The following is a 107512-nucleotide window of genomic DNA, read 5'->3' as shown; positions in this document are numbered from 1 at the left end:
GCTTTGATGCGCAGCCGCTCACTGTGGCAGTGCTGACACCGGGGACGCCTGCGCGGGCCTGCCCAGACGTGGATGCCATCGGCACGCTTGACCTCTTGCACCACCAAACCGTGGATGCCTAGGATAGAATCTATTGGGGACATCGGCATTGACTCCATTAAACGTGTTCTTCGTAAAAGCAAGTCTAATGAATGTCGCTGTCCCCCGTTCATGATGTAGAGCCGGCATTGACTCCATTAAACGTGTTCTTCGTAAAAACAAGTCTAATGAATGTCGGTGTCCCCCGTTCATGATGGAGAGCCTGAATGTCGGTGTCCCCCGTTCATGATGTAGAGCCCTTTCTATTGGGAGCACCCCTTTTTTTGCGTGCGTGTTGGTGCGGGAGGCCAATAGAGTCGGGGCGGCACATCCTGTTATCTGCGGTTACCATGTCCTTAGGTGTGGCGAGTGAGGAGGATGCCCAAGAGGCATAAAACTCGGCTCTACACCTCGACCGGCAACAATCAGGCAACGACGCGGCATGGCACAAAATTTCTCAGAACTCGCAAACTTTATCTGGTCGGTGGCAGACCTCCTGCGCGGCGACTACAAGCAGGCCGACTACGGCAAGGTCATCCTTCCCTTCACGCTGCTGCGGCGCCTGGATTGCGTGCTGGCAGACACCAAGAAGGAAGTACTAGCTGAGTACGAGAAGAAGAAAAATTCCGGCATCAACCTGGACCTCATCCTTCCTCGCAAGAGCAAGCAGTCGTTCTACAACGTGAGCCCCTTCACGGTTCCTGGCCTGTTGGATGACCCATCCAACATCCGCCAAAACCTCATTGCTTACATCGGCGACTTCTCCGCCGACGCTCGTGATGTGTTCGAGCGCTTCAAGTTCACCGACCGCGTGGCCGAACTCGATGAAAACGACCTGCTGTACCTGGTCGCCCAGAAGTTCGCGGAAATTGACCTCCACCCCTCGGTTGTCCCCAACGAAACCATGGGCCTGGTCTTCGAGGAGCTGATTCGGAAGTTCTCTGAAGCGTCCAACGAGACCGCCGGGGAGCACTTCACGCCCCGCGAGGTCATTAAGCTCATTGTGCACTGCCTGTTCGCAGGTGACGATGAGGCGCTGTCCAAGCCTGGCATCATTCGGTCGCTCTATGACCCCACTGCCGGCACGGGTGGGATGCTGTCTGTTGCCGACAACGAAATTGCTGGCATCAATAGCTCGGCGAAGCTGGTGCTGTTCGGCCAAGAGCTGAACCCCGAGTCCTATGCCATCTGTAAGGCGGACATGCTCATCAAGGGCCAAGACCCCAAGAACATCGTCATGGGCAACACGCTATCGGCAGATGGGTTCATCGGCCAGAAGTTCGATTACATGCTTTCAAACCCGCCGTTTGGCGTGGATTGGAAGAAGGTTCAGGCCGCCGTGAAAGCCGAGTCCGAGAAGGGCTTTGCCGGCAGGTTTGGCCCGGGCCTGCCCCGCATCTCTGATGGCTCCTTGCTGTTCCTGATGCACCTGGTGTCGAAGATGCGCCAGGCCTCTGAAGGCGGGAGCCGTGTTGGCATCGTCCTGAACGGCAGCCCTCTGTTCACGGGTGACGCGGGTTCTGGTGAGTCGGAAATCCGGCGCTACCTCCTGGAGAACGACCTCGTAGAGGCCATCATCGCTCTGCCGAACGACCTGTTCTACAACACGGGCATTGCCACCTATATCTGGCTGCTGGACAACACGAAGAAGCCTGAGCGCAAGGGGCGCGTGCAGCTCATTGATGCCACGCGCATGTACGAGAAGCGCCGCAAGAGCCTTGGCAGCAAACGGGTCGAGATTACGGACGAGCAGATTGCGGAAATCGTGAAGGCCTACTCGGAGTTCAAGCCTGATGCGACTTTCACGCTGGAGTACCAGGAGCCGGTCAAGAACGGCGACGAACAGGCTGAGCAGGAGCCCCCGCGCTGTGTCTCGAAGGTGTTCGAGAACACCTTCTTTGGTTACCGCAAGGTCACCGTGGACCGACCGCTAGCGCCCGGGAAGACCGCGAAGAAGCCCAAGAAGGGAGAGAAGCCCTACGACCCTGAACTTCGTGATACCGAGAACATTCCCTTAGGCGAGGACATCAAGGCCTATATGCAGCGCGAGGTCCTGCCTCACGTGGATGATGCATGGGTGAATGAGACCATTCGTGATGAGCACGATGGCCAACCTGGCAAAGTCGGCTACGAAATCAACTTCAATCGCTACTTCTATGTCTACAAGCCGCTGCGGGCGCCTGAGGTCATTGCTGCAGAAATCAAGAGAATGGAGGAGCGGTTCATTGAGCTCATGAAGGGGGTTGTGGCGTGATGCTCTGGCCTTCCTTGAAGCACGTCGCACGGTTTGAATATGGCGATTCCTTGTCGCGAGATATTCGTTCCGATGGAGACGTTCCCGTGTTTGGCTCAAATGGCGTTGTGGGAAGCCATGATGTGGCGAATACGTTGGGCCCCGCCATAATCGTAGGTCGGAAAGGCTCCTACGGAAAAGTAACTTGGACGGATGCACCCGGGTTTTGTATTGATACTGCCTACTATGTGGATTCCCGACACACGGGCGCCAATCTCCGTTGGCTGTTCTGGGTGCTTCAAACTCTTGGGTTGGACCAGAACTCAGAGGATACTGGGGTGCCAGGTCTGTCTCGTGAAAGTGCCTATAGGACCAAAGTGCGGTGCCCATCACCGCAGGAGCAACAACGTATTGCTAACTTCCTCGACGAGCAGACGGCGCGGATTGATGCTTTGATTGCAGGGAAGGTAAAACTCCTTGAATTGCTTGATGAGCTGCGGTATTCAACCGTGTCATGGGCCGTAGTAGGAGGGCTACATCAAGACAGAGAGTGGATAGCTACCGAGCATGAATTTATACCATTGCTCCCAACCGGTTGGGTACTTGGAGGGTTAACCAAATACATAGGGCCAATTGTTGACTATCGAGGGAAAACACCCGAGAAGGTCGATGAGGGAATTTTGCTGATTACTGCCAGAAATATTCGAGATGGAAGGTTGGATTACGCTGCGTCAGCTGAGTACATACAGCCGGAAGATTATGGTGAAGTAATGCGTAGAGGTCAGCCAGGAATTGGAGATGTCTTGTTTACAACTGAAGCTCCATTAGGTCAAGTTGCAAACGTGGACCGGGAAGGCATAGCACTGGCTCAGCGTGTCATTAAGTTCCGAGGATTACCTGGCCTTCTTAATAATTATTTCCTTAAATATTGGCTCATGGCTCATCAGGTACAGGCTGTCCTGGCTACTTTGGCAACTGGTTCTACGGCAGAAGGGATTAAGGCTAGCAAAATTGGGAAGATACCCGTGGCATTGCCGAGCCTCGAGGAGCAAGAGGAAATAGTTTCATTCCTCAATGAGCGTGTACAGAATATTGATAGCGCTGTGGCCCATGCAAAAGCGCATATTGAACATCTTGAGGAGTACCGCTCATCCCTGATTTCAGCCGCCGTGACTGGTCAGATTGATATCAATGCTTTTCATCTGGAGGCCGCATGAGCTCCTTTAGTTGGCCGAAATATCCGGAGACGGAGCACGAGTTTGAGGCCTTGATGCAAGCCATCGACAAGCATTTGGCAGATGGAGGTCTCCAACCGCCTCAACGACCGCTAATGACCGGTCGGCTCTTTTGGGAAGCCTTCAAATGGGGTGGGCAAGTGCTACCCCCTGATGCTTTGGCGGACTCTCCCGGTTTTGAGGGGAACGTCCTCATGGCCAAAGCAAATCGTTGGTATGAACACGTCTTTGCTGATAAGTTGAAGATGGAAATGGCATATGGCCACGCTCCCTTCAAGCTTGGGAATGCTATTTGGAAAGTTAGGTTCGGGCTGGTCTTTGGCAAGGTTTCCTTGTTTCTTGACCGTAATTTAGAGAATAGCGGGGAAAATCCTGGACGTTCGAGTGTGCCAGCTTCATATAACGTGCTCTGTGCGGTAGAAGGGTTGCAGCAAGGTATGGTTGACAGATTGAAAGATTCTGAGTTGAAAGAATATTTCGACTTCTATGTCTCCAGTCTTCAAAGCTTGCAATGGCGAACTGATTTACCCAGCACCGACCTGTTATGTATTGCTCGTTCTGATTATGACCAGAGCACAGAAGATGTCATGGGCCAGCGATATGTGCAAGCTCGTTGGGGAGCACTGCAAGCCATCGAAAAGACCTTGAAAGGATTGCTCGCTATTGGTGGTTCTGATTTTCCACAAAAAGGTGCCAATGCGCACAAATTGGAATCTCTAGGGGCGCTGCTGAGTAACCAGCATGGCATTGCCATCAATATAGCGGCGTTGGAATTGGCCTCTTGTTCCACCAACGTTAGATATGAAATGAAATTTTCTGTTGAGGAATTTGCTTTGCTGGCAAATCATGCGGTTTTAGAGGTTTTAAAGGACTTGCGCACTAGTCCAAAAACCGCTGATTTGTTGGCCAGATATAACGGTAGGTCTGAATGACAATCCCCACTCCTAAGACCATCCAGATATTCTTGCCTACAGGCGACCCGCAGGGAATCCGCGTGGCTGAAATCACCACGCGCATCGTCCAAGCCATCGAAGTCCCCAGAAAACTTCTTCCAGACTTCATCGCAATGCCGGAGAGTGGTCAAGTCGCAGTCTATTTCCTGTTCGGACAGGGCGAAGATGGGGCCTCCCAGAGGCTCTATATCGGCCAGACTGGAGACCTGCGCAAGCGTTTGGCCAAGCACAACAAGGAAAAGGACTTCTGGCAGCGGGCCGTTGTGCTCATTTCGCGCACCAATAGCCTCACACAGACACATGCGCTTTTCCTGGAATGGCTGTGTATCCAGCAGGCCAAGGCAATCGGCCGTTATCAGACAGAGAACGGCAATGATGGCAGCAAGCCTCACACGCCAGCGCCTCTGGAGGCTGATTGCCATGAAATCTTCGACACCGGTCGAACACTCCTGGCAACACTGGGATATCCAGTCTTTAAGCCGTTATCTTCCAGTGAGGGCCAGTCCTCCAAATACACCGAGCTGTTCTACTGCAACCGCGCTGGCACCAAAGCCGTGGGCGAGTACACGGAGGAAGGCTTCGTTGTTCTCAAGGGCTCCGTCGGCAGAGGCGCTGTGAGCAAGGCCCATCTTCAACGGGCCTATGCAAAGCAGCGTGAATCCCTGATGCAAGAAGGCAAGGTTGCATTGGAAGATGGCGTGCTGGTCTTCAAAGAGGATGTTCTATTCGGAACGCCTAGTGGTGCTGCCGCCGCGATTGTCGGCAGCGCGGCTAATGGCTGGCGCGAGTGGAAGAACGATAAAGGCGTCACGCTAGACGAATTGAAGCGGGGCGCGAACCTCGCCACGACTGACGAATAAAAAGGGTTGGGGATGGCCAAGCTATCAAACGTCCACACTGAACGAATCTTCGAAAATGAACTTTGCGACCATTTGGCCACAAACGGCTGGGCCGTCCTCACGCACCCGAAGGAAGCCGCATCCTATAGCCGCGAGCTCGCCTTGTTCCCAGATGACCTCCTGGCCTTTGTCCAGGAGACGCAGCCGGCGGAGTGGGCCAAATTCAAGAAGTGGCACAACGGCCAATCAGAGGCCATGTTTGTGAAGCGCGTGGCCGAACAGCTCGACAAGCATGGCACGCTGCATTTGCTGCGCCACGGCTTCAAGGACCGTGATGCTAAGTTCTTCCTCTGCCAGTTCCGGCCTGCCAACAAGAAAAATCCTCAGTTGTGGGCCTGGTACGAGAAGAACCGCCTGACGGTCATTCGCCAGTTGCACTACAGCCTGCACAATGAGAACAGCATTGACCTGGTGCATTTTCTGAACGGCCTACCGGTGTCCACCGCTGAGCTCAAGACTGACCTCACGCAGAACATCAAGGATGCCATCATCCAGTACAAGAAGGACCGCCTGCCCAAGGACGCCAAGTCCAAAGAGCCGGAGGCCCTCCTGCAATTCAAGACCCGGGCGCTCGTCCACTTCGCGGTATCGACCGACGAAGTGTTCATGACGACAAAGCTGGACGGCGAAAAAACCTATTTTCTGCCGTTCAATCTGGGCCGACCCGATGGCGTGGGCGGCGCCACCGCGGGCAACCCGCCGGCACCCGAGGGCAAGGGCTACCCCACCTGGTACCTTTGGGAGCAAGTGTGGGCCAAGGACGTCTGGCTCGATATTCTGGGCAACTTCCTGCACCTGGAGGTGAAACAGGACGAGGACCCGAAGACCGGCAAGAAGCGGGTCAAGGAAACACTCATCTTCCCTCGCTTTCACCAGCTTGATGTCGTCCGAAATCTTGTTGACACGGTGGCGCAGGAAGGCGCTGGACAGGTCTACCTGGTTCAGCACTCTGCAGGTTCCGGGAAATCGAACTCGATTGCCTGGTCGGCACACCGCATGGCCAATCTGCATGATGCTGCAGACAATAAAATCTTCGACTCGGTCATCGTCATCACTGACCGGCGGGTGTTGGACAAGCAGCTGCAAGAGACCATAAGCCAGTTCGAACACAAGTCTGGCGTCGTCCAGAAAATCGACAAGAACAGCCAGCAGCTGGCAGAAGCCCTGATGAAGGGCACGCCCGTGGTGGTCACCACCATCCAGAAATTCCCATTCATCCTGGATAAGGTAAAGGGGATGAAGGGCAAGCGCTTTGCCATCATCGTCGACGAAGCGCACTCGAGCCAGTCGGGTACAGCCGCTCGGAACATGAAAATTGCACTCACCTCCGGCGAAAAGTCATTGTCAGCACCTGCGGTTCAGGTGGAGCTGGATGGCGAGACGGTCGAGGTTCCGGCAGACGTTGAAATCGACCCGGAGGACGTGACATCCGAGGATGTTGTCAATGAGGTGATGTCCTCTCGGATGCGTCCGAAGAATGTCTCATATTTCGCCTTCACGGCCACGCCGAAGGGCAAGACAATGGAACTTTTTGGCCGGCCCAACGCAGCGACAGGCTTGCCGGAGCCCTTCCATGTGTATTCGATGCGCCAGGCCATCGAGGAGGGCTTCATCCTCGACGTGCTGAAGAACTACACGTCCTACAAGATGTTCTACAAGCTCGGTGCGCTGTCAGATGAAAAGCTCGTCCCTCAGGGCAAAGCCAAGGCCGTGCTCGCTCGATACGCTATCCTGCATCCACACAATATCGCTCAGAAGGTTGTGGTCATCGTTGAGCATTTCCGCGAGCACGTGGCCTCCAAAATTGGTGGCCAAGCGAAAGCCATGGTGGTCACGGGCAGCCGCAAAGCCGCTGTGCGCTACAAGCTGGCCATAGACCGGTACATCAAGGAGCGCGGTTACCAGACGGAACTGCGCACCCTTGTGGCGTTCTCGGGCAAGGTCGAGGACCCCGATTCCGGTCCGGATGATTTCACTGAGGCCAGCATGAACCCAGGGATTGGGGGCGTCGAACCATCTGAGGCCTTCAAGGGGGATGATTACCGCATCCTGCTGGTGGCCAACAAGTACCAGACCGGCTTTGACCAGCCCCTGCTGCACACCATGTATGTCGACAAACGCCTGTCTGGGGTGCTGGCTGTCCAGACCCTTTCCCGGCTAAACCGTATCCTCCCAGGCAAGGATGACACGTTCGTTCTCGACTTCGTGAACAAGCCCGACGAAATTCTGGAGTCCTTCAAGCCGTATTACCGTGCGGCCGAACTCGAGGATGTCACGGACCCCAACATCGTCCATGAGCTTCAAATCAAGCTGGACCAGGCCGGCGTCTACTTCCCCGCGGAAGTGGATGGGTTCGCGCAGGTGTTCTTTGACCCCAAGCGCAAGCAGGCATCCCTGCACCAATTCCTCAAGCCTGCCGCAGACCGTTTTTTCCACTCGTTGGAGGAAGAGGCCGCAGAGCAATTCCGACGCGACCTGGGGACGTTCCTGCGGCTGTATGACTTCCTTTCCCAAATTGTCCCCTACAACGATTCAGACTTGGAGAAGCGCTACGCCTTTGGCAAGAACTTGATGCCGCGTATTGCAGAGCACGGCTCAGACACGGCAATAGACCTAGACTCGGATGTTCGCTTGACGCACTATCGCTTACAGGGGCTTGGACAAATGCGGCTAGATTTGTCCAGCGGAGAAATCGTGAAGTTGCAGCGGATTTCAGAAGCTGGTTCTGGGAAGGGTGTTGAGGACGAGAAAAAGCCCCTGGCCGAAGTCGTCGAGAAGATGAACGACCTATTTTCTGGCGACCTGACCGAGGCCGACCTGATTGGCTACGTCACCACGCTGCATGGCAAGCTGCTGGAGGACGAGACACTTGCTGAGCAGGCTGCAAACAACACCGAAGAGCAGTTCCGCATGGGGGACTTCAAAGACCGGCTGACCGACATCATCTTGGATAGTCAGGATGCGCATAACTCAATTGCAGGCCAGCTCCTGAAGGACGAACGGATTTTTGCTGCCATGCAGGGGATGCTGGCAAAGATGGTGTATCGGGCTTTCGCTCAGCGTCAGCCATCAGAGGGTGACAGCATCTAACGGAAATGAAAAAAGGGGTTAGTGCGCATGATTTATTTCTCTGACGTTTTTCAGGTTGAACCTAAAGCTATCGAGGCATATGGTGCATTCAATATTGCGTTGGTAAACGACCTGCCGCTATTCATTGACCCCTTTCTGCTCTTCGATAGTAAACGTCCAGAGATTCATGCCCTACATGACGATATCATCAACTATCTCGTGTTTGTGCGGGACAGAGCTCAAGCCGACGAGTTGACCGAAGGTTCAATCTCTCATTGGCTACTCTTCAAGGAAGTCAAGCAGAACTGGCTTGGACTCAGCAAGCAAGGGAATAGTGGAACGGGCCTTGGCAAGAGCTTTGCTCAAGCCCTTGCTCTCAACTTCCAAAAGGTTTTCCGAGACTTTGGGAAGGAGCAGCTCACCAAAGGCTCTCACCTGGAGAAGCTTGGCTTGTTGAGCGGTGGTGTTGGCCGGGACCACCTGAGTGATTTCACCACCAATCTTATAAAGGGCTACCTACTCAAATACACAGAAGAATTCGTGAAGCAACACCTAAAGGAAGCTCAAACGAAGCGAATCCACATAGACCGAGTGAGTTTTAACTATGAAACTCAGCGCTGGCAATCTGGGCACTTCACATTGCCATGGCATGCGGGTGACTATGTCATCCTGACTCCATGCGAGATTCTGACGCGGGACGACGCTTGGATTAATCAAGGAGACATGGTTAACCAGTTCTTCCAGCTTCGAGAGTCGCTGCCTGATGAACATCTTCGTGTATAAATCAACGACCATTTTTTGCGTCAAATTAACGAACGCTCAACCAAAAAAGAATGTGATGCTGCCGCACTGCGCACCATCGAGGAATTCACCGAGCTGATTGATTATTACATTAAATTTAAGGAAGAGGACGCTCCAGCCGCCCATAGAGCCAGTAATAAGAAGGTTCAGGAAACACAAATTCAATTTGTGGAAAATATCCGTGAACTGGTTTTAAAGCATCTCATGGGCACTGAATTCTATGAAAGAGGAAATTCCTACAAGGAGACTCTTCAACGTGTGAAGTACCTAAAACACGTTATTGAAGACAATGATGGGTATCGTGTCTTCTATGTGAAAGGTGTCCCTGTGAAGAGGGAGAGCGACCTTCACACCATGTTCCGGCTTACCTGGTACGCAACGGCTTTCGACGTGAACGCCGAGGTGAATAATGGGCGAGGCCCGGTAGATTACAAGGTCTCAAAAGGAAAACAGAACGCTAGCCTGGTTGAGTTCAAGCTGGCGAGCAATACGGGGTTGAGACGGAATCTGGAAAAGCAGGTCGAAGTCTATGCGAAGGCTAATCAGACCAAACAAGGCATTAAGGTTATCTTGTATTTCTCAGAAAAGGAGCTAGAGAAGGTGATTAGTATCCTTCGCGACTTGAAGCTTGAGGGGCGAGAGGATGTGGTGCTTATTGACGCCAGTCGTGATAACAAGACCTCAGGGTCGAAGACCTAAAGTCACTCAGTTAGCGGTAAGGGTTTCAAATTTTATTGCTGAATCAGGCGTGAGCAGGAGATAGGTAATGTCGTCAGCGCCGGATGCAGATTGGAATTTTGCATTCTGGAAAATTTCGGATATCTTTTTAGTGTTGCTATGTGGCATCGATTGCAAAGGAATACCATGACCCTGCGTGTTTTTGAATTCAAGTTGAATGCGATGTTAGACCCTGATGTTTATTGTGCAATGCGTGCCGATGAGATTGAATTGTGGGTGATAGGAGGGTTGGGAGACGAGGTTTATATACAGGATTCAAACGGTATCGACTTTCCAGCGCTCCGGGCGCTGCTTTTAAAGAAGAAATATTCCTATAACTTCTATCGGCAGCGTAAAGGAGAGGGTGACCATACGTTTTGGTATCACGGGAGAGAAGGTAAAGAGCACACTGCGAACTTTGGCCATGCTGATGTTGAAATAGTTCTGCTGAGAGACCTAGAACAGTGATTTAATGCTATCCCATGCTTGGAGGTCATATTGGCGGTGATGACCCCCAGGTAGCAAACGCTCCGTCATCAGAGCTTGGTGTAGGTGAAGCATCAGGTGCCCGCACCATTGTCGGCATAGAGATACTTCCACCGAAGACAATCGCCGTCTGGCGGGCTAACCCTGCAATGCGTTTTACATCGCGGCAGTCAGCCCATTCACTGGCGGTTTGTACTGCAGCCAAGTCCTTTTCTGAAGTCAGCCGGAAGGTGACCCAGTTGTTGCACTGGGAGAGAACAGTGGGCGATATTTCAGTTACCGTCCGGCGAACACACATTGACGGCCGCCGACAGGCGGCCGCAGCCTTTCATGTGTGTGCGCGGAAGTGATGCCGGTGGGTCAGAATTCAACCGACGAGGATCAACAGCCTGATGTTAGTTGCCAGCGATGCGGCAACAATTCCTCGATCCGGCTGTTCGGATGCGTGGGCAGGCGTGTGAGCACGTCCTTCAGGTATGCATACGGATCATGACCATTGAGTTTGGCCGACTGCACCAGACTCATGACCGCTGCCGCCCGTTTGCCAGCACGCAAGGACCCCGCGAACAGCCAGTTGTTGCGGCCCACGGCGATGGGCCGGATCTGTTGCTCGATCCGGTTGTTGTCGATGGGCAGCATCCCATCGTCCAAGTAGCGCGTCAGCGCCACCCAGCGCTTCAGGCTGTAATCCAGCGCCCGGGCCGTGCCCGAACCGTCCGGCACCTTCTGGCGCTGGGCCAGCATCCACTCATGGTATTTGTCCGCCAGCGGTTTGGCGACCTGCTGGCGTTGCCTCAAGCGATCATCCGGGGATAGACCCTTGAGCTCACGTTCGATGGTGTACAGACCGCCGATGGATTCCAACGCCTGCGCAGCGACCGGGCACTGGCTGGCCGCGTGCAGATCGAAGAACTTGCGCCGGGCGTGCGCCATGCAGCCCACTTCGGTGATACCTTGGGTGAAGCAGGCCTTGTAGCCGACGTAATCATCGCAGACCAGGCTTCCGGTCCAGTTTCCGAAGAACTCCCGGGCATGCGCCCCGGCACGGCCTTCGGTAAAGTCATAGACGACGGCGTTCAGACCCTCGAAGGCACCCGGGGTGTAAGCCCACAGGTACGCCTTGTGGATGGCACGGCTACCAGGCTTGAGCAACTTGACCGGCGTCTCGTCGGCATGCAGCACCCGGTGCGCCAGGATCTCGATGCGGGGCAGTTCCGGCGGCAAGGCGGCGCGCTTGGGTTGATCCTTAAGCGGCGTGACCGGATCGGCCTTGGGGGCCAAGGCTGCCAGTTGCGCTTCGATCTCGACCATATCCTCGTCAACGGCTTCCTCCAGCAGGCTGCCCTGCACACCGGGTGGCAACTGTTCGCTACGCTTGCCGAACCGGAAGCGGCGCAGCATCGCAATCTCGAAGGTCAGCTTCTCGTTGAGCGTCGTGTCCAGCCCGGCGCGCATGTCCATCGGATCGACGGCCAGCCAGATCCGGTCGATGCGGATCATGCCAGAACCAGGCGCGCCCACTGGGCTAGAGCCTGACGTTCAGCCATCGGCCAGTCCAGCGTGAGGGTCAGGCCTTGGCCTCTGAGCGTCAACGGGATCCTGGCCTCGGGCTGTGACGGTCGTGCAGACAGTCGCTCGGTGGCGACCGTCTGGACCGGCACGAAGGGCAGCCAGTTCGCGGGTGCCGGGGCCAGCACTGCACGATCCCCATCGGTCTGGGCATCGGCATCATGCAGGCCCAGGCGCTCGTATTCGATGACCCAGCGGCGCAAGACGTTGGGGTTCAGATCATGCTTGATGGCTACCGACGCTAGGGAGACAGCCGGGTCCATGCACTGGGCAACTAGATCGGTCTTGAACTGTGCGGGATAGGTGTGGCGCCGACGGCGTGGCTTGTTGTTGGGCTCTTGGTGCATACGTGTCCACGATAGTTAAGCGGACACGTATGCTCTATCGGATGCGCGGACGGCTCAAGGTGCGTTCGCCGGACGGATACAAACATATGTCCGATTTTCAGCCTGTTCGTGAAGCCTGCGCCGTGATGGGCGGGATGACCAAGCTCGCCAATAAGCTAGGCATACCGGTGCCCGTGGTCAGCGGATGGGCATCAGGCAGTCTCCCAGTGCCGATTATCCGTTGTGTGGAGATCGAAGAGATAACAGGGGGCAGTCACCCGGAAGCAGTTGCGCCCGGATGACTGGTGGCAGATTTGGCCGGAGTTGCGGGGGGAGGGCTAGATTGACCTGCAACCAGGTCCTGTGATTTGGCTCCGCCCGCCAGTTTTTGGTGTGATCTGGATCTGGGTACTAATTCGCTCTTTTAAAGTGGGTACATGCGAAATGACGCCGATCAGTTTGCCCTCTTTCTGTAGGCTCGCGAGGGTTTCCAGGGCCGTGTCGAGGGCGTCCTCGTCCAAAGTGCCGAAGCCTTCATCCAGGAACAAAGAATCCACACGGACATTCTTGCTGGCCATATGGGACAACCCAAGCGCTAGCGATAGACTGACAATAAAGCTCTCACCGCCCGAGAGATTCTTTGTAGATCGTATCTCCCCAGCCTGATAGTTGTCGACGACGTTGAGCTCCAGGGGCTGAGCATCGTCACGAGTCAGTAAGTAGCGGTCGGTCATTTTCTGCAATTGCCGATTGGCGTGACCAATCATCATTTCAAAGGTCAGCCCCTGTGCAAAATTGCGGTATTTCTTGCCGTCTGCTGAGCCGATCAATTCGTGCAGGTTTTCCCACCTGCGGCACTCTTTTTTCTGAGCTTCGATAGCTGTCTGCTTTTCTTTTATCCGCTCTTTTGCAGCCGCATTTTCACTCAACTTGTGTTTCAGACCGGCAATGATGTCCCGTAGCTCATTCAGGGCCTCCTCTTGTTCCTTGAATTGGGGCTCGATCTCCTCCAGCAACTTGTCGGTGACCTTGCGGGCCATTTCCGTGGCCAGGCGCGTTTCCCGATCCTTCTGTCTGGCCTTCAGATCCGTTTGACGCTCATCCAGATCCTTGGCCGTGGCTGTCAGCTCCGCCCGAGCTTCAGAGGCCAGTATGGCCGCCAGGAATTGTTCTTCATTTGAAAAGCCAACAGGTGTGAGCGCTGCGGAGAATTCTGTTTCAAGCCTCCTCAGTTCCGGCTCTCGTTGCTCGATGCGTTTCTTCAGAGATTCGACATGGGACTTCGCGGTATTCCATTTTTGTTGGAGCTCATTGTGCCGGTCTCTGACCTGTTTTTCGGAACCTTCGGCATCCGAAATCGCCTTGTTGAAACGGCGCTCCTCATCGTCGGGATTCTTGTCGCCGTACAGTGCATTGCGTTCATCACTTCCAGCGGCGAGTTCCTGTTTCAAGGTTTCAAAACGCTCTAGCTTTTCGGCCAGGGAGGTGCTTTGAGTTTCGATAACCGCATCCAGCCGCTTCACCTCGCTGTCGATGTTGGCCATCTGTTTCTCGATGTCCGCCTTGTTCTTGACCTGAGTCTGCCACGCCTTCAGCCGCGCCTTGAGGATTTCGATCAGGCATGAAATGTCTGTTTCGGAGATGTCCGCAATACCAAGCGGCTGGAGTTTGGTAGTAACAGCCTGCCTGCGTTCGGAAAAGTCGGCATGGAGTTTCACTAGGCCGTCCTTCACCTCGGCTAGGGCTTTCTCGGAAGCCTTCTTGTCATTAGCCGCTGCTGACTCCAGCTTTTCAGCTTCCGTCAGGTTTTTGCTGGCCAGGCTTTCAGCTTCTTCGAGTTTCTTGATGGCGACCTCCTGATCCTCGGCTTTGTTGATCAGCCTGGTCAGAGCGTCGATTTTCTTTTCGGTTTCATCGGGAGCAGGGATATTCCCTTCCGCAAATGGGTGCTCGGTTGCACCGCAGAGTGGACAGGGCTTGCCGTCTTCCAGCTTTGCCCGGTGATCTTCAAGCTCCGCAATTTTCGTTAGGAAGGCCATTTCACGCAGCAGGGTTTCCTTCTTGGTGCGGTATTCCCGCAACAAGCGGTCTCCCAGCAGCTGGCTCAAAGCATCCTTAGCCTGCTGAAGCTGTTTTAAGGCGTCCTCCAGTTCCTGCTTCCGAATGCCGGATTGCTTCTGACAGCCATCTAGTGACTTTGTTGCCAGTTCCAGAGTCGTATTGGCTGCTTCCTGCGCAGCCTCTTTTTGAACGATTTCATTTTGTTTGGAGAGCAGGCCGCCGATCTGTTCTTCAATGCCAGCCAGACCACCTATCAGCCATTCATCCTGTGCATGCTCCTTCAGATAGCCGTCCACAAGATCCAGCGTCTCATGAGCCTTGGATCGTTTGTCATGCACTTCGAGCCGGGCTTTTTTGTCTGCATCAATTTTTGCCGTAGCCTTCTTGCAGCCCTCACCCTCTTCCGATACAGCTTTTTTCTGATCGGTGAGTTTCTGATCAAGGGAGCGAACCTTCTGCAATGTAGGCGCGGCCGCTTTCAGCTCTTCTTTGGCCTGAGCAGTTTGTTGCTCAGCTGATTTCAGTGCCTCGGCCTGTTCCTTGGCGGAGGATTCCAGTCCAGGAAGCGCCTCTTCCTCGGCTTTCAAGCCTGCACTGTCATCCGCCTGCTGTTTGCGGGTGGCTGTGAGCGTTGCGTATGCGCCGTCCAGCGAGGAGGCACTCACAGCCCAGCCTAGCTTTTCACGATCCGGTTTGAACGCCTCGATATCGCCCTGCAGCTTGCTCGCTTCATCGGCCAGGTTGACGATTTCCTTCTTCAGCCCTTCGATGACGGTGAGCCAGGCTATGGCCTTCCCAGTTTCAGCGGCCCTGGTGGCAAGGCCTGTCTCATCCTTCTGCTTTGCTTCGAGTGCCTGCTGGGTCTCCTGTTCCTGCTCCGGCTCAAGAATCACGATGCCTGCCGTTTCAGCCTGGAGCAGGTTCAGTTTTTCCCTCTCTTCGCGCTGGCGTTCATGGACACGGATGGATATCTGACTGTAGATCTCTGTACCCGTTATCTGCTCCAGGATAGGAGCCCGATCATCCGGTGCCGCTTGGAGGAACGCGGCAAAGCCGCCCTGGGCCAGCAACATGGAGCGGGTAAAACGATCAAAGTCCATGCCAGTAACCGACTCGATCTGGTCAGCTACACCTCTGATCTTGGATTCGAAAATTTCGCCGGAGTCGGCATTGGCAATTTCGTGCTTCGGGGCCTGAAGTTCACCATCCGGCTTCTTGCGTGCCCGGTGTTGGCTCCAGTGACAGCGGTAACGCCCGGTCTGGGTTTCGAAGGTCACCTCGGCAAAGCACTCGCCGGTCTGGCGGGACATGATTTCGTTTCCGCTCTTGGTGACCTTGTTCAGGCGAGGCGTCCGCCCGTAAAGAGCGAGGCAAATAGCATCGAGGATGGTGGTCTTCCCCGCGCCGGTGGGACCGGTGATGGCGAAGATGCCGTCAGACGCGAAGGTTGGATGCATCAGGTCGATTTGCCATTCGCCGACCAGTGAGTTCAGATTCTTGAAGCGTACCTGCAGTATTCTCATCGACAGCCTCGCTATTCCGCCTGCACATCGTCTTCATAGAGAGACGAGACCGTTTCCTGATAGGCCCGAAGCAGCTCTGGCCGCTGCTCTTCGGGCACGTCATGGACAGCGAGGCACCGTTCGAACACGTCGTTTACGTTCAAATCGTCGAGTGTTTCCTCTTCATGGATTTGTCCCAGCACGCGGTCGATGATGCGGTTGTTCTTTATGCGGAGAATTTCCATTTGGGTGCCGGAAATCGCTGCCTCCAGGCGTTCACGCAGATCGCCGATGACCTCAGTGCCGTCGTAAATGACTTCGAGCCAGCCTTGGGAGTTCGTCGCCGACAATTCGAGGATGCGGTTTGAGATGTCGTCCCAGTCTCCTTTGACGCGCTCAAGTTTCTGAAAAATTGGCACATCGATTAGCTGTACGTATGCAGCCGTGCTGTGGAACTCAACCTGGCAAACGCTCTTCTGCTGTTTTGCCTCTCCGAACCCCATGGGCAGAGGCGAGCCGCTGTACCGAATGGTTTCGGAGCCGTTCACCTTTTGTGGGACGTGGAGGTGACCAAGCGCCAGATAGTTGAAGCAGGCTGGAAAAATCCCGGCCGTTACGTGAGCCAGGGAGCCTACATAGAGTTCGCGCACGCCATCACCATCGACGGTTTGACCGCCTGCGGTGAACAGATGCCCCATGCCAACGATGGGAATATCGGCTCCGAGTTCCTCTCTCTTCTGCTCTGCCAAGGCGGCGACGGCGGCGTAATGGGTGCGAATGCCTTCGATCAGTTTCCGCTCCTTGTCCTCGACGCTCTCACCAGCTTCCGCCACGCGGATATCCCTGTCACGAAGGTAGGGCACGGCGCAGACAATCAATTCCGGAGCGTCCTGCTCATTACAGAGCACCAGCACTTCGTCTTTCGGGGATTCCGTGCTACTACCGACCACGTGGACGTCTAGAGCTTTGAGCAGCTCCTTGGGAGCATTGAGAAAGGACGGTGAATCGTGGTTGCCCGCGACGACAACGACATGCCGACAGGATGAGGCGGCCACCCGGCACAAGAACCGGTAATAGAGCTCCTGGGCGCGATTGCTCGGAGCGCTGGTGTCAAAGACATCACCCGCCACCAGCAAGGCATCAATTGCATTCTGCTGAATCGTCTCAGCCTGCCAGGTCAGAAAAGCCTCGAATTCCTCGTAGCGTTTTCTGCCGTAAAGGGTGCGGCCGATATGCCAGTCGGATGTATGGAGAACTCTCATACTGCTACCCAGTCACTGCTGAGGTGGGGCGGTTCGCGTATTCCTCACGCCAGGTTTTCAATGAAGTCATGTCGGTCAACAGATCGTCTGGCTTCGGCAGCTCCACAGGTGATTCTGTTGGCTGCGAGTGTTCAAACCCTGAGTATTTGGTCATGAGCGAATCAAGAAGATTGCAATCCACGTCCTTCAATTTAGCCAGATCCTTGAGCTTCAACGTGTGGACTGGTCTTTGGAATCTTTGAACCACCCCGCACAGCAGATCATTTTCAATAGATCGCTCCACCAATGTCCTGAAGTCGCTGCATATCGACTTCAGCAAGATTTCGGCATATTCAAACTCGCCGTTTTCACTCGCCCTCTGCGCATCCTGATACCGCTGATGCATGAGTGTGTTCAGGGTGGATTTGATGTCGCTCTGTGAAAGTGGAATGGGAGCGGGCTCTCCGGTCCCCCAGTCCGCAGAGCGAATGCTCACCACATTGGGCTTGATGGTCTTTTTCTCGGCGAAATGCCGTACCGTTCCCAGCAAGGACAGGCGGTGAGTAAAGACAATGACCTGCTTGTCGTGAGACAGCTCAATCAGTCTTTGAACTACGGCCTCCTCATAGCTTTGGTCGAGTGAGGATATTGGATCGTCAAAGATAAACGGAGCCTGGTTGCTCTTTCCGGTGACGTCGGCCAAAAAAGCCGCAATGGAAATAATCCGATTTTCTCCCTCGCTCAGCACATCGGCGAGGCCATTCTGAGAGGCCCCCCGAAGCTGGAGCTTATGAAGAACTCGGCCCTTGGAGACCTTTGACTTCACGAGCTCGACCTTTACCTGAGATGCGCCCAGGGCCTTGAGCTCCGCGTCGAACCTTTGCACGAACGCATCCGTGATCAAGGCTTCTGCCAGCTCCCCTTTATTCTGAGACAGGGCTTTGGTATTGGTGGACTTCTTGGCTTTCTGAATCTGGTTCAGTAGCTTCAATCGGGCGACTTCATCATCAATGACGGCGCGGTGTTCAGACAACCACTTTCTGGTCTGCAGGCTGTTTAGCTTCTTCTTGATCTCCTCACGATTGTCGTTTTTGGCGTCTTCGTCATATTTTGCCCCGAGTTCACCGAGGTTTTCCGACCGGGCGTTGGCTTCTTCGATCCATTTCGGCGAGATTAGCTGGTCGGGAATGGCTTCTTCGGAATCGATCCCAGGGAGCAGGTCTTTTCTGGCCTGCAATTGAGCAAAGAAATCCGTCACCTGGCTGGCGACTTCATCCTGTGAAATGCCAGCCGCATCGATACGTGTTTTCAGCGTCTCCGATGTCGGTAGCGCCTCGATAGTTTGACTGGCGGTCTCGTATTCCTTGACCGCATCCGATGCGGCATTCTGCAGTTCACCCTTTACGAAATTTTCGAAAGAGACCAACCGCACCTTGGCTTCCTGGATCAAGGTCTGGTGGCACAGGACACAACGGGAATCATCAACAACATTCGGGTACTCGGCCTCTTTGTAGGCCGCCGATACGGAGTAGTTCCGGGCCGCTTCCCATAGCTCTTTCCAGACATCAGACCCGATGCCTTCCAACTCGCTGCCGGAGAACACCTTTTCCGCCGCCGTATCTGCCGCTGTCTTTTTGAGAATCGACCTTTTCTTGGCAGCAATGATCCGCCGAAAATTCTCGTCCGATAATTGCTCTAGATACTTTTGGGCATCCTGGACCAGAGTGCTGATGTGCTGTTTCTGATTTCTCAGCCGCCTCGCTTCTTCTGCAGGTGCCTTTTGGTCAAGTCGCTGCTGCAGCGTTTGCATCTCGGTCTCGTCAGCGCTGCCAAATGAGCAATATTTGTCGATTTCCTGGGTGGCGGTCTTGGCGCCGATGCCCTCATACCAGATACCTTCAGGGGTAATCTTCTTGTCAACCGGGATATTCGGCTTTTTGGACTGGTGCTGGTTAGCCTCGGTGTCCAAGGCCAATGCGACCCTTTCGCATACGACGATGAGCGAACTGAAAAACGATAGAACCGGCGGTTCGTAGCGCACCTCGTCTTCGCTGCTGACAAAGACCTTGCCAAACGATGTGTCGAAAATATCAACGCTGCTGAGATCATCGCAGATGCCTTGTCCGGACCAAGTATAGGTCTTCGAAATGCCGTCCTGCTCAAACGAAATGCAGGCTTTTTGCACGGCAGAGCCGGGCTTATAGACATTTCGGTGGAGGGTACCCATCTCGCGGGCTCCACATACATGTTTGAGGAGTCTGACGTAACCGGATTTGCCTGATCCGTTGTTGCCATAAACAATCGTGATATTGCCCTTGCCAAACTCAAGTGGCTTTCTTGGGGCAAGGGCGTTTACTCCTTCGACATCACTGATTGAACACAAACGTAGAGTGCCTGCTGCGCCCTGGGAGAACGCGGTAGCGGGAAAGGTACAGGTCGTTTTGGGCAATTTGCCGGCGGCCTCCTGTTGGCACAGGGCTGCGAGCTCAGAGATGTCTTTGTTAGTAAGCTCAGACTGCTGAAGCAGCCGAGCAGCAGCAATCTGGAGCCACTGGGGGCGCTCTGAAAACCATTTGTTCAAAGTGCTTATTGAAATGCTCATTTCACCATCCGGGAGTGTCAGATTTTTTGTGGGCGAGGCGATTTAACATCGTTTAATCTCTGGCCTCAGTGAACCGTTCACCGAACAGGATGGCAAACTGGTTCATCGCCGCCTTCCAAGTATGAACAGACTGAGAGGGCTTGGCCAGCACATTTCTGAGCGCCAACCACAGCAGTTTGATGGCTGCCTTATCACTGCCGCCGCCGGAACCATAGCCATTACCTACCTGATCTGCATCGGCATCCCAAGCGTTGCCTACCAGTTCTTTCAGCGCACGCTCCGGTCGATCTGTACTCCTGACTCGACAGCGTAGCCAGACGAGAATCGACGTGGAATTGAAGCTGTGCAGCATTCATGAGGGCCCCTTCTATAGCAATATTCGATAGCGACGGTTGCGCGACACAGGCCGGGTGGTTCCGGCCTAGAGCTGCACTGCATGCTGGCCCGGCATTGTCCGGGCCTTGATCGGTGACGCTGCCTGCCCGGTTTCCGGTCAGGCTGGGCCGTTTGTCCCCAAATTCGCTGGCGCTCATTTGTGGCCTTAAACGTCCCACACATGATGCACCGCTGGCGGGGTGGAGAAAGGCTTTGTGGATCAATGGCTTGCACAGAGACCGTCGATTGTCGATTTACAGGACAAATAGGACACTGTAATTGCGCAAGCCATTGATTGGGCAGAGAAAGTTTCGGCCACACCTGTAGCCGAATACGGTGTAGACGGGCCGGAGTAATTGGCCGGACACCGGCCATACACCAAGATGACACCGGCAATCCTATCGGGAAACACCACCCGCCCACCGGATTCTGGCTTGCGCTGATATTGCTATCGGACGGCGCCGTTTACTTTGGCTTCGAGGTCTGCACATGCGCCCATAAGGTCATCGAAGGATGCAGTACCACCGACCAGCAGATCATCGGCGAGCATGGCCGCGTAGTCTTCTGCGAGGGCGGCTCTGGTCTGGCCTTTGGGAACGATCTTCAGGTGCCCGGTGGTGGCCGATGTGTAGTCGATCACTTGGCCGTTGGCATCCTTTTCGATGAAGAAAAACGACTTATGCCGGGCGACCGCGTCGGCTACATCCTGATCGGCCAGGATGCTGGCGAAGTAGGGGCTTTGCGCAATTGCCGCCAAGTCATGCCAATGGCGTGCGTATCGTTCGCTGCGAATGCGCCCCTGTGCACAAAAGACGTGCGCCGCCGTGGCCTTTTCCCAAAAGGTGCGGGCAATATCCATGACAAGTGGCGAGGCGGTAGGGAAGGCGACCCCGCTGATTTCAGGTGCAATGTCACATGTGACTGGAAATACCCGGTGCGGTTCACCGGTAGCGCGTGCACCGAACTCCAGGGTGATGACGGGGGCGACATAGCCCGTGCCGTGCGCTAACGCCGGGTACCGCAGCGTCAGCTTGTCGTTGCCGGGTCCGCTCAATTCGGCATGGGCGTCCAGCTGGGCGTGTTCCAGGGCTGCCATTATGACGGGCTGTATATTTTGTGTGATCCAGCCTGGCAGCCTATGCCGCACGGCCTGGGTCCATTTGCTGGCCTGGCTTCTACTGGCTGGCAGATCGCTTTGCTCGCCAGTCAGGTCGGGAATCAACTTGCGAATGTTGTAGGTCAAGTCGATGTCTTCGGAGAATCGATCGATCACCTTGTAGACCTTTGACAATGATGTGCCACCTTTGAAGGTCAGGTCGGTTGCGATCGGCGAGTCGAACAAAGCGCCCAACGTCCATACGACCCAGATGTCCTTTTCCAACAAGTGGGCCGGGCGCCCCGTTTTGGCACGGCCGAACTCCAGGGCCTCGCGTTGGTCTTGTTGGGTCAGGCCGAAGAAGAACTCAGCCACGGGCTGCTTCCTTGCCGATGGCTTGCGCCATCCAGCCCGGAAGCGCCGCCCGAGCTGAAGCTAGTGCCTGCCATTCGGCAGCGGGTAGGGTACGGCGCAGCGATGCCAATGATTGCTGGGCAAACGCCGGGCCTATCCAGGCCAGCGCCCGGACGGCAGTGCCTGCCTGCCGCTCGCCCAAGGCGAGCATCCAGCGAGGCGCATGCTTTACCAGGATTTCTGAGTGATCGATTTGCAGCTTGCGTGTGCGCCCGGACGTCAGGTAGACCTCGCGGATGGGGACCTGTTGTGTCAGGCCAAGCGTGTTGGCTGCACTGGCGCCGTGCGGCACGACGACTTCACCGTTGTGTTCTGCCAGTGATTGGATGATTTTTTCTGGGGCTGGGGCGCGCGAGCCAAATCGGCTGTTAACCGGCGCGGTGTATGCGCCGCGCGCGACCCGCAGCAGCTTGCCCTGTTTGGCGAAGCGTGAGAATGCCTGATCCACTGCAGAGCGGCTGCCCAGATGGAGAAATTCTTTGGGCGACAGCACGCCGCCCTCGGGCAAGGATCGAGCGTGTTGCAGGATGGCTTTTGGCAGCGAGTTCATAGGGCACCTCATGTACAGAGAAACTATACATTAGTTTCTGACATATTGGCAATGAATCGTACGTCTGTCGTGGATGGAAGCTACTCGACTTCCAGCTCAGGCTCCAACTGCGACGGAGTATCGGCGTGATGGCTTCGGCTTGACTCCAGGTTTTGGACTGTCACCGGCTGCAGGTCATGCGCCAACCCCTTGTATCCCAGGCGATCCACCCGCTCGGGCAGCTTGTTGGCGTCATCCGTGAACACCACGACCTTGTGCCGTTCGCGTGAAATACTGACGTAATAGGTGTCCTGGGCCGTGGTGTGGCTGAAGCTTTCCGCGCTGTACAGCACTCGGTCGCAGGTCAGGCCCTGGGCGCTATGCGCCGTCGTGGTGTAGGCATAGAGCAGCACCATTTTGGGCCGTGCAGTTTCATGGCGGAATTTGGCGATGATCAGATTGCCGGTGTGTTCCACACGGGATTTGCCGCTTTCCTTGCGTCGGCCCATGGCCAGGTGCTTTTCCACATAGGCCAGCGCCGTGGCGGCGGCATCGTCATTGGCCTGGATCAGGCGCTCGTCGCCGCCGATCAGCGCCTGCAGGGTGATGCTTTTGAGCGCACCAAAGGTCAAGTCCAGCGCGGCGCGGGCCTTGGTGTCCTTGCGCACCGACTGGACCGCTGTGATGCCATGCCCAAAATCGCCTTGGAGCATGGCTTTGAAGCGGGCCGGATCAATGGCACCGACCGCGCCCAGGCGGCGGGCACCTTCGCCCTGCCAGGTCGCGGCGCTGCCATCGCGGCTGTAATAGTCATCGGCTTGGTCGGCATAGTAGTGGGTGGCGAGGGCCGCACGGACCCGATAGATCTGGCTGTGCGAGATCATGGAGACTCCGGGATGAGGGATGGTGAAAGATCAGCCAGTGGACGCGAAAGGCGCGTCAATGCTGGTTGTTGGGAGAAGGGCGAGGGGGATTACACAGGGTTGTCCACAATAAATGTGGGCAGTGATTTACGGCTAGGAACTGGTGTCAGATATTTAAGGCAACTCTGGTCTTAAGCTTTCAGGGGAGGATTAAAGGAATAACGGAAGAATCCGTACATAATCAGCAATGCATCGCGAGCGTCCTGTTCCAGGATCGTCATGGGGTGAGACTTCCGATTCTGAATACGCTGACCAAGCGTGTCTGGATCGTCTGCGCTGCGGCGGTGTATGAACGGATTACGGAATTTGCTCAGCATGGTAGCTCTGTCCAGTAGTTGATCTGGAAACAGCCTGGCTTCGCGAGCTTTCGTGATGGCAGTGGACATTGTGGGAGTTCGCGCTTTTGGGGGCAGTAGCGGTAGTGCGTCGTTGATGATGTGCTCGACGTAAGCTAATGCTAGGATCAGCGTCGCAATGAAGTTGCCGTGGAGATAGCTGTTACGGGCTTCCTGTAGTACTGCCAATGTTTCTGATCGCTCCCAGTAGCCCCCATTGACATCAACATGATGTTTGCCCAGCCAGATATGGCGCTCCGCACGCTCAAGGCGGTCCATCGAGTCTAGTTGTTCGAGACAGGCTATCACCCTCTCATGAAACTCCTCTTCGGTTTCTTGTTTTGGTGTTCCATCGGGATTCCGGCGTGGTGCAAATGGATATTGCGTCATGGTTGGCAGAATTTTGATAGTTATATGGCTCTATCGGGTCATAACGTCGAAAGGCAGCAAATGGCTGAGAGCAAGTCATCCGACTTCAAAGAATGATACAGCCCCTTCTGTGAGCCGTTTATATGGTATTTTCACTCTGGCCATCGGCAACTCGCCCGCCATCACTACATACCCCTCAAGCACCAGCAGCGCCTGAATCTGCGCCGCCGTCACCTTCGCCCTGTCAAGTGGCGACGCTGCCATCACGGCTGTAATAGTCATCGGCCTAGTCGGTATAGTAGTGGGTGGTGAGGGGGGCATAGCCCCGATAGATCTGGCTGTGTGTAAGATTATGGATACCCCAAGGGGTGAAAGGCGCTTCTGTGATGGCTGATGTGTGTGCCGGATGGTAGATTGCCCAGGCTTATCCATATAATCTGTTGGTGGTGATTTTCAGTCTGCCCAAGGAGGGCAAATAGATGGTTGTGGGTAAACGTACAAGGTTTGCAGCTTTTTTATTTTGCGCAATCTGCACGGCAGCAACGGCGCAAACCACCTATCAACCCAATGCATTTGGTGGCGGCGGCACGTTCTATGGTCCAGAGGGGACAACCACCTACCAGCCCAATGCATTTGGTGGCGGCGGTACGTTCTATGGCTCAGAGGGGACAACCACTTATCAACCCAATGCATTTGGCGGAGGTGGCACGTTCTATGGTCCAGAGGGGACGACCACCTACCAGCCCAATGCGTTTGGCGGTGGTGGTACGTTCTATGGCCCGAATTAAGTAACTTGGAAGGCTGCTGTTTTTGTTTTGATGCTCCTGGTGGGTAGGGTTATCTTGGCGATAGGTAGCTCTCCCGCCATCGCCACATACCCCTCCAGCACCGGCAGCGCCTGAATCTGCGCTGCTGTTACCACATCCTCAGTCGTTCGGTCCATATTATCCGAAGTGTTGCGGTGCTCGACACTGCGGCTAACACTGAATTTCGGCCGTTCGACTTCATGTTTCCCCAGGCTTTCGCTCATGTCGTGGGCCGTCTGGGGATCGGTGCGCGATCCGCCCAGGACCGCCAGGTTGCGGAAACTGGCCCGCAAGGTGGTGGCCATGGTGCGCCCGTAGATGTGTTCCAGTTGGGATGTGCTCTGCAATCCGGCGACGATGCGCAGCCCATTCTTGCGGCCCTTGGTCAGCCCGGCCTCCAGCGACGGCAGCCCTTCGAGGCTGGCCAGTTCGTCAATGAACAACCACCAGCGCCTGCCGGTGTGTTCGGGCATGGACAGAATGGATGTGATGAACACATCGACCGAGGCCGACACCAGCGGCTTCATGGCATGCATCATGTCTTCGCGCCAGTTGATATACAGATTCCCCGCCTGAGGATCATCCAGCCAGCCGCGGATGGAAAATGGGCCAGGCTTCATGCTGGTGTGTTCCGACAGTTTGTTGGACAGCACGAACCGGGCCGACGACAGCGCTTTGCTGGCCTCACTGGAACCGACAAACAGGGACTCTGCCAGAGTGCCTTCCAGGAATTGTTTGAGCGTCTTGGGATCTTCGATGGAGCAGAGGCGAAACAGATCCATGATCTGGGCTTTTTTGCCCTGTAGCTGATAGAGTTTTTTGGCCGTTTCGCGCAGCAGCAGACGGCCAAAATCGTTCCATTCCTCTGTGTTTTTGTCCTGGCTCATGGGGACCAGGGAACGCGCCAGGTGCTTCCAGTCGTAGTCGGCCCGCACTTCATTGAACAGCGACCAGCCTTCGCTGCGGGCGTCATACGGGCTCAGGATCACATCGCCTGGTTGCCAGAACTTGCTCAGCATGTCGCCGTTCGGATCAATGACGATCATGCGGTCATTGCGCAGCGGTTTGCGGGCTGGCAAGAGGCTGGACTGACTGTTTTTTGACCGAGCCTGCACGGAGGCCGCCATATTGCGCAGCAGCACGGATTTGCCCGAACCTGTGGCCCCGCTGACCAGCAGATGCAGGTTTTCATTGGCGGTCGGCAGCGGAATGCCCGCCACGTCGATCTGTTGCTGGCCCGGTTCCGTGCAGAGTTTGGCCAGGTGTTTGGCCGTGGTCATGCGTGTGCCCCGGACGAAGCGTTTGTAGGCTGCGCCTTCAAACCCTTCGGTTTTCGCGGTACGGCCTACGAACAGGATCAGGACCAGGGCGACGAGCAGGCCGATGCCCAGCGCCCCGTAGAGCAGCGGATAGCCCGGCGTCAGTTTCACGAAATACCAGGCTGTGCGGCCATTCCAGTCCTGCCAGGCCATGTCGCCACGATGGCTCTGGAAACCCTCATAAAAACTAGGTAGGCCGGGGGTTCAATTCCCCGGCTACCAGTCTTTAGAATCCCAACCGGTTTCGGTTGGGATTTTTTTGGTTTTTATTAACTAGTAGGAGCTCCTTTGTGATGTATAGGACGGGCTGGTTGCGGCCAAATACAGTCCCTAGAACTGACGTTCGGGAAGCGTCGAACCATCGCTTACCACCTATACACACGACGAAGCAGAGAGAACAGCTGCGTCAACGATGCCGCAGACAGCATCGTATCGTTGGCGAGGTATGGCTCAGCCCAGCATCTTCAGCAACGCCTTGGCTGCGGGCTCGGATGACGCTGGATTCTGACCGGTGATCAGCAGGCCGTCGCTGACCACGTACGGCTGCCAGTCACCCCCTTTGCTGTAATTGCCGCCGTTCTTTTTCAGCATGTCTTCCACCAGAAACGGCACCACTTTGGTCAGGCCGACGGCGTCTTCCTCGGTATTGGTGAAGCCGGTAACCGATTTGCCTTGGACCAGCGGTTTACCATCGGCCGACTTAACGTGGCGCAGCACGCCGGGTGCGTGGCATACGGCGGCGACTGGCTTGCCGGCGGCCAACGTGGCTTCGATCAGCGCGATCGATGTGGCGTCTTCGGCCAGATCCCACAGCGGGCCGTGGCCGCCCGGATAGAACACTGCGTCGAAGCCGGCAGCCGAGACATCCTTCAGTTTCTGCGTGCTGGCCAGTACGGTCTGAGCCGCCGGGTCATCCTTGAAACGGCGAGTGGCATCGGTCTGCGCCGACGGATCGTCGCTCTTCGGATCCAGCGGCGGCTGCCCGCCTTGCGGCGAGGCCACTGTGATCTGCGCGCCAGCGTCCTTGAACACGTAGTAAGGCGCGACGAATTCTTCCAGCCAGAAACCCGTCTTCTTGCCGGTGTCACCCAGTTGATCGTGCGAAGTGAGAATCATCAGAATTTTCATGAATTGTCCTCTTTGAATGGGGGATGGGAAAGCGAGGGGTCTTATCAGCCTAAATCCGGTAGACGCAGAAAGTCACTGTGTGCGCTCCAGCACCAGCAGGGGATCGATACGCGTCTGAAACCAGGTCATGCCCCAGTGCAGATGCGGCCCGGATGCACGCCCGGTTGCGCCAGCCAGCCCAATTACCTGGCCCTGGCTCACTGTGTCACCCACGTGGACGTCCAGGCGGGACAGGTGCAGGAAGTTTGAGCCGATGCCATAACCGTGGTCAATCAGCACTGTGCCGCCGGTCAGATACAGATTGGGATCGGCAAACACCACCCGGCCGCTGGCGGGTGCCTTGACTGGCGTGCCGGTCGGAACGGCAATGTCCATGCCCGAATGTGGGGCACCAGGAATCCCGTTATAGATGCGCCGGCTACCGAAGCGCCCTGAAACACGACCGTGCAGCGGCCAGATGAAGGCCTCGGCAAAACCTGTCCCGGAATCGCTGGTCATACGTGTCTCGGCCACCCTGGCTTGCTCCCGGCGAATCCGGGCCGCAATCTGCGGTGGCGGCGAGACAGTCTTGGGCGGTAGCCCGCCAACCCGCTCGACCGGCCAGTCGCGCGGCTGTACAGCCAGATCCACGGACAGGGCAGTACCGCCGGGTGGGCTCACGCGCAGGTGGAGAGGGCCGGACGCATCGGCCGCAACACCGAACACGACGGTGCCATAGTTGGTGACGGCGAGCGTGCGCCCCTCGTAGCTTACTTGGCTTTTTGGGGGCACCTTGCCGATCACCATCGCCCCTTGCTGCACCTGCGCCGGGAAGACCACATCGTTGGCTGCCGCGCGGACGCTATCCGCGGGTGCAAGTAACAATAGTGTCAGGCACCAGAAAACCAGCGCCGGATACCTGGCCCATACCGCTCTGATTTCTGGCATACAGGCTAACCCCATCAGTCTGATAGAAACCCAACTGGCAGCCGCTCTTCTGAGTCTGGCATCGCAATGATCAGTTCGGGTAAGCACTCAATTGTAATGCCTCACCATTACTCTGAGCGGCAGCTGCCGTGCTGGATCGTCCATCCAGTGGGCCCTGATAACGCAGGATAATAAGCAAGTCCAAGCCTAAAATAGGCCGTCTACTCCAATATCCACTAACATGCGGCCTGGCGAGATTGCCACTAACAGACTCAGCACCGAGCGCTTCATGAAAAAGACCGATCTAGACAAGCAACAAGCCCTGAAACTGATGGGCAAGCTCAATGCTGCCATCCCGCCCAGCCGCTATGCGGGCGCTGTACCTGCTGTGGATCGTCGCGAGCAGCGGCGCCTGGATCAGGCAGCGGGTCTGGTGTCCTTTCCCGTCAAACTGCACCAGCCCCTGATTGCGGCCTTGCAGGCCAAGGCACAGGCCGATGGCGTCAGCGTCAGCGAGTTGGTCAATACCTTGCTGGCCGATGCGCTGAAGGATTAGCCCATGCATATATGGGTGGATGCCGATGCGTGCCCGATGGTGATCAAAGACATCCTGTACCGGGCGGCGCAGCGCGTGCAGCAACCACTTACATTGGTGGCCAACCAGATGCTGCGCACGCCGCCGTCGCCTTTTATTCGGGCTATCCAGGTGCCAAAAGGGTTCGATGTGGCGGACAACTACATCGTCGAACATGCCTGCACCGGCGATCTGGTCATTACCGCGGATATCCCTTTGGCCAGCGAGGCCCTGTGCAAGGGGGCGTTGGTGCTCAGCCCCCGCGGCGAGCGCTATACCGCCGATACCATCAGCGAGCGGCTGACGATGCGCGACATGATGGAGGAGTTGCGCAGCGCGGGTATCGATACAGGCGGGCCGGCGGCTTTCAGCCAGGCAGACAGGCGCGCCTTTGCCAGCGTGCTGGACCAATTGTTGCAAAAGGTGCTGCGGTTGCGCCAGTGATGGAATTGCAGGTTCTGATTCAGCAATGCATCCATGGTGCCGTCAATCAACAGGCTACGGGTCGAAGGCCCCATGACGATGCGATTGGAAAGCGTCAAGGGGCCGAGACGGTAAGGCTCAAACCAGCTTAGCCCGTGCCTGATGCGTTTTTTTGTAGCTGTCGATCAATCGATGGTGTCTGTCGAGGCCCTCTAGTTTCATACTCGTCGGCGTCAACCCGAAGAAGCGTGTGCGGCCGTCCACGGCATCCATGACGGCATCCATCCGAGCGTCGCCAAACATCCGGCGGAAGTTGACGATGTAATCGTCCAGCGCCAAGTCATCATCGAGCAGCACTTCCAGAACCACATTCAATGCCTGGTAAAACAATCCACGTTCGACCGTATTGTCGTTGTACTGCAGGAAGGCGCCTGTCAGCTCTTGCGCCGCCTCAAATCGCTGCAAGGCGAGCTGAATCAGCAGCTTCAATTCGAGAACCGTCAGTTGCCCCCAAGCTGTGTTTTCGTCGAATTCGATACCGATCAATGAGGAAACCTTGGAGTACTCATCCAGGTCATTGCTCTCCAGTCGCTCAAGCAGCGCTGCCAGGCCGTCATCATCCAAGTGATGCACGTTTAAAATGTCGGTGCGAAATAGCAGCGCCTTGTTTGTGTTGTCCCAGATCAGATCCTCTATCGGGTAGATCTCCGAATAGCCGGGCACCAAGATCCGGCAGGCGATGGCACCCAGTTGGTCATACACTGCCATATATACCTCTTTGCCCATGCCTTTGAGAATATCGAATAGTGTTGCTGCTTCCTGGACATTAGAATTCTCACCCAGACCAGAAAAATCCCATTCGACAAAATCAAAATCGGCTTTGGCACTGAAAAAACGCCACGACACAACGCCACTGGAATCAATAAAGTGCTCGACAAAGTTATTTGGTTCAGTCACAGCATCACTGACAAAGGTGGGCTGAGGAAAATCGTTCAGGCCTTCGATACTGCGCCCCTGCAGCAATTCAGTAAGGCTGCGTTCCAGTGCCACCCCGAAGCTCGGGTGTGCGCCGAACGAAGCAAACACGCCGCCTGTCCTTGGGTTCATCAAGGTTACGCACATCACAGGGTAGGTTCCACCCAGTGACGCGTCCATGACCAGCACCGGAAAACCCTGTTCTTCCAGCCCATGAATCCCAGCCAGGATGCCGGGGTATTTTGCGAGCACTTCGGGCGGCACGGTAGGCAATGCAAGTTCGCCTTCCAGGATTTCACGTTTTACAGCCCGCTCGAAGATTTCGGAAAGAGATTGCACCTGTGCCTCGGCCAGGGTATTACCAGCACTCATTCCGTTGCTGACGAATAAATTATCGATCAGATTGGACGGGAAATATACGACCTTGCCGTCAGACTGCCGTACATATGGCAAAGAACATATACCGCGCTGTACATTGCCAGAGTTGGTGTCATGCAGATGCGAGCTGCGAAGCTCGCCATCCGGATCGTAAATTTTCAGACAGTACGCATCCAGAATCTCAGTTGGCAGTGAGTCTTTGGGTCCGGGCTTGAACCAGCGTTCATCCGGGTAATGTACGAATGCTGCATCGGCAATATCTTCACCCCAGAATGCGTCGCTATAGAAATAATTGCAATTCAGGCGTTCGATGAATTCTCCTAATGCCGATGCCAAAGCGCTTTCTTTGGTTGCTCCCTTGCCATTGGTGTAGCACATCGGCGAGTGCGCATCGCGGATGTGCAGCGACCACACATTGGGGACGAGATTGCGCCACGAGGCAATTTCAATTTTGATACCCAGGCCCGCCAAGAACCCTGACATATTGGCGATTGTCTGCTCTAACGGAAGATCCTTGCCCGCAATATAAGTACTGGCATCGGCAGCTGGCTTCAGCGTCAGCAACGACTGGGCATCAGCATCTAAATTCTCTACCTCTTCGATGACAAAATCGGGGCCAGCCTGCACCACCCTTTTTACGGTACAACGCTCGATTGAGCGCAAGATGCCCCGGCGGTCCAGTTCCGAAATGTCCGATGGCAACTCGACCTGGATCTTGAAAATCTGCTGGTATCGGTTTTCGGGATCAACAATATTATTTTGCGATAGATGGATGTTTTCGGTAGGGATGTTGCGCGTCACGCAATATAACTTCACAAAATAGGCAGCACATAAAGCCGACGAAGCCAGAAAATAATCGAATGGGCCGGGTGCGGAACCGTCGCCCTTATAGCGGATAGGTTGATCGGCCACAACCGTGAAGTCATCAAATTTTGCCTCAAGACGTAGCTTATCGAGAAAATTGACTTTGATTTCCATGAGAGGATTCTTTAAATTGTTTTAAAAAGACGCTATCTATCTGATAGGCATTTGATGACCTGGCACTCTGATTTACATAGAGGCTCAGGCCTTGAGATACTGCCAATAATCCTTAAGCAAAGCTGCGCCACAGTCCATGATGCTAACCCAGCCATAGGCAGCACGCTTTGTTGCGTCGCGTGGCAGACCTGGTCGATCAAGGAGAGATCAAGCCTCACCCGGGCTGTCGTGGAAGAGAGGTGATTAGTCACGAAAATGAAATATTGAATTCATCGTAGACCTATTTAATGCGGCGCAGCAAAAGCGCACACTGTTTCCAACAGCACAGGACATGACTCACCAAGCGGAAAGCCCGTGAATCCTGTACTGACTCATACTCCAAATGAAGGAAACCATCATGAAAGTCACCACCGCCGCCTCTATCGCCCTCTTGTCCCTAGGTCTGGCCTCTGCCGGTATCGCACAGGCTGACCAAGCGCTTTATTATCCCCAAACCTCGACCCCCAGCACGGAAACCCGTGCAGAAGTGGTTCAAGCGCTGCGCTTGGCCCAATCACAAGGGCAGGTTGTCATGGGTGAACAGTCTGATTACCCGAAGCTGCAAAGCGATACGCCGGCCTTGAGCCGCGCTGAAGTGGTGCGCGAACTGGATCAGGCCAAGAGCGCTGGTCTGCTGACCGTGGGTGAGAGCGCTCACTATCCGCAAGTGCTGTAATCAGCGCCTTGCCGTTTCACTTTCAAGCCTGCCACGCTGATTGCGTGGCAGGCTTTTTTGATTTAGTAACGTGCAAGCCAGTGGGCATAGGGCGCCGGTAATGTCCACGAGGCGTGCTCGATGCCAAGTGTCTTTGCTGCGTAATACGCCCAATGGGGGTTTGCCAGGTGGCTTTTGCCCACCATCGCCAAATCAAGCTGCTCTTCCTTGACGGCGTGCTCCGCAACATCTGGAGTGCCAAAGCCCCAGGCGGCAGAGACAGGACTATTTGCTTCCTGGCGCACCCGTTTTGCAATCGGCCCCAGAAAACCAGGCGCCCAGGGGATGGAGACGTCGGCAATGGTAAAGCCGATGCTGACATTGATCATGTCCATGCCAGCCGCTTTGAAATCACGCACAAGCCCGATCGACTCAATGAGCGTTTGCTCGTCGCGCCCGTCGTACTCGATGACGCCAAAGCGCACCGTCAGCGGGAGATTTTCTGGCCACACTTCGCGGACGGCCTTTAGGGTTTCAAGCAGAAACCGTCCACGGTTCTCAACGCTTCCACCATAGATGTCATCGCGGTGATTGGAGTGCGCAGAAAAGAAAGTCTGTGCCAGATAACCGTGTGCAAAATGCAGCTCCAGCCATTCAAAGCCAGCCTCTCTGGCCCGTTTTGCCGCATCCACAAAATCCTGGCGGACGCGTGCGATGTCGTCCAGGGTCATCGCCCGCGGCTGCTTGGGTAAGCCCTTACCGTACGCAATGGCCGAGGGAGCAATCGTCTGCCAGCCGCGTGGGTCGTTTTCGGGGATGTGGTCGTCGCCCTCCCAGGGGCGATTTGCACTGGCCTTTCTGCCCGCGTGGGCGATTTGGATGCCCGGCACCGCCCCGGCAGCTTTGATTGCCCGCGCCACCGGTACAAAGGCCTGAGCCTGTTGGTCGTTCCAGATTCCTGTGCAGCCGGGAGTGATGCGCCCCTCGGGCGATACGGCTGTGGCCTCGACGATGACAAGCCCGGCGCCGCCGCGCGCCATACCGGCGTAGTGTGACAAATGCCAATCGTTGGCAAGCCCATGAACCGCCATGTATTGGCACATGGGCGGGACAGCAATACGATTGCGCAGGGAAACGTCTTTAAGTTTGAAGGGTTGAAACAAAGCAGACATGATGGCCCTTTGGGAAGAGGAAAGGCTGAATTGTATTCGTTTGTTCGAATGAATACGAACAATAGAATTATTGTAATCCAAAGGGTATGATGCTGCTCATGCGTCCTTTCAAGCATCCCGCTACCAGTGAGTTATCTCTCGAACGCGTGCTCTACGCGTTAAGCGACTCCATTCGTCTCGATATCGTGCGGCAACTTGCCCGTGTCGATGCAGCCACCTGCGGCGAGCTGGATGGTGGGCGTCCCAAGTCTACCGTCTCTCATCATTTCAAGGTGTTGCGTGAGGCCGGGTTGGTGTTTACAGAAAACAATGGCACGGTCCACATAAACACCTTACGACGTGCCGATATTGAAAGCCGATTTCCCGGCTTGTTGGCAGCGGTATTGGCGCAGTAAGCAGCTAAGGTAAGGGGCTGCACGTCCTGCAGTCATTTGGCGTTGATTGATCAGTGGCATCCCTGTAAGCACTGATCGGGGTGCGGCGTCTCAACTACCCCCTCGGTGAGCGCCATACTGCCGATGCTATTAGCGCGCGGCTGACGATGCGGGACATGAAGAGGGTGTTGCGCTGCATGTGCAACGAATGTACGCGTCAGTCAAAGATATGCTGAATAAATAAACTAAACAGCCCCGACTGGCTATACACCTGCAGCTTTGCATAGATGTGCTTGCGGTGGTTCTTCACGGTTCCTTCGGATAGTCCGAGGTTTGCCGCGATGGATACGGTGGAGTGGCCGCGCAAGATCATCGTGGCGATCAGGCGTTCGCGTGCGGTCAGGACGTCGCCGCCAAACGTATCCATGGCCTGGCTGAGTTGAGTATCTTTTGGATCTTCGTTTTCAGCACTGCCAGAAACCGGAAATCGGCCACGCCACTGGCTCTCCATCAATGCAATGACAGTAGTGGCCGTCGTCTGCAAGGCAGCAAACTCCTGCTCGGAAAACAGCGGGTGTGCCTGCTGGCGCATCAGCGAGTACGCGATATATGAGTCGTGGATACGAGTGAAAAAAACGATCTCTTCAGAAAGAGCTCCCGTCTCCATCGAAATGCAGGGGTGGAATTCTGGTGAGTTATAGTACTCGCCCTCGAAGAACTGATCGGGCGCCAGCGCTGATAAGCGGTAGAGGCCCGTTGGCATGTCTCTTCGGCAGGCGTCATAAACGGCATCCAGCAGATAAGTGCCGTTCAGGTAGTTTGCCATCACCGCCGAGGTGGAGACATGGTTCAGGCCATCGTGCAGTAAACGAGGCCGGGCTTGTAATGTGTAAGAAAAAATACAACTGATGTCAAAACCAGCAACAGCCCGCAAGGCGCTGTCCAGCGCGGGTGCAAACTGTTCTGTGCCAATTGCCCGGATAACGGACGGCAGCGTATCGGCCCATAAGCCGGAAGGCAGTGTTCGCGGTGAATTCACAGGTCTTTCCAACGAAAGGGCGATCGGATTTCGGGTTGACCCTATGTCCCCAATGGGACATAGACACCCTTGATTGTCGAAATTTATCGTTAAGGCTGCCGAGGGAACATCGGCGCCTTAGGAGAAGACGATGGGTGCAGACAAAGTATCACAAGGGGGCGTCAACTATAAAGCGGTTGATGCTTCTTACTTCGAGCAACGCCAGCTCAGGCGTCACGCCGGTGTGTTTACACTATGGATGATGGGCGTGGGTGCCGTCATCGCAGGTGATTACTCGGGCTGGAATATTGGCCTTGCAGACGGCGGGTTTGGTGGTCTGCTGATTTCCTTGCTTGTGGTGGGCTTCATGTATGTATGCCTGTGCGCATCCATCGGTGAGATGAGCGCAGCCCTGCCGCACACAGGTGGTGCGTATTCCTTTGCCCGCACGGCATTGGGGCCATGGGGGGGATATACCACAGGTCTGGCCGAAAACATCGAGTTCGTGCTGGCACCAGGGGGCAATATGTTCTTTATGAGCGCCTACCTTGCATCGATTACCGGAACTTCCATGGAGTGGCTGCCGCTCTGGTGGATTGGCGGTTATGCCATCATGCTGTTGCTCTCGACACGGGGCATTGAGCTGACCATGCGCGTGCTGGTCTGGGTGACAGTTGCAGCTGTACTTGTGCTGGTGTTTTTCTTTATCATCGCTATCCCTCAGGTAGACGTGGCAAAGAATGCTCTGAACATTGCTGAAGGTGGTGGGCTCTTACCCGAAGGAAACGGCCCGTGGTTGCCGTTTGGCATGACAGGGGTGCTAGCGACGCTGCCTTTTGCTGTGTATATGTTTCTTGCTGTTGAGCAACTGCCATTGGCCTCTGAGGAGGCCAAGAATCCCACACGCGATATGCCTCGAGCACTATTGCTCTCTGTGGTTGCACTCTTTTTCCTGGCCGTGGGCATGCTCTTTTTCAGCGCGTCCATTTCAACGGGGGCGCATGCGCTCAGTTCTGCCAGCGACTTGTTGTTGGATAATTTCAAGGCACTGTTGGGTGAGGGTTGGGCCAAGGTGCTTGCACTGACAGCCGTCCTGGGCTTGGGCGCAAGTTTTTTTGCAGGCAGCTTCGCCTGTGGGCGAAATATCTATTCGCTGTCCCGTGCGGGCTATTTTCCCACTGCAGTGTCGGTTACCAATCCCAAAACGCAAACGCCTGACCGTGCCTTGGTGACGGGCTCGGGCCTGGCCCTGATTGCACTTCTGGTGATTTGGTACCTTGGGGGCAGAAATAATATTGCGTTCATGGGCGGGTTCTTGGTCAGCATGATCGGCTTTGCTGGCATGATTTCTTACCTGCTGCAAAGCATCTCGTTTCTTCGCCTGCGGCGCATCTATCCTTCCATCAAACGGCCATTTGTCAGCCCACTTGGCAACTTTGGTGCGTATGTCACGATCGTGGTCTGCGTGGTCACGCTGGGCTATCTATTCATCAACCCGCTCTATCAGTGGGCTGCCATCACCGTCATGGCGTGGTACCTGATTGGACTTGCTTACTTCGCGCTTTATCGTCGTAACCACCTTGTGCTTTCGCCAGAAGAAGAGTTTGCGGTGACAGGTGGTGCGCGAGGGCAATCTATCGAAGAAGTTGAGAGCGATCTGGCGGCGCAGACCCGCCACGCCTGAATACGTCATTGAACGGTGACCAACCAATGGTTTTTACGGATGAGAAAATGGCTAACAGATTGAAAGGAAAAATGGCGATCGTCTCGGGCGGTGCCAGTGGTATGGGTGCTGCATCGGCCATCCTATTTGCGCAAGAGGGTGCCAAAGTGGCGATCGTCGATAGGAATGAAGCGCTGGCAGCGCAGACAGTTGCCGCGATCCAGGCAGCTGGTGGCGAAGCTCGGGCATGGATGGCTGATGTGTCAGATGAGGAAGTGGTTCTTGCCACAATGGCAGATATCACCGCAAAATTTGGTGCCGCAGATGTCCTGTTCAATCATGCAGGCACTATCCTGATCAAACCATTCCTGGATATTTCCCTCCAGGAATGGGACTGGCTACATGCAGTCAATGTCCGTTCCATGTTTCTGATGACGCGTGCAGCACTGCCGGCAATGATCAAGGCAGGGGGGGGCTCCATCATCTGCACATCTTCCATCTCCGCGGTGGCGGCCACTCCGGGTGAAGTACTGTACGACACCACAAAAGGGGCCGTCCATATGTTTGCACGTGCTATTGCCACGGAGTTTCGAGACCGGAACGTGCGCTGCAACGCGATCTGCCCCGGCTTTATTCGTACCCCGCACGGCTTGAGGGAAATCCAGGAACTTGCTGCACAAGGTGTTGACGCATCTGGCATCGGGCTGAAGGAACGACAGGGCCGTATTGGCGAACCCGAGGATGTCGCCAAGGCTGCGCTGTTTCTGGCCTGTGATGACTCAAGCTTCGTGACGGGCACCCATCTGTTTGTGGATAATGGGTTTACGGCGGCCTAGCGGGGCCGTTGCGGTAGGTTGATGTAGTGGAGGGGGCCAGCCTTTGGGAGGCTGGCTGACCGCTGGATTACTTAGCTTCTTTCAGAAGCTGATCCCAGTCATCAGGCGGGTGCCCGCTATCCAGCATTTTCGTGAACACCCGATAGGCGTCGTCTTCGCTCTCATAAGCCCGCTTGGTGTCTGTGTCGTTAACCCGGGCCAGCACGATCACTTTGCTGGGGGCGTGATAGCGAAAAAATAGACGGTACTGCTGAAAAAATTTAGCCCGGAACCAGTGCTTGTAATGGTCGCCCAGGGTGCGACCCTGCCGGTATTCTGGCTTCGTGGGGTCTTGCGGGATGATATCGAATGCCAGTTTTGTGATCGCTGCCAGCCGTTTGGTGGCATTTTTTTTTATGTATCCAGCAGGATCCCTTTTTTTGAGTGCTTCAACCTGCTGGGTGAGTCCGTTAAGTTGCGCAAGAAATGGTGGGTGTGCAAAAACCGTCCATCCGTGGATAAGCAGAGGAGTGCGTTTGCCCGTGCTCATTCATCGCCCGCCGATAGGGGCATGTCAAGCTCGATATCTGCACCCTCGGTGAGAGCTTGCAGGTGCTGTACGAGACTGTGATCGATTGCTTGCAAGCGGTCTGGGTGGTTGCTGATATCGCGAGCCAGAAAATCTAAAAATTTGCCAAGTACCGGGTCGGCGTCAGCCGGCGCACTGGCGCGTGTCAGCACCACTTGGCCGTCTGGGCGGATGGTGTAATGGATCTTGTCGCGCTTGCCCAACTGAAGGGCACGGCGCACGGTTTCTGGTACGGTGGTTTGGTAGCGGTCGGTCAGTGTGGATTCGACTTCCAGGATGGCAGACATGTCGTTCTCCAGAGAGCATCAGGCAGTGTACTCTATGTAGTAATGCAATTGCATTGCACGTGGTTTTGGTGTGCGCCACTCTTGCAGATAAAAACCCATGGCTAGGGTTTTCTCTAATATAACAATGCCTTATGGTGGGCTCATAAAACGGTACTCGTCCCTGGCTGGAATCACGCTTAGTATTTTGCCATCGGCCCGCAGTCCTGCATCTGGGTCTTGGCCGACAATCAGGAGAACGCGGTATGGAATTTGATCTGACGATACGCCATGGGCTGGTCTGCACTGAAGCGGGCCCCCAAGCGCTGGATATCGGGGTCAAGGACGGAATCATCACTGCACTGCAGGCCGGCTTGCCGGCCGGGCGCAAGGATGTGGACGCTCGGGGTCATACGGTGCTGCCCGGCGGCATCGACAGCCATTGCCATATCGAGCAGCTTTCTGGCATGGGGGTGATGACGGCAGACGATTTCTATACAGCCTCGCGTTCGGCGGCCTTTGGCGGCACCACCACCATTATTCCTTTTGCTGCTCAGCGCCAGGGGGATGATCTGCTTGAGGTGGTCAAGGATTACTCGCGCCTGGCCCGGGAAAAATCCGTCATTGATTATGCTTTCCATCTGATTTTGTCCGACCCCTCGGAAAAGACCCTGGTCGAACATCTGCCGCAAGTGATTGCCGAGGGCATCACCTCGTTCAAGGTGTACATGACATACGAGTCCTGGAAACTTGATGACTTCCAGTTGCTGGATGTGCTGCATGCCGCTGATCGCTACGGCGCCATGGTGATGGTGCACTGCGAAAATAATGACATCATCCGTTGGATCACGCGCCGCTTGCTGAGCGGGGGCCATGTCCACCCCAAATACCACGCTGTGGCGCATGACCCTCTGGCTGAAAGCGAGGCCACCAATCGTGCGATTGCGTTGTCGCGGCTCATGAGCGTACCGATTCTTATCGTGCACGTGGCGGGGCTTGAGGCTGTGCGCGTGATTCACGCCGCGCAAGCCATGGGAGCGCCCATTTATGCGGAAAGCTGCCCCCAGTACCTGTTTCTGACGGCCGAGGATATCGACAAACCCGGCGTAGAAGGCGCCAAGTTTTGCTGCAGCCCGCCGCCGCGTGATCCGCAATCGCAGGAGGCTGTCTGGGAAGGTCTCCTGAACGACACCCTGCAGGTTTTTTCATCCGACCATGCGCCTTACCGGTTTGATGAAACCGGTAAATTGCCCAATGGCGCGGCCACCACTTTCAAGCAGATGGCGAACGGCCTGCCGGGTATCGAGCTGCGCTTGCCGCTGTTGTATTCAGAGGGCGTGCGCACTGGCCGCATGAGCCTTGCGCAATTTGCCGCACTCACTGCAACCAATCATGCCCGCATGTATGGTTTGTATCCGCGCAAGGGTGTCATCCGGCTGGGCAGTGATGCCGATTTCGCGATCTGGGATCCGGATCTGAAAAAAACCGTCACCTGGGACATGCTGCACGACAACGTGGGCTACACACCCTACGAAGGCCGCGAAGTGACCGGCTGGCCAGTGGCAGTGTTCAGCCGTGGCCGCGCGGTGGTTGAAAACGAAACCCTGCTGGCGCGCGCCGGCGACGGCCAGTACCTGCCTTGCGGTGAACCCGCTCCTATTACTCGTAACAAGAAAGCCATCGAACAAGGCGTCATCGTCAAAAAACTCTTTGCACGCTGAGCCCCTTATCCACTCGGAGACAAGCCATGCATTATTTCAGCAAGAAGCTTTCCTTTATCGCCGCAGCCACTGGCTGCGCCCTGGCCTTGCAAGCGGCGCCCGCCCTGGCCGAGACCCTCACCACGGGGGTGGATCCCACGTTTTCGCCCATGGCCATGCAAAACCTCAAGGGCGGGCTCGAAGGCTTTAATGTGGATCTTGGCCATGCTCTGGCCAAAGAAATGGGGATCACGATAAAGATCGAACCCTCACAGTTCTCGGCCATCATCCCGGCATTGAACGCCGGCAAGTACGATTTTGTGTTGGCGCCCACCACGGCCACTGAACAGCGTGCGCAGTCGTTGCTGTTCTCCGAAGGGTATTTCAATACGGATTACACCTTCGTACAAAAAAAGAGTGTCAAACCGATCACTGATTTGTCCCAGTTGAAGGGCAAGACGGTGACTGTAAACAGTGGTTCTGCCTACGAGGCCTGGGCCAAGGCAAACGAGGCTCAGTACGGGTTCAAGTATCAGGTGTTCAGCACCACCGCCGATGCCATTCAGGCAGTGCTCTCCGGTCTGGCCGATGCTGCCTTGATCGACAACATCTCTGGCCCGTGGGCAGCCAAGAAAAACCCCATGCTGCAAACCAGCTACACCATCCGCTCGGGCAAGGTCTTTGCCTTGGTCTTCCGTAAGGATGATGTGAAGGGGCGTGATCGTCTGAGCAATGCGCTCAAGTGCCTGAAGAAGCAGGGCGTTGTGGCAGGGTTGGTGAAGAAATGGCTGGGTACCGATCCGGCGCCGGATGCTGCCTCCGTGGTTATCGAAACCGGCCAGGGTGTTCAAGGCCTGCCGGGCTACGATCCCACTCCGGCCACGTACAGCTGCAAATCCTGAGGGCAACGCAATGATTCAGGCAACCGAAACTGTCGCCACGCAAGCCACCGCAGCTGCAGCACCCATCTTGCAACTCAAGGGCTTGCGCAAGCAGTACGGCCACAATGAGGTGCTCAAGGGGGTTGATCTGGATGTGCATGCGGGCGAGATGGTTTTCATCATCGGCCCGTCGGGTTCGGGCAAGAGCAGCCTGCTGCGCTGTTGCAACCGCCTCGAGGAAACTTCCTCGGGCTCGATTCTGGTCGACGGCGAAGACATCACCGCGCCGCGAGCCGATCTGAACCGTATCCGCCAGAAAATCGGCATGGTCTTTCAGCACTTCAACCTGTACCGGCACATGAGTGTGTTGTCCAACATCACATTGGCCCTGCGCAAGGTACAAAAGTTGCCCAAGGCCGAGGCCGAAAAACAGGCCCACCACGCCCTTCAGCGAGTGGGTCTGGAGCAGCGTGCGGATTTTTATCCCGATCAGCTCTCTGGTGGGCAGCAGCAGCGTGTGGGCATTGCTCGCGCCCTGGCCTTGAATCCCAAGATTGTGTTGTTTGACGAGCCCACCAGCGCGCTTGATCCCGAGCTGGTGGGCAGTGTGCTGAAGGTCATGAAAGATCTCAAGGCAGGCGGCATGACGATGGTGGTGGTCTCGCACGAAATGAGCTTTGCCATGGCGGCGGCCGATCGTGTGGTCTTCATGGATGGCGGCAACATCATCGAGCAGGGGCCACCCAGCGAAGTCTTTGGCAACCCCAAGCACGAACGCACCAAGGCCTTTTTGTCCAGTGTGTCCCACAACTACTGAGGTTGCGCCATGGATCTCTCTGCACTGCGCTTTGCTTTCTTTAACCCAGATGTGGCGCGTCAGGCCATCGATCCTGTGCTGCAGGGCATGTGGATTACCGTCCAGCTGGGGGTGCTGATTACCCTGACAGGGCTGGCTGCGGGTTTGGTGCTGGCCTTTATCCGTGCATTGCACCTGCGCGCCCTCAACGTTTTTATTATTGCCTTTGCTGATGTGATGCGTGCGCTGCCACCATTGGTGGTGCTGATGGTGCTGTTCTTTGCCTTTCCCTACGTTGGCCTGGCGATGTCTGCCTTTTTTGCCACCTGGCTTGCGCTCTCTCTGGTGCTCACCGCCTTTGCCGAAGAAATTTTCTGGGCGGGCATACAGTCCATTCCCAAGGGGCAGGCCGAGGCCGCCCGTTCTACGGGTATGAGCTGGTTTCAGTCCATGATTTATGTCGTGGTGCCCCAGGCTTGCAAGCTGGCTGTGCCGCCGCTTACCAACCGGGTGATTGCCATCACCAAGGCCACTGCGCTGGGCGCTATTGTGGGCCTGAGTGAAGTACTCAATAACGCGCAAACTGCCAGCAGCACCTTGGGCAACGCCACACCACTTACCTTGGGGGCGATTGGTTGCCTGGTGATTTTCGTGCCCATCGTGGTGGGCAGCCGCTTGCTTGAGCACCGATTCCGCTGGAAGAACTGACGAGGCCCGCCATGCAGGAAATTATTCATAATTTCTTCAACCTGGAAATCTACCAGGAAGTTACTCCTTACCTGCTCGAAGGCCTGTGGATGACGGTGCTGCTCTCAGCGCTGGTGATCCCCTTGGGCATGTTTTTTGGTTTGGTTGCAGCTGTTCTGCACCAGGAGATGCGTTGCCGCAGCTTGCGGGTGGCGTTGATGGTGTACATCGACATTTTCCGCTCCTTGCCACCGTTGGTGCTGCTGATCTTCATTTATTTTGGCTTGCCGTTTCTCAATCTGGATATACCCAAGCTGCTGGCTGTGGCGCTGTGCTTCACGCTAAACACCAGCGCCTACTTTGGCGAAGTATTTCGGGCCGGCTTTGAGAGCGTGCCTAAAGGCCAAATGGAGGCTGCACGGTCAACCGGCCTGTCGCGCCTGCAAACGCTGATCCATGTGCAAATACCTCAGGCCACGCGCGCGGTGATGCCCGATCTCATCAGTAATGCCCTGGAAGTGGTGAAACTGACTACCCTGGCCAGTGCGGTTTCGCTGCCAGAGATGCTGTATCTGGCCCGCAATGCACAATCGCTGCTGTACAACCCTTCACCGCTGGTGCTGGCCGCAATTTTCTACCTGATTATTTTGCTGCCCATCGTGCGTTACCTGGGCAGGCTCGAGCAGCGCAAGCTGGCGGCCATGAGCCACTGACTAAAGCTGGCTGGCTTCCTGCGTGATGATGTCGCCGAAGGCACGCGCCAACAAGGAGAGCGGCTCGTAGCGTGAGCTGGCCAGATACAGCTCTAGCGTATGGCGCTGCTTCAAGGGGCGTACCAGTAGTTGATCATTTCGGCGGGCAGCCGCCATGGCCACCGCCTGATCCACGATACCGGCCCCGATGCCTTGCGCCACCAGATCGCAGACATTTTGCTGGGTGTCGACTTCGATCAGGATGTGTTCAGGGGCGTGATCGTCGCCAAACATGCGTGTTAGTACTTTGGCCAGCGGCGAGCCACTGCGGTAGGCCACCAGAGGCTGGTCTTGCAGCTGGGACAGATCGATGACCGGCTGGATGGCTAGCGGATGCTGGCTGGGTAGCACGCATACCAGGGGAAGAGAGCCAACCCGCGTTGCTGTCAGGTTGGGATGGGTGACGGGCATGAACAGCAGGCCGATTTCGCACTCGCCATCGAGAATGCTGCGTACCAGTGCGTCATATGTCAGCAAGCGCAGGCGAATGCGGATTTCGGGGTGCTGAGCGACGAAGCGCTGGATGCACTGTGGCATCAGGCCGTGGCCCAGGCTGGGGCTGCTGACGATGCCCAGGAGGCCCTGCTTTTTTTCGCCCAGTTGCGTTGCCAGTGTGGAGATACGCGTGATGCCCTGATACACCGACTGCACTTCGTCAAACAGCAGGCGTGCTTCGGCGGTTGGATACAGGCGGCCCTTGATGCGCTCGAACAGTGGGTAGCCGAGTTGTTGTTCTGTATGGGCCAGCAGGCGGCTGATGGCAGGTTGCGAGACAAACAGCAACTTGGCTGCCGAACTGACCGAACCGGTCACCATGATGGCCCGGAATGTATGGATCTGTTTGAGGTTCATCGGCAGCGATGCCCATAACAAAAGGTTAATACCAGGGGACGAATCAGTATATCAAGGTGGCGAAGCTTCACAGATAGAATGGATTCAAGCGATAGGAGGTCGGCATGAACCCAACCATTTACGTCATTAATCCCAATAGTCTCGAGGCTGTCACACGCGGCTTGCAGGACAGTTTGGCATTGTTTCAGCAGGCGGGTGGGTGTGCGATTGAATGCCTCACTTTGCACGAGGGCCCGGCGGGTATTCAAAGCGAACAAGATGTGGCTGCGTGTGCCGTACTGGTGGGCAAGCGTGTGACCGCATTGGCCCGGCAAGCAGATAAGCCGGCAGCGGCATTTGTCATCGCTTGCTTCAGCGATCCTGGTTTGCATCTTGCCCGCAGTCTGGTAAAGCAGCCTGTGCTGGGCATCAATGAATGCGGCCTGCTTACCGCCTTGGCCCTTGGCCAGCGCGTGGGCGTGATTGCCATCTTGCCCACCCTCATGGGCCGCCACGCGCGAGCCTATGCAGCAGCGGGCATCAGCTCGCGTATTGCGGGCGAGTACCCATTGGATCTGTCTGTGGCTCAGTTGCAGGATGCAGAAACCACGCGCGCACGCATGCTGGCCGTGGGGCGTCGCCTGGTGCAAGAGAACCACGCTGACGTCCTGGTTTTGGGCTGCGCGGGCATGTCCCATTACCGCGCCTGGCTGGAGGACAGCTTGGGTGTGCCGGTCGTTGATCCCACTTTGGCAGCAGTAGCTATGGCATTGGGGCGGGTGGCCACTGCCCGGCAATAAACCGCATACAGCCCATTTGTCGGTGCACGCCCGGGCCGATGCCCAGAGGCGCCTGCGCGGGTTCTGCAGATCGCTTTATCGAACATTTTTATCTGGTTTTGGAGTTTTTATGAGCAAGAGCACATCATCCCGAAAGTTTGGCCTGGCTGTCGCCCAGGTGGGTGGCATTGATCTGGCGGACACGCGAGCCAGCGTGGTCAAACGCTTACTCGAGATGTTGCGTGAAGCGCACAGCCGGGGCGCGCGATTCGTGGTGTTTCCCGAGCTTACGCTCACTACTTTTTTTCCGCGCTACTGGGCGCCGATGGAAGAAGTTGAGGCCCGCTATTTTGAAAAAACGATGCCTAACGCTGACGTGCAGCCGCTGTTTGACGAGGCCCGGCGTATGGGTGTGGGCTTTTACCTGGGCTATGCCGAGCTCACCCCTGAAGGCCGACGCTATAACACGTCGATTTTGGTGAACCAGGCGGGAGAGATCGTGGGCAAGTACCGCAAAATCCACTTGCCCGGCCACGATGACCACAAGGTGGGCGCACCCTTTCAACACCTGGAAAAAAAGTATTTCGACGTCGGTGAAGACACTTGGACGGTATCGAATGTGGATGGCATTCGCACGGGGATGTGCCTGTGCAATGATCGCCGCTGGCCGGAAACCTGGCGTGTCATGGGCCTGCAAAGCGCCGAGTTGATCGTGTTGGGCTACAACACCCCGGCGCACAATATCCACTGGCCCGAGCCCGTGCATCTGCGTATGCAATCGCACCTGCTATCCATGCAATCCGGGGCTTACCAGAACTGCGTATGGGCGGCAGCTGCCGGCAAAACCGGCTTTGAAGATGGCTTCCACTTGATTGGCGGCTCCGTCATTGTGTCGCCGGCGGGCGAGATCGTGGCGCAGGCCGCCACCGAAGAAGACGAAGTCATCACGGCCAATATTGATCTGGCGATGGGTGAGAACTTCCGCAAGAACATCTTTGATTTTGCGCGTCACCGCCGCCCCGAGCACTATCGCCTGATTGTTGATCGCGTGGGGGCGGGTGAGCCGCTGTAGAGCGCTCAGGAGGCCGTCACGGAGGCAGCCTTGGTGTTCAGGTAGGCCTCGAGGGCTTCGGGGCCGCCTTCGGAACCGTAGCCAGACTCTTTAACGCCGCCAAATGGCAGTTCTGGAGAGGGGGTTGCGGCTTGGTTCACCCAGAGCATGCCAGTCTCCAGCCGCGTCAGTAGTTGGTGTACGTTTTCGTAGGAACGGGTAAAGGCATAGGCTGCCAGTCCATAGGGCAGGCGGTTGGCTTCGGCGATTGCTTCATCCAGTTCATCGAAGGCCCATAAGCCAGCAACGGGACCAAAGGGCTCTTGGTTGAACAGGGCAGAGTGTGTGCTGAGATGGCTGATCACTGTGGGCGTAAAGAAATTGCCTTCTGTGTCCAGACGCTCGCCGCCCGTCAAAATATGGGCGCCTTGGTTGTGTGCGTCCTCTATCAGATGTTCCATGGCGGAAATACGACGCGGGTTGGCCAACGGGCCCAGGCTTGTTTGCGCATCCAGACCATCGCCAAGCCGCAAGTTCTCTGCATAATGCACCAGGCCATGAGCAACATCGTCCAGCAGGCTGCGATGGACAAGAAAGCGGGTGGGTGAGATGCACACTTGTCCAGCATTGCGAAATTTGGCTCGGGCCATGGCGTGGATGGCTTGCTCAAGATTTGCATCGCGGGCAATGATCACAGGGGCATGGCCGCCCAGTTCCATGGTGGTCCTTTTCATGTGCAGACCCGCCAGCGCAGCCAGACGCTTGCCGACGGCAGTCGAGCCTGTAAAGGTGACTTTACGAATAACAGGATGCGGGATCAGATAAGAGGAAATCTGTTCCGGGTCTCCATAAACCAAGCCGACAACGCCGGCCGGTGCGCCTGCATCGACAAACGTCTGCATCAACGCAGCTGGCGAGGCGGGTGTCTCTTCTGATGCTTTGCATAAGAACGAGCAACCCGCGGCCAGTGCTGCACCCAGTTTCCGGACAACCTGATTGATCGGGAAGTTCCATGGGGTAAAGGCTGCCACGGGCCCCACTGGTTCTTTAAGCACATATTGCTGCATATTTGGGTGGCGGGCAGGTACCAGGCGCCCATAAATTCTGAGGCCCTCGTCAGCAAACCATTCGAGAGTCGACGCGCCCGCCAGCACTTCGGCCTGAGATTCTTGCAACGGTTTGCCTTGCTCCAAGGTCATCAGTCGCGCGATGTGTACGGCTCGTTCTCGCAGCAAGGCGGCAGCCTTGCGCATGATCTCTGAGCGCTTGTAAGCGGGTAAGGCGCGCCAATCGTTAAAGCCTGTCTGTGCCGCTGCCAGGGCTCGGTCCAGATCGTGAATGCTGGCGTATGCCACACGCCCAATCAGGCGGCCATTGGCTGGGTTAAGAACTTCTTGCGTGCGGCCATCCTGGGCATCGACCCATGCGTTGGCGATTAGCAGTTGAGTGTCTGGGTAGTGCGGTTCAGTCATCTCTGGCCTCGTGTTTTTTACTTAAAGGATTGCGTTTTCTTAAAGTGCTTATTATTATAACTATAAGATCTAGAAAACCAACAACTTGATTTTGGCTGATGCACTGTGAAGATGAAGCTCTCTGATACCCGAAACCGAAGCCGCATGCCGCTGTATTTGCAGCTGGCCAAGTTGATGCGTCAAAGGATCGAACGTCAGGAGTGGGCCTTTGGAGAACAAATCCCAACACTTGATGAGCTTGAAAAAGAATACGAGGTCTCGCGTATCACTCTACGGGGCGCGCTGAACTACCTAGAGGAAATGGGCATTGTCCGGCGTACGCGTGGCCAGGGCACGTTTGTCACTAAAGATCTATCCGAAGAACGCTGGTACAAGCTCGCCAATACCTTCGAAGAGCTTGCCAATAAAGTATCCAGCCTGAATGTCCGGCTTTTGCAGATTGAACAATCAGAGCGCCCCCCCAAGCCCGCTTTCCCTTTTGGTGTGGTGGGCAAAGCGTATCGCTCATTTAAGCGTGTTCACTACCACGAGGGTGAGCCCTATTGCGTGATTGATATCTATCTGGATAAGGCCTTGTTCGATTCTGATCCGCAGGGCTTCGCGGGGGCGCCTGTGATCAAGCTCTTGGCTGCACGTGAAGATATTCATATTACTGGCGCTAAACAAATCATGCGAGTAGTCGTGGCAGATGAAGATACAGCCTCTCATCTGCATATTGGGGTAGGAGACCCTATTGCAGATGTCTGCCGCACGCTTGTCGACCCCGATGGCAAGATTATTTATTACGCCCATATCCGATATCCAAGCCAGATGATTCAGATCGAGATGGATCTCCTGCGGGCTGCGCCACCACAATGAACAGTGCGCATGGTGCGCATCTGGTTCAACTGCCTTCTTTCCATTGATACCAGGGTTGCCTCATGCAATTTCCAGAAACGCCAACCATCCGGTTGGCCACGGCCAGTGTGTTTGTCTATCGTGCGCCCGTGGACGAGCCCGTACAGACGTCTTTTGGCATCATGCATGACCGGCCCTCTGTTGTGGTGCGGCTGGAAGATCAGACGGGGGCTGTCGGGTGGGGCGAGATTTGGTGCAATTTCCCTGGTGTCGGGGCTGAGCATCGGGCGCGCATGTTTCAATCCTGTGTAGCTCCGCTTCTATTGCAGCAGGCCTGGGAAAGCCCTGTAGATGCCTTTCGCGCGATTAGCGAGCGGCTCGAGGTATTGGCCATCCAGGCGGGCGAGCCAGGCACTGTGGCGCAGATTATCGCGGGCACTGATATGGCGTTGTGGGATTTGGCCGCACGTCGGCTGGGGCAGCCCCTCTGGCAATTGTTTGGCGGGCAACCGAGGGTGCAGGTGTATGCGTCGGGGCTAAGCCCGGCAGATCCTTGCCGTTTGGCTGCCTTGAAGCATCAGGAGGGCTATCGTGCTTTTAAGCTGAAGGTAGGTTTTGAGCCTGAGCGTGATGTGCAGAATCTTAGTAGCCTGCGCCAACAGTTTGGCGATCAAGTGCCTCTGATGATTGATGCCAATCAGGCCTGGGATCTCGCAACTGCCACCCGCATGTGCCAGCGTTTGTCAGAATTCAATCCGGTGTGGGCAGAAGAACCCATGCGTGCTGATACGCCCTTGCAGGCGTGGCAGAACCTTGCAAAAGAAAGCCATATTCCGCTGGCAGCGGGAGAGAACATGCGTGGCCGCCGGCAGTTTTCCGAGGCCATCGCCTCGGGAGCCTTTTCTGTCATGCAACCAGACCCAGGAAAATGGGGCGGGTTGAGCGGCTGCATTCCTGTGGGACGGCAGGTTGTGCAGCAGAAGCGGCTGTTTTGCCCGCACTGGTTGGGCGGCGGCATTGGCTTGGCTGCAGCCATGCAATTAAAGGCCATCGTTGGGCACGACGGCTATGTCGAAGTCGACTCCAATCCAAATCCCTTGCGTGAATTATTTGCGGCACCGCTACTCCGGCCAGAGGAGGGCTGGGTTAGCTTCCCGCAGGTTCCAGGGCTGGGGATCGAACCCGATCTCAGCCTTGCCCGCGATTTTCTTGTTCCTCATGACTATTGATCATCTGATTCAGCAACAGCCGGAAGGCTGTGGTTGTCAGTCTCTGCATGACACCAGGGTGAGTAGCGCCAGAACGATAGCCAACATACGCTTTCTGCGGGGGTGGGGGTAATCCCCCTTATCGCCCGCGCCGTATCTGCCACAAGAAATAGCTGCCGCCCAGCAGTGACGCCATCAAGCCTGCGGGGATCTCCTGGGGAAACAGCACTTGCCTGCCCGCCCAGTCTGCCAGCACCATGATCAGGGTGCCGATCAGTGCGGCGGCAAGCAACTGGCTGGAGGCGCGGCGAAACCTCAGTAGGTAGGCCAAATGAGGGGCAATCAGGCCTACAAAGGCCAGGGGGCCCACCACCAGTGTGGCCAGTGCACTCAGCAGGGCGGTCAGCAGCAAAAGCAGCAGCCGCGCCTGCTTTAGCGGTACCCCCAGCGCCTGGGCGGCGGCTGCGCCCAGGGGCAAGATATCCAGCCAGCGGCTAAAAATAAATACCAGCGGCAGCAACAGCAATGACAGAGCCATCAAAAAGGTGCTGCCGGATGGTGTAGCGTAATAGGTAGAGCCCGACAGCCAGGCGGTTACCTGTTGGCCACGCGGGTCGCCATCGGCCAACAGCAGGTTTCTAAGTGCTTCATACAGCGCGCCCAGGGCAACACCCGTCAGCAGTACGCCCTGGGCCGAAAAATGGCTGCGCCGGTTTAGCAGCACAATCAGCAGCAATGCAACACTGGCGCCCAGCAGCGCCATGCCGGCAAGCGTCAGGTAGCTGGGCTGATCCAGCAGAAACATGCCCAGTACCAGCACGATGGCGCTGCTGCTACTGACGCCCAGCAGCTCCGGGCTGGCCATGGGGTTGCCGGTAAGGCGCTGAAGAATGGTGCCCGCCAGTGCCAACAGCAGGCCGCCGCAACTGGCGGCAACCACACGCGGCAGCCGCCATGTCAGGCTCTCAGGGCTGAATGGAGATTGCCAGGTCCAGCCGTCAAGCGCCTGCCCAAACGCCAGGGCAAGCAGTGTGGCCAACATCAGGGCAAGGGCAGGCCAGGCCAGGCTGAAAGCAGGTTTGCCTTGGGACGCGTTGCCACCCAGGGCCGGCATGTCCCAGCTGCCAAGGTGCAGGCGGCTCAGCAGCCACAATAAAAGGGGTACGCCCAGGACGGCGGTGATGGCACCTGTGGGTACAAAAGTGGTTTGCCAGGCGCTGCTTGCCTGCACCAGTTGATCGGCGGCGGCAAGCAGCAAGGCGCCAAACAACATGGAGAGCGGTAGCCTTGCCTCCAGGCGGATGGCGCCTGCGAGCCGCATGATGTTGGGTGCCACAAGCCCCACAAAGCCGATAATGCCTACGCAGCTGACCAGGCTGCCTGTGAGAAAAACGGCAACGCCCAAGCCGTATAGCCGCACTGCGCGCACCGAGATGCCCAGACTGCGCAAGGTGGCATCGTTCAGCGCCATCAGCCGCAGGTGACGCAGCAAAAGCAGTACACACAGCATCGCCACCAGCAGCCGTGGCAGAAAAAACTGCACGCCATCCCATCCCTGCTGTGCCAAAGAACCCGCTCCCCAGATCAGCAGCCCGGAAAGGGCTTCCTGGTTGAACAACAGGCACACCATGGATAGCCCGCCCAGCAGCAGGTTCAGTGTCATGCCGATCACGATCAGCACCACGGGATTGAGGCCGGAGCGCCAACCGAGCCCAAAGACCAGTGCCAGTGACAGGCCCGCCCCCAGCATGGCAACCCATTCCTGGCCCAGCGCCAGCAGCCCGGGTGCCAACAGCGTGGTCAGCATCAGCATCAGGCTGGCGCCGCTGGAGATGCCCAACGTGGTGGCCGAGGCCAGCGGGTTGCGCAACAGCAGTTGCAGCAACTCGCCGGCCAATGCCAGGCCGCCGCCTGCCAGCAGGGCCAGTGTCAGGCGGGGCCACCAGCTTTGTGAAAGCAGCAGCTCCGTTATTGATGCGTTGGAGAGATCCACATGCAAGGCGTGCACCGCTGCCTGGATACCGCCTTGCGACTGCAGATTCATCCCCGCCAGCGTAACCAGCAGCACCATGGATAACAGGCAGATCAGCAGTGCAGCGCGCGCAGAAACCTTCATGGTTTGCACACTGTTTGCTCAAGCAACTGCGCAAAACGTTGGGCGGATGGTAGCCCCCCAACGCTCCAGACGGGCGGCAATACACGGAGCGGCTGCTGCTTGACGACAGGCAAGCCTCGCCACAGTGCATTGTTTTGCAGGCGCGCCAGCGTGCCCAGTGGCACGGGTTCTATGATGACGACACGCCCGTCCAGCTTGGCCAGCTCGTGCAGCGCAAGCAGGCGGTATCCCCATCTGTTTACGGCGCCAGTCCAGGCATTGCGGATGCCCAGCCGATCCAGTACATGCTGGTACAGGCTGTTGCCACCATAGACGCGCAGGTGGCGGTCGTCCGCAAACTGAATCACCAGCAAGGGGCCGCATCCCCGCAGCCGGGCCCGCCCGGCATCCAGCATCGTGGTCGTGTCACGGATCAGGGCCTGCGCGGCGGCCTCACGATGCGTCATGTGACCGAGCGTCCGGGTCATGTCCACCAGGGTTTGCCAGGTGTCGGCCTGCGGATCATACAGTGGTACGGTCACCACGGGGGCGATGGCTTTCAGCTGATTTGCCATATTGGCAAACATCGGCGTGATCAGCAGCAGATCAGGATTCATCGCGGCCATAAGCTCCATCGACGGCTGGCTGCGCAAGCCCAGGTCTATGGTTTCGGCGGGCAATATGGGTTTGCCGACCCAGCTGTGGTAATCGGCGATCTGGGCCACCCCGGCAGGTGGGTGCCCGATTGCCGTCAAGGTTTCGGCCAGTGTCCAGTCCAGCGTGATGATTGCGGGCGTGTCCGGCGACGTCTGCTGTGTGGCGGCAAGAGCAGGCAGCAGGCCCAGGCATAGCACCAGCAGGGAGATCCACATGCGCATGGCTTAGTTCACCAAAGCCACCGGCGTGCCCAACACCGGATGGGCCACCATACTCACGTCTACCCCATAGATGCCGTGCAGGCACGTCGGGGTCATGATGTCCCGCGGGGTGCCGGAGGCAATCACCTGGCCGCCGCGTAGGGCAATCAGATGGTCGCAATAGCGTGCTGCCAGGTTGATGTCATGCAATACCAGCATGATGCCCAGGCCTAGTTCCCGGCTTAGCGTGCGGATCAGTTCCAGTACTTCGATCTGGTGAGCAATATCCAGTGCCGCCAGGGGTTCATCCAGCAGCAAAAAGCGGCTGTTCTGGGCCAGCAGCATGGCCAGCCACACGCGCTGCCGCTCGCCCCCGGACAAGGTGTCAACCCGCTGATGCCGGTAAGCCGAGGTCTGTGTCAGTGCCATGGCGCGCTCAACTTCGGCCTTGTCCTGCGCACCCGCACGCCCTAAGAAACCCAGCCAGGGGTAGCGCCCAAAGCGGATCAGATCCTGTGCCGTCAGGTGCTCTGAGGGTGGCAGTTGCTGCGGCAGGTAAGCCACCTGGCGGGCAAACAGCCGCTTGTTCCATTGCCGGATGGGCCGGCCATCAAAGCATGCGCTGCCGGTTGTCGGCGTCAATTGTCCCGCCAGCAGTTTGATCAGTGTCGATTTGCCCGAGCCATTGTGTCCGATCAGGCCATGGATACCGGCAGAATCAAATCGCAGGCTGGTGGCGTGCAGCAGTGTTTTTTCCGGCAGACGAAAGCCGGCGTGTTGAAGTTCAAACATGTTGGTGTGCGGGGGCTGGACGAGGGCAGTTTTCACACAGGCTGGTGCCCGGCAGCAGGTAGTAAAGGCAGCAAATTTTGCGCACACGGCACGTGCAGCCCGTGTCGGCCGCAGGTGCAGGCACGTCACGTACGGGCTGTTGCAGCGGGTTTGGCTTGCCATCGCTCAGTGAGGGCGACGTTAAAAGGTTCTCAAATGCCTGCAGCACTTTTGGGCTGGCCCCTGGGTGCTCACGCAGTTGCTGCACCAGGTATTCAAGCAGGTTGCCCAGATTGCTCCAGAATACCCTGGGAGATGTCCGGGAAACTTTGTGCAGCGATTCAATCAGCGGCTGCATCTGTTGCACGATCTGTTCGCACGCTGTTTGTGCAGAGGCGGGCTCAAGTGCCGGGACAACCGGCTCCCAGGCCACGCCGCAGGTTTTGTGCTGGGGCGAAAGCTGAATCGCCTGCAATACAGGGGTGTGCCGATGCAGCAGCAAGGCGGCCACCCATGGCGACAGCACGGCAGCGAAATGCCACCGCGACCACAACGATGCGATGGCGCGGCCGTCTCCGCCAGGCCAGCCTTCTTCCGTAGAAAAATCCTTTAGCAGGGGCGCCAGCGTTTCGGGGTGCTGGAGTTCGCGCGCTGTCAACCAGAGCCCGTCCTGTTGGCCGCTCACCAGCAGCGGCAATAGGGGGGCAAGCGCTGCATCTTCCTGCAGCTTCTGGATCAACAGCGTTGCCTGCATCAGAACTGATAGTTCATATTAAGTGTCACGCTACGGCCTGCACCAAAGTAGCAAAACTCAAGCGAGTTGCAGCTTGCCACGTATTTCTTGTCCAGCACGTTCAGCACATTAAGCCTTGCACTCAAGCCGTCGGCCCCCAGGGTTTTAAAATCGTAGCCCAGGGCCAGATCAAGCAGTGTGTAAGCGGGCAGGGTATGTGTGTTGGCACGATCAGACTGAACCCCCGCCACATGGCGCACCCCGGCAGCGGTGCTGAGGCCGCGCAAGCTGCCGCTATGCTCGTACGTGGCCCACAGGCTTGCCATGTGCCTGGGCGCGTAGATGGCACGGTTGCCCTCGTGGCCATCGTCGCTCTTGGCGTAGCGGATATCGTTGTAGCTGTAGCTGGCCTGCAGGCGCAACTGCTGGCTGAGCCAGGTGTTGGCCTCCAGTTCTATCCCGCGAGAATGGATCTCGCCCACTGCACGGTAGGGATCCGTGGGTTGCTCTTTGGTGGCCACGTTTTTCTGCCGGATGTCATATAGCGCGATGGTGTAGAGGTCGCGGCTACCCACGGGTTGGTACTTGAGGCCTGTTTCCCATTGCGTGCCTTCCATGGGTTTAAGCAAATTGCCCTGCACATCCGTAAAGCTTGTGGGCGTAAAAGCGGTGGAGTAGCTGACATACGGTGCAAAGCCGTTATCAAACGAGTACATCAAGGCGGCACGGCCACTGAACTGGCCGTCCTCCAGGGTGCTTTGGGCCTGGCTGTCCAGATTGGTACTGCGGATATCCACCCGGTCGTAACGGCCGCCCAGCGTCAGGTGCCATTGTTTCCGGCTCATCAGGTCCTGTGCATAAAAACCGGTCTGCTTAAGTACATGCCGCTCTTGCAATGGGTCGTACATGGCGGTGGGTGATGCACCGTACACGGGATTGAACGCATCGATGTTGGGAAACGCACCAGAGGGCCAGCTGACATCGTTCTCTCGCCATTGATAATCCATCCCCGTCAGTACGCGGTGTCCCACGGTGCCCGTATCAAAGCGAAACTCCAGCTGATTGTCGATGGCAAAGGCGCTGAGGTCTTCATTACTGCCTGAGTAGTAGCGGTACAGCTCGGTGGGGGAGGCCCAGCCAAAGGCGTACACCTGCTCAAGCGTCACTTTCGATTTCAGGTATTGCGCGTTCTGGCGAAACGTGACGGCGTCGTTGAAATGATGCGTCAGGCCGTAGGCCAGCAGTGTCTGGTTGCGTTCGTATTTCTCGTGCCCCGGCTCGCCTTCGTAGAAAGACCGTGACACCATGTTGCCATCATGCGGCACTACCGTGCCTTCGTACGGCAGGCCCGAGTGGTAGCCGCCTTCAGGTTCACGCTGGATATACGCCATCAAGTCCAGGGTAGTGTCCGGGGTGATTTTCCAGGTAAGAGAAGGCATCAGTGCATAGCGCTCTTCCTTCACCTTATCCACCTGTGCATCGGCACGGCGTACCTTGCCGTCCAGCCGCCAGGCGATTTTGCCGTCGGCAAGTGTGTCGTTAAGGTCAAAGGCGCCATATGCCTGGTGGTCGGTGCCGATACCCAGTTCGATTTCGCCAAAAGACGCAAATTCGGGCCGGCGCGTCTGCAAGGCCACGATTCCGCCAGGCGAAGATTGCCCGTACAGCACGGATGCCGGGCCACGCACCACTTCAATCGTGTCTAGAAACCAGGGGTCAATCACCAATGAACTGTGCGAATTGGTGTCCCCCAGGATCTTCAGGCCGTTCAAATAGGTATTGCCCAGGCTGCCGTCAGAAAACCCGCGCATCACCAGGTAATCGAAGCGGTTGGATGCGCCGACCTGGTTGCTGAACACCCCGGCGGTATAGGCTGTGGCGCGTTGTACGCTGGTGGCGCCTTGTTCCCGTACCTGCTCTTGTGTGATCACGGAAACCGACTGCGGCGTTTCAACAATCGGCGTCAATAGTTTGGTTGCGCCCTGTTGGGCATTCACGGTAATGGCGCCCATCTCTTGCGCGGGCAGGGCATCGCTATCGGATGGTGTGGCGGTTGCCTGCACGGATTCGCCAACCGCTTGCTGAGCCTGCGACACGTTGCCCAGGCCGGTTGCCAAAAGTGCGACGACCAGCGAGAGCTGGGTTCTGCGAGGCATAGTCATAACACGGACTTCCAGAAATATATATTGATTAAGAACTATTATTATTATCATTTATCAATTCTGGGAGATATGCAGGATGTTGAGTGTCGTATGCGCGACAACAAAATGGGTTTTAGCTGAGGCGGTTAGGTGACACGCCGTAGTGTTTGCGAAACGCTGTGGCGAAATTGGTGGTGTAGCGGTAGCCGCTGAGGTGCGCAGCCTGCTGTACCGAATGGCCTTGCAATAAGTATTGGCGGGCCAGTTCCAGGCGCTGGTTGCGTAAATAGCTGAGTACCGGTACGCCAAACATCAGGCGAAACTTGCTGCGAAAGCTGCTGGTGCTCATCGCGGCTTGTGCGGCGAGCTGATCTACCGAGTAATCCAGATCGGGAGCAAGATCCAGGCGCTGGCGCACGGCTTCAAGGCGCTTGCGTTCTCCTGGAGAAATCGCGGGTGGCCGGGGCGCCGGTTTGCTATCCAGGCCGTAGGCAAGCAGTTGCAGGGCCAGCCCCTCAAGCAGCAGCCGCTGCTGTAAAGCCCCAGCCGGTTGCAAAGCTTGCCAGTGCTGCAAGGATTGATGCAGATGGCCTGGGACATGCCACAGTTTGGTGGCTGGCTTGGTTGATGCGAGAAAATCCTCTGGCAACCAGGCTGGCTTGGTCTGGGTCGCCGGGCTGATGTCCAGTGCAACCGTGAGTGTTCCCAGGTGCTGTTTGGGCGCGTGGGTGGCCTGCAAGGTGCTTTGTTTGTCGAGGTGAGTGGTGATTGCCATACCCGCCTCGGCCACGTACTGCTGCCCGGACAACGTCAGTCGTACACAACCTTCCAGAACGATCAAAAGAAAAATCGCCGTGCCTCGTGTGGACTGGGTTTCGTAGGGTTGCAACACATCCAGGGAAGAGTGGATGAGATGCAGGCCGGAAGACAGTGGTAATTCTTCGACCTTGCCGCGCAAAACCGGGAGGTCAGTGTGCGCTGCCGAGGGGAGGGGAAAATGATAGTCGATGCCAAAGCGCTCGCCGAAACTGCGTAGATCGGCGACAGACAGCTGCTGGGGAGAGAGGTGGGGGGCGTGGGTATCCATCAGGCCAGTAGGGTTGGATCGTATCTATCATAACCGGTAATGAGTCTCTTTCCTATTATTGAATCCATGCTGGCTATACTGGTTATCCTGGCCGCATCGGCTGCATCTACGCAGATCTTTACCTCCCGCGGCCTCGAAGGAACCCAATTATGACGATTCATGCATATGGCGCTCGCGCCAAGAACCTTTCCCTGGAGCCCCTGGTCATCACCCGCCGCGCACCGGGTGAGCACGATGTACAAATTGAGATTGCTTATTGTGGTGTCTGCCATTCCGACTTGCATCAGGTGCGCTCGGAGTGGGCCGGTACGCGTTACCCCTGTGTCCCCGGCCACGAGATCGTGGGCCGGGTATCGGCGGTGGGCGCCCATGTCACCAGCCACAAGCCGGGCGACCTTGTCGGCGTAGGCTGTATTGTCGATAGTTGCCAGCATTGCGCCGAGTGCGATGACGGCCTGGAAAACTACTGTGATCACATGGTGGGCACCTATAACGGCCCCACCGCGGATGCTCCCGGCCATACGCTGGGCGGCTACTCGCAGCAGATTGTGGTGCACCAGCGCTATGTGCTTAAAGTGCATCACCCCGAGGATCAGCTGGCAGCGGTCGCCCCGCTGCTGTGCGCCGGTATCACCACGTATTCACCGCTGCGGCACTGGAAAGTCGGGCTGGGCCAAAAAGTGGGCGTGGTCGGGATCGGTGGCCTGGGTCATATGGGCATCAAGCTGGCCAATGCCATGGGTGCTCATGTGGTGGCCTTCACCACCTCGGAATCCAAGCGTGAGGCGGCTAAAAAACTGGGTGCCCACGAAGTCGTGGTCTCTCGCAATCCGGACGAAATGGCGGCCCACGCGGCGAGTCTGGATTTCATCCTCAATACGGTGGCGGCGCCGCACTCGCTGGATCCGTTTTTTGCGCTGCTCAAGCGTGATGGCACGATGACGCTGGTGGGGGCGCCAGCCTCGCCGCATCCCTCGCCGGCGGTGTTCAGCCTGATTGCCCGGCGCCGTAGCTTGGCGGGCTCGCTGATTGGCGGCATCCCGGAAACCCAGGAGATGCTGGACTTCTGTGCCAACCATCACATCGTCGCCGACATCGAAATGATTCGTGCGGATCAAATTGACGGGGCCTACGAACGCATGTTGCACGGTGATGTGAAATACCGCTTTGTGATCGACTGCGCATCGTTGGCAGAAAGCTGAAGCCGTATCACCCCGGCTGCCTGGGGCTTGCCCCAAGGTTGTGCCGGGGCTGACTACAGCATCTCGTCGGGTGTCAGCGGGCTTAGCAGCTTGGCCAGAAAGCGTAGCCAGGCACTGGTGTCGGGGTCATGATCAAGCACCGGCTGCTGGTCTTGGGGTAGTGCGTGCCATTGCACGCGGCCATCGGGTGTCAGCGACAGCTTCCATGCGCCGGCATGGATGACGTCGTGGACCTGTTTGGCCGCTTGCCGCGCCAAAGCGGGACTGCGGATCACCAGGGCAATCTCGGTGTTTTGCAGCTTGGATCGCAGATCCAGGTTCATGGATCCGATGCCGATTACCCGGTCGTCCACAATCACCAGCTTGGCGTGCAGGGATGCGCGCGAGCCCGAATTCTGTGAACCGAGCATGGTGTCGCGTACCTGGGCGCGTTCATGGGCTTTCACTTCGTAAAGCTCAAGCCCGCTCTTGAGCAGCGCCTTGCGATGCCGGGCGTAGCCGATCTGCGCCAACAGGGCATCGGTGGAGGCCAGCGAGTTGGTGAGCACCTGGACACGCACGCCCCGCTTTTTGAGGGTTGTAAATACGGCCATCATTTCTTCGCCTGGTACAAAATAGGGTGAAACGATCAGTACGTCATGCTGCGCAGTACTTAATAATGACAGTAAGCCGTCAATGACGGTGTCCTCGGGGGTGTCCTGGGCGTCATCAGGCACCAGTTTTAACGGGCTGTCTACCAACAGGCCGGCCGCGGCCCATGTCAGGGGCAGTTTTTTCAGATCCAGTGCAGCAGGCAAGGGTGGGGGCTGTTTGGCGTCCGCCTCTACAAGCAGGGCATCCCCGGTGGCAGAGGGTGCTACTGCGGGATTGGCGGGCTGTTTGGTGCTGCCATCCAGAGGCTGTTTTTGCGTGGTGTCGTTTGGTGCCGGTGCGGTGGCGTTGTGCAGTTGTTTAAGCGCTTTTGGGGTAATCAGCGATTCAACCGGATAGGCCAGGGGGTTATTCCAGTAGCGGTCGAAGCTGGCTGACAGGCCACGCACCACCGGGCCTGCTGCCAGCACGTCCATATCGATGAAGTCCTCACCCTCGGCTGTCCCAAAGTATCGGTCACCCAGATTGCGGCCGCCGATAATTCCCCAGGCGTTGTCTGCGATATAGGCCTTGTTGTGCATGCGATGCTGAATCCGCTTGAAGTCGTGTAAAGACGTCAATGCCCGTACCAGGCCCGAGCCACGATTACCCGGCAGGGGGTTGAACATGCGCATCTCGATGCCTGGCACGCCGGCCATCTGCATGACTTGGGCGTCGTGACCAACACTGTTGAAATCGTCCAGCAGGATGCGCACGCGGACACCGCGTTGTGCCGCCTGCCGGATGGCTGCCAGCAGGCTGATGACGGTGGGGTCGAGGTGGATGGAGTAGTACTGAATATCCAGTGTTTTGCTGGCGTCTTGTGTCAGTGCCAAACGGCCCGCAAATGCTGCGTTGGGCGAAGCTAGCAATGCAAACCCCGATCGAGCGTCGTTGACCTGGCTTGGCCGCTTCTGGTTGGCCAGTTGGCCCAGTGTTGTGCCGGCGGGGTTTTCGAGTGCGTGTGAAACTGGGCGTTTGACGTGTTCTGGCAGGCTGGCACAGCCTGCCAGCATCAGCACTGCAACCAGCACCCATGTTCTGGTGGAGTAGCGGCCTTTGCCCCGGGTTGTGCAATGGGTAAATACCGAGGGTTGAGCCATAAAACCAGTGAGAACGTTTATAGAGGGTTACGCTGCTGGCCCAGCATAGCCGATCCTGGTCGTGTGGTCTGTCACGGTTTCAGACGGATGCAGTTGGAACACCGACACAATACGCTCAAGCTCGGCAGCCTGCTCTTGCATGGCCATCGAGGCGGCCGCGGCTTCTTCAACCAGGGCCGCATTTTGCTGGGTCACGCTGTCCATTTGGCCGATGGCAAGGTTTACCTGTTCGATGCCGGAAGTTTGCTCGTTGCTGGCCACTGAGATCTCGCCCACGATATCGGCCACCCGCTTCACACTGTCCACGATTTCCCGCATCGTGTTGCCTGCATCGCCCGCCAGGGTGGCACCGGCTTCGGCTTGTTGCACCGATTCACCAATCAGGGCCTTGATTTCTTTGGCTGCAGTGGCGGATCGCTGTGCCAGAGCCCGGACTTCGCTGGCCACCACGGCAAATCCGCGTCCTTGCTCGCCCGCCCTTGCGGCTTCTACTGCAGCATTGAGTGCCAGGATATTGGTTTGAAACGCGATGCTGTCAATCACGCCGATGATTTCACCAATTTTTTTTGCAGAATGATCAATGGCGTTCATCATGTCCAGCACTTCTTGCACGACGGCGCCACCGCGCTTGGCAACGTCGGATGCTGTCACGGCCAGTTGGTTGGCCTGTCGTGCGTTTTCGCTGTTTTGCTTGACAGTGGAGGTCAGCTCTTCCATTGAAGCAGCCGTTTCTTGCAAAGAGCTGGCTTGCTCTTCTGTACGTGCCGACAGATCGCTGTTACCCGCGGCAATCTGGCGGGACGCCGACGCAATCGCCCCTGCCCCCGCGCGCACCCGGCTAACCACGGCCGCCAGGCCTGTTTGCATGGTGCTGATCGCGTGCACGAGGCTGCGGGTGTTTCGCGTATCCTCCTTGATATTGACGGCGAGGTCGCCCTGGGCAATTTTTTGCATCACCCGTGCTGCTTCTGCGGGTTCTGCTCCCAGCTGCTTCATGATGCTGCGGGTGAGGTGTAGCGCTGCCACGATGCTAAGCACGACAGCCAGCACTGCCAGAGCAAGACTCCAGAAAAACATGTCTTCGGTAAAGCTCACCATTTCGTTTTTAGTGGTTTCCACCTGTGCTGATTTTGCCTGAATCAGCTCGCGCAACGGGCCGCGCATCTCGCGCCAGGTGGGCGTGTCGTTTTCTTGCAGATAGGTGGCGGCTGTATCGCGGTTCTCACGCGCCAGCTCCGAGGTTTTTTTCAGGATGGGTTCGCGTTTGGCCTGCACGTTGGCAATCAGTTGCAGGCGTTCGTCCAACCCCGGCACCCGGGTGGCCAGTTCGCGGCTGCTGTCCATCACCTCGTGAAACTTGGCTACGGCCGTATTGAGGTTGGTAACTGCCTTTTCGTCATCCGGATTGAGCACAATATTACGTAAGGCTTGCCCGATTTGCAGGCCTTGCGCATATAGCGTGGTGGTGTTTTGCAGTACCTGCTGATCGGTGTCCACAAACGAAATAAAACGGTTTTTGGCACTTTGCATGCCCGTAAGGGCCAGGCCCAGGGCAAGCACGCAGCAGGCCAGGACAAAGGCCATGCTGGCCAGTGTGCGGGTTTTGAGAGTCATGATGTGGGATTGGGCCGGAGTGCCCAGATGCGCGGAAAACCCGTTTAACGGCGCTGAATCGATAAAGTTTAAAATAAATAGGGCTTGCGGCGCGCTGCCCTGAGCATGTTTGCCGCGTGTTTACAGTCGGCTTGTGGTGGCAGGCAGGGGTTGGCCAACCGTTAAACAGGATGCTTACAGGCTATGCGCTTGCGTCGGTTTGATCCGCACCTCGCGCACTGGCCGAAACGTGCTGGCGCTGGCGGCGTGCCACCAGTCGGCATAAATTGTGTCGTCAGGTGCTTCAAGCAATGCCTTTGGCGGTAGAAACACCTTGATTTCGTCGATTGGCAAAGCCTTGCCGGGGCCCACCCGGTGCATCAGCATATGAGGCCGCAAGTCGCGCGGATGCTGGACGCCAACGGCCGACATGATATGGGCCAGAGATTTCAGTGTTTCGGCATGAAACCGTGCTGCCCGCTTGCCCTGAACCTCGGGGATCAGCCCACGCTGGCGGTGGGGGTCTTGCGTGGTGATGCCGGTGGGGCAGGTGCCCAGATGGCAGCGCTGGGCCTGAATGCAGCCAATCGAAAACATAAAGGCACGCGCTGCGTTGCACCAGTCGGCACCTTGGGCAAGTGTGTTGGCCATGCCCATGCCAGAGTAAATCTTGCCACTGGCCACCAGCCGGATTTTGTCTTTCAGGCCACAGCCCACCAGGGCGTTGCGCATCACCACCAGGCCCTCCATCAAGGGCATGCCTACCCAATCAGAGAGCTCTTGTGGTGCAGCACCGGTGCCGCCTTCGCCGCCGTCCACCACGATAAAATCGGGCAGGATTTCTGTTTCAAGGATGGCCTTCATCAGGGCAAAGGGTTCGTGCATCTGGCCAATGCACAACTTGATGCCCACCGGCTTGCCTCCTGATAGCTCGCGCATCCGGGCGGCAAACTCCATCAGCTCGATGGGTGTTGAAAACGCGGAATGCCCAGCGGGGCTGAGACAATCCTGGTGCGCCGGCACCTGGCGCACGCGGGCAATTTCTTCGCTGACCTTGGCGGCAGGCAACAAGCCGCCGTGGCCGGGCTTGGCTCCCTGGCTCAGTTTGATTTCCGTCATTTTCACGGTGTTGCGGGTGGCGTTGTCGGCAAACGCATCGGGACTGAAATGTCCTGTTTTGTCTCGTGCACCAAAGTAGCCAGAGCCCAGCTCCCATACCAGATCACCCCCGTGCTCAAGGTGATATTGGCTGAGGCCGCCTTCGCCCGTGTCGTGATAGAAGTTGCCTTCTCTGGCACCCAGATTCAGCGCCCGAACCGCATTGGCTGACAGTGCGCCAAAGCTCATGGCAGAGATGTTGAACAAAGAGGCCGAATAGGGTTTGGATGCCTGCTCGGTGCCTACCTGCACCCGGGGAGATTGATCCGGGTTGGGCTCGGGTGCAATCGAGTGCGCAAACCATTCGTATTTGGCCGAATCCGTATCAAGCTCGGTGCCAAACGGCTGGGTGTCCGTACGCCCGCGGGCACGTTCATGCACCAGATTGCGTGCCTTGAAAGAAAACGGTGTGCCGTGGATGTCGTCTTCTACCAGGTAGGCCCGCAGAAATGGCCGCAGCGTGTAAAAAAACCAGCGTATCCGCGCGGCAACCGGGTAATTGCGGGTAATTGTCCAACCCCGCTGGAAATGATCGTAGATGCCCAGGAGCAGCACAGGCACAAAAATGACAAGCGGCCAAAACCAGGCCGCATTGAGGGTAATGCCCAGGACAAAGCAAAGCAGTGTCAGCAGCAGGGCAAGCAGAGGAACAATGTTGCGGATGATTCTGTCTGGCATCTGGCCTCCTTTTTGGCTGGCGGCCCGATCCATTTTTATTGTCTGATAAGCGGGGCGGCCAGTGTCTGTTTAATGATGAGTGTAGGAGGCCGCGCCTGACGAATACCTAAAACCCTTTAAGGCGCGAAAGCTGCGCACGGTTCAGGCGGGCGGCTTCCTGTTCTGCATACACCGCTTCACCGGGCTCGTAGGAGCCTTCGTAGCCGCAACTGCCAAACAGCCATGAGCAGCGTGTGCTGGTATTGGCCTGGCTTGCCTCTTCAGGGGACATCCACTGTGACGAGGAGGTTGACGAGCATGCGGAAAGCAGCAGTACGGTTAAGAGCAGGCCACAGCGGCCAAGGGTTTGGACAGTCATGGTGGGATCCGGCAAACAAGGGCGAGACACCTTGGTTTATAGCAAATTGGCGCGCGCACAAGGTGTCCAGTGGTTACGTTCCTGGGCACGGCTGGCGCGGCTGTACAGCGCTCCACCTGCCGGTGGGTACGGCAACATCGTCTCACATCTTCCGGTGGGGCCAGGCGCATCCGGCGCGCCCGCTGGCGGATTACACTGTTTCTCTTGTTCACACTATAAGTGATGTTGATGTCCTCTTATCCGATAGGTACCCCCGGACAAGCGTGGGGCCAGACAGAACGTGAGGCGTGGCGTGCACGCCAGCATCGCCAGCGCAGCTATGCCAGCCAAGTGCTGGCGGCTGTTGACGCATTACGCCCCGCGTTTGATGTAGAACAGTATGGGCAGCTGGATTACCCGCCCGATCTTTACCCTCTGATGGCCTTGCGCAGCAAGGGCTGGCAGGATACGCGGCCTCTCGCGCTGGTGACAGGTGGCGTGCATGGCTATGAGACCAGTGGCGTCATGGGGGCGTTGCAGTTTGCCGCACAGCGGGCCCAGGCTTATCAGGGGCAAGTGGATCTCCTGATCCTCCCGTGTGTCAGCCCGTGGGGCTTCGAGCGGATTCATCGCTGGAACCCGGATGCGATTGACCCCAACCGCTCGTTCAGGGCAAATAGTCCCTCTGCCGAGGCTGCGGCGGTGATGCGCCTGGTGGCGCCCCTGGCGCATCGGGTATGCATGCACATCGACCTGCACGAAACCACCGATTCTGACGAAACCGAGTTCCGGCCGGCGTTGGCGGCCCGGGACGGGCTTGCCTGGAAACCCGGCAGCATCCCGGACGGCTTTTATCTGGTGGATGACGAAGCGGCCCCGCAGCCTGCGTTCCAGCAGGCCATCATTGATGCGGTCGCACAGATTACCCATATCGCCTCCGCCGATCACCGAGGCGAAATCATCGGCTCTGCCGCTGTGGCGCCCGGCGTAATTCGTTACGCTCTGGGGTCTTTGGGGCTGTGCGCGGGCATCACTGCGGCCTTGTATAAAACCACCACCGAAGTCTATCCGGACAGCCCCCGGGCTACCCCCGAGATCTGCAATGCCGCACAAATGGCGGCAGTGTGTGCGGCGCTTGACTACGTACTGGCGCACCAAGCGCCCTAGGGTAAATACTGATCTTGCCTTCCTGGATTGAGGTGCCTATACTGAAACCGTTACCCCAGTAGGTAGCGATTCTTCGCCTCAAAGCGAAGACAACGCACTGCCCCCGTGCAGTGCAACTGCCCCAGTGGCAGTAGGGCCCCGCCAAAAGGCGGGGCCTTTACGTTTGTGGTCGCTTCATTTGTGGCCAATTTTTTTTACGCTGCTTTTTCTACCCGGTTGCGGCCATGCTGCTTGGCCTGGTACAGGGCCAGATCGGCATCCTTCAGAGTATCTGCCACGTCGCGGGTACCTTCCGGCTTCCAGGCCGCTACGCCAATAGAGATGGTCACGCGTTCCTCAGGCAGCAGGGGAGATGCTTCAACAGCCGCGCGCAAGCGTTCGGCGATGGTCAGTGCACTGTCCACAGGGGTGCCAGGCAGCAAGGTTAAAAATTCTTCTCCGCCCATCCGAAACAAAGAGTCGTCATCGCGGGCCTGCGAGCGCATCAGCTCGCCCGTTTGCCTGATCACCTGGTCACCCACGTCATGCCCGTAGCGGTCGTTGATGCGCTTGAAAAAGTCGATATCCAGGGCTAGCACAGAAAACGCCTGCCCGGTGCTTTCAAGCGCCTGCAAGGCGATGTCCAGTCCTCTTCGGTTGCCCAGGCCGGTGAGTGGATCCTGGTAGGCTTCCTCGCGCAGTTGGCTCAGGCGCGAGACAACGGTGTCTGTGCCTGCCAGCAAAGCCTTTTGCAGGCGCTGTGCCTCGGAGTACCAGCAGCGTACCGACCGAATGCGCTCGGCCGCATTGCCATCGTATCCGGTTTGCACGATATGGGATAGTGCCCGCAAAGGCCGGGAGATCCAAGTAGATAGAAACCAGAGTGCCGCCAGCAGCAAGAGCACTGGCAGCAGGGATAGCCACATGACCCTTTGCATCAGCGTGCTGAGCTTTTCCAGGGTGACCTCTGTAGGGCGCTGCACCACCACGCCCCACTTGGCATCTGGGATGTAGGCATAGCCTGCCAGCATGTCGACCCCCTGGCTGTTGGTGATGCGTTCAGCACCGGTTTGCCCGCTCAGGACCGCGGTGACTACCGGGTTGGTACCCACGATGGTGCCCAGGCGATTGGGATCTGGGTGGTAAAGCAGGCGCCGGGAACTATCCACCAGATACACATAGGTGTCATTATGAAAATAATGCTGTCTGATCAGACGGGACAGGCCCCCGTCAGCCTTCAAATACACCGTACCAGCCAGATAACCCAGGTACTGGTTCTGGGGTGAATACAAGGGGTGTGTCAGCAGGATGGCCAGATTGCCCAGCATCGTCGTAAAGGGTTTGCTGATGGTGGGTGTCTTCTTTCTCAGGGCCGCTGTTTGTGGGTCGACAGCTGGTACCTTGTGGCCGGACACCTTGAGTGTCTCGGGTGAAATGGCCAGAATGATGCCTTGTGCACTGGTGATCAACACGGATTGAAATTTTGCGCCCTGCAGATGCAGATGATCGGCTTCTATCTGCATCACGGTGGGGTTCATTCCGGATTGGGTGATCTGTTTGGCAGAATAGGCCAGATCGCTTTGAGCCTGCGTCAGCAAATCGGAGGCGGAGGCGGCCAGCTTTTGTGCAAACGCCTGATTGGACGCCAGTGTGTCGTCCATCAATTGGGTGCGCTGGATGCTATAGATTCCTGCACCGCCCAAAATCAGCATGACCAGTACGCTGCCCATGGACAGGCTCAGGACCAGCCGCCGAAGCGTGATGCGAGAAATGGCCAGCACAGGCATCTGGTAATTTCCTTGATGAGATAACAAAAGTCCTACGCTAGGCTACACCAAAGTACTTGGGTTGCAGAACCTGTATGGCTAGAATGTAAAGGGTTAAAGCATTTAAGCGCGTAACAGTTGCAGGTTTTTGGTTTGTTGGCTGGTTTATAGGCGCTTGTGCGGTATGCCCCAGGAGGCTCACCATGCACGGTTTCAGGAAAAATTACCCAGTGGCGTCAGAAATCACCCCCGAGTCTGTCTGGCAATCCAGGCGGCAGTGGTTGCGTGCTGCCGTCAGTGCGCCGGCCTTGCTGGCTGCAGGTGCGGTGTCGGCCAAGGCTGCCCCGGACACCGAGCCCTTCGGGCCCAAATTGGCAGCGACGCCATCGCAGCGCTGGTCTACCGACGAAATCGTCAATCGCTGGAGCGACATCACCACCTACAATAATTTTTATGAGTTTGGTACCGGCAAGGGAGACCCCGCCGAGAACGCAGGACGCATGCAGCTGACCCCTTGGGCTGTTCAGGTGGATGGCGCAGTCAGAAAGCCACTGACGCTGGATATTGATGCGCTTCGCCACCTGGCGCCGATGGAAGAGCGTATTTACCGGTTGCGCTGCGTCGAGGCCTGGTCGATGGTGATCCCCTGGATTGGGTATTCGCTGTCGCATCTGTTGAAGAAAGCCGAGCCCACCGAAGAAGCCCGCTATGTGGTGTTTACCACCGTCTTACAGCCTGATGTGATGCCGGGCGTGCGCCAGGGCATCCTTAACTGGCCCTACACCGAGGGCCTGCGCATGGACGAAGCCATGCATCCACTTACCTTGCTGACGTTCGGCGTCTATGGCCGCGAGCTGCCTGCCCAAAACGGTGCACCGCTGCGCGTCATCATCCCCTGGAAATACGGCTTTAAATCGGCCAAGTCACTGGTGCGTATTCATCTGCAATCCACTCCGCCGCTTACGGCATGGATGCAGGCGGCCCCGCAAGAATATGGCTTTTACGCCAACGTAAACCCGGCCGTGCCACACCCGCGATGGAGCCAGGAAACCGAACGCCGGATAGGCAGCGGGTTCTTTGCGTCGCGGATTCCCACCCAGCCGTTTAACGGTTACGCCTCCGAGGTTGCCAGCCTGTACAAAGGCATGGACCTCCGACGTAATTTCTGATGGCCTTGCCGGTTTGCATTCGTCGATGACAGCCTCTTTACCGCAACGCCAGATGCGCTGGTTACTGACGGGCCTGATGCATCTGCTGGGTCTGTTCCCCTTGTTGCGCTGGCTGTGGCTGGGTTGGCAGGGCCAACTGACGGCCAATCCTCCCTTGTTTCTGACGCAGTCCACGGGCGATTGGGCGCTGATCATGCTATTGATTGTGCTGATGGTGACGCCCGTGCGCCGGCTTACCGGCTGGGCCGGCGTGATGGTGCACCGGCGCAAGTTGGGCCTGTATGCGTTTTTTTATACCGTGGTGCACGTGGTGGCGTGGGGGCTTTGGGATCGTGGTGGTGTATGGCTGTCCATGTGGCAGGATATCTGGCAGCGTACGTTTATCGGCATCGGCACGCTGGCTGTGCTGTGCCTGATCCCGCTGGCGCTGACATCCACACGCGGCTGGATGCGGCGCCTGGGGCGCAGATGGTCGCAGCTGCATTGGCTGATCTATCCGTCGGCCATCCTTTCCGTCTGGCACTTTGTGCTGATGCGGGCTGGCAAACATGATTTCTTCGAGCCACGCGTATCAGCCTGGGCCTTGGCGGCGTTGCTGACCATGCGGATTTATTGGTTCTGGCGCAAGCGGCAACACGTGGCGCAACGCCGCCGGCCGACGTAAAAACAAAACGCCAACCCACAAGGGCTGGCGTTTTGTTTGAAGTCTTTGGTGGCGCATCAGGGACTCGAACCCAGGACCTGCGGATTATGATTCCGTATTATAGAGTCGCTTTATATGCGCTTTACCTTAGCAATCAATGGTTTAAGTTGCGATAGGTTCGCTATGAAGGTGCTTTATTTCGCTATGCTGTCGACGATTGGTTGACACTTTTCTTATCTCCAGCGGGCTCTCTCAATAGGATGAAGTGCTCAATCAACCGAATCATCAAAGTCTTTTGGTCAGGCAGGCTTTCGGCCACTAGCAACGCCAATGCGACCAGAGTGTTGTCATTGACTAACTGCTCCACAGGGCGGGCCAATAAATGCTGGTTACGACGCAAGTACCAAAGAAACAAGAAAGAGCCGCAACGCTTGTTACCATCGGCCAGCGCATGGTTCTTAACCAGAAAATACAACAGATGCGCAGCGCGGCTGGCGACGTTTGGGTAAAACAGCTCGTCGCCAAACCCCTGTTCAATCGTTGCCAAAGAGGATGCCAGGCCATTGCCACGCACCAGTCCAAATAGCTCGGTCGCTTCGCCCTTGGAAATCAAGGCCAGCTTTAGTTCTGCAATGGCGGGCAAGGCCTCGCTCAGATTCAGCGAACGCATGTCTGACTGGCTCTGAGCGATTTCCTCAAGCGCTTGCTCATCGTAGCCCTGCAGCAGATTCCAGGAACGAGCATAGTCGCTGATGACTCTGGCCACTGCTTCACCTTCGGCGGACATCAATCCCTGATTGGTGAGCGTACGACTGAGCAAGTTAACCGCCTGCTCAAACTCAACGCCACGCTCAGCCAACCGGCGCTGATTCACGCTATAGCCCTGAATCAGATGGTCCTTGAGCACGCCAGTGGCCCACTGGCGGAACTGCACACCGCGCTGGGACTTCACTCGATAGCCTACAGAGATGATGACATCAAGGTTGAAATAATCGACTTGGTAGGTCTTGCCGTCAGACGCAGTTGTTGCATTTTTTGCAACAACTGAACCCCGCTTCAGTTCTGCCTCTTTGAACACATTACGGATATGGCGTGAGATTACTGATTTATCACGATCAAATAAAGCAGCCATCTGATCAAGACTAAGCCAGGCTGTATCTTGGTCTACAGTCACTTCCAACTGTGCGTTGCCGTCCTGGCTGACAAAAATTTGGATCTGTTGTTCAGTCATTTGTAGTTACCACGGGCATATTCGCTTTTAAGTGGTCAGTACGCATTTGAAATGTGAGCACCCGGTGAGTACCGTCTTGTAAAGGCACGGATACCATTTTGACTGATAACAGACGTAATCATCTGAACCTTAGCTTCAGGCAATATCTGTTCGAGGAGCAAGCTCAGACGGTGAACCTCTTTTTCGTCAATTGTCACAATTAATACAGAATCAGCAGGATTCAATAATTCCTTCGCCACGGACAACCGCCGCTCCATCATCGCCAGCCACTTGCTGTGGCGATACGAGTCGTCCTTCTCGACATAATCGTTATTGTATTTCCAGTCCTTCGCCCCGCTGTTGTACGGCGGATCAATATAGATGGCATCCACCTTGCCTCGATGGGTGTAGGTCAACGCTTTTAGAACATGGTAATTCTCGCCATTAATGACTGTGTGGCACGGTTTGTCGCCACCGCGCAGCACCTTACCAGTACTGACCAAGCCCGGATAAATTGTGTCGCGGAACTCGGCCACTACAACTAGCTCATCCAGTGTGACGGTCTGCGTAACCCCTGCTGCTCCCAGCAACTCTATGACGGCTGCCTTCTTGGTTTTGTGGAGGGTTTTCACGTGCCATAACCGCTGACCGCCTTTCTTAGTAGAGCCACGCTCCGGCAGCACGCGTACCTTGTCACCCTTGCGAATTGGCCGTAGTGGCAGCTCAACCGCTTCTGGGCTATGCCGCTCAAAGTTCAGTCCAAAAGGAAGACGCGAAGACAGAATCTTGAACTCTCGATCCAGCTCAGCTCCTAAGGCCGAATCTTTGGCTTTTGTCTTGGCAATCAAATCAGTTAGTCTGGACACGGAAATTCTTTCTCTCTTTTGTATCTTCGCTATTGATGATGCGGGTGTGTTACACCGCAATGCTTGTAAATCGTGGTTCGAGATACGACATAGCCTCGTTGCTAAGCATGATCTTACCGTTCCCGAAGGGGTTTGACGCTTGATCCTAAAACGCAAAACGCCAACCCACAAGGGCTGGCGTTTTGTTTGATATCTTTGGTGGCGCATCAGGGACTCGAACCCCGGACCTGCGGATTATGATTCCGTCGCTCTAACCAACTGAGCTAATGCGCCAAAGCACGCAATTATAGCAATAAATTTTTGCTGTGCAAGCGATGGGTGGGTTGCTTATCCAGCAGCCCACTGCAGTTGGGCGATGGTGTCTGCCGGGCATAAAACCCAGGCGTTTTGCCCAAAGCTTTTGGCCAGCATCCGTATCGTGTGTGGTGGCAGGCCGGCAATCCAGAAGCCTGGCTCTTCGGGCCATTGGCCGGTGGGGTCTGCGTTGTGGGCGGGTAAAACGGAGACGCCCAAGATATTCAGCCTGCGGTGCAGGGCGGCTAGCCGCCTGAGATTGGCGGCAGGCCGCAGGCGCCGGCTGCGGGGGTTGCATGGGGTAAGGATATGGCTGTGGGTACAGTGATACTGCTGATGCAGGGTCTGTAGGCCGGATTGAGGCTGGCCGATGATGATGAGGGTAGGCGAGGGCGTGTCGATGTAATAACGTGCCGCCTGGTATGCCTGGGGCAGGTATGTCATTCCAGGCGTGAGGTATCCAGCATGGCATGTCGAAAACAGTCGGTGGTGTGATCCATCAAGGCACCGATGGCCTGAAGATACGCCTGACAAATGGTGGGGCCCACAAAGGTAAACCCGCGGTGCTTCAGCAGCTTGCTAAGTGCCTGGGCCTCGGGGCCAGCGGTGGGGATCTCGGCGGGCTGTGCGTAATGGTGCACTTTGGGCTTGCCATCCACCACCGACCACACCAGCTCGACAGGGTTTTCCAGTGCCAGCCAAGCTCGGGCGTTTTTACCCACGCCTTGCAGTTTGAGGCGATTGCGGATAATGGCCGGGTTTTGCATTTGTTGTTCTACCCACTCCGGGGTGGTGGCCGCCAGGGTGTGCGGGTCGAACGATGACAGTGCCTTACGAAAGCCCTCGCGTCTGCGCAAAATGGTGAGCCAGGACAGACCCGCCTGGAAGCCTTCGAGAAGCAGCATTTCGAACAGATGGCCGGCGTCGTATGACGGCACTCCCCACTCGTGGTCGTGGTAGTGCATGTAAAGCGGGTCATCGGAGCACCAGGTACAGCGTGGGGTGGTGTCGGCCATGGGTAAACGAGCCTGTTTGATTGGTAAGTGGGTATTTGCAGATATGGGCCAGGCAAGGCCTTAGCGCCGGCCCACCAAAGAGCCCAACAAGCCGCGCACCAGCCGATTGGCGGCGTTGCGCATCATGCTCTTGGCTATCGACTGCACCGCCCCTTCGCGCCGTCCGCCCCGGGGGCCGGTAGAGCCAAACAGAAAATCGCTGACGAGTCCGAGTGCGCCATCTTCGGCGGGTTCGGCCTGTGCCGTGGCGGGCTTGGCCTCTGCGGTGGCTTTTGCGAGGTTGTTGCTTGTTGTCTCGGCGCGTTTTTGCAGAATCTCATAGGCAGATTCGCGATCCATTGCCTTGTCGTACTTGCCGCCCAGCAAAGAAGCGCTACGCACTGCTTCGCGCTCGGTGTCTGTGGCCGGGCCGATCCGGCTACCCGGGGCCATCATCCAGACGCGTTGTGTCTGGACGGGCTGCCCTTTTTGGTCGAGTAGCGACACCAGGGCTTCGCCCACGGCAAGCTCGGTGATGGCGGCCTCGATATCCAGAGGCGGGTTGGGGCGCATGGTTTGTGCCGCGGTACGCACAGCTTTTTGGTCGCGTGGCGTGTAGGCACGCAGGGCGTGCTGGATGCGGTGCCCCAATTGCCCCAGTACGGTATCCGGGATGTCGGCCGGGTTTTGCGTGACAAAGTACACGCCCACGCCTTTGGAGCGGATCAGGCGCACGACTTGTTCGATTTTCTCGAGCAGGGCCTCAGGTGCGTCTTTGAACAGCAGGTGGGCTTCGTCAAAGAAGAACACCAGCTTGGGTTGTTCGAGGTCGCCAACTTCGGGCATGCGCTCGTAGAGATCAGCCAGCATCCACAGCAAAAATACACCATACAGCCGGGGGGACTGCATCAGGCGATTGGCTGCCAGCACATTGACCATGCCCAGGCCTTGCGCATTGGTGCGCATCCAGTCGAACACATCCAGCATGGGTTCGCCGAAAAATTGCTCGGCACCTTCGGAGTCGAGCCTCAGGAGGTTGCGTTGGATGGCTCCGATGGAGGCCGAGGACACTTGGCCATAGGTGGTGCGGATCTCGGCTGCATGATCGGCCACATATTGCAGCATGACGCGCAGGTCTTTGAGATCGAGCACCAAAAGGCCCTGGTCGTCGGCGACCCGAAAGGCGACGTTGAGAACGCCCTCTTGGGTGTCGTTGAGATCGAGCATGCGGGCCAGCAGCAGGGGGCCAAGATCGGAGACCGTTGCCCGGATCGGGTGGCCTTGCTCGCCAAAAATATCCCAGAAGGTGACAGGGCTTGCGCCCCATTGAGGTTCGGGTAGGCCGAGTTTTTTCAGCCGCCCCGAGAGCTTCTCGGAGGCTACGCCTGTTTGCGAGATACCACTGAGATCGCCCTTGACGTCTGCCACAAATACCGGCGTGCCAATTCTTGAGAAGGACTCTGCCAGCACTTGCAACGTAACGGTTTTGCCGGTTCCGGTGGCGCCAGTGATGCAACCGTGCCGGTTGGCCAGGGGGGGCAGGATAGCAGCTTCAAATTGACTGTTTTTGGCAATGATCAAAGGGGCGGCCATAGAGGCTCCTGTGTGCAAAAGGCAGTTTTCAGAATACCCGAATGCGAGGGGTGCCGGAAGCCAGTTGGCCAATGTGTGCGGCCTGGGTAAAGCCGTCAGCGCGCAACAGGGCCAGAATTTCGTCGACGGCAGCTGGATCACAGGCCACCAAAAGCCCGCCAGAGGTTTGGGGATCGGTAAGCAGTGCCTGCGCTTCGGCGGGCAAGGCGGTGTCAAGCGTGATGTGTTGCTGGCAGGCTTGCCAGTTGCGCCCCGAGGCGCCAGTGTGGATGCCTGCCTGGGCAAGCGCCTGGGCAGCATCCAGCCATGGCAGCGCCTGGTAATCAAGCTTGGCTTGCAGGCCCGAGCCCTTGCACATCTCCAGCGTGTGCCCCAGCAAACCAAACCCGGTAATGTCTGTCAGGGCATGCACGGCGTCCATGCGGCCTAGTTGGCCGCCCGGGGTATTTAATTGGGTGGTGCTGGCAATCATGGCCTGGTAGCTTTCAGGTGCAAGTTGGTCTTTTTTAAGGGCAGCCGATAAGATCCCAACCCCCAATGGTTTGCTGAGGATCAGCGCGTCGCCGGGCTTGGCCTGATCATTGCGCTTGATGTGTGCGGGGTGCCCCAGCCCCATCACCGCCAGCCCATAGATGGGCTCGACAGAATCGATGGAATGCCCGCCGGCAATCGGGATGCCGGCTTGCTGGCAGACCGATGCGCCACCCGCCAGGATGGCCGAGATTGTCTCGTGTGGCAGGGATTTCAGGGGCATGCCCACCAGCGCCAGCGCCATGATGGGTGTGCCGCCCATGGCATAAACATCCGACAAGGCATTGGTGGCTGCGATACGGCCAAAATCGTGGGGGTCGTCCACAATCGGCATGAAGAAGTCGGTGGTGGCAATCAGGGCCTGCTCGTCGTTCAAGCGATAAACGGCGGCGTCATCCGAAGATTGAGTCCCCACCAGCAGGTTGGGAAAAACACCTGTGGGTATCCCTTTCTGCATCAGTTTGGCCAGGACGTCCGGCGCAATCTTGCAGCCGCAGCCTCCGCCGTGCGAAAGCGAGGTCAAACGTGGAATATCGGTGATGACAGGTGCTTGGGTCATGAAAATCTCTAAAAATTTGGCTGCAGGTACTTAGGGTGAAGTGGATGAAATCGGCTCGGGCCGGCCATGGCCGGCCAGCGCTTGCAGCAGGGCGTGGGCTTGGTGGGATTCCTCTGCGTCTGTGGGATCGTAGCCAAATTGGGGCGCATGCTCCAGCTGTGCATAGTGGCCATGGCTGCTGCGCCGGTAGGCGGGGTCGTAGTGTTCGGACACCAGGCACTGAAACAACTCGGCACGCTGATCGGTGTCGATCAGGTGATGCCAGCGCTTGAGGGTTTCGTGGCTTTGCAGCCCCAGCAGACGATCAAGGGTTGCCTTGAATGTCTCGGGCTGATCAAACAGATGGCGGTAATCCTGCAGCAAAAACGCGATGCGCTGTGGCATCGCCACTTTCACCTGCACACATTGCCCGGTGTACATTTTTTGCAGCAAGGCGTCGGGCAGGCTGACGCGCCCGATACGGCGGCTTTCCGCCTCGACAAACACTGGCTGGTTTGGGTCAAGCGCTTCGATGGCCTGCTGCAGCCGGGTTTCAAAGTAGCGCTGGCTGGGCTGTGCCTGGTTGGGCAGCTGCCCCAGCAAAGAGCCCCGATGGCTGGCCAAATCTTCAAGGTCGAGCACCTGTGCACCAGCTCGCCCCAGCGCCTGCAGCAAGCGGGTTTTGCCCGAGCCGGTGGGGCCGGTGAGCACGATGCAGCGCAAAGGCTCGGGGAGGGATTCGAGCGAGGTCAGCACGTGGCGGCGCCACGTTTTGTAGCCGCCTTCCAGTTGCCGGGCCCGCCAGCCAATCAGGTTGAACCACGTGGTCATTGCGCCCGAGCGTTTGCCGCCGCGCCAGCAATAGATCAGGGGGCGCCAGCTTTGCGGACGGTCGGCAAAACAGGTCTCAAGGTATTCGGCAATGTGGCGGGCCACCAGGGCAGCCCCCAGCCGTGTGGCCTTGAAGGGCGATTCCTGTGCGTACATGGTACCGATCAGCACGCGTTCTTCGTTGCTGAGTACAGGTGCGTTGATGGCGCCCGGGATGTGGTCATCGGCAAATTCCGCCGGCGTGCGCACATCGATGATCTCATCAAATTGGTCGAGAGACTCCAGGCCGCAGCGCATTGAGCTGGGAGAATGGGCAGGACGGTTCATGAGATGGATTGTAGTTCGGCGGCGGGCGGCCTGTGCAAAGCAAAAAACCCGCAGACCTGTGGGGTTTGCGGGTTTGCATGTTGATGTACAAGACATCAGGGAATTGGACTTCTGTAAAGAAGTGGTGCCCAGGAGAGGCACCCAAAGCCAAGCAATCACGCGGCTTGACGAAAATTATGGGGCTTTTCGTGGGGCCTTGCCGCAAACCCTAGCCCACGTCTCATTGTACTGCACCACCTGGCGCGTGATGTCTACCGGTGTGGCGGCTAGCTCAGTCATATTAGCCCAGCGGATGGGCTTTGCGATCTCGCAATAGCTACTCGTCGTCGGCGTTGCGCACCCACTTACGAGCGGCATCAAGGACAGCACGATCATCCAGCGAAGCGATTTTTTCAGCCACATCATCGGCTTTCTCCCGGGCCTTTCTGGCCTCCTGTAGGCGCGAGGCCTGTTCCTGTTTCCTGCCCGCTGCCCGCTGCGAAGCGCCGAAACCCAGCACCGCTGCGACAGCGCCCGCTGCGACCAGCAGGTAGGGCCAGATTTGCGACAGCAGCGCGGCAATCACGACCGCACCCCCGCCGCGTTACCGGGCAAGAGCCCACGATCCAGGGCGGCGAGCACAGCCGCCGAGGCTTCACGCTTGGTGACCGCCTTGTCCTTGTTCTTGTCCAACCCGGCATTCGGCGCGTATGCCTCACCGGGGGCCGTGAACAGTGCATAGTCGTCAGGCTTGCCAATCGCCCGGGGGTACAGAATCGCCATGTACACGTCAGCCAGGCCGTGCATCCGGCCTGCGTAGGGTTTGAAGTACATACGCACCCAGTCCAGCTGCTCGATGGCTGACATAGCCGCCAGGGCTGTTGTCGTGGTGCCCAACCCCCGGGCGGTGGCCGCCATGAACTGGATGAGCCCGGTACCGGACGATCCCGCCTTGTTCCGGGCGGCCGGGCTGAAGGTGTAGCCGGTCTCAAAAGCCATGCAGGCCATCAACCAGTCGGGGTGGATTTGCAGCCACCGGCAGATATCAACGACCTTCGCACGAAACTCGGGGCTTACCTTCGCCCCCCACGCGAGGGGCGTGGAGTTTGTCTTGCCGGATGATTCGGGCAACGATACCGCAGGCAAGGACGGCGATACCGAGCCACTTGACGGTATCTGCCGGGAAGGCAGCAGTGACATCAGGCGGGAGAACAGCCCAGACATGAATGAAAGCATCGGGAAACCCCTGTACAAAAGTGATGAGGGCCACGCCTACGGCTTGCAGGCGCACAGACCAGAATCGGTGGCACTGGCGCCACTCGGGTATTAGCTTCATTTCGTGATCTCCATCTTGAAGGCCTGCCACAAGGCGTACGCGACCCAGCCGAAGGCCCCGATTCCGCCGACCTTAGCGGCCTGAATTAGTGAGGCCCTGACCATTTGGTTGCGCAGTTCGCGCCACTCAATGATTGACTCGTGGTACCGCCGATGGCTTTCTGGATCACCGTCCGGAAAACCGGCAAACAGTTGTTCCTGGCGGGCCTGCATACCCGCGAGTTTGGCTTCCAGATCGGCAGTGGTTTCGCGCACGGCCTGAATGATTGCGACGGCATCGTCGGACAGCGCCATGCTTTTTCCTTAGAGGATGATTTTGGCCGCAGCCACGAATAGTGCATCGAGCTGCGCACTGGTAATACCTAGGACGGCCGCCGCAGTGACCAGAAACGGGCTGTCACGTCGCCACTCTGTCGTGTCGTCCAGCGCGACCTGTGCCAACGCCTTTTGTGTGGGGTCGGCAATGCCAGCGACATATGCCTGCACGCCATCCCACAGCCCGGCCTGGATCAACGCCGCTTTACCCTGCGCCCGGCTGACGGATTCCGGTACCGGCTCGACATGCACCACGTCCTCGACCATCCAAGCCGGGCCGCCACGCCAGAACACGCTTTGGGCAGCTGGATCATGAACAGGGCACTCAACACCGGCCCGGCCCATCCAACCGGCCGGGTTGTCTGTGTCGATGAATTCCCCGGTGTGGGGGCTATAGGCGTCTTTCATGCGGCCACCTGCATATGCGTGAGTAGATTGTGAGAATCCGCGTGCTTGGCGTGGCCGAGCCACGAGGCCAGGAACATGCGCAGTCGCTCGACAGCGCCGTGCGCCTTGTAGCGGCGCACCTTGCGCTTGGCACGGGCGACCGAATCCCGGCGCAGCAGCTTGAAGCGCGGCCAGATGCGGTAGCCCACAAAATTGATACCCCGGCTGATCGGTTGCAGCGACCAGTGCGAGAAGCGCAGGCCGAGTTCATCCAGCGCGAAGGCTTCGAGTTCGACACGCAGACGGGCCAGGGTCGCCCGGTCGGAACCCAGGATCACGATGTCGTCCATGTACCTGAAAAACGTCGTGACGCCTTGCTCATGCACCAGCCAGCGATCCACGACATGCCCGAGGAGATTGGCCGAAAGCTGGCTGACCAGTTCGCCGATGGGGATGCCCCGGCCTTCGGCGGGGATCATCTTTTCGAGCAGGGCCAGCGTAGGCTTGCAGGAAATTTTGCGCCGATATTCCCGGTGCAGCACGTCGCGCGGGATGCTGTAGAAGTATTTGCTGAAATCGGTTTTCAGCACCCACACTGGCAAACAACGGGCCTGCATCCGGCGCAGTTCGGCTTGCACATCGCGGGCTGCGGCGTGAGTGCCTTTACCCCGGCGGCAGGCGTAGCTTTGCGGCAGAAACACCGAATCGAAAATCGGTTCGAGGACATTGCAAAGCGCATGCTGCACCAGCCGATCACGGAAGGGCAGCGCGGAAATCTTGCGCTCCTTCGGCTCGAAGATCGTGAACCGCCGAGGTTTGCCCTGGCGATACGAGCCTGTCGCTAGACTGCGGCGCACAGACCGTAGGCGACTGTTCAGGTGGCCGGTGAACGTCCGGTAGCTGCGCGTTTTCCGCTTGCCCCGTGAGGTCTTGCGGTACGCCGAGCGCAGGTTATCCATCGACGTGATTGTGTCGTAGAGGTTTTTGTATTTTTTGCCCATGACAAAGCGGCGCGGCTTTCGATTTTCACTACTCGCCGTTCTCCGCATCCCGAAAAGTATTTGCCAAGGCAGGTGAAGCAAGCTGACCAAAGTGCCGTGATACGCGGCTTGCATCACGACGGGTTGCCAATCGCCACCGGCGGCTCGAAGCGAAATGTTCCAGTTCGAGTTCGCAAGGCCGTTGTTAAAGTTGACGCAACGAGACCCCGAATTGGACGTGTTCGTACGGTTGCCGCTGTTATCTTGCTCCACCCTTTTTGCCGCCCCGAGAGACAGCAAAAACCGATGCACTGCCGATACTGGCATGGCGCAGTCAAGCGGCAGTGCGATGTTCATTACGCGGCCTCTTGGTACAGGGCCGGGCCGACTGTTTTTTGCGGGTCACCGGCGGCTCGAAGCGAAATGCTCCAGTACGAGTACGCAAGGCCGTTGCCAAAGTTGACGCAACGAGACCCCGAACTGGACGTGCCCGTACGGTTGCCGCCGAACAACTGGACGACGCCACCGCCGTAGTTCGACCCCCGGCCATTACCCGCCCACGCCGATCCACCCTGACCGATCATCGGGCCGCCGATGGTGTAGACGTGGCCGGTGGCCTGTTCCAAACCAATGCGCGACGTATAGCCCGGCTGGCGGGCCGTGGCCGGAATCGTCGCGGACGCGCCCCCCAGGCTTTGGCCCTCGGTGACGCCGAAGGCCATGCTGACAAACTCGTTGTACAAAACAGGACGACAACCGTGGTCGGCCAGGATTTCAATAGCTTCCCACGACCGGAAGGCACTGTACTTGAGCACGCCGTCGCCCCCGAAGGACGGAGGCACGAAGGGCTGTACGGTGCCGCTGCAAACGTCAGTGTTGTACCGGCTGATGCCGTTCAAATGGGGAGCGGTATTGCAAAAATAAATACCGCCCCAGGCATCGACCCACGGGTCGTACGACATGCCGTACTGTTCGCCCCGGTGGCGCAGGGCCAAGTCCCAAATCGAGAATTCGTTGATCCCGGCCAGTTTGTCCACGTCGGCTTGTGTCCACAGCATCGACCCGCCGCCCGCAGTCACACCGCTGGTAGAGAAACTACCCCCGGCCACTGTCTCGCCCGGCGCGACGAGGCCATGATGGAATCCGCCGATGCGGATGGCCCCCACGTCGGGGGCGTTGGCCGGGGCAAGGAACGAATCAACGACAGCGACTGCGCTATTGTCGGTCTTGACCCATACCGAATAGTCCTCCCCGGCGGTGAGCGCGGGCATGGCGACCGGCGTGTCGGCAGCAAAGGCGCGCGCGACACCGGCCACAACCACCACCGTCCCGGCCTTGATGCTGACCGTCTGTGCGCCGGTCTTTTTCAGGCAGGGCGTGTCGTAGTCGGCCTTCATGAAGGCGAAGGGCTGCGCCAGGGTTTCGAGATACGTCTTGGCAGCCAGTTCGCTACTGGCTGCGTTGCCCTCGGACGTGGCCGCGTTCTGTTCGCTGGTCGCGGCGGCCAACTCCGAAGCATGGGCGTTGCCTTCCGACAGCGCAGCAGCCAGTTCGGAGTCGTGGGCTTTGCCTTCGCTGACCAGGGCCGCGCTGGCTGATAGGCCCGCCGCGAGTTCGGAGTCGTGGGCCTTGCCTTCGCTGACCAGGGCCGCGCTGGCTGATCCTGCTGCGTTGCCTTCGCTGGTGGATGCGTGGGTTTCCGACAGCGCTGCGGCGACTTCCGAGTCGTGCGCCTTACCTTCACTGACCAGGGCAGCGCTGGCCGAATCGGCGGCGTTGCCTTCACTGACGGCGGCAGCATCGGCGGCATTTATGGCGTCGGATGCCGCGTTGGTAAGCTGGTTGATGAGATCGTCCGGCGTGATCGTGCTGGAAATCGGCACCTTCACGGCGCGATCAATCTTTTCATTGGCCTGCTGGGCCAGCACGGTCAAGCGGTCAAAGGCCTGCGTCACGAGGTTCTGGTAGAACCCCCCCAGGTCGGTGATGTCGGTGGGCTGTAACTCAGGCACCGCACTGGTGAGCACCATTTTGTACCCAACCGCCAGCACGTTTGTCAGGGTGACAAACCCACCCGGGTTTGTGCTCTGGTCGCTGTTCAGGCTGACGGTATAGTCCACCCCCGGCCCGTTGGGGTCGCCGTAATCAAGCGTGGTTTCTGCACCGAGAGGATCAGCCACAACGGCCACGACAGAACTTTCAGACCCTACGGGCATGTAGAAGTCGAAATCGAAAGGCCCGGTAGACCCATCCCCCAGGAAGGGACCGGCCTTGCGGATGGTACTGGACACAGTCATGATGAAAACCCCGGCAGAACTTGCAGGGATTTTCACCGACTACCCAGCCGTCAAGGCCACGGGCCTATTTCCGGGGCGGCCCAACGACTAGCGCCCCCGGATTGCTGGTGCGGCCATCGAGCATGGCATTGATGCCCTGCAGGGTGTTGTTGATCTGCCCCGCTGGATAGTGGAAGACGATGCCGCCCAGCGAATTGAGCGCCTTCCAGAAGGCCTCATCGGCTTCGCCCTGCGATACCTGCTTGGCGAACCGCGCCATGTTCCCGAACAGGCGCACGGCCGCCGGGCCGCTGTAGTCGCTGTACATGCCCAGGAGCCCCGAGACGGCGCTACCGGCTTCGCGCACGACGACCATGGTGCCCAGCAGGTAGGTGAGCTGGTCATACACGAGTTTTTTGCCGAAGTCCTTGTCGTCCCAATCCCCAGCGAAAGCCGAATGCACGATCGTGCCCAGCAACGCCGGGATTGTGTAGAGCAGGAGCAGGTCTACCCCGAGCAGGCCCACCTCGCCCGGCTTCTTGAAGTCAGTGCGCCCAACAGCTTCGGCAGTCAAGTTATAGGTGGTGTTGAAGAACGAATAGAAATTCGTGAAGAGCATCCACCCGGCGCTGCCCCGTTGCACCTTCGACAGGTCGCCAGTCTGACCACCGCCTTGTGAGTCACGCACGGCCTGGTCGGCCATAGCTGCGGCGCGTTCCTCTGTCATGCCGTCCTCAGCCATGGATTTTTCGTACTGGCCCCACCAGGTCGGCACGTCGGCCATGAGCTGCGCCTTCTGGATCAGGTAGAAGTAACTTGCCTCGAGGCGGCTGTCCTTGCCCTTGACCCGGTTGCGGATTTCGTTGATTTCCCTCTGCATGGTCTTGGCCCGCAGGCGCATGAAGTCCGATTTCTCATTGATCTTGCGCACCGAATTTTCGAAGTGCGCCGTGTCACCGAACCAGCGCCAGGCACCACGGGCCACCCACTTCGGGCCCACGCGCACCATGGATTGCGTCAGGCCCAGCGGCTGCATGAGGGATGTCGTCAGACGCCACCCCAGGCCCGTGATGGTCGCCCCCTTGCGGATATAGTTCAGGATACGTTCGCCGCTGCTTTGCGAGGCGAGATTGCCCACGGCAATGTCTGTGAGCGTTTCGCGCATGGTGCGCAGCAACTCAGGCCCGTAATGCGACCTGATGGCCTTGTCGATGGCCGGGGCCTTGAGCAGGCGGTTCGCGTCGATCAGGTACTCGTGCCAGGACAGATCATGCACCACCTGGTCAACGTGCTGCGTGATAACGCCTAGGTCATAGCGCATGGGCCGCCCGACAGAGGCCGCCCGGGCCTTCTCGTGGCCACGCCGGGTGGTGGAGCTGGCGTACAGCCCACGTTCAACCTGGCGCTGCACTTCAGCAGCGGTATCGGCTTCTGCTCGAGTAGAGCGCAGCGCGTCGTATTTGATCGGGTAGTACCCGCCCCGGTAGGTGCCGTGCCTGGTTTCCACCGGCAAGGCCTGCACCTTTTCTGACGTGATGCCCTGCACCCGGCGCTGCTTGGCGACGATTTCCGACCAGTAGCTGTCAAGGTAATCCCAGATGCTTTGGACAAAATCCATTTCCTCTTTAGTGAGGGTATCCAGAATTTCCCGCTGCGCGGCGGGCGGCAGGCCCTCACCAGAGATAAGACGCTCTCGGTTTGTCTCGTTGCCCATGTTCAGGGCAATGCCAATGCGCTCTTCTCGGGTGAAGGATTTCCCCACCGAGCGGAAAAAGGTTTTTTCGTTCAGCTTGCCCGTCTTCAGGATGGGCTTGAGCAAGTTAGACAGCTCGATGGTGGCCTGCTCGCGCATGACGGCCTCACGATCCCCTGCGCGGTTCATGGACTGCGCAAGGTATTCCCACATGGGGCCGCCATCTTGCCAGCCGTCCATTTCGCGCACCAGGCTGGCAAACTTGCGGTGGTCTGCCGTGAAGTTGCGAAATAGCGTCCCGATGTCAGCCAGCCGCCCCCGGTCGGACGTGCGCCGCTCCTTCACCGTGCGGGCGGCATTGTCCGTGATCGAGGCGCTGATCTCGTCCACCACCTGCGCGAAGGCCCGATTATCCGCTGCCGTGAGCAGGCGGGTTTTGAGCCTGCCCAGGTGTTCTATCTGCTTGACCGTATCGAGTACGCCGCGCAATTCCGTCAGGGTCAGTTCCCGGTAGGGCTTGCGCTGTGCTTGGGCCAGCAGAGCGTCCGGTACGTCAGGATCAAAGCCCAGCTCCTGCTGGGCTTGCACCCAATCTATCAGACTCTTACGCCGGGCGGCTTCTTTGTTGCTGACGCTGGCTCGCAGGTCGAACCGTTCCAGCAACTGGTCGATCTGATCCAGATAGTCTGGGTCGATGTTTTTGCGCGTGCCCGTGTTGTCGAACTTGCGCAGGTAGCGTACCGCCTTGCCCACCTCGTCTTGTGCGTCGTAGGTGGCTTTGGTGAGCTGCTGCTGGATCACCTGATTGCGTTTCTCAGCAGCCGCTGTCACCACGTCGCCCGCCTTGGCGGCCCTGGCTGAGTTCTGGGCCGCCCGAGCCTCAGCACTGGCGTACTGCGCCGGGCGCAGGTCGCGCACGCGCACGCGGGCAATGACGTTTTGCGCGAACTCCCGGGCTGCTGGCAGCAAGATGCCCCGAGATACGGCCCGCCCCCTGCGGTCGATCTTACCAGTGGGCGCCGTGGGATTTGCCAGCCGCTGCAGCACTTCGGCCTCAGTAGCGGCGAACCGAGCGCGGGCCTCGTTGTGGACAGCCTTGTCTGCGGCCTTCGCAATCGCCTCAGGGCTGGACAGCTCCCCGTAGCGTTCGAGCATTTTTACATCGGTGACCGCTGCAATGGTGTCTTGCGGGGGTTCTGCTTCGGCCAGCTTGCGCACGAGCTCGTCGCCGGATGTCATTTCAATCCCCGGCAGTGCCGCCACGATATCCGGGTGCAGGCCGTTTTTGGCGACCATCTTGCGAGCCTTCAGCACGTCCATTACCTCAGCAGGCAGCGCCATGCTGGACAACTCGCTCGCATCAAGGCGGCCGGTGGTCAGTGCCCCCGGATTTGCCAGCTCAGCCCCCGCCTGCAATTCCTGATCGGCCGCGAAGTCATGCGAGAACGAGTACTGGGTATCCCCGCGCAATTCCGCATCGAAGCGGTCTTCGAACTCTCGGGGGTTCCAGTCGCCCGTGGCGTCTTCCTGCGACAGGTAGCCCTGTTCTATCAAGGCCTGGCGCATGTCGTCCAGCGACCGGCCGCCCTTGGCCCGAATCACAGGCTTGCCAAAAACGGGGGGTGTTGTCTCGTTCGAGTCGATCCCCCACTCGCTTTTCACTTCGGCGCGATCCAGGCCACCCAGCTTGGCAATCGCAACGAACAGCGAATCCACGGCGGGGTCTAAGACATCCGGATGCGACGAGGGGGGCTTCACCGGGGTGATCTTGTCGTCGGTGCTGATCTTGCCCGTCAGAAATTGCCACGCCCTGTACACCGGCTGGCTCATGATCTCGCGGCGGGCTTCCATGCGCATTTCGGCCCGGCGGGCTGCGGCTTCCTTCTGCAGTTCCTTGAGCACCCGGCTCTGGGCATTGTGCAGCCATTGCATGTCCCGCAAGCCCTTGGCCTGCAGGTCTTGGATGGCGTCTGCCGTCGCGTCTGCCCCGAGCGCCTGGTAGGCCGCAAATTCGTCCGAGGTCATGCCTGCCTGCTCAGCCGATTCAAACAGCGGCATCATGCTGCGGCCCTGCTCAGCCAGCGCAATCTGGTCTTCGCTGGCCAGCATCCGATCGAACACGCTGCGCACCTCGTCGGTGAGCGTGACGTTCAGCGCCTTCAGGTCTTTGTAGACATTCACGAGCCACGCCCGAAACCGCTGGAATAGCCCCTGCAGCTCGATGCTGGGGGCTTTGCCGTCGAACAGGTAGGATTCAAACCCCCGGGCGAATTGCTCGTGGTACGAGCGCTTCTGCTCCAAGTCCATGCTGTACCAATCCGTCAGCGTGCCCACCCCGAACCACTTCATGAGCGCGTCGGTATCTGCCAGCAACTGCCGTTCTTCAGGCTTCAGGGCGTCCATGCCGAACAGTTCAGCCTGCTGGCGCAGCTTGCCTGCGATGTCAGTCTGCACTTCCAGAAAGAAATGCCCCGACTCATGCAGGAAGGTGGACAGGTCGGCCGCTTTCAGCAGGGCGATGGTGTTGGTGCTGGGATTGAACGACCCCCGAGCGGCCTGCTCAAGCACTCGTCCTGGTGCTTCGCGGTGCATGCTTTCGGATGTACTAAACGCCCGATTTTTCCCTTTGTTCTCCACAAAGCCAAAACGCTTGTAGAACGCGACCAGCCGCTTTTTATTGCCTCCGAAATCTGCTGATGGCGACAAGGCGACGTGCTGGCCCGTTCGATCCGCATAGCCCACCAGTGCCTGCATGGCGGCCGTGCCTTTACCCGCGCCCCGCTGGCCGTTAGGCACGATGATCTTGGACAGCGTGATGGTTCCATCGTGTTCACTGACCGAAGCGTCAATACCGTCGGCCCGCCATTGTTGACGCAAGGCATCCAGCCCACCACCCTGATCCAGCACAGGGCCGCTTGCCACATTTTCCGCGACCACGGTAGGGTAATACTGCTTGAACAAGTCTTCAGGGGTGGTGTTTGTCAGGCGTGCGGCCTGGCCGCTGAAGAAGTTTGCCCACAGCGAGGCATAGGCGTCATTCACCTGCGGCGTAAACCGCCCCGTGGCCTCGAGCTGGGCTTTCACCTGTGTGCGCACAACATCGGCCGAGGCCTTGAACGTATCGACGGCCTGCTGGTTCTGCGCAGCCTTCTCGACCTCCTGTTCCAGCTCGTCGCGCTGGCTTTGCAGATAGGTCTGCGCTTCAGCCTGGCTGAAGCCCTCAGGGTCTGTTTTCAGGTGATCCAGCAGTCCCTGATTGAACTCCGTGGGGGCGATCCGGGCGGCGTACTCTTCGACTGGGATAGCGATTTGCCCGCCAGTCTGGGATGCCAGAGGCAGCTGCGCAGCCACGGCAGGCGACACGGCCGCCACCTGGTCGGCCAGACCAGACTGCATGAGTGCATCCGCCGAGATATAGACCTCTTTGATCGGGCCATCCTCGGCGGCATCGGCCACGAACTTCTCGAAGGTATCCGGCGTGCGCTGGGCGGTCTTCGAGGCCTTGGCTAGCTCAGTGAGCCGGGCTAGAAACCCAGCGCCCTGTGCAGCCTCTTGTACCTTGAGGCTGTCGCCCACCACCCGGCGAGCCAGTGAGTGGGTACCGGCCAGCGCCCCAGATTGCACGAGAGTGGCCAGGGCTGTCTGGTACGCGGCATTGCCCCGTTCGCTGAAGAAGTCGCCCCAGGTCTTGGTGGGGTTCGCAATGGCCGTATCCACGGCGTCCTGCGTGAAGGTGGCGATCTGTTCGCTTGGCAGTTCGCGCAGCAGCAGGCCGCCCAGGAATTCCTTGGCGCCGGTCTTGCCGAAGCGATCCACCAAAAAGCCCATGGGCAGCATTTCGGTGGCCACCTCAAGGGCGCCCTCAGCCGTGCCGCCCAGGAAGGCCTCACCGGGGGTACCGCCGCGTGCCCGATATTTCCCGTAGGATTGTGCCTGCACCTGCGTGCCCGCGAAACCCAGAGCCAGATACGGGTTTCGAGTGGCGATTGCCGCAGCCAACCCGGGCAGTTGTTGCAGCAGACTTGAGAAGCCCCCGTAGATGCCTTGTGCGGTGCCCGACTCAAAGGCGGGCGTGGTGGCTTGGATGCGGGAATCGGCCTGCCGGTACTGGCGCAGCAGGTTTTCCTGCTGCAGGCGGCTGTCTTCGCTGCCATCACTCAGCAGATCAGCGCCTTGTAGCTGCACGCCCAGGCGCACCTGTTCAGTGCCTTGTGCGAAAGACGACCACAGCCCCCGAATGTAGTTCAAGATGGTGGGCTCAGGGCGCGGGGTTTCCCGCATCACACCGAACTCGCGTTCCACCGCCGACAGGCTTTCCACGTCATCGTGGGCCAGCCGGGCAAATTCCGGGTCTGTCATTTGCCGCGTGAGGATGGGGGAGTCGGCCAGTGCCTGGCGGATGTCGCGCATGCGCAGCACCCGGGATACCTCATCACGGTGACGCTCGACAACAGGCTCAGGCAGGCCGGAACGATCCGCCATGCTTTTGACCGTAGCCGCATCGTCTGGCATGGTGTACAGCGCTTTGTTCACCGCCGCCTGCACGGCCACGTCGCGGGCCTGCGCGTCCCCATTGGCCATTTGTGCGTAGTCATCATTTGCGCTGCCCGGCCCATACTCGACAGCCTGTTCCTCGTGAAGCCGCTGGGCGTACTGCGTGGCGTGTTCAGGAGTATCGAACTTGCCCAAGTGCTGGCCAGTGCGGCGGTACTGGGCCACGGCGGCGCTGTCATCCAGGATGCCAGACCCGTCTGCCGCCACGGTCGGGATCAGGATTTCCTGCCCATTCTCATTGAAGGACATCGAGCGCACGGTGCTGATTGTGCCGTCATCGTTTCGCACGACAGGCCGGGCAGACAGGTCAATAGTCCCCGGGGTCAGCAGGCCCTCAGTAAGGGAAACCCCAGCATCGGCGCGGGCAAAGTCGTCGTATTCGTTTGTGGGCATTACTTCCAGCCTTTCAAGCGGCGCATGTAGTAGGTGGCAATGTCCTGCTCAGTCGTGGGCAGGCCCTGCGCCCGGCGGGCGCGGATGATCTGGGCGCGATCCCGGGCGGGAATTTCCGAGAGCTTCACGTCGAACGGCTTGCCTTCTGGACTTTTCACGATGACATACGCGGATTTTTCTTCGTCAGGCGACAGCAGGATGAGGGGCTTGGCTGGGTCGCGACCCCACTCGTCCACCATTACCTTGTTGTCCATTTCACCGCGCATGATGTCCAGCTTCTCCGAGCGGCTTAGCTGGCGCTTTTTCTCGGTCTGGGCCGCGTCGATTTTTTGCTCGATGGAGTAGCGCAGCTCCCCGAGCTTTGCCTTTTCCTTGGGGTCTTTGCCTGTGGCATCGGGGTCTAGGCCGATTTCGCGGGCAACGTGGTTGAAGTCTTCGGTGTCGATGGCGACGGTGCGGATTTTGTCGGGGCTGTTCTGCAGCTTGACGAACTCCTGAAAATCGCTATCTGACAGGCGGTTCATGTACTGGCGTAGGTCAACCCGCTGAAAGGTGTCCGGGTCGCTGGCGGCCATTTGCCGCAAATCCAGATAGGTGCCCTTGTCCGTTCGCACGGGTTCACCCATGGCTTTCTTGTGCGCATAGTCTTCCAAGCTCAGCCGAGCGCGGCCGTCCATGCCATCCAGCACTGAGGCTGGTACCGTGCTCAAGTCGCCGCTTCGGGCGTACGCGTCCCACGCCTGATCGGCTGCGCCTTTCTGCCCGGCCTCAGTGGCCTGGCGCATTTCGGAAAAGCGCACCTTGATGCCTGCGACGATGGCCTCTTCCTGGCGCCCGGAATACTTCTCACGGGCCTGCCGGATGGCGTCCGATTCCGACACGCCAGAGGACAACACCTTGTCCGTATACCCCTGCACCATGCTGCGCAGGTCGGTAGTCTCGAACCACTTTTGGATTTGCGCCCGGTGTGCAGGGGCCACCTCATCCTTGACGGATTGGTAGTAGGCTCGCGCCCGCCCGGGGGAGGTGTCCACCATGCTTTGAATGGCATTCGTGTGCAGCTTGTCCAGCATGGCTGCTTTCTTGCTGTCCACGATCTCGGGTGTCCAGCCCTGACTGGCCGCCACGGCGTCGATGCGCTGCAGGATTTCCCCACGCGCCTGCGACAGTACCGGCCGGGGGTCGTTCTTCGGGTCAATCGCGGCGTTTGCCGCCATGCGGATAGAGCCGTCGATGGACGCCTGCGCGGAATCCAAGAAGGATTTTTCCCCTTCACGAAACTCGAACCCCGACATGGCCGACACAGCAGACTGCCGGGTGCGCTCGAAAATCCGTTCAAAGGCGAGCTGCTGATTCGCGTTGGTGAAGTTCTGGGTGAGGTCTTTGTGTTGCTGATCGAACCAGGCCGTGGCGTCCTGCGTGATCCCCTTGGCGTTGGCCCCCTGGCGCTGACGGGCCTGCGCCTCGAATTGCAGCCAGTTGTCCTTGAGCGCAGCTTCCTGCTTGAAAACCGTTTCCAGATCGTCGCGCTCTTGAATTTTGAGCGCGAAGTCCAGCACCCCGGCGCCCGCACGCGTGAGCTGCTGGGCACCTTGCATGCGCTGGCGGGCTTGCTGCTCCTGCACACGATCCTGTAGGCCGAACAGTGCGGGAGAGGCTACAGAGCTTTGCCGTACGCCTGGTACCAGATCGGGGGTGGCGGTGGGCTGATCGTACGTTGGCACTCGCGGCATGTCAGAACCTCGAACTCACATCAAAGGGCGTGAGCGTGCTGCCGCCCCCGGCGTTCGTGAAACCTGTTTGTGTGGCGGGCTTGAAGCCTTGCGAGTACCGGTACCAGCTTGAGGCCACTTGCCCCAGGCCGCTGAGCATTGTGCTGCCTGCGGCCGCCGTAGGGTTGATAGCCCCCGCAGCATCCACGGCATTGAAAGCCCCAGCGTCCAGCATCCCAGCGTTGTCCATCGAATTCCGCCCATCCACCCGGTAGCCCCAGGCCTTGAGCGCGGCATTGTCCTTGATCGTCTGGACATCCCGCTCATTCATGTAATCGGTATCCATGAGGATATTCAGGGCATTGCCCTGGCCCAGATCGACGCCATTGGCGGCCAGCCGGGCGCGTTGCGCCCCGGTCAGACTTGCAGCCTTCAGCCGCTGGGTTTGTTCAGCCTTCGCCCCGGCCTGCAATGCAGACCGGGCTTGCCATTCAGCCACCATGGCATTGTTGCGGCTGACCTGCGCCTGGTAGGCGTAGGAATTGGCCTGCTGCTGCAGCTGTCGCTGTTGCGCTTCAGCCGCCTGGCGGGACGCGGCCATGCTGCCGACAGTTCCCACCACAGACATGCCAACCCCGATAGCGGCCATACTGGATGCACCAGACATGGGATGACTCCTTAATAATTGGCTCAAGCGTAGCCGCACGCCCAGGCCTTAAGGCCACGGGCTACCCGCCGACCGCAGTGTCCAGTGTCATAGAGAGGATGCACGCGGGCAGCGGGGCCGCCTGCCGGATGCACACCTGAGCGTCCAGCCCCCATTCGGGCATGATTTGGAACTCGCTCAGGCCAGAGAAAAGAGCCGGGGGCAGGCCTGCAGCCTCCTGGCGGCGCAGCGTCCAGGCCACGAGTTGATCGAAATCGGGGCCAATCTCAAGACCCGAAGTTTCCTTGACGCGGAAGATAATCTCGTTGACATTTTTCGTGTAGCCTTGTCCGGCCGCCTGGGCCTCGAACGACAGGGGCAATGTCTGCAGGTACGCCGTCATCGGCAGACCGATATGGATGGTGCTGGCCGGTTGATCCAGGACGATTGCGCCGTCAGTGATGGTCTGCTTACGAGGCACGGCGCCGTCGGCCAGAATAGAGACTTCCTGGCCTTCCAGGTGCCACATGCCGCGCACGGTAGTGGTGGGTGGCCCCTTGTAGGTCAGGCCGCTGTCCACAAAGAAAGCATCCTCGTGCGACGAGAAGAACCGGGGGCGCATGCGCTCGATGCAGTTCTTCCAGCGGCCCTGCAGGAAGCGTTCGACTACGGCGTAAAGCACATATTCCCCAGCCTCTTGAATGCAGGCTACAGACTTGAATCGGCCCGCTGTCCGGTGCTGGCTCCACGCCACCACTTGCTGCTCAGGCAGATAGGTCAGGCACAACAGCACGCCATCGGAACGCACGCACCAAATGAAGCGGTACGGCGACTTGGCATAGGCCATGTCCACGATCTTGTACTCATCAAAAAGATGAGGCGCCATGAGCGAAATGTCGCTAACGTTGTACCCGTTCGCTTCCCATTGGTACTTCAATTCCCGCATGCGGCTTCCCGTGTCCTGCACGAAGAGCACGCTGCTGGCGGTCACGACCGGGGTAACGTTGCTGGCCCCCTCAGACGACACCTGTTTCGGGGATGCCGTGGTGGGGGTGAGCACGTCGGAGTTTTGTGGGGCCACCTTCCACTCACCCCCCGAGGTGAGCAGAAAGAGCTGATCCAGCGAGAGAATATGCCGGATGCGGTTCACTTCCCGGGCGGCGATGCGAAACTGGATAGAGTCATCGTCACGCTGGGGGATCGAGTACGACAGGTTATTCTCAGTGGCCGAGCGGGTACCCCAGAAGTTCTGAGGCCGATCATTCGATCCAGCAAAGCATCGACGCTGCTCGTAGTACCCCACGGCCCCGGGGTAGGTGTCGGTGGCATCGAATGGGTTTTTCAGGTCGGGCGGGGTCTGGCTGATGTCAGCCGTGATGTTCACGTCCTTGAATGCGCTGCCGTCAGACTGGCCGATGTAGCCATAGACCCCATCGAGCTTGTAGATGTTGTACCGCACGGCACCTGTAACCAAGGTCGTCGGGGTGATCGAGTTGTAATTGCCTTGCCGGTTCAGATCGTTCGAGGCCGTGGCTTCTGCCGAGGCCAGCGACTCTTCGAGCGTGTCATCGGCAATGGCCGTGATCTTGTAATGGTGGGTGATCGGGTTGTCGGCGGGGGCACCACTAGGCAAAGGCGCCACCGTGGCCGTGGCCGTGGGGGCGTCCGGAGTAGCGATGGCGGGCACGAAATCAATATCCGCTAGCGACCAGGTGGTGGCCCCGGTGCGGCGCAGCTCAGCCGGCGGGTACCCCGGGTGCACCAGCGTGAGCACGTCAGCCGATTGCACGAAATGGATATCGAACAGGTCAGCCTCAGCGTAGCTGGTGGTGACCGTGACCGGCGAGCGAATGTCACCACCCGAGGTATAAGCAGGATAGGCCGTTGTGTCCATCGGCGTGTCGTCGTCCCAGACTTCAAACGTCTTACCCACCGTATCCACGTTGATAGCCCGCACAAAGCGATTGCTCAGCCACGTCATGCCGCCTATGCCCGTGAGATACAGGTGGGCGCCTTCGGCCGGGTCGGAGGCACCGCTGTAGGTGAGCACCGCTGGATTGGCCTGAGTGACGCCCTCGACAGTCAGCGCGGCGTCGTCCAGCAAGGCCGCGCCCTGGGTGTAGATGCGGACATATCCGGCCCCCAGCTCGAGCACATAGGTTTGCTCAGTGTTGAATGCGAACGGAATAACGCGCACCTTGGGGGCTTCTGCTGCGGCGTCCCCAGCTGCTTGCGCCTGTGCAAAGTTCACAAACTCGAATCCCGGGCGGTTGCGCACGGGCCCGTGTGGCAGTACCTGAAAATTCTCGCAGCGGGCCAGCCCCGTCTGGTACTTCACCAGGTCAATGCGGCCGTGCAGTTCTGGGGCGACTTCGCCCCCTGCAAATGAGCGCTGTAGGGTCTTTGTGCTAGCCATTGCGTGCCGCCAGGTGAGAGGGTATGAAATCCCGGTAGGCCGTGCTCATGGACGAATTGGCATCCTGAGCTTGGGCCTGGGCGATGTAATACTGGACGCTTTGCAGCAGCCGGGCCTTCATGCGCTCGTCTTTGGAGATCGGCCCGACCAGCATGGCCGCCAGATCGTAGGACAACGCCAGCGTGAAGAACGGCGTGAACTTGCTGACATCTTCAACCAGGGCCGTGTACTTCAGCACTGCCTGCTCAGTGTTGCTGTAGATGACGCCAGTGCCAGAATCCAGGCTTTCGATGGCGTAGGGCTGCTCTTGCGTATCGTCAGCCGCGCCTGGGGGCAGGACAGCCCGAGCACGCACGCACCGGATGGGCAGCACATAGGCAAACATCCAGTGCCCTACCGGGTTTGTCGTGGGCACCAGGTGCACCCGCCGGGTGGCAAAGCTCCATGAGTGACGCTCGAGCGTGCAGGACAGAGCCACCGGGTAGAAGCGGCGGCAGTGATTGGCGGCCACGCCTTGCTCGTTTGGGTCTGCGATGGTGGCGGATGCCCCGACATGAGACAGTGCGAGGTTCCAAATGTCGATTTTCGATGCCACTATGCACCCCTATGAAAATAGGGGCGGGACGATTGCGCATCCCGCCCCTCTGGATTACCAATCTGGGTTAGACCAGATCGGAGCCGTCCCCCGTCAGAGCCGCCGCCTTGGCCTTCACGGCTTTTTGAGCCGCTTGCGGTTTTAGGTCGGCGGCCGTGATGGGTTTGGCCGCCTTGATGAGGCGCGAATCGCCTTGCTTGGCCGCCCACTTCGGGGGCTTCGCATCGGCCGGATGCGTGAAGGTGGTTCCCGGTTCGACCAGGGCGCCGTGGAGAAAACCCCGTTCGACAGCCACCAGGGTGACGGTTTGCTCTTTTTCAGCCATCGTCAGCCCCTTAGTTCACGTTGTCGGCGTAGGGCTTCCAGATCGCCGGGTCGGAGGTCAGGAAGACATTGATCTTGCCCGCCGTGAATGCCGCCGTGCCGGTAACCTGCAGGATGCCCAGATACCGCTCGTAGGCACCCGAGGGCAGTTTGACGCAGGCAACCATCTTGCCCGCCGTGAGGTCAGCGACCGCCACCGCAGGGAGGACGACGTGTTCCGTCGCGCTACCGTCAGTGGCGATAGCCGCTTGCGCGTCAGACGCCAGCTTGATCTGCAGCGTGGCCGCGCCCCCTGAGGTGGCCGCTGTGTCCACCTGCACCACCAGGAACATTTCAGACCCTTGCAGGTCTACCGTGTCGTTGGGAGCGATGGCCGCCGGGTCGGTGTCAATTACGTTCCCCAGCAGGTAGGTGCCCGCCCCGCCCGTGTTCAGGGCCAGGGCGTCGGCGAACTCGTTACGCTTGTCGATAATCATGATTCGGTTCTCCTTGATTTCGTGAGCCGCGCCGGATTAGGCAACGCCCGCTTCGGTGGACAGGATTTGATCGACACGACGGATCGGGACGCCCCGGAACGTGGTGACGAACTTGCCCTGGGCGGTTTCCTGCGTACGGAACTGCAACAGCGGGTCGCGGTTCATTTGCAGGTCGAAGGCGTCCAGCGCGTCCCGGTTCATGTAGATGGCCGGGCGAACCACGTTCAGGTTCGGGATACGACGCATGGCCTTGGCCAGCATGTCGCGCAGGACGGGGCCGGTCTTGCCGTCGGCAACAATGTCTTCCAGATCGAAGTTGATCCGCACGACATAGCGCCAATCGCGCACTGCCATACCCGCGTCCCACTTGTAGTGGGTACGGTAGGCTTCCATGCGCCCGCCACCGTTGCCGTCCACGTCCTCGATGGTGACCTGGCCCTTGTCGGAAATCTGCAGGCCAGCCTGCGATCCCTTCGGGTAGATCATGTGCACCGTCTGAGGCCCCCAGCCAACCACCCACAGTGAGGTGTTGTCAGTGGCGTCCGGCGTAGAGGCAGACGTGAGGATGTTGCCGCCGTTCACTGCGCTCTTCGAATTGAAGCGCGGTGCGAGGCCGGTGAAGCCTTCCGGTTCGGTGGCCTCGTTGCCGTAGACCATGTACCGGGCGAGTTTCTGGCCGAAACCTTCGATGATCCCGGACTCTTCGGACATGCGCCAAGCCGCCGAATTACCGTTCAGATCGGCAAGGGCCTTGTCCACTTCAGCATAGTTTTCCAGCATGCCCAGGCCCTCGCGCACCTTCACGCTGGTGGTCTTGGTCGGTTGCACGCCGCCGTACAGCTTGCGCCAGGTCGGCTCAGGGATGCCCGTGCGCACGCTGGTGGTGTGGCCGGTCAGTTCGTTGGCTTCGATCCAGACCGCATCATCCAAGATTTCATTGGTCTGGTTCAGCATTTCGATCACCTGCGCCACCTGCCCGTTCGGGTCAAGGCGGTTTTTGATGTCGAGCAGGGTGGGGTGAGTAGTAGCCAGTACGCTCATGGCGAGTGCTCCTTAGGCAGAATGATGGGAGTTCGGGTAGAAGTTGCGAGCATCCGCTACCGTGGGTTTGGTGGTGCCCTTCACGAGACTGTCTTCACTGATGGCACGGCCAACCCGCACGAAGGTGCGGATAAATTCAGGGTGGTTACCGAGCTTGCTTTCTTTGAGCAGGGTGAGCATTTCCGGCGTGGCAAACGTCGCCAAGGCGTGATTCGCAAGGCCAAGGCTTTCGTCCAGCTTGTCGCCGCCGAATTCCTTGTCAGCCCGCGAGGCGGTTTCCCACTTCGCTTGCTCTTGCTGAATGGCCTCAGCCATTTCGGCCTGGTGCGCCTGCACGGCCTGCACACCCAGATTCGCCAGTTTTTGCGCGTCGTCCTTGGACAAACCCATGTCTTTTGCCAGGGTCTTAAAGTCGCCCAGGGCCTGCGCGTTGAACGTGGTGCCTTCGGGTGCTTGGAGATCGTCATACGAAACAGGATCAGCCGGTTTTCCGTCTGCTGGTTTCCCATCCTCGGGCGCCTGGTCTGCAGGCACTGCGGGGCTCGCCGGTTGTCCGTCCGTTGGCTGACCGCCCAGCAAGGTGCCGTCTGCAGCAGGTGCAGCAGGTGCAGCAGGTGCAGCAGGTGCAGCAGGTGCAGCAGGTGCAGCAGGTGCAGCAGGTGCCACTGCGGGCGCACCGCTTGGCTGGTTATCGGTCGGTGTTGCGTCGGTCGGCGTTTCGTTGCTCATGTCGTTCTCTCGCTTCCTTGTGCTCTCGGAGCATGTCGGTATAACGGTGCTGGCACGCGTCCATGATCTGGTCGGTGAGAATCAGCCCTATGTTTCTGGCCCCCTCATTGAAGGCCGTGATGGCTGCGTTCTCGTTGAAACTGGATCGGTAAACGCCTGACAGCCCAAGAAGTCGCCACATAAACCTGCGGCCCTCCTTGCTTCCCATAACCACACAGAGATCGCTGCGCTCCATCCCCTTCGAAAGTCGCTCCTCTTCGGCCTTATCAGCCTCAGCGCGTGCCTGCCCGACGAGATCAAGAGGGTCGTACTCGGTAGTCATTGGTCGATACAATAAGCGGGTCTTTGGGGATCAAGGCCACGGGGTGGCTATGACATGTTCGAATTGGGGTACATGCTGCGCGGGTCGGTGTCCCGGCGCCCTGGCAGCAGTTCCATTTCGGTGATCTGCAGATCGGCCCCGGCGCGGGTGTCCCCGTCATGTTCCTTCTCGCTGCGCACGCTGGTCACCTCGACCGTGGCCATGAGCACCATGGTCGTGCCCACTTCAGGCGGGGCGGTGTCCAGGCCCAGGCGCTTCATGGATTCGTTATCGAGGCTGACAGTCAGCCCCCACGGGTACATCGGCGCGTCCCCTGAGGGGACGGGCGAGTTATAGGCCTGCGCGGCTTGGGCGCTGAGCTTCATAGAAACCATCGGCATTGCGTTCTCCTATTGCGGCATCGGGGCGTTGTACCCCTGCAGCTTTTCCATGATCGAGGTCAGCGCGTTATTGCCTGACAGATCGGCCTGCGACAAGTCTTTTGCCGCGCCTGCCATCGGTGGGATGGCGGCAGCCTGCGCCTGCGCCTTGGCGGCCTGGGCTCGCTGGTCGCGGATTTGAGCCACATCCTTGTCGGAGCGCATCACCGTGGGGTCTACGCCCAGCATTTCGGCGTAGTGATCGACCACCTTGTCGGAGTCAATCTTGTCCAGCACTGACGGGTCGGCGCTGGCCAGCTGCCCCACAGTTCCCAGCAGACGATCCAGACTGCCCAGCCCAATCATTTTCTGGGCCTGAGCCAGGATCGAAATGAATTCCACCTTCAGCTCCACGTCCCGCAGTTCACGCGGGGGCGGGGGCAGGATGCCGGTGGCGACCATGCGGGCAAACGTCAGGTCAATCTGCGGGGCCAGCAGCTCGTTGTGCATGCGCTCGAGCACAGGCCCGAGCATGAGCAGCTTTTCCTCGTGCCGTTCAGCAATCTCGGTGGCCGTGGCGGGGGTGCGCCGATTGTCCTGCGAAATCATCAGGAACAGATCGACGTAGAAATTGCGGTTGATGCGCCCGCGCACGTCCTGAATGTCCTCGAGCAGGCCGGACAGATCAAGGCGCGACTCAAACAGCGGCTCAGCGCGTGATGCATTCTGGCCCATGGGGATGTAGGACACGCCTCCGGGCAGCATGGAGATTTGCGAATTCTTGCGATCCGCTGGCACCTGAATCGGGGGCTTGGTCTGGAAGTCGATAGCCTGGCCCTTGCGCAGTTGCTCCTGCTGCAGTTGCTGGATGTCGCCCAGCGCCCGGAACGAGGGCCCGTTGCCGTAAATATCACCGCCTCGGATGTTCCACCGAGGGGCCAGCGCCGGGAAACGCGAATAACCCGATTCCCGCAGGAATACCTCATCGCCATTGGCCCGGCCCGGCTCCATGTACCAGGAGCCAAAGCGCATGTTCTTCGAGTCCTGCTTGGTCATGTCCCGGTCGGTGCGCGGCCCAATGAAATGCACCACGGTGATCCACTGATCCAGGCTCTTGTGCGTGTCCCAGGCGTGTTTGATCGTGGCCGACACCCGTGACCAGTCAAAGCTGCCGTCCGGCTGCAGGACGAACTTCTCAACCACCTGCAGCAAGGTCATTTGGAACTCGCGCACCAGCGTGTTCACGCGGCCCTTGTCATCCGTCGCCAGCGCGTACTCGCCAGCCGTGAGCACTTGGTGACGGATCACGTCATCGAAGTCCGGCTCGATGATGGTGGCCGAGGTGGCGAAGGCCCCCAGCTCTTCGTACATCGTGTGCAGCGCGTTGTAGGTGTTGCCCTTCGCGTATATATCGCGCATGAGCTTTGCCACCTGGTCAAGCCACAGGCGCACCGGCTGGTAATCCATCAGTTCGCGGTCTGGGGTGGCCAGTTGGAACCACGGCCTAGCCGGGCTGGTCATGCCCGACATGAGGCCTGCGCTCATGATGTCCAAGGCCCAGGTGGCCGTGGAATCAAAAATTGAATTGAAAGGCCGATCCCCCTTGTTACGATCGCTCGCAAAGTACCGGCCCGCGTAGGGCAGCAGCACGTCAGTGATGTCGCGGTAGCGCTTGATCCATGTGGATCGCTCCTGCCACATAGCGCTTTTTCGCGCCATCAGGCGCTGCTTCATGGGGGTATCGGGGAAGGCCATTTAGCCACCCAGCAACGTGTTTTTACCCAGGGACGTGTCGCCCTGCTGGACACCCCCGGCGCCGGTCAGCAAGGTGGCTGCGTTGCCTGCGCCCATCGGGCCGCCAGCGGTCGCACCGCCTTGCTGATTGCGTCGCGCTTGCTCATCGGGCGCTTGCGTCTGTTGCGCGGTCGGGGGCGCGGTCGGGGGCGCGGTCGGGGCGGCAGGCAGCGCTGGCATTTTGGGCGCACTGGGCTTGCTGTTGAACATCCCTGACCCGACGGCCACGGCGCCCGCAGCAGCGGCGCCCACGGCCACGGCAGTTCCAATGGATACGGCACCAGACATGGTTATTCTCCTGTGTTGACGACGATGTTTTCGCCAAAGCGCGACATCAAGCGCTCAGGCTCATCGGTAAATTCGGCTTCGGCCTCTTCGACCGTCTTGGCCTGCGTGACGAAGGCCATGGACATCCATGTATCGGCATAGGCCCGGTAGGCCACCCGGCGGCCCTTGCACGCAGCCAGCACCTGGTAGCCCTGCACGCGGTACACGTCGCCGTCGCCCACCACCACGGCCGCATCCCCGCACACCGTGAGGGTGGTAGGGATTTTCACGAGCGTGGACGTGAGCACATGCCCGGCGGGCAGGCACATGGTGCGGGTGTAGATGCCACCGTGCAGGACGTGATGGGTCAAGATGCGCGGCTGCGGCTGCTCGAGGCACCGAGCTTCCAGGGCATCAACCAGCGCCCGGGCGTGTTCAGTGGATGCGGGCAGGGCCTGGCCCAGGATGGCAAGCTCAGTCATGCGCCGCCTCCTGAAAGGCCCGGAAGAAAACGGTGTTGCTGTGCCGGTAGGCAGACGAGGCCTGCATCATCCGCTCGAGCTTGCCGCCAGCCGGTGCGCTCAAGAACATGCCCGCCGCGCCCAGACTCTGCGCATGGTTCTCTGCCGCACGCAACAGACGCAGGCCTGCGCCGCCGGTGCGGTGCGCTGCGGCCACGAAGTAGCTTTCGGCCACGGCCAGCACGACGCCATAGTGCGGATTCTGGTGGGCCAGCATCACGAGGAAGCCGACGATCTCCCCATCCTGAAACGCGGCCAGCGTGTGCATGCAGCCGCTGGCGTGCAATGCGCGGTACAGCGCCATGTCCGGCCGGGGGGCGGGTAGCCCTTCCGTGCTGGACTCGGCAGCGTACTCAGCAAACAGCGCCGGGTAGTTCGCACAGGCTAGAAACTCGTCGGGGGTGACGAGACGCACTTCAGTCACGGGGCAACTCCTACATGGTTTCGTAGGGATTGTGCTCAACTGGTGCGCTCTCAAGGCCACGGGTCGAAACTGCGGCGTAGGGATCGTGCCCTCGCACGCTTGCCGCAGTGGGCGCCGAGGCGCGTTGCCGACGCGACACAGGGAAGGCGAAAGACAGAGCCAGCGCATCGGCCCGGTTGGGTGATGGCAGGTTGCGCCGCTTCATGTCTTTCTTTGCCTCGAGCTGGATTGCACCGTCGGCACGCGGCACCGTCTGCGGGGCGATCAGATCGGCGTACAGCACCTTGTCATTCGGGATGGCGCCCCCGGCCTTGAGCCAGTTGCGCATTTCGCGCCACATGTAGGCCCGCAGGTTCAGGCACCCAGGGTCTGGGCTGGAACTGCCAAAGTCAGCCAGCAGCCAATCGCGGCCCATGGTCTGCCCGGCGCTGTAGATGCCCGTGCCATAGCCGAAGTCGATGATGACGGCATCGGCGTCGTGCTCATCCTCGAGCACAGCCAGCAGGTTCGCAATCTGCACGTCGTTGTCGTTTTTCGGGATGACGCGCAGCACTTCGAACCGCAGCCCCTGGCGCAGCCCGATGACGAGCTCGTCATCACCTTCCCAGGCAGGGTCACACGTCAGAATCCGGGGTGCGAACCAGTACTGATCTTGGCGCAGGTGGCGGCCGAAGGCGGCGTCCACGTCTGCCACGCTGATGAACTGCTTGGCCGACATGGACGGGAACATGCCGCGCACGCGCACCTTCACGAAGTCGGAATTCTCGCCGTAGTCCTGTACCCACTCTGCAATTGTGGTCTTGTTGCTGATCTGCACTTCGCGGCTGTCGATCTGACGCCGCCCCCAGCGGTGACGCTGCGCATGGAAGCAGTCGTAGAACTTGCCGCTGTTTTGCGTCGGGTTGCCAAAGGCGAAGAACATTGGTTCGCCATCAGTCAGGCCGCCCTCAGCCACTTCCCAGATCGTGTCAGGCACGCCTGAGGCCTCATCGAAAATGTAGAACGAGGTGGAGTTTGCCGCGTGCTGCCCGGCGAAGGCTTCGCTGTTTTCCTCGCGGCAGGTCTGCGCCGTGCAGAACCACCCTTCGGGGCTTTCCTTGTGCGACATGCGCATAGACCCCCGGCCGGTACTGACATCGAACCAGTGGCCGGTGATGCACTTCTTTGTCCACTTCGCAATTTCGGCCCAGGTTTTAGCCTCGAGCTGCGGGGCCGTGGTGGCCGTGACGGTGCCCTTGGCATAGGGCCGGGTGCTCATGAGCCAATCCACAAGCCACGCCGTGATGGCCGACTTGCCGATACCGTGACCACTGGCCACCGCTTCGCGGATGGGCTGGACGGCCTGCACACCGTTGAAGCCATTGGCCCGCACCTGTTCGCCCACGCGGTCTAGCAGCTCGCAGGCCCACTTGTCGGGGCCGTATTCGCAGTTGTAGATGAACGACCAGGGCTCAGGCAGTTTGCAGACCTGCAGGGCGGGGTCCGTATCCCACTCGTAGGCAAAGAGCACGAACCCGAGCGGGTCAGCGTAGAAACGCGCTACCTCATCGGCCAGCGCAATGTCCTGTTCACTTGTCGCCATCGGTGGCGCCTACACGCCCCCGGGCACGCGCCAGGCGCTCAGCAATGCTGATGTCCAGCGAACCCGAGTGCTCCACCCGATCTTTGAACTTGTCGGGCCGGTTGCCCTTGAGCAGCACTTCCATGAGCTTGTCGCTGTACCGGCGTACAGCGCCGACGCGTTCACCCTTGTAGTACACCGGTTCGTCCACGCCTTCGACAGCACGGCGCCGTGCCTCAGATTCCAGCGTGTCGGTGGCGTCTTCCAGCGCCTGGTCGTAGGCCGCTGCGAATTCGGGATCATCCTTGCGCCAGCGCAACACGGTTGAGCGGTGCAGGTCAACGATAGCCAGTGCCTGGCCGACTACACCGCAGGAGGCGAGTGCAGCAAGGAAGGCCTTTTGGCGTACAGGCTTGCGGTGGGTATCTGGGTCTGACATGCATGGATTGTCGGCCCGCTGCACACGATCAAGGCCACGGGGTCTGGCACCGGCGTTTGCCGCTGGCGATCTTGTAGACGTGCGACTTGCTGATCTCGAACCGCTCAGCCAGGCAGCGATAGGACAGGCCAGCCGCCGTGAGCGCTGCATCCGTCTCGGCCTGGGGCCTGCCCCGTGCTTGCAGGCGGCCCAGCAGCGACTCGCGCTCATCCAGTAGCGACATGAGCAAAGCCACGTCCCGGTCGGCCATCACCGCCCTGGGGTGGTCTTCCCCGATGCGGCGCCCCGAACTGTTGGTTTTCATCCGCTTAGCTCCTCGTGCATAGGAAAGACGTAATTTGTTGCACGTTCGCGTAAATCCAACCCGACCATGGCTTTCCCCTCTCCAATCTGCAATTTTTTGCGTGTTCATCCCATCATTTCCTATCTGCAATTTTTTGCATGTTCCGGTGTTTGGGACGCATGGACACCTAGGACAGCAAAAACTCTTATATATACCCAGCCAGCCACACACTAACGGATGTGCGTAATAGTCACTTTTTTATGTGTCCCATGTGTCCCATGTGTCCAAAGCCTTTATTCATGCGCGTTTTGAAAGGACACTTAGTTTTCATTTGTGTCCTTCATGTGTCTCAAGGCACCACCCGCGACCCTCGATGTTCTTTCTGCGATCATCTTTTCGCCATCCAAGCGCCCGCATCGCCCGCGCCAGCCGTTTCGACGTGCGCGTATCCGTGCGGTCGTGCGCAATAAAAAGCGCATTCGCAAAAATTTGCATGGTCGTGACGAAACCACGATCAAGGGGCCTTTCATCTGTCAGCGCGTCAGGAGTCTGCAAAAATTTGCGTATTGGGTCTTCCCACTCGTCGGAAACCATGTGCGCCGCGTGCGCCTCATCCGCCAGCGCTTCGGCCTGCTCGTACTGCACACCGCCCGATTTGAATAGGACAGCACCCTCAGCCCACAACTGGGCGCAGTCGGCCCGGATCGCATCGGTGTCGGCCAGCCCGACCGTCAGCGGCAACCACCGTCGATTGCCTGTGTCGTCGTCCAAAAACTCTTCTTCATTAGTGGTGCCCACAAACAGACACCGACGTGGGTACTTGGTTTCGAACTCCTGATATTTCGCCACCCAGGCATTGCTGCCCTCGGTGATGAACGCCTTGATGCTCTCAAGCTCCCTGGTGCGCAGGCCGCGCAGCTCAGGCAGTTCGATGACCGTCTTGCCGCGCATCTGCCGCGACAGGTCTGCATCCTTGCCCGAGAGCGACAGGGCGCCATGCCACTCAGGACTCAGGGCCATGGCCTCGACCGCGCTACTCTTGCGCAGGCCCTGCAGGCCCACCAGGATCGGTACCATGTCGGCCTTGCACCCGGGGTTGAGCACACGGCCCGCCATCGCCGTCCATGTGTACAGGCCGCAAGCTCGTGTGTAGGGTGTGTCATCAGCCTTGAGATAGTGGGAGTAGAAGGCCTCGATGCGCGGCACTCCGTCCCACTGCAGGCCTGCCAGCACTTCCAGAGCGCTGTCGAAGGTCTGCTCGTCGGCCACCAGACGCACGCACGCCCGCAGCAGCTCGAACGGGATGGGTTCAATGTGGGCGCTCTCGAGGGCCAGCTTCAGCCGGGTATAGTCGGCATCCTTGAACGGTTGCCACTCGCCTTCAGGCGTGCGCCGCAGGATTTCGTCGCGGAACACGTCGAAGCGCACCTCGAAACCCGAGACATGCGCCAGGCGCAGGGCCGCGACGACGTTCTCAGCCGTGGCGAGAAACCAGCCCGCCCATTGCCCTTTGCCAATCTTGCGCCGCAGGCCTAGGTCGGCCAGGGAATCGACTGGGCGCTCAGGGTGGCCGTCACCGCCTGACTCCACGACAGCGAAATCCCCCGTTGCATCCGGCGTGTACCCCACGGCTTCGAAGAACTCGCCGTCGTTGCGGTTCTCGCAGTGCCCATGCAGGCAGCGAAAATGGCCCCGATCGTACCCGTTTGTCCCTGCCTGAAACCAGACGGTAGACCCATCCCCGACTTCGCCCTGGGTGTGATCCGCTTCCCATGGGCATGTAATGAGCAGAGCGCCGTCTCGATCCTCACCGAGTACCTGGCCCTGCTCGAGCAGGAAGTCAGCTACGGGATCGGGCAAGGCGACGTGATCCCCGCGCTTGCGCGGGTTGATGGTGCCTGGCACGCCATCAGTCGGTTCAATGGCAAAGCGTGCAGCCAGCGCCGCCCACAGCGCCGTGAACGTGGCTTCTGAGATTTCCGGTATCTGACCGGGCAGGCCCGCCACGTCGCCCGTGCGCCACTGGTAGCGGGCGCCCGAAGGGTGGGTACCGCAGGCAATGAACTGCTGGCCGTTGGCCAGGAATTCCACCATACCACCGGCCACGATGATCTTGCCCTTGGCCATGGTGCCTGCCACCTGCAGGGCCAGCAGGCACTTGCCTGAGTTTTCCCGGTACCGGCAAGGCAGCGGCGCGTCCAGGCCGTCATCGCTCACCAGGGCCTGCGCCGCCAGCCAGTCGTGCACGAAGGCGACGATGGCCTGCGCCTGCGCAGGATCGGGCACGTCGATATCCAAGGCCCGCACCAGGCGCGTCTGCACACAAATGCCGTAGTCCGGTTCCTTGGCCCAGCGTTCGAGCTCCCGAGAGGTGGCCTGATGTTCTGACCAGGCGGGGATGCCCGCCACCTGGCGCGATCCGTTGTAGCGGCTGGGCGTCTTGCCCAGAGCCTTCATTTTCGACTGCGGGGATACCACCGCGTCGGGGTTTGACACCACAGGCAGCAAGTCGGAGGCAAGCCCCAGCACGCAATCGAGGTGCACCCAGTCATCGTGGGCTGCGCCGTAACTCATGCGTCACCTGTCTCGTGCTTGTATTCCGGCCAAATCAGATGCCAGTCATCCGGGCGCAGATCGGCCCGGGTGACAAGCCCTTGAGTGGCCTGTTCGATGGGAAGGCATCGGGCTATGGGCACCCGTTTTACCCCGCGCTGCCACTCTGAAATGGTCGGCGGCTTGACGGATAGCGCTTTAGCGAGCAAGGCGGCCCGCCCCCGTTCCTGACTTAGGTAAGTGTGTAGTTTCATAGCCGCAATAGTAGCTATTAGCTACCTTAAAAGTCAAGGAGGTGTATTACTCTTCAATTGGTAGCCGATAGCTAACATTTGGAGATACAAAAATGAACCCGAGAGAAGTGCGCCGACAGAACCTCATCTACGCCGTGAAAATAGCAGGCGGGCACAAAGAACTTGCGGCCCGCGTAGGGTGCAACGCCAAGTATGTTGAACAGGTAATGCGAGGCTTTCAAGGCCCGAAGGACAAGCAACCGAGAAGCCTAGGCGACGACCTGGCTGAGCGGATAGCAAGGGTTATCCTTGACAGGCCCGCTGCATGGATGTACCAGGAACACCCAGAATTGTGGGACGAAAGCGGCGAGCTACAAGCAGTTGAAACGGCAAGTCCGGCGTGGCCGTTCACTGTGCCCTACGCTGACTATGAGGCCCTGTCCGAAGAGAGCAAGGCAGAATTAAACCGAGCGGTTACCTTTTTTATCAGAGGTGCGCTACCGGTTAAAAGCGGAAAGGTTGCCTAGAGAACGACACTTAAAACTCGTTTGGGTTAATAATAAAAAGACAGTACTGTGATCTTAGGAGAGGGAGCATGAAATACATTGCCGTTATTGCGAATATCGCGCTTCTCGTTTTTGTGGCCTACGGCACGGCCCAGCACGGCGCACCGAACAGTACCGAGGATCAGGTGCTGGTGACGCTATTGCTGGTGGTACCCCTGCTGAACCTGCTTGCCTTGTGGCGTGTGGTGCCCGCACCGGAGATAATCCGGCTGTTTCTCAAACGCAAGGCGCTCGAAGAACAACAGAAAATCGACGCACTCAGCCGGAGCTGATATGCGATCCAAAATTACAGCCCTTATTCTCAGTGCTGCGTTATCCGGATGCGCAGTGACCGTTCCAGTTGTCGGAAACTTTGCAGGACAAAGCACCGATGACTTTATGGGGTCGGCCACTGCAGGCGTCGGTGATGGCACGATGCAGATAATGAGCCAACAAGGCGTCTCGTGTACGGGCACTCTGCACCGGCCGTCCACGGTATCCGGTACCGGCACTCTGAAATGCGACGACGGCCGCACCGGCACCTTTGTATTCACCAAGAGCAATTACAACGGGGGCACCGGCTTCGGCAAGCTGTCTGATGGCACGAAGGTGCGCTTCAGCTTTGGTACCGACGTGCACCGCGCCACTACCAGGTGTGACCAGAACGGCAGCTCAACCACCTGCACCCAGTACTAGCGACACCTGTCTACAGCACCCTGCCCGCCAAGTGGCGGGCTTTCTTTTGCCCACTCCAAACGTGTAAAACATTGTAAAAAAGCTACTAGCTACTTGCCTTGTAGGTAGCTAGTAGCTACCATTTGCTCCGTAGTAATCAATACCAACCATACTTTCGGAGCGAACCATGGCAGGCGTACAAACGTCGTTCTCATTGCACATGGCCGATGTCAAAGCTGCTGCGCTCGCAGCAGGGCGCAAGGACATCCGGCACTACATCAACACGCTGACCCTTGATTTTCAAAAGGATGGCTTGTACCTGGTCGGCACCGATGGACACCGCATTCACGTCAATCGTGTGCAGCCGGTGTGGGCTGATCCGATAACGGACCCGCTGACCGACCGCGTTGTGATGGTGTCCATTGATCTGATCGACCGGCTCAAGTATTCGAAGACGGCAGACCTTTGCACCTGGCAGATCGTTGAACTGGAATCCAAATCTGCGATTCCGACCTACCAAGTGTCGATCCAGCACGCGGGCGTCACGGTGCAAGGCGTCACCAGTGGCGAAAGCCGTGAGTTGCCCTGGCGCCGTGTCATCCCCGCCAGCAACACACTGGCCATCGGCAATCCGGGCTGCACGTTGCCCGCTGACCAGATGAAGGACGCCGTAGAAGCGTTGAAACTCATCACGGGCGACCGCGACCCGAGTTTCGCCGTGATGTACAGCGACGAGAAAAGCGCAAGTCCAACAAGTCCAAGCTGCGGCGCAGCTGTGGTGGGTGTCACCTACGCCACGGAAACCACCAAGGAAAAAAGCAAGACCAAGCCGGTGAATCTGGATTTCATGGCCTACATCATGGCCCGCCGTGTCAGGTTGGATGACGGCTTCGCAGTCCCCGGCTGGGCAGCGTAGGGAGCGACGACATGACCACCTACCTCGTCAAAGTGCGCACGCCCCAGGCCTTTCACCAGTTCGTCGTGCCCAACACCACCCGCGACCAGGCGCACGCCCAGGCCGTGGCCTGCCTGCAGCGCAGCGACTGCGCCGCCCCGTGCTCCATCGTCATCCGGCCGATTCGTTAAGGGGATCAGCATGAACCTGCGCACCTTATCCGATAGCGAGTTCCTGCGCTATGCCAACAATCAGCTGGACGAATTCACCACCAGCGAAATCGAGCGTGAACTGCTGCGCCGCTTGGAAGACACCGACACCGAGCTGTTCGAGGTTGCCAACGAGTCCGAGCTTACCGCAAGCGATCTGTCCCGCCTGGTCGAAGCGCTGGAAGACTTCACCGTCAGCGAAGTCACCGAAATGCTGGGCGTCCTGCTCGAGGCCAGCATCGGCGTGAAACACCTCACCAGCATCGTGCGCCTGCTCGAGCACGCAGGAATCACCGAGCCTGACGAGTGCAAAACCATGCTCGAGCTGGCTGACAAATTCCGAAAGATTGCCAACGACGCCGGGGACATTTTCACCCGGCTTCACACCCTCACTGAAGAGACCCAAGGAGAATAACCATGTCGCTTGAACAAGCCATTGCTGAAAACACAACCGCTCTGCGCGAACTGCTGGCGGCTCTGCAGTCTGGCACCCTGACCACACAGGGCACGACTGAAAAAAAGTCCCAGACTACCCATGCCGAGAAACCGGCGCAGCCTGCCAATACCGAGCGTACTGCGCCGGGGGCGGAGGCCGGTGCGTCCGAGTCCAAGCCCGCCAATACGAGGCGATCGTCCAAAAACTCGCAGCCCGTCGCTGACAAGGGCGCCGACCAGCCCGCAGCTGGTGAAGTCAGCCGCGACCAGGTGGCGGAGGCCATCAAGGCTCTGGCGGTGCAAGACCGCAGTCGCCTGATCGAAGTACTGGCTGGCCACGGCGCCAAGCACCTGAACGATGTCGCCGCCGAGGACTATGCCGCGCTGCTGGCCGACCTGCACGCCGCGCAGGAAGAGGTGGCGGCATGACCAAGCCCACCGTCAAAACGTCGCTGGTGCTGCGCGTATGCCGTGCCAACCACACCAGCCGCCACAACTTCGCATGGCCCCAGGCCGTGGGCGAAGAGGTTGTTGCGCCTGACTGGAACGGCAACAAGAGTTGTGGCAACGGCCTGCACGGCTGGCTGTATGGCCAGGGCGATCACAGTTGCGTCGATTACTGGGAAGACCAGGACGCGAAATGGTACGTCCTCGAGGTGCCCAGTGACAGCATTGTCATGCTGGGCGGCAAGTGCAAATTTCCGCGTGCCACGGTGCGCTTCATCGGTGCCAAGTCCGAGGCAGCGGCATACATCATTGAGCACGAGCCTCAGGCCCGTGAGGTTGCCGTTATTGGCGCGTGCCTGAAGGTAGACGACAAGGGCAGCGTATCGGTCGGTGGACTCGGCACGGCCACCGCCGGGAATTACGGCACGGCCACCGCCGGGAATTACGGCACGGCCACCGCCGGGAATTACGGCACGGCCACCGCCGGGGAATCCGGCACGGCCACCGCCGGGAATTACGGCAC

At 58.4% G+C, this 107512-nt stretch carries 102 protein-coding genes, 2 tRNA genes and 1 pseudogene; 37 read left to right on the top strand and 68 right to left on the bottom strand.

The window, feature by feature from the left end:
• Positions 1 to 520 precede the first annotated feature (520 nt).
• The 8 genes from ABS758_RS08475 (at position 521) to ABS758_RS08440 (ending at position 10453) form a co-directional block, all read left to right on the top strand.
• Positions 521 to 2332 (top strand): type I restriction-modification system subunit M, encoded by a 1812-nt coding sequence (locus tag ABS758_RS08475; protein ID WP_350381342.1) that lies wholly within the window; start codon positions 521 to 523, stop codon positions 2330 to 2332.
• Between the two features lie 14 nt (positions 2333 to 2346).
• The gene (locus tag ABS758_RS08470; RefSeq protein ID WP_350389073.1) at positions 2347 to 3528 is read left to right on the top strand and encodes a restriction endonuclease subunit S; all 1182 of its coding nucleotides are present in this window, start codon (positions 2347 to 2349) and stop codon (positions 3526 to 3528) included.
• Positions 3525 to 4478 carry a hypothetical protein gene (locus tag ABS758_RS08465; protein WP_350381343.1) on the top strand — a complete coding sequence of 318 codons (954 nt, stop codon included), beginning with the start codon at positions 3525 to 3527 and terminating at the stop codon, positions 4476 to 4478. Before ABS758_RS08470 ends, ABS758_RS08465 begins: the two co-directional genes overlap by 4 nt.
• A gap of 62 nt (positions 4479 to 4540) precedes the next feature.
• On the top strand, positions 4541 to 5359 hold the full coding sequence (locus ABS758_RS08460) for a GIY-YIG nuclease family protein (RefSeq protein ID WP_350381345.1): 819 nt from the start codon (positions 4541 to 4543) through the stop codon (positions 5357 to 5359).
• A 12-nt stretch (positions 5360 to 5371) separates the two neighbouring features.
• Positions 5372 to 8488 carry a type I restriction endonuclease subunit R gene (locus tag ABS758_RS08455; protein WP_350381346.1) on the top strand — a complete coding sequence of 1039 codons (3117 nt, stop codon included), beginning with the start codon at positions 5372 to 5374 and terminating at the stop codon, positions 8486 to 8488.
• Positions 8489 to 8515: 27 nt separating this feature from the next.
• Positions 8516 to 9250 (top strand): DUF8370 family protein, encoded by a 735-nt coding sequence (locus ABS758_RS08450; protein WP_350381348.1) that lies wholly within the window; start codon positions 8516 to 8518, stop codon positions 9248 to 9250.
• A gap of 15 nt (positions 9251 to 9265) precedes the next feature.
• The gene (locus tag ABS758_RS08445) at positions 9266 to 9967 is read left to right on the top strand and encodes a DUF8371 domain-containing protein (RefSeq protein ID WP_350381349.1); all 702 of its coding nucleotides are present in this window, start codon (positions 9266 to 9268) and stop codon (positions 9965 to 9967) included.
• Between the two features lie 165 nt (positions 9968 to 10132).
• Positions 10133 to 10453 carry a hypothetical protein gene (locus ABS758_RS08440; RefSeq protein ID WP_350381350.1) on the top strand — a complete coding sequence of 107 codons (321 nt, stop codon included), beginning with the start codon at positions 10133 to 10135 and terminating at the stop codon, positions 10451 to 10453.
• Between the two features lie 399 nt (positions 10454 to 10852).
• Here the strand turns inward: ABS758_RS08440 and tnpC are convergent, their stop codons facing one another.
• Both tnpC and ABS758_RS08430 read right to left on the bottom strand, forming a co-directional pair.
• On the bottom strand, positions 10853 to 11926 hold the full coding sequence (tnpC, locus tag ABS758_RS08435) for an IS66 family transposase (protein ID WP_492304501.1): 1074 nt from the start codon (positions 11924 to 11926) through the stop codon (positions 10853 to 10855).
• Between the two features lie 41 nt (positions 11927 to 11967).
• A complete protein-coding gene (locus tag ABS758_RS08430; RefSeq protein ID WP_350381351.1) occupies positions 11968 to 12387 on the bottom strand; it encodes a transposase in 420 nt (139 codons plus the stop codon).
• A gap of 29 nt (positions 12388 to 12416) precedes the next feature.
• On the opposite strand from ABS758_RS08430, the gene ABS758_RS08425 reads away from it, so the two are divergent.
• Positions 12417 to 12668 carry a transcriptional regulator gene (locus ABS758_RS08425; protein ID WP_350389071.1) on the top strand — a complete coding sequence of 84 codons (252 nt, stop codon included), beginning with the start codon at positions 12417 to 12419 and terminating at the stop codon, positions 12666 to 12668.
• A gap of 36 nt (positions 12669 to 12704) precedes the next feature.
• On the opposite strand, the gene ABS758_RS08420 is transcribed toward ABS758_RS08425, so the two are convergent.
• From ABS758_RS08420 to ABS758_RS08380, 9 genes and pseudogenes are all read right to left on the bottom strand, one after another.
• Positions 12705 to 15950: an AAA family ATPase gene (locus tag ABS758_RS08420; protein ID WP_350381352.1), complete on the bottom strand. Its 3246-nt coding sequence runs from the start codon at positions 15948 to 15950 to the stop codon at positions 12705 to 12707.
• 11 nt (positions 15951 to 15961) lie between these two features.
• Positions 15962 to 17191, bottom strand: coding sequence for an exonuclease SbcCD subunit D C-terminal domain-containing protein (locus ABS758_RS08415; protein WP_350381354.1), 1230 nt, complete (start codon positions 17189 to 17191; stop codon positions 15962 to 15964).
• 4 nt (positions 17192 to 17195) lie between these two features.
• Positions 17196 to 19772: an AAA family ATPase gene (locus ABS758_RS08410; RefSeq protein WP_350381355.1), complete on the bottom strand. Its 2577-nt coding sequence runs from the start codon at positions 19770 to 19772 to the stop codon at positions 17196 to 17198.
• A 52-nt stretch (positions 19773 to 19824) separates the two neighbouring features.
• Positions 19825 to 19968 (bottom strand): annotated as a pseudogene (locus tag ABS758_RS08405) (IS256 family transposase); the annotation flags it as partial.
• Positions 19969 to 20595: 627 nt separating this feature from the next.
• Positions 20596 to 21618, bottom strand: coding sequence for a nucleotidyl transferase AbiEii/AbiGii toxin family protein (locus ABS758_RS08400; RefSeq protein WP_350381357.1), 1023 nt, complete (start codon positions 21616 to 21618; stop codon positions 20596 to 20598).
• The gene (locus ABS758_RS08395; RefSeq protein ID WP_350381358.1) at positions 21611 to 22207 is read right to left on the bottom strand and encodes a DUF6088 family protein; all 597 of its coding nucleotides are present in this window, start codon (positions 22205 to 22207) and stop codon (positions 21611 to 21613) included. The genes ABS758_RS08400 and ABS758_RS08395 overlap by 8 nt, the downstream gene beginning before the upstream one ends.
• An 80-nt stretch (positions 22208 to 22287) precedes the next feature.
• Positions 22288 to 23070 carry a MobF family relaxase gene (gene mobF, locus ABS758_RS08390; RefSeq protein WP_350381359.1) on the bottom strand — a complete coding sequence of 261 codons (783 nt, stop codon included), beginning with the start codon at positions 23068 to 23070 and terminating at the stop codon, positions 22288 to 22290.
• Positions 23071 to 23240: 170 nt separating this feature from the next.
• Positions 23241 to 23834: a hypothetical protein gene (locus ABS758_RS08385; protein WP_350381360.1), complete on the bottom strand. Its 594-nt coding sequence runs from the start codon at positions 23832 to 23834 to the stop codon at positions 23241 to 23243.
• 75 nt (positions 23835 to 23909) lie between these two features.
• Positions 23910 to 24095: a hypothetical protein gene (locus ABS758_RS08380; protein WP_350381362.1), complete on the bottom strand. Its 186-nt coding sequence runs from the start codon at positions 24093 to 24095 to the stop codon at positions 23910 to 23912.
• A 197-nt stretch (positions 24096 to 24292) separates the two neighbouring features.
• On the opposite strand from ABS758_RS08380, the gene ABS758_RS08375 reads away from it, so the two are divergent.
• Positions 24293 to 24601 carry a hypothetical protein gene (locus tag ABS758_RS08375; protein WP_350381363.1) on the top strand — a complete coding sequence of 103 codons (309 nt, stop codon included), beginning with the start codon at positions 24293 to 24295 and terminating at the stop codon, positions 24599 to 24601.
• Here ABS758_RS08375 and ABS758_RS08370 read toward each other — a convergent pair.
• The 3 genes from ABS758_RS08370 to ABS758_RS08360 form a co-directional block, all read right to left on the bottom strand.
• The gene (locus ABS758_RS08370; RefSeq protein ID WP_350381365.1) at positions 24598 to 26091 is read right to left on the bottom strand and encodes a type IV secretion system DNA-binding domain-containing protein; all 1494 of its coding nucleotides are present in this window, start codon (positions 26089 to 26091) and stop codon (positions 24598 to 24600) included. The two genes, ABS758_RS08375 and ABS758_RS08370, sit on opposite strands and share 4 nt — an antisense overlap.
• A gap of 297 nt (positions 26092 to 26388) precedes the next feature.
• Positions 26389 to 27066 (bottom strand): type 1 glutamine amidotransferase domain-containing protein, encoded by a 678-nt coding sequence (locus ABS758_RS08365; RefSeq protein ID WP_350381367.1) that lies wholly within the window; start codon positions 27064 to 27066, stop codon positions 26389 to 26391.
• Positions 27067 to 27138: 72 nt separating this feature from the next.
• Positions 27139 to 27993, bottom strand: coding sequence for a M23 family metallopeptidase (locus ABS758_RS08360; protein WP_350381369.1), 855 nt, complete (start codon positions 27991 to 27993; stop codon positions 27139 to 27141).
• Between the two features lie 268 nt (positions 27994 to 28261).
• Between ABS758_RS08360 and ABS758_RS08355 the strand changes: the two genes are divergently transcribed.
• On the top strand, positions 28262 to 28528 hold the full coding sequence (locus ABS758_RS08355) for a hypothetical protein (RefSeq protein WP_350381370.1): 267 nt from the start codon (positions 28262 to 28264) through the stop codon (positions 28526 to 28528).
• Between the two features lie 3 nt (positions 28529 to 28531).
• Entirely contained in the window at positions 28532 to 28990 is a 459-nt protein-coding gene (locus ABS758_RS08350; RefSeq protein WP_350381371.1) for a YaiI/YqxD family protein, read from the top strand.
• Positions 28991 to 29107: 117 nt separating this feature from the next.
• Here the strand turns inward: ABS758_RS08350 and ABS758_RS08345 are convergent, their stop codons facing one another.
• Positions 29108 to 31300: an OsmC domain/YcaO domain-containing protein gene (locus ABS758_RS08345; protein ID WP_350381372.1), complete on the bottom strand. Its 2193-nt coding sequence runs from the start codon at positions 31298 to 31300 to the stop codon at positions 29108 to 29110.
• Between the two features lie 397 nt (positions 31301 to 31697).
• On the opposite strand from ABS758_RS08345, the gene ABS758_RS08340 reads away from it, so the two are divergent.
• A complete protein-coding gene (locus ABS758_RS08340; RefSeq protein ID WP_350381373.1) occupies positions 31698 to 32015 on the top strand; it encodes a DUF4148 domain-containing protein in 318 nt (105 codons plus the stop codon).
• Positions 32016 to 32077: 62 nt separating this feature from the next.
• Here the strand turns inward: ABS758_RS08340 and ABS758_RS08335 are convergent, their stop codons facing one another.
• On the bottom strand, positions 32078 to 33166 hold the full coding sequence (locus ABS758_RS08335) for an NADH:flavin oxidoreductase/NADH oxidase (protein WP_350381374.1): 1089 nt from the start codon (positions 33164 to 33166) through the stop codon (positions 32078 to 32080).
• A 98-nt stretch (positions 33167 to 33264) separates the two neighbouring features.
• Here ABS758_RS08335 and ABS758_RS08330 point away from each other — a divergent pair, with 98 nt between their 5' ends.
• Positions 33265 to 33561, top strand: a complete 297-nt coding sequence (locus tag ABS758_RS08330; protein ID WP_350381375.1) for an ArsR/SmtB family transcription factor — start codon at positions 33265 to 33267, stop codon at positions 33559 to 33561.
• A gap of 196 nt (positions 33562 to 33757) precedes the next feature.
• On the opposite strand, the gene ABS758_RS08325 is transcribed toward ABS758_RS08330, so the two are convergent.
• Positions 33758 to 34579 (bottom strand): response regulator transcription factor, encoded by an 822-nt coding sequence (locus ABS758_RS08325; RefSeq protein ID WP_350381376.1) that lies wholly within the window; start codon positions 34577 to 34579, stop codon positions 33758 to 33760.
• A 130-nt stretch (positions 34580 to 34709) separates the two neighbouring features.
• Here ABS758_RS08325 and ABS758_RS08320 point away from each other — a divergent pair, with 130 nt between their 5' ends.
• Together ABS758_RS08320 and ABS758_RS08315 are read left to right on the top strand one after the other, a co-directional pair.
• A complete protein-coding gene (locus ABS758_RS08320) occupies positions 34710 to 36242 on the top strand; it encodes an amino acid permease (protein WP_350381377.1) in 1533 nt (510 codons plus the stop codon).
• A gap of 8 nt (positions 36243 to 36250) precedes the next feature.
• Positions 36251 to 37057, top strand: a complete 807-nt coding sequence (locus tag ABS758_RS08315) for an SDR family NAD(P)-dependent oxidoreductase (RefSeq protein ID WP_350381378.1) — start codon at positions 36251 to 36253, stop codon at positions 37055 to 37057.
• Positions 37058 to 37124: 67 nt separating this feature from the next.
• On the opposite strand, the gene ABS758_RS08310 is transcribed toward ABS758_RS08315, so the two are convergent.
• Together ABS758_RS08310 and ABS758_RS08305 are read right to left on the bottom strand one after the other, a co-directional pair.
• Entirely contained in the window at positions 37125 to 37586 is a 462-nt protein-coding gene (locus ABS758_RS08310; protein WP_350381379.1) for a type II toxin-antitoxin system YhaV family toxin, read from the bottom strand.
• Positions 37583 to 37912: a type II toxin-antitoxin system PrlF family antitoxin gene (locus ABS758_RS08305; protein WP_350381381.1), complete on the bottom strand. Its 330-nt coding sequence runs from the start codon at positions 37910 to 37912 to the stop codon at positions 37583 to 37585. Before ABS758_RS08305 ends, ABS758_RS08310 begins: the two co-directional genes overlap by 4 nt.
• Before the next feature lie 242 nt (positions 37913 to 38154).
• On the opposite strand from ABS758_RS08305, the gene hydA reads away from it, so the two are divergent.
• Genes hydA through ABS758_RS08280 form a run of 5 tightly spaced genes read left to right on the top strand, consistent with a single transcriptional unit; the run spans position 38155 to position 42665 of the window.
• Positions 38155 to 39609: a dihydropyrimidinase gene (hydA, locus tag ABS758_RS08300; RefSeq protein ID WP_350381383.1), complete on the top strand. Its 1455-nt coding sequence runs from the start codon at positions 38155 to 38157 to the stop codon at positions 39607 to 39609.
• A 26-nt stretch (positions 39610 to 39635) separates the two neighbouring features.
• Positions 39636 to 40490 carry a transporter substrate-binding domain-containing protein gene (locus ABS758_RS08295; protein ID WP_350381385.1) on the top strand — a complete coding sequence of 285 codons (855 nt, stop codon included), beginning with the start codon at positions 39636 to 39638 and terminating at the stop codon, positions 40488 to 40490.
• A 10-nt stretch (positions 40491 to 40500) separates the two neighbouring features.
• Positions 40501 to 41286 (top strand): amino acid ABC transporter ATP-binding protein, encoded by a 786-nt coding sequence (locus tag ABS758_RS08290; RefSeq protein ID WP_350381387.1) that lies wholly within the window; start codon positions 40501 to 40503, stop codon positions 41284 to 41286.
• Positions 41287 to 41295: 9 nt separating this feature from the next.
• Positions 41296 to 41973, top strand: coding sequence for an amino acid ABC transporter permease (locus ABS758_RS08285; protein WP_350381389.1), 678 nt, complete (start codon positions 41296 to 41298; stop codon positions 41971 to 41973).
• A gap of 11 nt (positions 41974 to 41984) precedes the next feature.
• Positions 41985 to 42665 carry an amino acid ABC transporter permease gene (locus tag ABS758_RS08280; RefSeq protein ID WP_350381391.1) on the top strand — a complete coding sequence of 227 codons (681 nt, stop codon included), beginning with the start codon at positions 41985 to 41987 and terminating at the stop codon, positions 42663 to 42665.
• On the opposite strand, the gene ABS758_RS08275 is transcribed toward ABS758_RS08280, so the two are convergent.
• On the bottom strand, positions 42666 to 43556 hold the full coding sequence (locus tag ABS758_RS08275) for a LysR family transcriptional regulator (RefSeq protein WP_350381393.1): 891 nt from the start codon (positions 43554 to 43556) through the stop codon (positions 42666 to 42668).
• Between the two features lie 104 nt (positions 43557 to 43660).
• Here ABS758_RS08275 and ABS758_RS08270 point away from each other — a divergent pair, with 104 nt between their 5' ends.
• The gene (locus ABS758_RS08270; RefSeq protein ID WP_350381395.1) at positions 43661 to 44335 is read left to right on the top strand and encodes an aspartate/glutamate racemase family protein; all 675 of its coding nucleotides are present in this window, start codon (positions 43661 to 43663) and stop codon (positions 44333 to 44335) included.
• 109 nt (positions 44336 to 44444) lie between these two features.
• Positions 44445 to 45386, top strand: coding sequence for an N-carbamoyl-D-amino-acid hydrolase (locus ABS758_RS08265; RefSeq protein ID WP_350381397.1), 942 nt, complete (start codon positions 44445 to 44447; stop codon positions 45384 to 45386).
• A gap of 5 nt (positions 45387 to 45391) precedes the next feature.
• Here ABS758_RS08265 and ABS758_RS08260 read toward each other — a convergent pair whose 3' ends face one another.
• Positions 45392 to 46837 carry an NAD-dependent succinate-semialdehyde dehydrogenase gene (locus ABS758_RS08260; RefSeq protein ID WP_350381399.1) on the bottom strand — a complete coding sequence of 482 codons (1446 nt, stop codon included), beginning with the start codon at positions 46835 to 46837 and terminating at the stop codon, positions 45392 to 45394.
• A 111-nt stretch (positions 46838 to 46948) separates the two neighbouring features.
• Between ABS758_RS08260 and ABS758_RS08255 the strand changes: the two genes are divergently transcribed.
• Positions 46949 to 47695, top strand: coding sequence for a GntR family transcriptional regulator (locus ABS758_RS08255; RefSeq protein ID WP_350381401.1), 747 nt, complete (start codon positions 46949 to 46951; stop codon positions 47693 to 47695).
• Between the two features lie 62 nt (positions 47696 to 47757).
• Positions 47758 to 48903: a mandelate racemase/muconate lactonizing enzyme family protein gene (locus ABS758_RS08250; RefSeq protein WP_350381403.1), complete on the top strand. Its 1146-nt coding sequence runs from the start codon at positions 47758 to 47760 to the stop codon at positions 48901 to 48903.
• Positions 48904 to 49021: 118 nt separating this feature from the next.
• Here ABS758_RS08250 and fhuB read toward each other — a convergent pair whose 3' ends face one another.
• The 6 genes from fhuB to ABS758_RS08220 form a co-directional block, all read right to left on the bottom strand.
• On the bottom strand, positions 49022 to 50998 hold the full coding sequence (gene fhuB / locus ABS758_RS08245; protein ID WP_350381405.1) for a Fe(3+)-hydroxamate ABC transporter permease FhuB: 1977 nt from the start codon (positions 50996 to 50998) through the stop codon (positions 49022 to 49024).
• A complete protein-coding gene (locus ABS758_RS08240; RefSeq protein ID WP_350381407.1) occupies positions 50995 to 51855 on the bottom strand; it encodes an ABC transporter substrate-binding protein in 861 nt (286 codons plus the stop codon). The genes fhuB and ABS758_RS08240 overlap by 4 nt, the downstream gene beginning before the upstream one ends.
• Before the next feature lie 3 nt (positions 51856 to 51858).
• Positions 51859 to 52626 (bottom strand): ABC transporter ATP-binding protein, encoded by a 768-nt coding sequence (locus ABS758_RS08235; protein ID WP_350381409.1) that lies wholly within the window; start codon positions 52624 to 52626, stop codon positions 51859 to 51861.
• Entirely contained in the window at positions 52619 to 53359 is a 741-nt protein-coding gene (gene fhuF, locus ABS758_RS08230; protein WP_350381411.1) for a siderophore-iron reductase FhuF, read from the bottom strand. Before fhuF ends, ABS758_RS08235 begins: the two co-directional genes overlap by 8 nt.
• Positions 53359 to 55500 (bottom strand): TonB-dependent siderophore receptor, encoded by a 2142-nt coding sequence (locus ABS758_RS08225; RefSeq protein ID WP_350381413.1) that lies wholly within the window; start codon positions 55498 to 55500, stop codon positions 53359 to 53361. The genes fhuF and ABS758_RS08225 overlap by 1 nt, the downstream gene beginning before the upstream one ends.
• A gap of 112 nt (positions 55501 to 55612) precedes the next feature.
• A complete protein-coding gene (locus ABS758_RS08220) occupies positions 55613 to 56566 on the bottom strand; it encodes a helix-turn-helix transcriptional regulator (RefSeq protein ID WP_350381415.1) in 954 nt (317 codons plus the stop codon).
• Between the two features lie 149 nt (positions 56567 to 56715).
• On the opposite strand from ABS758_RS08220, the gene ABS758_RS08215 reads away from it, so the two are divergent.
• The gene (locus tag ABS758_RS08215; RefSeq protein ID WP_350381417.1) at positions 56716 to 57768 is read left to right on the top strand and encodes an NAD(P)-dependent alcohol dehydrogenase; all 1053 of its coding nucleotides are present in this window, start codon (positions 56716 to 56718) and stop codon (positions 57766 to 57768) included.
• Between the two features lie 53 nt (positions 57769 to 57821).
• Here the strand turns inward: ABS758_RS08215 and ABS758_RS08210 are convergent, their stop codons facing one another.
• The 4 genes from ABS758_RS08210 to ABS758_RS08195 form a co-directional block, all read right to left on the bottom strand.
• On the bottom strand, positions 57822 to 59501 hold the full coding sequence (locus ABS758_RS08210; RefSeq protein WP_350381419.1) for a phospholipase D family protein: 1680 nt from the start codon (positions 59499 to 59501) through the stop codon (positions 57822 to 57824).
• A gap of 27 nt (positions 59502 to 59528) precedes the next feature.
• Positions 59529 to 61115, bottom strand: a complete 1587-nt coding sequence (locus ABS758_RS08205; RefSeq protein WP_350381421.1) for a methyl-accepting chemotaxis protein — start codon at positions 61113 to 61115, stop codon at positions 59529 to 59531.
• A gap of 174 nt (positions 61116 to 61289) precedes the next feature.
• Complete coding sequence (locus tag ABS758_RS08200; protein WP_350381423.1) at positions 61290 to 62930, bottom strand: FMN-binding glutamate synthase family protein; 1641 nt, start codon at positions 62928 to 62930, stop codon at positions 61290 to 61292.
• Positions 62931 to 63036: 106 nt separating this feature from the next.
• The gene (locus tag ABS758_RS08195) at positions 63037 to 63288 is read right to left on the bottom strand and encodes a hypothetical protein (protein ID WP_350381425.1); all 252 of its coding nucleotides are present in this window, start codon (positions 63286 to 63288) and stop codon (positions 63037 to 63039) included.
• Between the two features lie 228 nt (positions 63289 to 63516).
• On the opposite strand from ABS758_RS08195, the gene ABS758_RS08190 reads away from it, so the two are divergent.
• Positions 63517 to 64434, top strand: coding sequence for a M14 family metallopeptidase (locus tag ABS758_RS08190; protein ID WP_350381427.1), 918 nt, complete (start codon positions 63517 to 63519; stop codon positions 64432 to 64434).
• Positions 64435 to 64628: 194 nt separating this feature from the next.
• Here the strand turns inward: ABS758_RS08190 and ABS758_RS08185 are convergent, their stop codons facing one another.
• Positions 64629 to 66200: a sensor domain-containing diguanylate cyclase gene (locus tag ABS758_RS08185; protein ID WP_350381428.1), complete on the bottom strand. Its 1572-nt coding sequence runs from the start codon at positions 66198 to 66200 to the stop codon at positions 64629 to 64631.
• A gap of 182 nt (positions 66201 to 66382) precedes the next feature.
• Here ABS758_RS08185 and msrP point away from each other — a divergent pair, with 182 nt between their 5' ends.
• Both msrP and msrQ read left to right on the top strand, forming a co-directional pair.
• The gene (msrP, locus tag ABS758_RS08180) at positions 66383 to 67348 is read left to right on the top strand and encodes a protein-methionine-sulfoxide reductase catalytic subunit MsrP (RefSeq protein ID WP_350381430.1); all 966 of its coding nucleotides are present in this window, start codon (positions 66383 to 66385) and stop codon (positions 67346 to 67348) included.
• 25 nt (positions 67349 to 67373) lie between these two features.
• Positions 67374 to 68012 carry a protein-methionine-sulfoxide reductase heme-binding subunit MsrQ gene (msrQ, locus tag ABS758_RS08175; protein ID WP_350381431.1) on the top strand — a complete coding sequence of 213 codons (639 nt, stop codon included), beginning with the start codon at positions 67374 to 67376 and terminating at the stop codon, positions 68010 to 68012.
• Positions 68013 to 68058: 46 nt separating this feature from the next.
• Here the strand turns inward: msrQ and ABS758_RS08170 are convergent.
• The 36 genes from ABS758_RS08170 to ABS758_RS07995 all read right to left on the bottom strand — a co-directional run bounded on the left by ABS758_RS08170 (position 68059) and on the right by ABS758_RS07995 (position 103804).
• Positions 68059 to 68132, bottom strand: a tRNA-Met gene (locus tag ABS758_RS08170).
• A gap of 61 nt (positions 68133 to 68193) precedes the next feature.
• A complete protein-coding gene (locus ABS758_RS08165; protein WP_350381433.1) occupies positions 68194 to 69222 on the bottom strand; it encodes a virulence RhuM family protein/type II toxin-antitoxin system death-on-curing family toxin in 1029 nt (342 codons plus the stop codon).
• Between the two features lie 35 nt (positions 69223 to 69257).
• Positions 69258 to 70067 (bottom strand): DNA methyltransferase, encoded by an 810-nt coding sequence (locus tag ABS758_RS08160; RefSeq protein WP_350381435.1) that lies wholly within the window; start codon positions 70065 to 70067, stop codon positions 69258 to 69260.
• Positions 70068 to 70263: 196 nt separating this feature from the next.
• Positions 70264 to 70340: transfer RNA gene (locus ABS758_RS08155), tRNA-Met, on the bottom strand.
• A gap of 54 nt (positions 70341 to 70394) precedes the next feature.
• Complete coding sequence (locus ABS758_RS08150) at positions 70395 to 70805, bottom strand: DUF3293 domain-containing protein (RefSeq protein WP_350381436.1); 411 nt, start codon at positions 70803 to 70805, stop codon at positions 70395 to 70397.
• Complete coding sequence (locus ABS758_RS08145; protein ID WP_350381438.1) at positions 70802 to 71377, bottom strand: DNA-3-methyladenine glycosylase I; 576 nt, start codon at positions 71375 to 71377, stop codon at positions 70802 to 70804. The genes ABS758_RS08150 and ABS758_RS08145 overlap by 4 nt, the downstream gene beginning before the upstream one ends.
• A 60-nt stretch (positions 71378 to 71437) precedes the next feature.
• Positions 71438 to 72949, bottom strand: coding sequence for a helicase HerA-like domain-containing protein (locus ABS758_RS08140; protein WP_350381440.1), 1512 nt, complete (start codon positions 72947 to 72949; stop codon positions 71438 to 71440).
• 28 nt (positions 72950 to 72977) lie between these two features.
• Positions 72978 to 74039 (bottom strand): selenide, water dikinase SelD, encoded by a 1062-nt coding sequence (gene selD, locus ABS758_RS08135; RefSeq protein WP_350381441.1) that lies wholly within the window; start codon positions 74037 to 74039, stop codon positions 72978 to 72980.
• A gap of 30 nt (positions 74040 to 74069) precedes the next feature.
• Positions 74070 to 75176 (bottom strand): tRNA 2-selenouridine(34) synthase MnmH, encoded by a 1107-nt coding sequence (gene mnmH / locus ABS758_RS08130; RefSeq protein ID WP_350381442.1) that lies wholly within the window; start codon positions 75174 to 75176, stop codon positions 74070 to 74072.
• Between the two features lie 316 nt (positions 75177 to 75492).
• Positions 75493 to 75741: a hypothetical protein gene (locus ABS758_RS08125; RefSeq protein ID WP_350381443.1), complete on the bottom strand. Its 249-nt coding sequence runs from the start codon at positions 75739 to 75741 to the stop codon at positions 75493 to 75495.
• Entirely contained in the window at positions 75738 to 76154 is a 417-nt protein-coding gene (locus ABS758_RS08120) for a hypothetical protein (RefSeq protein WP_350381444.1), read from the bottom strand. The genes ABS758_RS08125 and ABS758_RS08120 overlap by 4 nt, the downstream gene beginning before the upstream one ends.
• 46 nt (positions 76155 to 76200) lie before the next feature.
• Positions 76201 to 76491 (bottom strand): DUF7940 domain-containing protein, encoded by a 291-nt coding sequence (locus ABS758_RS08115; protein WP_350381445.1) that lies wholly within the window; start codon positions 76489 to 76491, stop codon positions 76201 to 76203.
• Positions 76488 to 76784 carry a hypothetical protein gene (locus ABS758_RS08110; protein WP_350381447.1) on the bottom strand — a complete coding sequence of 99 codons (297 nt, stop codon included), beginning with the start codon at positions 76782 to 76784 and terminating at the stop codon, positions 76488 to 76490. Before ABS758_RS08110 ends, ABS758_RS08115 begins: the two co-directional genes overlap by 4 nt.
• Before the next feature lie 9 nt (positions 76785 to 76793).
• On the bottom strand, positions 76794 to 77213 hold the full coding sequence (locus tag ABS758_RS08105) for a hypothetical protein (RefSeq protein ID WP_350381449.1): 420 nt from the start codon (positions 77211 to 77213) through the stop codon (positions 76794 to 76796).
• The gene (locus tag ABS758_RS08100) at positions 77210 to 78529 is read right to left on the bottom strand and encodes a reverse transcriptase domain-containing protein (protein ID WP_350381450.1); all 1320 of its coding nucleotides are present in this window, start codon (positions 78527 to 78529) and stop codon (positions 77210 to 77212) included. Before ABS758_RS08100 ends, ABS758_RS08105 begins: the two co-directional genes overlap by 4 nt.
• Positions 78529 to 80469: a phage major tropism determinant gene (locus tag ABS758_RS08095; RefSeq protein WP_350381452.1), complete on the bottom strand. Its 1941-nt coding sequence runs from the start codon at positions 80467 to 80469 to the stop codon at positions 78529 to 78531. Before ABS758_RS08095 ends, ABS758_RS08100 begins: the two co-directional genes overlap by 1 nt.
• Positions 80470 to 80533: 64 nt before the next feature.
• Entirely contained in the window at positions 80534 to 87088 is a 6555-nt protein-coding gene (locus ABS758_RS08090) for an LPD22 domain-containing protein (protein ID WP_350381454.1), read from the bottom strand.
• Positions 87088 to 88821, bottom strand: coding sequence for a hypothetical protein (locus ABS758_RS08085; protein ID WP_350381456.1), 1734 nt, complete (start codon positions 88819 to 88821; stop codon positions 87088 to 87090). Before ABS758_RS08085 ends, ABS758_RS08090 begins: the two co-directional genes overlap by 1 nt.
• A 1-nt stretch (position 88822) precedes the next feature.
• Entirely contained in the window at positions 88823 to 89467 is a 645-nt protein-coding gene (locus tag ABS758_RS08080; protein WP_350381458.1) for a virion core protein, T7 gp14 family, read from the bottom strand.
• Positions 89468 to 89528: 61 nt separating this feature from the next.
• The gene (locus ABS758_RS08075; protein WP_350381460.1) at positions 89529 to 91862 is read right to left on the bottom strand and encodes a phage tail protein; all 2334 of its coding nucleotides are present in this window, start codon (positions 91860 to 91862) and stop codon (positions 89529 to 89531) included.
• A complete protein-coding gene (locus tag ABS758_RS08070; RefSeq protein WP_350381462.1) occupies positions 91855 to 92457 on the bottom strand; it encodes a phage connector family protein in 603 nt (200 codons plus the stop codon). The genes ABS758_RS08075 and ABS758_RS08070 overlap by 8 nt, the downstream gene beginning before the upstream one ends.
• Before the next feature lie 67 nt (positions 92458 to 92524).
• Positions 92525 to 92782 carry a hypothetical protein gene (locus ABS758_RS08065; RefSeq protein WP_350381464.1) on the bottom strand — a complete coding sequence of 86 codons (258 nt, stop codon included), beginning with the start codon at positions 92780 to 92782 and terminating at the stop codon, positions 92525 to 92527.
• Between the two features lie 10 nt (positions 92783 to 92792).
• On the bottom strand, positions 92793 to 93257 hold the full coding sequence (locus ABS758_RS08060) for a Bbp16 family capsid cement protein (protein ID WP_350381466.1): 465 nt from the start codon (positions 93255 to 93257) through the stop codon (positions 92793 to 92795).
• A gap of 36 nt (positions 93258 to 93293) precedes the next feature.
• A complete protein-coding gene (locus ABS758_RS08055) occupies positions 93294 to 94298 on the bottom strand; it encodes a major capsid protein (protein ID WP_350381468.1) in 1005 nt (334 codons plus the stop codon).
• 12 nt (positions 94299 to 94310) lie between these two features.
• Complete coding sequence (locus tag ABS758_RS08050) at positions 94311 to 95027, bottom strand: hypothetical protein (protein ID WP_350381470.1); 717 nt, start codon at positions 95025 to 95027, stop codon at positions 94311 to 94313.
• Positions 94987 to 95349, bottom strand: a complete 363-nt coding sequence (locus tag ABS758_RS08045; protein WP_350381472.1) for a Bbp19 family protein — start codon at positions 95347 to 95349, stop codon at positions 94987 to 94989. Before ABS758_RS08045 ends, ABS758_RS08050 begins: the two co-directional genes overlap by 41 nt.
• A gap of 47 nt (positions 95350 to 95396) precedes the next feature.
• On the bottom strand, positions 95397 to 95729 hold the full coding sequence (gene gp10 / locus ABS758_RS08040) for a capsid staple protein (RefSeq protein ID WP_350381474.1): 333 nt from the start codon (positions 95727 to 95729) through the stop codon (positions 95397 to 95399).
• Between the two features lie 9 nt (positions 95730 to 95738).
• Positions 95739 to 97442: a portal protein gene (locus ABS758_RS08035; protein WP_350381476.1), complete on the bottom strand. Its 1704-nt coding sequence runs from the start codon at positions 97440 to 97442 to the stop codon at positions 95739 to 95741.
• Between the two features lie 21 nt (positions 97443 to 97463).
• Positions 97464 to 97790 carry a hypothetical protein gene (locus ABS758_RS08030; protein ID WP_350381478.1) on the bottom strand — a complete coding sequence of 109 codons (327 nt, stop codon included), beginning with the start codon at positions 97788 to 97790 and terminating at the stop codon, positions 97464 to 97466.
• Positions 97791 to 97792: 2 nt separating this feature from the next.
• Complete coding sequence (locus ABS758_RS08025; RefSeq protein ID WP_350381479.1) at positions 97793 to 98251, bottom strand: hypothetical protein; 459 nt, start codon at positions 98249 to 98251, stop codon at positions 97793 to 97795.
• The gene (locus tag ABS758_RS08020; RefSeq protein WP_350381481.1) at positions 98244 to 98714 is read right to left on the bottom strand and encodes a GNAT family N-acetyltransferase; all 471 of its coding nucleotides are present in this window, start codon (positions 98712 to 98714) and stop codon (positions 98244 to 98246) included. The genes ABS758_RS08025 and ABS758_RS08020 overlap by 8 nt, the downstream gene beginning before the upstream one ends.
• A 10-nt stretch (positions 98715 to 98724) precedes the next feature.
• Positions 98725 to 100296 (bottom strand): terminase, encoded by a 1572-nt coding sequence (locus tag ABS758_RS08015; protein ID WP_350381483.1) that lies wholly within the window; start codon positions 100294 to 100296, stop codon positions 98725 to 98727.
• Entirely contained in the window at positions 100283 to 100714 is a 432-nt protein-coding gene (locus ABS758_RS08010) for a terminase small subunit-like protein (RefSeq protein WP_350381484.1), read from the bottom strand. The genes ABS758_RS08015 and ABS758_RS08010 overlap by 14 nt, the downstream gene beginning before the upstream one ends.
• Positions 100715 to 100742: 28 nt before the next feature.
• Entirely contained in the window at positions 100743 to 101018 is a 276-nt protein-coding gene (locus tag ABS758_RS08005) for a hypothetical protein (protein ID WP_350381485.1), read from the bottom strand.
• Between the two features lie 306 nt (positions 101019 to 101324).
• A complete protein-coding gene (locus tag ABS758_RS08000) occupies positions 101325 to 103571 on the bottom strand; it encodes a VapE domain-containing protein (protein WP_350381486.1) in 2247 nt (748 codons plus the stop codon).
• Positions 103568 to 103804: a transcriptional regulator gene (locus tag ABS758_RS07995; protein WP_350381488.1), complete on the bottom strand. Its 237-nt coding sequence runs from the start codon at positions 103802 to 103804 to the stop codon at positions 103568 to 103570. The genes ABS758_RS08000 and ABS758_RS07995 overlap by 4 nt, the downstream gene beginning before the upstream one ends.
• Positions 103805 to 103896: 92 nt before the next feature.
• On the opposite strand from ABS758_RS07995, the gene ABS758_RS07990 reads away from it, so the two are divergent.
• From ABS758_RS07990 to ABS758_RS07955, 8 genes are all read left to right on the top strand, one after another.
• On the top strand, positions 103897 to 104310 hold the full coding sequence (locus ABS758_RS07990; RefSeq protein ID WP_350381490.1) for a hypothetical protein: 414 nt from the start codon (positions 103897 to 103899) through the stop codon (positions 104308 to 104310).
• A gap of 68 nt (positions 104311 to 104378) precedes the next feature.
• Positions 104379 to 104621 carry a hypothetical protein gene (locus ABS758_RS07985; RefSeq protein WP_350381492.1) on the top strand — a complete coding sequence of 81 codons (243 nt, stop codon included), beginning with the start codon at positions 104379 to 104381 and terminating at the stop codon, positions 104619 to 104621.
• A 1-nt stretch (position 104622) separates the two neighbouring features.
• Positions 104623 to 105024: a hypothetical protein gene (locus ABS758_RS07980; RefSeq protein WP_350381494.1), complete on the top strand. Its 402-nt coding sequence runs from the start codon at positions 104623 to 104625 to the stop codon at positions 105022 to 105024.
• Positions 105025 to 105190: 166 nt separating this feature from the next.
• Positions 105191 to 105919 (top strand): hypothetical protein, encoded by a 729-nt coding sequence (locus ABS758_RS07975; protein WP_350381496.1) that lies wholly within the window; start codon positions 105191 to 105193, stop codon positions 105917 to 105919.
• Between the two features lie 11 nt (positions 105920 to 105930).
• Positions 105931 to 106089, top strand: a complete 159-nt coding sequence (locus ABS758_RS07970; RefSeq protein ID WP_350381497.1) for a hypothetical protein — start codon at positions 105931 to 105933, stop codon at positions 106087 to 106089.
• 10 nt (positions 106090 to 106099) lie between these two features.
• The gene (locus tag ABS758_RS07965) at positions 106100 to 106522 is read left to right on the top strand and encodes a hypothetical protein (protein ID WP_350381499.1); all 423 of its coding nucleotides are present in this window, start codon (positions 106100 to 106102) and stop codon (positions 106520 to 106522) included.
• Positions 106523 to 106524: 2 nt separating this feature from the next.
• The gene (locus tag ABS758_RS07960; RefSeq protein ID WP_350381501.1) at positions 106525 to 106971 is read left to right on the top strand and encodes a hypothetical protein; all 447 of its coding nucleotides are present in this window, start codon (positions 106525 to 106527) and stop codon (positions 106969 to 106971) included.
• Positions 106968 to 107512: DUF7666 domain-containing protein (locus tag ABS758_RS07955; RefSeq protein WP_350381502.1), on the top strand; the 545-nt coding region annotated here is incomplete at its 3' end. The genes ABS758_RS07960 and ABS758_RS07955, both read left to right, overlap by 4 nt.

Source organism: Castellaniella sp. FW104-7C03, from assembly GCF_040276085.1.
Lineage (GTDB): Bacteria > Pseudomonadota > Gammaproteobacteria > Burkholderiales > Burkholderiaceae_B > Castellaniella.
Note: the sequence above shows the minus strand (reverse complement) of the source record. Positions and strands in the feature narration are given on the sequence as shown.

Excerpts from the sequence above, each read along its gene's own strand:
- ABS758_RS08010 (WP_350381484.1), bottom strand. The coding sequence starts at position 100,714 with ATGTCAGACCCAGATACCCACCGCAAGCCTGTACGCCAAAAGGCCTTC.
- ABS758_RS08310 (WP_350381379.1), bottom strand. The coding sequence starts at position 37,586 with ATGAGCACGGGCAAACGCACTCCTCTGCTTATCCACGGATGGACGGTT.
- ABS758_RS08035 (WP_350381476.1), bottom strand. The coding sequence starts at position 97,442 with ATGAAGCAGCGCCTGATGGCGCGAAAAAGCGCTATGTGGCAGGAGCGA.
- ABS758_RS08005 (WP_350381485.1), bottom strand. The coding sequence starts at position 101,018 with ATGAAAACCAACAGTTCGGGGCGCCGCATCGGGGAAGACCACCCCAGG.
- ABS758_RS08110 (WP_350381447.1), bottom strand. The coding sequence starts at position 76,784 with ATGGCGCTGTCCGACGATGCCGTCGCAATCATTCAGGCCGTGCGCGAA.
- ABS758_RS08420 (WP_350381352.1), bottom strand. The coding sequence starts at position 15,950 with ATGAGAATACTGCAGGTACGCTTCAAGAATCTGAACTCACTGGTCGGC.
- ABS758_RS07990 (WP_350381490.1), top strand. The coding sequence starts at position 103,897 with ATGAACCCGAGAGAAGTGCGCCGACAGAACCTCATCTACGCCGTGAAA.
- ABS758_RS08205 (WP_350381421.1), bottom strand. The coding sequence starts at position 61,115 with ATGACTCTCAAAACCCGCACACTGGCCAGCATGGCCTTTGTCCTGGCC.
- ABS758_RS08465 (WP_350381343.1), top strand. The coding sequence starts at position 3,525 with ATGAGCTCCTTTAGTTGGCCGAAATATCCGGAGACGGAGCACGAGTTT.
- ABS758_RS08275 (WP_350381393.1), bottom strand. The coding sequence starts at position 43,556 with ATGAACCTCAAACAGATCCATACATTCCGGGCCATCATGGTGACCGGT.
- ABS758_RS07975 (WP_350381496.1), top strand. The coding sequence starts at position 105,191 with ATGGCAGGCGTACAAACGTCGTTCTCATTGCACATGGCCGATGTCAAA.
- ABS758_RS08370 (WP_350381365.1), bottom strand. The coding sequence starts at position 26,091 with ATGGCCTGGCAGGACTGGAATGGCCGCACAGCCTGGTATTTCGTGAAA.
- ABS758_RS08000 (WP_350381486.1), bottom strand. The coding sequence starts at position 103,571 with ATGAGTTACGGCGCAGCCCACGATGACTGGGTGCACCTCGATTGCGTG.
- ABS758_RS08105 (WP_350381449.1), bottom strand. The coding sequence starts at position 77,213 with ATGAAAGACGCCTATAGCCCCCACACCGGGGAATTCATCGACACAGAC.
- ABS758_RS08250 (WP_350381403.1), top strand. The coding sequence starts at position 47,758 with ATGCAATTTCCAGAAACGCCAACCATCCGGTTGGCCACGGCCAGTGTG.
- ABS758_RS08240 (WP_350381407.1), bottom strand. The coding sequence starts at position 51,855 with ATGCGCATGTGGATCTCCCTGCTGGTGCTATGCCTGGGCCTGCTGCCT.
- ABS758_RS08085 (WP_350381456.1), bottom strand. The coding sequence starts at position 88,821 with ATGCCGCGAGTGCCAACGTACGATCAGCCCACCGCCACCCCCGATCTG.
- hydA (WP_350381383.1), top strand. The coding sequence starts at position 38,155 with ATGGAATTTGATCTGACGATACGCCATGGGCTGGTCTGCACTGAAGCG.
- ABS758_RS08100 (WP_350381450.1), bottom strand. The coding sequence starts at position 78,529 with ATGAACATCGCACTGCCGCTTGACTGCGCCATGCCAGTATCGGCAGTG.
- ABS758_RS08235 (WP_350381409.1), bottom strand. The coding sequence starts at position 52,626 with ATGTTTGAACTTCAACACGCCGGCTTTCGTCTGCCGGAAAAAACACTG.
- fhuF (WP_350381411.1), bottom strand. The coding sequence starts at position 53,359 with ATGCAGGCAACGCTGTTGATCCAGAAGCTGCAGGAAGATGCAGCGCTT.
- ABS758_RS08430 (WP_350381351.1), bottom strand. The coding sequence starts at position 12,387 with ATGCACCAAGAGCCCAACAACAAGCCACGCCGTCGGCGCCACACCTAT.
- ABS758_RS07970 (WP_350381497.1), top strand. The coding sequence starts at position 105,931 with ATGACCACCTACCTCGTCAAAGTGCGCACGCCCCAGGCCTTTCACCAG.
- ABS758_RS08260 (WP_350381399.1), bottom strand. The coding sequence starts at position 46,837 with ATGACTGAACCGCACTACCCAGACACTCAACTGCTAATCGCCAACGCA.
- mnmH (WP_350381442.1), bottom strand. The coding sequence starts at position 75,176 with ATGAACCGTCCTGCCCATTCTCCCAGCTCAATGCGCTGCGGCCTGGAG.
- fhuB (WP_350381405.1), bottom strand. The coding sequence starts at position 50,998 with ATGAAGGTTTCTGCGCGCGCTGCACTGCTGATCTGCCTGTTATCCATG.
- ABS758_RS08140 (WP_350381440.1), bottom strand. The coding sequence starts at position 72,949 with ATGGCCGCCCCTTTGATCATTGCCAAAAACAGTCAATTTGAAGCTGCT.
- ABS758_RS07985 (WP_350381492.1), top strand. The coding sequence starts at position 104,379 with ATGAAATACATTGCCGTTATTGCGAATATCGCGCTTCTCGTTTTTGTG.
- ABS758_RS08095 (WP_350381452.1), bottom strand. The coding sequence starts at position 80,469 with ATGACTGTGTCCAGTACCATCCGCAAGGCCGGTCCCTTCCTGGGGGAT.
- ABS758_RS08450 (WP_350381348.1), top strand. The coding sequence starts at position 8,516 with ATGATTTATTTCTCTGACGTTTTTCAGGTTGAACCTAAAGCTATCGAG.
- ABS758_RS08375 (WP_350381363.1), top strand. The coding sequence starts at position 24,293 with ATGGTTGTGGGTAAACGTACAAGGTTTGCAGCTTTTTTATTTTGCGCA.
- ABS758_RS08025 (WP_350381479.1), bottom strand. The coding sequence starts at position 98,251 with ATGACTGAGCTTGCCATCCTGGGCCAGGCCCTGCCCGCATCCACTGAA.
- ABS758_RS08355 (WP_350381370.1), top strand. The coding sequence starts at position 28,262 with ATGAAAAAGACCGATCTAGACAAGCAACAAGCCCTGAAACTGATGGGC.
- ABS758_RS08290 (WP_350381387.1), top strand. The coding sequence starts at position 40,501 with ATGATTCAGGCAACCGAAACTGTCGCCACGCAAGCCACCGCAGCTGCA.
- msrQ (WP_350381431.1), top strand. The coding sequence starts at position 67,374 with ATGACAGCCTCTTTACCGCAACGCCAGATGCGCTGGTTACTGACGGGC.
- ABS758_RS08425 (WP_350389071.1), top strand. The coding sequence starts at position 12,417 with ATGCTCTATCGGATGCGCGGACGGCTCAAGGTGCGTTCGCCGGACGGA.
- selD (WP_350381441.1), bottom strand. The coding sequence starts at position 74,039 with ATGACCCAAGCACCTGTCATCACCGATATTCCACGTTTGACCTCGCTT.
- ABS758_RS07995 (WP_350381488.1), bottom strand. The coding sequence starts at position 103,804 with ATGAAACTACACACTTACCTAAGTCAGGAACGGGGGCGGGCCGCCTTG.
- ABS758_RS08060 (WP_350381466.1), bottom strand. The coding sequence starts at position 93,257 with ATGATTATCGACAAGCGTAACGAGTTCGCCGACGCCCTGGCCCTGAAC.
- ABS758_RS08385 (WP_350381360.1), bottom strand. The coding sequence starts at position 23,834 with ATGACGCAATATCCATTTGCACCACGCCGGAATCCCGATGGAACACCA.
- ABS758_RS08030 (WP_350381478.1), bottom strand. The coding sequence starts at position 97,790 with ATGTCTGGTGCCGTATCCATTGGAACTGCCGTGGCCGTGGGCGCCGCT.
- ABS758_RS08210 (WP_350381419.1), bottom strand. The coding sequence starts at position 59,501 with ATGGCTCAACCCTCGGTATTTACCCATTGCACAACCCGGGGCAAAGGC.
- ABS758_RS08050 (WP_350381470.1), bottom strand. The coding sequence starts at position 95,027 with ATGAGCAACGAAACGCCGACCGACGCAACACCGACCGATAACCAGCCA.
- mobF (WP_350381359.1), bottom strand. The coding sequence starts at position 23,070 with ATGATCTCGCACAGCCAGATCTATCGGGTCCGTGCGGCCCTCGCCACC.
- ABS758_RS08335 (WP_350381374.1), bottom strand. The coding sequence starts at position 33,166 with ATGTCTGCTTTGTTTCAACCCTTCAAACTTAAAGACGTTTCCCTGCGC.
- ABS758_RS07980 (WP_350381494.1), top strand. The coding sequence starts at position 104,623 with ATGCGATCCAAAATTACAGCCCTTATTCTCAGTGCTGCGTTATCCGGA.
- ABS758_RS08440 (WP_350381350.1), top strand. The coding sequence starts at position 10,133 with ATGACCCTGCGTGTTTTTGAATTCAAGTTGAATGCGATGTTAGACCCT.
- ABS758_RS08075 (WP_350381460.1), bottom strand. The coding sequence starts at position 91,862 with ATGGCTAGCACAAAGACCCTACAGCGCTCATTTGCAGGGGGCGAAGTC.
- ABS758_RS08395 (WP_350381358.1), bottom strand. The coding sequence starts at position 22,207 with ATGAACTCGCTGCCAAAAGCCATCCTGCAACACGCTCGATCCTTGCCC.
- ABS758_RS08265 (WP_350381397.1), top strand. The coding sequence starts at position 44,445 with ATGAGCAAGAGCACATCATCCCGAAAGTTTGGCCTGGCTGTCGCCCAG.
- ABS758_RS08150 (WP_350381436.1), bottom strand. The coding sequence starts at position 70,805 with ATGACATACCTGCCCCAGGCATACCAGGCGGCACGTTATTACATCGAC.
- ABS758_RS08475 (WP_350381342.1), top strand. The coding sequence starts at position 521 with ATGGCACAAAATTTCTCAGAACTCGCAAACTTTATCTGGTCGGTGGCA.
- ABS758_RS08200 (WP_350381423.1), bottom strand. The coding sequence starts at position 62,930 with ATGCCAGACAGAATCATCCGCAACATTGTTCCTCTGCTTGCCCTGCTG.
- ABS758_RS08115 (WP_350381445.1), bottom strand. The coding sequence starts at position 76,491 with ATGAAGCTAATACCCGAGTGGCGCCAGTGCCACCGATTCTGGTCTGTG.
- ABS758_RS08350 (WP_350381371.1), top strand. The coding sequence starts at position 28,532 with ATGCATATATGGGTGGATGCCGATGCGTGCCCGATGGTGATCAAAGAC.
- ABS758_RS08120 (WP_350381444.1), bottom strand. The coding sequence starts at position 76,154 with ATGGCTTTTGAGACCGGCTACACCTTCAGCCCGGCCGCCCGGAACAAG.
- ABS758_RS08380 (WP_350381362.1), bottom strand. The coding sequence starts at position 24,095 with ATGACTATTACAGCCGTGATGGCAGCGTCGCCACTTGACAGGGCGAAG.
- ABS758_RS08305 (WP_350381381.1), bottom strand. The coding sequence starts at position 37,912 with ATGTCTGCCATCCTGGAAGTCGAATCCACACTGACCGACCGCTACCAA.
- ABS758_RS08365 (WP_350381367.1), bottom strand. The coding sequence starts at position 27,066 with ATGAAAATTCTGATGATTCTCACTTCGCACGATCAACTGGGTGACACC.
- ABS758_RS08145 (WP_350381438.1), bottom strand. The coding sequence starts at position 71,377 with ATGGCCGACACCACCCCACGCTGTACCTGGTGCTCCGATGACCCGCTT.
- ABS758_RS08455 (WP_350381346.1), top strand. The coding sequence starts at position 5,372 with ATGGCCAAGCTATCAAACGTCCACACTGAACGAATCTTCGAAAATGAA.
- ABS758_RS07965 (WP_350381499.1), top strand. The coding sequence starts at position 106,100 with ATGAACCTGCGCACCTTATCCGATAGCGAGTTCCTGCGCTATGCCAAC.
- ABS758_RS08285 (WP_350381389.1), top strand. The coding sequence starts at position 41,296 with ATGGATCTCTCTGCACTGCGCTTTGCTTTCTTTAACCCAGATGTGGCG.
- ABS758_RS08165 (WP_350381433.1), bottom strand. The coding sequence starts at position 69,222 with ATGACTGAACAACAGATCCAAATTTTTGTCAGCCAGGACGGCAACGCA.
- ABS758_RS08055 (WP_350381468.1), bottom strand. The coding sequence starts at position 94,298 with ATGAGCGTACTGGCTACTACTCACCCCACCCTGCTCGACATCAAAAAC.
- ABS758_RS08255 (WP_350381401.1), top strand. The coding sequence starts at position 46,949 with ATGAAGCTCTCTGATACCCGAAACCGAAGCCGCATGCCGCTGTATTTG.
- ABS758_RS08190 (WP_350381427.1), top strand. The coding sequence starts at position 63,517 with ATGTCCTCTTATCCGATAGGTACCCCCGGACAAGCGTGGGGCCAGACA.
- ABS758_RS08360 (WP_350381369.1), bottom strand. The coding sequence starts at position 27,993 with ATGCCAGAAATCAGAGCGGTATGGGCCAGGTATCCGGCGCTGGTTTTC.
- ABS758_RS08330 (WP_350381375.1), top strand. The coding sequence starts at position 33,265 with ATGCGTCCTTTCAAGCATCCCGCTACCAGTGAGTTATCTCTCGAACGC.
- ABS758_RS08195 (WP_350381425.1), bottom strand. The coding sequence starts at position 63,288 with ATGACTGTCCAAACCCTTGGCCGCTGTGGCCTGCTCTTAACCGTACTG.
- ABS758_RS08220 (WP_350381415.1), bottom strand. The coding sequence starts at position 56,566 with ATGGATACCCACGCCCCCCACCTCTCTCCCCAGCAGCTGTCTGTCGCC.
- ABS758_RS08065 (WP_350381464.1), bottom strand. The coding sequence starts at position 92,782 with ATGGCTGAAAAAGAGCAAACCGTCACCCTGGTGGCTGTCGAACGGGGT.
- ABS758_RS08295 (WP_350381385.1), top strand. The coding sequence starts at position 39,636 with ATGCATTATTTCAGCAAGAAGCTTTCCTTTATCGCCGCAGCCACTGGC.
- ABS758_RS08185 (WP_350381428.1), bottom strand. The coding sequence starts at position 66,200 with ATGCCTGTGCTGGCCATTTCTCGCATCACGCTTCGGCGGCTGGTCCTG.
- ABS758_RS08340 (WP_350381373.1), top strand. The coding sequence starts at position 31,698 with ATGAAAGTCACCACCGCCGCCTCTATCGCCCTCTTGTCCCTAGGTCTG.
- ABS758_RS08320 (WP_350381377.1), top strand. The coding sequence starts at position 34,710 with ATGGGTGCAGACAAAGTATCACAAGGGGGCGTCAACTATAAAGCGGTT.
- ABS758_RS08280 (WP_350381391.1), top strand. The coding sequence starts at position 41,985 with ATGCAGGAAATTATTCATAATTTCTTCAACCTGGAAATCTACCAGGAA.
- ABS758_RS08225 (WP_350381413.1), bottom strand. The coding sequence starts at position 55,500 with ATGACTATGCCTCGCAGAACCCAGCTCTCGCTGGTCGTCGCACTTTTG.
- ABS758_RS08080 (WP_350381458.1), bottom strand. The coding sequence starts at position 89,467 with ATGTCTGGTGCATCCAGTATGGCCGCTATCGGGGTTGGCATGTCTGTG.
- ABS758_RS08345 (WP_350381372.1), bottom strand. The coding sequence starts at position 31,300 with ATGGAAATCAAAGTCAATTTTCTCGATAAGCTACGTCTTGAGGCAAAA.
- ABS758_RS08410 (WP_350381355.1), bottom strand. The coding sequence starts at position 19,772 with ATGAGCATTTCAATAAGCACTTTGAACAAATGGTTTTCAGAGCGCCCC.
- tnpC (WP_492304501.1), bottom strand. The coding sequence starts at position 11,926 with ATGCGCGCCGGGCTGGACACGACGCTCAACGAGAAGCTGACCTTCGAG.
- ABS758_RS08090 (WP_350381454.1), bottom strand. The coding sequence starts at position 87,088 with ATGCCCACAAACGAATACGACGACTTTGCCCGCGCCGATGCTGGGGTT.
- ABS758_RS08215 (WP_350381417.1), top strand. The coding sequence starts at position 56,716 with ATGACGATTCATGCATATGGCGCTCGCGCCAAGAACCTTTCCCTGGAG.
- ABS758_RS08045 (WP_350381472.1), bottom strand. The coding sequence starts at position 95,349 with ATGACTACCGAGTACGACCCTCTTGATCTCGTCGGGCAGGCACGCGCT.
- msrP (WP_350381430.1), top strand. The coding sequence starts at position 66,383 with ATGCACGGTTTCAGGAAAAATTACCCAGTGGCGTCAGAAATCACCCCC.
- gp10 (WP_350381474.1), bottom strand. The coding sequence starts at position 95,729 with ATGCCGATGGTTTCTATGAAGCTCAGCGCCCAAGCCGCGCAGGCCTAT.
- ABS758_RS08270 (WP_350381395.1), top strand. The coding sequence starts at position 43,661 with ATGAACCCAACCATTTACGTCATTAATCCCAATAGTCTCGAGGCTGTC.
- ABS758_RS08415 (WP_350381354.1), bottom strand. The coding sequence starts at position 17,191 with ATGAGAGTTCTCCATACATCCGACTGGCATATCGGCCGCACCCTTTAC.
- ABS758_RS07960 (WP_350381501.1), top strand. The coding sequence starts at position 106,525 with ATGTCGCTTGAACAAGCCATTGCTGAAAACACAACCGCTCTGCGCGAA.
- ABS758_RS08015 (WP_350381483.1), bottom strand. The coding sequence starts at position 100,296 with ATGGCGACAAGTGAACAGGACATTGCGCTGGCCGATGAGGTAGCGCGT.